We start from the raw sequence: 85,972 nt of genomic DNA, 5'->3' as shown, positions 1-85,972 counted from the left end.
CACTGCCAGTCCCAGCGCGATCGGCGACATCGCCCGCGCCGCCCTTGTCCTCACCCATTTCGAGCACAACTGGCTACCAGAAATTCGCTGAGATCACTTCAGTGTTGCCGACAGCACTGGCTGTCATCTTTCACATGGACATACGGTTCCGGCGCCGGTGCCGGAGTGCCTCGGACTGAGCGCCCAGCCGCCACCAGCGAGTACTCGTGATCAGAAGCCACTCCGATACGAACCGCGGAAAGGGCGTAAGTGAGCATTCGAGGGCAGGAACCGAAACTCGGACGCACACTCACCGGAAATTCTGCTATTCCTGGGGCGGATCGAAGCCAGTCCGGAGAATTCGCTCCCAGTTTATGTCAATGTATCCGGTCTTCTTTCGTATCCGGGCTAACCCGCGCAGGGCCTTGGTGTCTCCAGAATCGGCAACCGCTCGCGCGAGCTGCTCAGCCCCGCAATGATCCCCCGTAGATTCGCGCCTCCAGGCCAACTCGCTAAGAATGGTGGCGTTTCCAGCTCTCAGAGCAACCATAGCCAAGCGCTCCGCCTCAGAGTGAGCCCCCTGGGATTCGAACCTCCAGACCAATTCGCCAAGCGCGGCGGTTTCCCCGGCCTCTAGAGCGGCCAATGCCAAACGCTCCGCTTCGGCGTATTCTCCAGCTGCGTTACGAGCCAAGGCCAATTCTCTCAAAATGGCTGCATTTCCGGCATTGGCAGCAATCCGCGCCAGTCGCTCCGCCCCCTCCCAGTCTCCTGATGATTTTCGAAAGATCGCTAAGCGTGCGAGTGTGCTCACTTGGCCAGCTGATCCGCATAAAGCAGCCAGGCGGTCTACTCCCGCATAGTTTCCTGCGTCTTCACGACTTTTGATTAAGGGGGCGAGTGATGCTGCATGGCCCGCCTCTGCAGCTGCACGCGCAAAATCATCTGCTCCTTGCTCATCACCCGAAAGCTCTTTTAAGGCGGCGAGCTTGGGAAGCGCCTCGCTGTAACCGGAACCAGCAGCAATGCCATATAGTCGCTCTGCAGCCCAAAGATTTCCGATATTATGGCGCCGTCTAGCTAAGTCGACGACACTTTCGGGAAATCCGCCTAGAGCCATCGCGCATGCCACAAGCTCGGCCCCGTCTTGATCTCCTTCATCCTCGCGTTTTCGTACAAGCGAGGAGAGTGAGACGGTATGCCCGGCTTCCGCGACATCACGATATAGTGTGGCAGCGCCAGAAATATCCCCATTGATCTCTCGCAGGCGTGCTACTTCTATCAATGCTACAAGCTGGCCTCTGTCTGCGGCCTTGCGATAGAGGCTCTCTGCCTCAGCGCAGGTACCCTTGGCCTCTTTCAAGCGAGCCAACGCCATGAGAGCTTGAACATCTCCCGCACTCGCGGCAGTTTGAAGGAGTTTCTCTGCGCCTTCTATATCTCCTCTGTCTGCGAGCAGACTTGCTTGATTGGTAAGTGCTGCAGTATCCCCTCTCTTTGCTGCCTCGCGATAGAGCCGTTCAGCGTGGAAAGTATCTCCTGCCTTCTCTCGGGCAGCACCTAGAATGGATAGGGCACTTTTCCTTCTGCGATCTTTGCTCGCAGCGAGTTGCACGCGACGATAATCATCGTATCTTCCCGCAATCATCATTTTCCATGCTAGATCGGAAAGCGGAATCGAATCGCCATATTCGGCCGCATCTGTAGCTGCCTTTTCGGCTAGGTCCCACGCTCCTATCATTGCCAGTCGCTCGGCTAGCTCCGCAGCATGACCTGCCCGCACGGCTATATGTAGGATACGCTCCACCAGCTTAGGTCTGTTTGCTCGTCTCCTTCTGTACACTAGCTCGACTAGAGCCGACGAATCTCCCGCATCTGCTGCGGCACAAACTAATGATTCAGCCTCCTCTGGATCGCGTTGATGTTCTCGAATTAATCCAAGCTCCGCAGGGACTCTAGGGTCACCACACTCTAATGCAGATCTACACAAATGCTCCGCAGCTGCCCACTTTCTTTTTGCCTGTAGACGCTTTGCCAGTTCAAGCAATGCGTCGGCATTGCCATGCATGGCGGCGGCGACTGCTAATTCGTTGGCTTCCGACGCGGCGCCAGCGGCTGCTCGAATTAGGGCCAGTCGAGCCTGTGCATCAGGGTGCTTTAACTTGGAAGCCTCCTCATACAATTGCTTTGCTCGGCCATTATCTTCCATTTGCTCAAGTCGTCGCGCAAGGCCTACCAATGGACCTACGTGCCCAAACCTGGCTGCGGACTGCGCAAGGTGCTCGGCTCTAGCAAAGTCTCGATGCGCAATTCGAATCCAAGCAAGATCTGCCAGCTCCTGTGCCTGGCCGGCCTCCGCTGCAGCAACAGCAAATCGCTCCGCGCGATCGATATCTCCTGCGCGTTCTCTGGCGCGAGAGAGTTCGGCAAGCGCGAGAGCCTGCTGCGCATCAATAGCCTCGCGGTATAGCTTGTTTGCGGCCTCTATATGTCCAGCCTTTTCCCTGTTCCAGGCCAACTCTACAAGCGATCTTTTGTCGCCCATTCTGGCGGCATGTCGCGCCGCCTCCTCGGCGTCGCCGGATTCGCCTGCTTCTTCTAATATGCTGACTAACTGGACAAGGGCACCATTGTGGCCTGCATCAGCTGCAGCCCGAAACAGTCTTAGTGCGTGGATCAATCGCCAACGATTCTTTGCCGCGCGGGCGAGATTAGCTAGATCCTCCGGTGTGTGGGAGTTTTCTAATGCCGAATCCCAGAACGGGGCAGGTGGGCAGATCACACGACGCAATATGCGTCCAAATTGATCCAGGTAATCCGCAAGGCGATAAGCTTTACTCATGCTTCGGCCAGTGGGCACATGTTGGGGCATGAGAGGCCCCGGCAGCTTACGATGCCGTCTTACTAGACTGTCTAGCGCTCTTGAGAACCAATCGTCTTCCAGCAAGTCGAGACTGTCTTGATCAAGATAGGCATATGATGCCCTGCGAAGGAATTCTACTGAAATGTACGGCCCGTGGCCTAGGCGTCGAATATCCATGGCCGCCCACAGCACGGCTTGCTCTATGCAAGTGGCATGTTCATAACGTCGCATCAAATCTGGCGCGCCAGCTAAATATTGAGTGACGCGACCTCCGCGAGCAAATCTTCCTGCGTGGATGAGGCGCCGATCATCAAATTTTCCGCTGGCCAGCTGGACTATTTCATCCTTCGCGAAAGCTTCGGGAATTGAAATATCGCGGACTTGCTCCAATTCCAGCAGGGTTCGTGCAGCCTTATGTGGGTCGTTAGTGGCGGAAGGTGGATCATCGGTTAGCTCTCGCCAGTACTCTGGCCATATGGTCCCAAGAATCAATATTGGCCCACGCGTATTTTTGCGAAGCATTTCCTGTAGCGCAGTGGCAACCTGTTCTCCAGTCGGTTGTGGGGCTAGATAGAACTGTGCTTCGTTTAGCCAGATTACGGTTCGTGGCGCTAGAGAGCCACTCTGCAAAATATCGATTAGTGCCTGTGGACGTTCCGGCGTAAGGGGGTGCCATATTCGCCAGCCCTCTAACTCTTGACGGATGGCTTCCCAGCATGCACGCGTTTTCCCGGTTGAAGAATCCCCAACCACCAGGATCATTTGATTGCTGTGCCATGCGTCGGAGACTGCTTTCCTGAGCCGGTCATCGAATGGACTTCGCGATATATATGGCGGTAGCACTGGGAGCGGTTTTCCTGGCCCGGGATCGATCGCATCATGCACCTCAAGGGCTAGTGCATCGGCGTCCGATAGGGTCGCGATCGGCTCACCGAGTGGTTGCGGTATAGGTTTGAGCGCCTTAGATGCCGCGGCAGGCCGTCCGCCGCGCCTACTTGCACGACTTTGGGCAGCGGCTGCTCTTAGGTCCAGCCACCATTTCAAGGGGGGCACCTGGTGGCTGTTGCTTCGTGCTCTCAGCGAGAGGTACCTCACGAGAAATCGAAATGGTTCCCGGTCAGTGGGAGTGGTCACACCTTTGAACCAGTCAGACATAGTTGCGTCGGACAGACGGATGGCAGGCTGCTGGGCGAGCCCGTCCCGTACGACTGCCGCATACACGGGAGCGCCGGCCTGCTCGTAGAGCTGAGCGAGCTCCTCCGCCAGACGCTGCTCTGGCTCACTCTGCACAGCATGCCCTCCAACGTCCGGTCCGGAGACTCACCGGAATTGTCGCAAATCCGCGGCTGATCAGCACTTCGATCACTTCGGCGATCTCCAACGCATCGCCGGAATCGTTCCGGAGGGTCCCCGATGGAGGCGTCAGGCGAGGGTCATCGATCCAAGCAAGCTGCTCTCAGGGGATTTGCCATGCTCACTCTGGTCCATGCGCTCCGCGACGGTGCTCTCATCGGCGCGAGTGGAGGGCTTCTGTACTGCGGAACGATCGCCGCATCAGCGGCATTCTCGATCTTCGCGCGCACCCCAGCTCGTCGACGCGACGCCCGTGAAACCCTCAAACTGTTGCTTCGGTGGCGGTCTCGGATCCGCTAGGTCATCGGCTGCCCTTCTTCGGGGTCGGCCGATTTGTAGGTTAGTTCACCGCCCACGTCGTCATGCATACGTGGGCGGTGCTGGCCTCGACCGACCGGAGAGCCGGAGCGCGGCCAGCGGCCGCCCGACGCGTGGCAAGCCGCCATAGGCGGGCTGACCTTGATGACGCGGAGAAGAAGCGCATCCGCCTGATCATCTCCAAGCATCAACTGAGGGTTGGCACTGATCCGTCGGCTATTTAGGCCACCACGGGCGAGCTCACGCTCATCGTGGCCGCCGACGAGTGTCAGCACCGGGTGGCACGGGATCTGCTGATGCGGGCCGATATCAACGCAGGCGAGGAAGGGAGACTGACTGGCGGCGAGCTCGATCATGGTCCACAACTGGTCCACAACTGGCAAGCGTCAACGAGAACGGGCGGGACTCCGTGAGACTGGAGGCCCGCCCGTTCCTGCGATGTTCGCCCTGGTCAGCGGCCTGAACCACTGATCAAGATCTTGTGCCCCCTGTAGGATTCGAACCTACGCACCCGGCTCCGGAGGCCGGTGCTCTATCCCCTGAGCTAAGGGGGCGACGAGTGATAAGGCTATCAGCATCCGGGGACCACTCGGCACCAGATAACGCTCCTCGAACGCATCCTGCGAAAACCCCGCGTGACCGCCCCGCTACGGGCTAGCTTTGCGCCCGTGAGCGACGTTCTTGGCAAAGTACTGGTCGTGGATGACGACGAGGTCATCCGGCAGCTCATCGCGGTCAACCTGAACCTGGAGGGGTTCGAGGTGTCGACCGCCACCGATGGGCAGGACTGTCTGGATCGCGTGATGGACGTCATGCCGGATGTGATCACGCTGGACGTGATGATGCCGTGCCTCGACGGGTGGGCGACGGCGGAGAAGTTGCGTACGGAGGAGGCGACCAGTCATATCAAGGTCGTCCTGATCACGGCGCGGGCGCAGGACGATGACCGGAGGCGGGGGATGGGGATCGGGGTCGACGCTTATCTGACGAAGCCGTTCGATCCGGCCGAGCTCATTCAGGTGGTGCGGGAACTCGCTTTCGGGGCTCAGAGTTGATGGGTTTGTAGGCGCTGGGGGCGAGGCGCCGGGATTGGTGGGAGCGGCGAGGGGAGCGCCGTCCCGGCCGGGCTCGGGTGCACGTCGGCGGCGACGACCATCGACGTGTGAGAGGTACGACGTGCGCAGTTCGATTTTCGGCAACCTGGATGCCCAGCCGCTTCCCGCCGGCTTCGCCCTGGAGAACCACAAGATGCTCCGGGTGCAGTTGCCTCATGAGGTGCTGGCCAAGCAGGGGTCCATGGTCGCGTTCCAGGGGCAGATGGAGTTCGACTACGAAGGGGCCGGGGGGCTCGGGAAGCTGTTCAAGAAGGCCGTGACGGGGGAGGGGACCTCCCTCATGCGCGTACGGGGACAGGGGCTGCTCTACCTGGCCGACAACGCCGACGACATCCACCTGTTCTACCTGGAGAACGAGGGGCTCACGGTCAACGGACGGAACCTGCTGGCGTTCGGGCCGGAGCTCAGGTGGGACATCCAGCGGGTTCAGGGGGCCGGGGTCGCGGCGGGCGGGCTGTTCAACACCACGGTGACCGGCACCGGATGGGTGGCGGTGACCACGCACGGCACGCCGGTGTTGCTGGACGTGGCGAGGATGCCGACGTTCGTGGACGGGCAGGCGGCGGTGTGCTGGAGCGCCGGGTTGCAGGTCGGGGTCAATCGCACGATGAAGGTGGGGGCCCTGATCGGGCGGGGCAGCGGCGAGGCCATGCAGCTGGCGTTCCGGGGGCAGGGGTTCGTACTGGTGCAGGCGAGCGAGGGCGCGCCGGTGGTGCAGGCGTCGTGAGGACGCCGGTGGTGCAGGCGAGTGAAGGTGCGCCGGTGGTGCAGGTGAATGAAGGTGCAGGCGTCGTGAGGGCGCCGGGCGTGGGGCGAGGCATAGACAGGTAATTAGCTAATTGCCATAATGCCCTGGTGGACGTGGATCTGGTCAAGGCGCTGGCCAGCGACAAGCGGCTGCTCATCCTTGAGTGGCTGCGCGACCCCGAGCGGCACTTCCGCCCGCAGCGCGACGGCGATCTCGTACGTGACGGCGTCTGTTCGCTGTTCATCGCCGAGAAGCTGGGCGTGAGCCAGCCCACCTGCGGAGAGCACCTCAAGGTGCTGGCCAAGGCGGGGCTGATCCGGGGCAGGAAGATCAGGCAATGGGTGTTCTACCAGCGCGACGAGGACCGGATCGCCAAGGTCAAGGAGATGTTGAGCAGTGACTGGTGACTCGGTCGACGCCTACGGACGTCTGATCGCCGATCTCGACGCAGGCGGCGCGCGGTACCGGGTGATCGACCATCCGGCCGAGGGGCGTACGGAGCTGGTGAGCGCCCTGCGGGGGCACGGGGTCGAGCAGGCGGCCAAGTGCCTGATCGTGATGGTCAAGATCGGCAAGAAGACGACCCGGCACGTGCTGGCCGTCGTACCGGGTGACGCCCGGCTGGATCTGCAGGCGGTCAAGGGGTTGCTGGAGGGCACGTACGTGGCCTTCGCCGACAAGGACAGGGCCGAGGAGCTGGCGGGGAGCGTCAGCGGGACGGTGTTGCCGTTCAGCTACGATCCCCGCCTTGAGCTCGTGGTCGATCCTTCGCTGCTGGAGCTGCCGGAGATCTACTTCAACGCCGCGCGGCTCGACCGTTCGCTGGTGTTGGCCACCGACGACTACGTACGGCTGGCCGCGCCGCGCGTGGCCGGGATCGTGGCCCCGGCGACCGCGCCGACCGCCGGGTAGGCGGGAGGGCGGGCGTCGACATCCAAACGCACTCAGGTGCAGGTCGGCATCGGTGGGGTGTTGGCGGTGGTCCAGGAGGACAGGAAGCCGAAGGTGGTCGTCGCGCCGGGGGCGAGGGCGCCGTTCCAGGTCTCGTTCCGCACCGACACCGACGAGCCCGTCTGGGTGAGCAGGCCGCCCCAGAGCTGGGTGATCCGCTGACCGTCCGCGAACGTCCAGCCGACGTTCCAGCCGGTCATGGGGGAGGCGCCGGTGTTCTTGACGGTGACCTCGCCCTGGAAGCCGCCCTGCCACTGGCCGACGGTCTCGACGACCGCTGTGCAACCAGCACTTCCGGAGGGCGTGGGGCTGGGCGTGGTGACGGACAGGGCTGCGGTCAGGGCCGGATACCAGGCGTCGGACATCTTCTGGTCGCCGGAGGCGTTCGGGTGCACGCCGTCGTAGGTGTCCGTGCTCGTGCTGAAGCCCGTCCACTGGTCCACGACCGTGATGGGGGACTGCTGGGTGGTCGTGGCGGCGGCCCAGGCGGGGATGGCGTTGTCGAAGGCCACGACCCGCTGGGCACATTCGGAGCAGGTGGGCGGGCTCATCGGGATGATCTTGGCGACGAGGATCTTCATGGCGGGGTTGCTCGCCCGCATCTGGTTCACCAGCGTGGTGAACGCGCCCAGGATCGTCGCCGGGGCGATGTTGCTCCACACGTCGTTGGTGCCGAGGTGCATGACGACGATGTCGGGCCTGGTGGCGGCGAGCCAGCCGGGCAGCAGGCCCTGGTTCGCGATGTTGGTGGCCAGGTAGCCGCCGTGGCCCTCGTTGTCGCCGTCGTGGGCGACGCCGCAGCCCTGCGGGGGCAGGGTGCCGACGAAGTCGACGCCGGTGTAGCCGGCGCTCTGGAGCTTGTTCCACAGCAGGGCCCGCCAGCAGCCGGGGGATCCGGTGATCGAGTCGCCCAGCGGCATGATCCGGACGGCCGCCGCGCCCGCCGGGCCGGTGGTGAGGAAGAGCACCGTTCCGGCCAGTGCCAGCATCGCCGTGAGTAAGGCGCTGATCCTGCGCATGTGTCCGCTCCCGTCCCGTGGTCTGCGCAGATGGTAGGAGCGGGCGGGGGAACGGGAAAGGCAGGCGTCCCGGCCCAGGGGGGGTGACCTGCGGGAACGCCTGCTACGAGGATGTAACTTTCACGATCGCCATCGGGCAGGGCGCGTGGTGCAGCATGGCCTGGCTGACCGAGCCCATGATCATGCCCTTCAGCGTGCCCTGGCCGCGCGTGCCGACCACCAGCAGGTCGGCGCCGGACGCCGCCTCGCGCAGCACTTCGACGGGATGGCCGTGCACGACGTCCTCGATCACCTCCACGCTCGGGTGACATTGCCGGGGTACGAGCAGGTTCAGGCGCAGGGCCTCGCGGGCCTCGCGTTCGGCCTCGGGGTCGGCCGGCTCGAAGCCCGAAGGGCGCGGCCAGGCCCACGCCTGCACCGCGCGCAGCCTGGCGCCGCGCAGCTCGGCCTCGGCGAAGGCGAACTCCAGCGCGCGGCGGCCTCCTTCGGAGCCGTCCACGCCGGCCACGATCTCCCCGCGCGGGACGGCCGGCGGGTCGCGGACCAGGACGACGTCAATAGGGGCGTGCGCGGCCACCCCGTGGGCGACCGAGCCGAGCAGCAGCCCCCGTACGCCGCCCAGGCCGCGACTGCCGACGACCAGCAGTTCGGCCTCCTCGGCGGTCTTGATGAGCGCGGCGCGGGGATCGCCGGGCACGAGCTCCGTGGTCACCTCGGCGCCCTGCTCGCGGGCCTGACGCTCGGCGTCCGCGAGTATTTCCCGGGCGCCGTCGCGCATCCACTTGCCCACCTCGGCGTACCGGCCGGGGAGCGGGTGGCAGACCCAGTCGGGCACCACGTGGGCCACGGTCAGCGGAACCCCGCGCAGCACTGCCTCCTTGGCGGCCCAGTCGACCGACAGCAGTCCGGTCGGCGAGCCGTCCACACCTACGACGATCATGGTCAGGCCACGTAACATTCCACTTCGGCCCGGCGATACGCCAGGCCCTGTCTGGTGGACTCTTCGATGCACGCGCGCTCGGTCTTGCTGAGGAGCAGTTCGCCGCAGACCGTCACGCCGGAGTAGGTCCGGCAGTCGAGTGAACGGTTGCGCTTGCCGATACGGTAGTTCTCCCTGACCGCCTGCCTGCACTTGGCGCGCAGGCTCTGAGTGTCGGCGTAGCGGCACTGGGCGGTCAGCGTCCGGTATTGCTGCTTGCTCACTTCCTGCTGCTCGATGCCGTCTCCAGAGGCGGCAGCCGGTCCGATCGTGGTCAGAGCCACGATCGCGGCCACAGCGGCGATCTTCATCATAGTTCCCCTGAAGGGGTCCGTACCGCCAGGGGCGATCGCCAAACCTGGGGCCGGCCGCCATGCCGGTCGCGGGACGCTCGGCGCCCGCGTGCAGCGGCATGGCGGTCATCGGGGAATAATTCACCACATATCGGGCGAGCGTCCCCGGAGGTGGCGGGGGTCAGCCGCGAGCCGTCGCCAGCACGTTGAACCAGGTGCGGTGGGTGGCGTTCGACTCGTGCCAGGAGACCTCGAAACCGCACGCGTCCAGCGCCGCGAGCAGGGTGCCTGGGTCGCGGTGCACGAACCAGCGCTCGTACTCGGTCCGGTACGGCACCGGCTCCCACCCCTCGCTCTCCCCCAGGGCGGTGATCAGCCCGAGCACCCCGCCGGGCCGCAGTGCCGCGTGCCAGGCGCGCAACGTCGGCTCGGTCTGCTCGGACGGCACGTGCAGGAGGGCGGCGGCGGACCAGATGCCGTCCACGGACGCGGGCGGCAGCGGCGGGTACCGCAGATCGCCCAGAACGGCGGGAACACCTCGGCCGGCGGCCAGTTTGGCCATGCCGATCGACCGGTCCACGCCGACGGGGGCCAGTCCGCGTTCCTTGAACCAGGCCGTCTCGCGCCCGGGGCCGCACCCGAGGTCCGCGATCCTCGCCCCGGCGGGCAGGGCGGAGGCGAAGCGCTCACGGAAGGCCGCGAACGCGGGAGGGGGGTCGGTGAACCGCTCGTCGTAGTCGCTCGCGATGCGGTCGTAGGTGGCGGTCGTGTGCGCTATGGGATCAGACATCCCCTTGATCCTGCCACGCACGGAGTTATTATCGCGGTTGACCAACGCGGGAGCCCGGTGCGGACCGGGCTGAGAGGACGGCTGACAGCCGCCGACCGCCAGAACCTGCTCCGGATAATGCCGGCGAAGGGAGTTTGCGCGATGAGCGACGCGCGCTTTTCCAAGATCCACATCGGTGACCTTCAGGTGCCCATGCGGGAGGTCAGGCTCACGAACGGCACGTCCGTGCGGCTCTACGACACCTCCGGGCCGTCCCGTACCGACCGGTCGGCGTGGGGGTCGCCGGTCACCCAGCTCGGCGCCGCGCGGCGCGGGGTGATCACCAAGGAGATGGAGTTCGTGGCCGTACGGGAGGGCATGACCCCCGAGTTCGTACGGCAGGAGGTCGCGGCCGGCCGGGCGGTCATCCCGGCCAACGTCAACCACCCCGAGTCCGAGCCGATGGCCATCGGCAGGAACTTCCTCGTCAAGATCAACGCCAATATCGGCAACTCCGCCGTCACCTCCTCCGTCGAGGAGGAGGTCGAGAAGATGACCTGGGCCACCCGCTGGGGCGCCGACACCGTCATGGACCTGTCCACCGGGCCGAACATCCATGACACCCGCGAACAGATCATCCGCAACTCGCCCGTGCCCGTCGGAACCGTGCCCATCTACCAGGCGCTGGAGAAGGTGGGCGGGCGTCCCGAGGCGCTGTCGTGGGAGGTGTACCGCGACACCCTGATCGAGCAGTGCGAGCAGGGCGTCGACTACGTGACGGTGCACGCGGGCGTGCGGCTGGCCTATGTGCCGCTGACCGCCCGGCGCAGGACCGGGATCGTCTCGCGCGGCGGCTCGATCATGGCCGCCTGGTGCCTGGCCCACCACCGCGAGAGCTTCCTGTACGAGCACTTCGACGAGATGTGCGCCCTGCTGGCCCGCTACGACGTGACGTTCTCGCTGGGCGACGGGCTGCGCCCGGGGTCGATCTCCGACGCCAACGACGAGGCCCAGTTCGCCGAGCTGCGCACGCTGGGCGAGCTGACCAAGGTCGCGCACGCGTACGACGTGCAGGTCATGATCGAAGGCCCCGGCCACGTCCCGATGCACAAGATCAAGGAGAACGTCGACCTGCAACGCGAGCTCTGCGACGACGTGCCCTTCTACACCCTCGGTCCGCTCGTCACCGACATCGCCCCCGGCTACGACCACATCACCTCCGGCATCGGCGCCGCCATGATCGCCTGGTACGGCACCGCCATGCTCTGCTACGTCACCCCCAAGGAGCACCTGGGCCTGCCCAACCGGGACGACGTCAAGACCGGCGTGATCACGTACAAGATCGCGGCGCACGCGGCGGACCTGGCCAAGGGGCACCCGCAGGCCCAGGCGTGGGACGACGCGCTGTCCGACGCCCGGTTCGAGTTCCGCTGGGAGGACCAGTTCGACCTGTCGCTCGACCCGGACACCGCGCGCGCCTTCCACGACGAGACCCTGCCCGCCGCGCCCGCGAAGACCGCGCACTTCTGCTCGATGTGCGGCCCGAAGTTCTGCTCGATGAAGCTCAGCCACGAGGTACGGGCGGGCATGGCCGAGAAGGCGGCCGAGTTCACCCGGAAGGGCGGCTCGATCTACCTGTAGCCGGACGGCCGGGGAGCCGGCCAGGGAGTCAGCCGGGAAGCGTCTCGCCGCCGATCGGGGCCAGCACCTCACCTGTGTAGTAGGAGGACAGCCGGTCGGCGGCGAAGAACACGTACGAAGGGGCGATCTCGTCGGGGTCGGCGGCCCGCTTCATGGGCACCTGCGCGCCGAACTCCTCCACCTTCTCCGGAGGCATCGTGGCCGGGATCAGCGGCGTCCAGACCGGGCCGGGCGCGACGGCGTTGATCCGGATGCCGCGATCCACCAGGTTCTGGGCCATGGAGTAGGTGAAGGCGTTGATCGCGCCCTTTGTGGCGGCGTAGTCGATGAGGGTCCTGTTGCCGCGCAGGCCGTTGATCGAGGAGGTGTTCACGATCGCGCCGCCCTCCCGCAGGTACGGCAGCGCGGCCCTGGTGACGCGGTAGTAGCTGTGGATGTTGACCGCGAACGTGTGCTCCCACTGCTCGTCGGACAACTCCTCCAGCGAGTCCACCGGCGCCTGGTAGGCCACGTTGTTGACCAGGACGTCCAGGCCGCCCAGCTCGGACACCGCCTGCTCCACGACCGCCGCGCAGTGGTCGCGGTCGCCCAGGTCGCCGGGCAGCAGCACGCAGCGCCGGCCCTCGCGCTCGACCAGGCCGCGGGTGCGGTTGGCGTCGTCGTGCTCGTCGAGGTAGGCGACGGCCACGTCCGCCCCCTCCTTGGCGAACGCGACCGCCACCGCCCGGCCGATGCCCGAGTCGCCGCCGGTGATCAGCGCCCGTTTGCCGGCCAGCAGGTCCCGGCCCTCGTAACCGCGCATCTCGTCGCGCGGCTCCGGTGACATCTCGCCCGTGCGGCCCGGGTACGGCTGGTTCTGCGGCGGTGGCGTTTCCGGCATGTCCGGCGATCTTCCCCGGGCGCGGTATGGGTAACGTCACGTTCTGCCCAGTTTGCGTACGCGCCGTACGAGCCCTTCCGGGCCGGACGGTGCGCCGATCAGCCCTTCAGGAAGGTCTGCACCTCCTTCCACACCCGTTTGTGCTCGACCAGCCGGGTGTCGTAGACCTTCTTGCCGGCCTCCGCGGCGTACTCGGCCAGTTCGCCGCTCTTGGCGCGTTTGAGGAAGGCGGCCTGCTCCTTGAGCCGGGCGCGGACGGTCTCGACGGCGGTGGCCAGCGTGTCGTCGTCCTCCCAGCGTTCCAGTTCCGTGGCGAGCAGGTCCCGTTCGGCCAGCAGTTTGTCGGCGAGGGACTTGGGATCCGTGGTCAGCTCGTCCCGCTTGTGGTCGGCGGCCAGCTTCATCGCCGTCTTGTCGAACGTGATGTCCAGCCCGCCGTCCTTCTTCTCCGCGTGGCCGCCGCGGTCGCCCTCGTTGACCGTCGCGAACGGCATCAGATTGCGGAACGACAGGTACGCCATGGCGGCCGTGGAGGCGTCGGGGGCGTTCAGCACCGAGGCGGCCTCGTCGAACAGGCCGGCGAGCTGGCGTCCCTCGATCTGCTCGGCGGGCAGCAGCGCGGCCAGCTCCATGACCCGCGACTGGAGGTCCTTGCGTACGGCCTCCTTCAGCGCCCTGACCGCCTGGGGGCCGGAGGAGGCGTCCGAGACCAGGTGGTTGGCGTGCTGCGTCTCGATCGCCCAGGCGGTGGTGTGGCAGCCCATCCCGGCGACGCCCGGCGGGGCCGGCGCGCGTCCGTTGATGATCAGCGACTCCTTCAGCGCCGGGTCGAAGTCCACGACCAGGTTCGTGTCGGCGGCCTCCGACGCCCAGGTCGTCGTCCTCGGCTCGACGGTGATCGGCGGCAGGCCGGCGAGCGTCTGCGTGATGCTCTCGATCAGCGGCGCGTACTGCTCCGGCTCGGTCCGCTTCGGGAAGAGGTCCATGTACTCCCTGCGCAGCGCCCCTTCGAGCTGCTTGACCATCATCTCAGCGGCGGGCCGGCCGAGCTTGCCGCTCACCGGATCGGGCAGCCCGGCGGCGGTCACCGCGTGCGGGTAGGCGGCGGCCATGACGCGCAGGTGCTTGTACAGCAGGTTGGACAGGACGACGACCGCGTACTCCGGCGCGCCGTCGCCGATCTTCTTCAGGTCCGCGGCGACCTGGCCGGCCTCGGCGAGGATGTGGGCGTTCTTCGCCGAGGCGATCACCTTCCTGGCGGTCTCCGCCCGGAGCGCGGTGTGCGGTTGCTGGAGCCGGGTGCGCGCGTCCTCCGCCTTGGCCCTGAGCGCACCGGCCGCCCGGTGCATGCCCTGGTAGATCCCGGCCGCCTTCTGCACGTCGTCGATCCGCCCGAGCAGCCCGGGGATGTCCTTCAGCGCCTCGACCCGGCCCTTGTTCGTCGCCACGGCCGTCAGCGCCTTGTCCAGCTCGGCGTTGACCTTCTGAAGCTCGGAGTACTGCTCGGCCACGTCGCCGTAGGACTGCGGGTTGAGCGCGTACTCGACGTACGACTCGCGCATCGCCGCGTCGAACGCGAACATCTTCCACAGGGCCGTTCTCATGTCGTTCTGCTCGTACGTGCGGGGTTTGGGGGCGGCCGTGCCCTTGTCGGCGGCCAGCTTCGCCGCCTTGGCCTCGTACGCCAGCAGGGCGCCCCGGTAGGTGCCCTCTCCCGACCCCGTCGAGCCCCTGGCCGAGGCGGCCGGGACGGTGCTGAACGGCAGGTGGTTCAGGAAGTTGAGATGCTGGGCGACCGCGGTGGCCAGCGCCTGGGCCGCCTTGCTCTCGCTCTTCTCGCTCAGGGCTGTGGCACACTGCTCGGCGACCAGGCGGGCCGAGTTCTCCAGCGGCTCGATCCGGCCGGCCGCGTCGGTGGCGTCGACCGTCTCCAGGCGCATGAGCAGGTCACGTGCCGCGCCGTCGGGGTCGCTCACCGATGCCTGCGCCGTGGCCTGCATCGCCAGCAGCGCCGTGGCCGCCTCCTTGACGGTCTTGCCGTACAGCGAGGCGCGTACCGAGTCCACGACCCCCTGCCACGAGGTCGTGTGGTCGCCCATGCGGTTGCCGAAGGGGGAGGGGGTGCGCTGGAGCCTGCTGATGAGGATCCCGGCGATCTTCTTCGGCCCGGTGTCGCCCCGCAGGTCCACCAGTGGGCGCAGATGCACGACCGCGCCCGCCGGAAGGTCGTGCTTCCGGGCCTGGAACTTGACCGTGCCCCAGATGTCGGTGTGCGGTTTGGAGACGGTGATGGTGGTGGGACGGGGGGCCGTGTCCGAATCCATCTCCATGCTCTGGGGCCTGTCCAGCGTCAGGACCGGCGCGCTCTTGCGCTTCTGCAGGTGGACGACGGGGGTGGTCTCGTCCTCGGGATCGCCCTTGGTCTTCTTGCGGGGGGCCGTCTTGCTCCGTCCCGACGACTTCGTACCGATCTGGCTCTTGGTGCGTTTCCGCTTCATCGCCGCCCTTCCCGCGTCACCGTTCAGCTCGATGCTCCTCCCCTCGCCCCTCCGCGGGCAGAGTGGTGACCTCATCCGGACACGCGAAGCGGTGATCAGGTGAGTTTGAGCAGGCCCGCGTCCACGACTCTGCGGCCGAAGGGGCGGGACAGTTCGGCCAGGCGGTCGCAGCCGGATTCGCCCAAGGCGCCGTACGCGGGCATGGCCAAGGTGTCCGTACGGGTTTCGAGGTGGTGGCGTAGGGAGCGGCCTTCGGGGGTCAGGTCGTTGTCGTCGTTCAGGAGGCCGCGGGTGCGCAGGGTCGTCTCGGTGCGGGCCCACTGGTCGGGTGGCCAGGCGCGGCTCATGGTGAGGAACGGCTTCGCGACCTCGCCGCTGGCCGCGTGCAGGACCAGGGCCTCCAGGCCGGTGATGCCCTCTGAGAGGAGGGTCGCCACGTGACCGTCGCCGCGGAACTCGCGCAGGAGGGTCTGGGCGTGCCAGAGCTGGAGGACGGGGTCGTCCGGCCAGGGGAGGGCGGCGTGGGCGGCGAACAGGGGGCGTCCCTGGGGGTGGTCGCGGGCGGCCTCGGCGGCACGGCGGGCCAGGGTGAGTACGGGGAGGAGGTCCGGGAGTTCGTGCACGGCGGCCCGGCGGAGAGCTTCGGCGGCGGCTTCGAGGCGGGCTTGCAGGACCTGGGCGGGGGTGACCTTGTCCCAGGGGAGGGAGCGGCGTACGAGGTCGGGGTTGAAGTTGTAGAACGTGGCGATGACGAGGTCGGCGGGGGCGGCGCCGAGGGCGGCGGAACGTGAGGTGAAATATCCGGACATGCCGGTGAGGCCCAGGGCCGCGTAGCGGGTGGTGGCCTCGGGGACGAAGTAGATCATTCCGTGGACGGGTTCGAGGCGGCGCCAGGCCTGACGGGCGGCCCGGATGAGGTGCTGGTCCATGGTCGGGCGGGCCTTTCACGGGGTCTGCGCGTGGTGGGGGGCTATGGGGTGGGGGTCAGGGAGGTGACGAAGGCGGCCATGCCGGCCAGCCACCTGTTCGGGGACTCGGCCTTGCGGCGGACGAACTCGGCCACCTCGGGGTGGGGGAGGATGTGGAAACGTTCGGCGGCCAGGCCGTCGATCACGGCGGCCGCCACGTCGGCGGGGTCGAGGATCGCGCCCGACGCCCCCACGGCCCGCGCGGTCAGATGGTCCTCCTCGACGCCGCGTTCGAGTATCCCGGTACGCACACCCTGCGGGCACAGCACGCTGACCTTGATCCCCTGCGTGGCGTAGTGGATGGCCACCCATTCGGCGAAGGCGATGGCGGCCGACTTGGTGACGGCGTACGGGGCGTCGCCGGGGCAGCTCACCAGGCCGGCCGCGGAGCAGGTGTTCAGCAGGTAGCCGCCGCCGCGTTCGAGCATGCCGGGGATGACGGCGCGGGCGGCGTGCACGTGGGCCAGGACGTTGACCGCGTACAGGGAGGTCCATTCCTGGAGTGGGGCGTCGAGGCCGTGGCCGCCGATGATGCCGGCGTTGGAGCAGAACACGTCCACGGGACCGAAGGGGGTGGGCTCGGCCAGCGCGGTCACGTCGGACTCGACGGACACGTCCGCGCGTACGGCCACGGCCCGTTCGCCGATCTCGGCGGCCACGGCCCGCGCGCCGGCCTCGTCGAGGTCGGCCAGCACGATCCCGGCGGCGCCCTCGGCGGCGAAGCGCAGCGCCATCGCCCGTCCGATGCCGCCGGCCGCGCCCGTGACGACGATGACCTTGTCCCGTACCCTCATGAGCCCTCCTGACCGACCAGCCGGTATCAGAACATCATTCTAGAAGAAGGGGGCTCTGGGAAGGGGGAAGCGCGGATGAGAGGGTCCTCATTTCGGCTTCAGGGTGGTCTCCTCGGGCGGGCGCACGCTCGTACTCATGAAACGTGTGGTGCTCCTTCTCGTAGGGATGACGGCGGCGGGGTTCCTCTCGGTCGGCTGGGTACGGGCGGCCGACGGCGGGCCCGATCTGGGGGAGTCCGTCCTTGTCTCGCCCACGCCGGGGACGTCGCCCGGCGGCGTACGGCCGTTCACGACGCCGGGAACCAAGGCGGAACCCGTGAAGCCGCCCTCGCCGAAGCCCGGAGGCGGCGATGATGATGGCGACCACGACCGGCATCGCGCCCTGCCCGGCGGAGACGACGACGATGACGACGACGGCCACGACGGCCACCAAGACGACGACTACGACGACGGCGGCGACGACGATGACGACGATGACGACTGAGCGGGGGGCCGGATGCGGGTGAGCGCCCGTGCCCGGATCGTGGGCTGGATGCTCGCCGTGGTCGGCCTGGCCCTCGCGGTCTCGATCTTCGCGACCTGGACGGTCCTGCTCGCCCGCCTCGACGTCCGGATGAACCTGGAGTTCACCAACGAGGCGGAGAAGCTGCGCCGCTACGCCGCCACAGCCCACGATCCCCATACCGGACGGCCGGTCTCCGACGTGCGGGAACTGCTCACCGGCTACCTGGCGATCAACTCCCCCGACCGGTGGGAGACCTTCTTCAGCATGGTGGACGGCCGGGCCGACCGGATCACCGCCGTCACGCCCCCGGCCCGGCTCGACACGGACGAGGACCTGATCAAGGTCCTGGCCGCGGCCACCGAGCCCGCCTACGGCGACACCGAGAGCGTGGAGGGCACGGTCAGGTACGCGGTCATCCCGGTCAGGGTGGCGGCCGACCCGCGTACGGGCCACTTCGTCGCGGCCGTCTTCTACGACCGGCACCGAGGGGAGATCGTGGACGCGGTCCGCGTTCTCGGGTTGTCGGCACTGGCCGCGCTGGGGCTGGCGGGGGCGGCGGGATGGTTCGTGGCGGGGCGGGTGCTGGCCCCGGTGCGGCTGGTGAGCCAGACGGCCGAGCAGATCAGCGACTCGGCCGACCTGACCCGCCGGCTCAAGGTGACCGGCGACGACGACGTGGCCGCGCTGGCCGCCACGTTCAACCACATGCTCGACCGTCTGGAACGTTCCTTCGCCGTGCAGCGCACGTTCGTGGACGACGCGGGGCACGAGCTGCGTACCCCCATCACGGTCATCCGGGGGCACCTTGAGCTGATGGGGGACGATCCGGACGAGCGGGCCGAGACGCTGGCCCTGGTCACCGACGAGCTGGACCGCATGAACCGGATCGTGGACGACCTGCTCACCCTGGCCAAGGCCGAGCAGCCCGGATTCCTCGCGGTCGAGGAGGTCGAGCTGGCCGACCTCACCGTGAGCGTGGTGGCCAAGGCGCGGCCGCTGGGCGACCGGCGGTGGCGGGTCGACCAGGTGGCCGAGGCGCGCGTCCAGGCCGACCGGCAGCGGCTCACGCAGGCGCTCATGCAGCTCGTCGTGAACGCCGTGCGGCACACCATGGACGACGACCTCATCGCGGTCGGGTCGGCCCTGCGGGACGGCCGGGCCGAGTTGTGGGTGCGCGACAGCGGGCCGGGCGTCGCGCCCGCCGATCGGGAGCGCATCTTCCGGCGGTTCGTGAGGGGCGCGGGACGTACGGGCGCGCATGACGGGGCAGGGCTGGGGCTGGCGATCGTACGGTCGATCGCCGAGGCGCACGGAGGCGGTGTGAGAGTGGCGGACGTCCCGGCGGGGGGCGCTTGTTTCGTGATGACGTTGCCCTTGGCCAGGACATGAACCGGATCCTGATCGCCGAGGACGAGAGCAGGATCGCGGCGTTCCTGGAGAAGGGCCTGCGCGGCAACGGCTTCGTGACGGCCGTGGTGACGGACGGCGTCGCGGCCTACGACCTGGCCAGTTCGGGCGGGTTCGACCTGTTACTGCTGGACATCGGGTTGCCGCTCAGCGACGGGTTCACCGTGCTGCGGCGGCTGCGGGAGTCGAAGGTCGCGATCCCGGTGATCATCCTGACCGCCCGGGGCGGGGTGACCGACACCGTCGCGGGCCTCGAAGGGGGCGCCGACGACTACATCGCCAAGCCTTTCGCCTTCGAGGAGCTGCTGGCGCGGGTCAGGCTGCGGCTGCGGGCCGACCGCGCGCCCGAGGCCACCGTCCTGCACGTCGGGGACCTGTCGCTCGACCTGCGGACGCGGCGGGCGCACGCGGGGGACCGGGTGGTGGACCTGTCCACCAGGGAGTTCGCGCTGGCGGAGATCTTCTGCCGGCATCCCGACCAGGTGCTGACCCGCGAGCAGCTCCTCAGCCACGTCTGGGGCTTCGACTTCGACCCCGGCTCGAACGTCGTGGACGTCTACGTCCGCTACCTGCGCAGGAAGATCGGCCCCGACCGCATCGAGACCGTACGCGGCACGGGCTACCGGATGAGAGCCGCCTCACCCGAGGCTAACGGCTCCCTCACCGGGGAACCGCAGGCTGGTGGACATGAGAACGAGAGATGACGAACCGTGACGGCCGGACTGGCGATGGACCTGACGGCGATCGGCGTCCTCGCCTACGGCCTGTACTACCGGCGACATCACCGGCGCGACCTGCTGTTCGCCTACGTGGCGCTGAACGTGGGCATCTTCGCGGTCGTCTCCCTGCTGCTGGTCCAGCGGGTGGACCTGGCGGTCGGGTTCGGGCTGTTCGGGGTGTTGTCGATCATCCGGCTGCGGTCCAGCGAGATCACCCAGCAGGAGATCGCGTACTACTTCGTCGCGATCGTCCTCGGGCTGGTGAACGGCATCGCCTCCGAGCTCCCGCTGACCGCGCTCTTCCTGGACGGCGTACTGCTGGCCATCGTGTACGTCGCCGACCATCCGCGCCTGCTCGGCCGTACCAGGCAGCAGGTCGTGACGCTGGACGTCGTGCACAGCGACCCCGAGCTGCTCAGGGCCGATCTGGAGAGCCGGCTGCGGGCCCGCGTCCTGCACTGCGTCGTCACCCAGGTGGACTACGTGCGGGACGTGACCGTCGTGGACGTGCGCTTCCAGATCGCCGAGGCGGCCCGGTGAGCGACGCGGACGTGCTGATGGCCGGGGTCGCGGCCGGGTTGCCGCCGCTCGGGCTGGACGACGTGCCCGAGCTGATGAGCCGGATGGACCACAAGTACGTGGTCGGCGTCGCGACCATGGCCAGGCTCGCGGCCGAGCTGGGCGGCCGGTTCTCGGTGTTGCGTATCGGGGGGTTGCGCCAGTTCCGCTACACCTCGACCTACTTCGACACGCCCGACCTGCTGACCTTCCGCCAGCATCGGCAGGAACGGCGGCGCAGGTTCAAGGTGCGCACCCGTACGTACCTGGACGGGGGCGGGCGGTGGCTGGAGCTGAAGCTCAACGGCACGCGCGGCAGCACCGACAAACACCGCATCCCGTACGACGCCGCCCCGGCCGGCGAGCTGACCGCGGAGGCCATGCGGTTCGTCGGCGAGACGCTGGTCAACGAGCTGGGCATGGCCGCGCCCGAGACGCTGGGGCCCGTGTTGTCCACCGACTACCGGCGGGTCACGCTCATCGACCGGGCCGGGAAGGCCCGGCTCACCTGCGACACCGGCCTGTTCTGCCACGACGGCGAGCGGGGTGTGCCCGCCCGCCGCGACCGGGTGCTGCTGGAGTCGAAGTCGGCCGACGGGCGGGCGGTCGTGGACCGGGTGCTGCGCGGGCTGGGGGTGCGGCCGGTCAGCGTGAGCAAGTACTGCGTGGCGGTGGCCGTGCTCCGGGGTGTCCCGGCGAACCGCTGGCAGCCCGTCATGCGGGGATATTTTCGGCTATAGCGGGAGGCCGCCCGTCGCCGCGCTCGTCGATCCGGTCGCCTGGTACGCCGCGATCGTACGCTCGGCGATGCGCATCTGGTGGATCTCGTCGGCGCCGTCGGCGAAGCGGGCCCAGCGGGCGTGCTGGAACATGCTCGCCAGCGGCGTGTCCGTGGAGTAGCCGAGGGCCCCGTGCACCTGGATCGCCCGGTCCACGATCCGGTTGAGGCTGCCCGCCACGAAGTGCTTGGCCATCGACACCTCCGTACGGAAGTCCTCGCCCTTGTCGATCTTCGAGGCGGCGTGCAGCACCATCAGCTTGCACTGGTACAGCTCCATGGCCGAGTCGGCGATCAGCCACTGCACACCCTGCTTCTCGGCCAGCAGCGAGCCGTGGCTGTAGCGGTTGAGCGCCCGGTCCACCATCATGTCCAGCGCCGTCTCGGCCTGCGAGATCCACCGCATGCAGTGGGCCAGCCGCGCCGGGCCCAGCCGGTACTGGCCCAGCCGGTGGCCGTTGCCCCGCCCGCCCAGGACCGCGCTGTCGGGCAGCCGGAGGTCCTCGATCACGATCTCGCTGTGGCCGGTCGAGCCGTGCATGGTCTCGACCTCGCGCACGTCCTTCCAGCCTGGGTTGGGCAGGTCCACGAGGAAGGCCGTGTTCGCGCCGCGCGAGCCCTCGGGCACGTCCTTCTCGGTACGCGCGATGAGGATGGCGAAGCTCGCCCGGCGGGCGTTGGAGATGAACCACTTGTGCCCGTTGATCACCCACTCGTCGCCGTCCTTGACCGCCTCGGTGCGGATCAGGGTGGGGTCGGAGCCGGCCACCTCGGGCTCGGTCATCGCGAAGCACGACATCTTCGTGCCGTCCAGCAGCGGGCGCAGGTACTTCTCCTTCTGCTCCGCGTCCGCCCAGTGGAGCAGCGTGTGCATGTTGCCCTCGTCGGGGGCCTGGCAGTTGAGCACCCACGGGCCGATACGGGTCTTGGCCGCCTCCGACTGCACCATGGCCAGCTCGACGTGGCCGAGGCCCATGCCGCCCCACTCCTTCGGCATGTGCGGCAGCCACAGCCCCTCGGCCTTCGCCCGGCCGCGCAGCTCGAAGATCGTCCGCAGGTAGGCGTCCCGGTCGCCCTCCTCCACGCCGGACATCGCCGGGATCACGGTCTCCTGGATGAAGGACCTGACCCGCCCGCGGATCTCCTCGTGCTCGGGGGCGAGAGTGAAATCGATGGCCATGACTCTCCTTCGGCAATTTCACCGATAGTACTATCGGCGAAAACGCGCACAAGTCCCGTGAGGCAATCGTGACCAGCACACCGCTCAGCAGGAGCGAGGCGAAGGACCTGACCCGGCGCAGGCTGATCAGGGCGGCCCTGTCGATCCTCGACGAGGAGGGCGAGGCCGGCCTGACCACGGGCAAGGTCGCCAAGGCCGCCGGCATCGCCCAGTCGAGCTTCTACGTGCACTTCAAGGACATGCCGGAGCTGCTGCGGGTGCTCGGCGAGGAGGGCGGCGACCGGCTGCGCGGGGCGATGCGGGAGGCTCGGCGCAGGGCCCGCGAGGCGCCCGACGACCTCGAACGCCACCGCGACGCCTTCCGCATCCCGCTGGAGGCGATCTGCCGCCATCCGGAGCTGCTGCGCATCCAGCTGCGCGCGCGGCACGACCCGTCGTCCTCGCTGCGCGACTTCGCCGCCCGTACGGCCGCGATCTACCGCGAGCACCACGCGGCCGACCTGGCCGCGCTCGGCTACACGGCCGACGACGAACGGGACCGCCGCCGCCTGGAGATGATCGCCGAGGGCATCGACGCGGCCACGAACGCCCTGGCCATGGGCCACCTGGAGGGCCGCTACCCCGACCTGGAGGAGTGCGCCGACGTGCTGGTGGCGCTGTCCAGGGGCGCACTGCGCCTGCTCAGGCACGACTCGGGCGGGACGCCGCAGCGGGGTGAAGGCCCAGGTCATGCGGGGTTCGACGGCCCAGCGGAAGAGCGTGCGCACCCAGGGGGTGCACAGCAGGGTGGCGGTGACGAGGCCCAGCAGGAGTGACAGCGGCAGGCCCAGCCGGATCGCGGTGCCGGTGAGGTCGTCCACGCCGATGGACGCGTTGGAGTGCCGCCACCTGATCCACTCGGTCGGCACCCGATCGTGGGTCAGCAGCGCGACCGCGAGCCCGAGCCCCAGCACGCAGAACCCGGCCAGCCGCATGTGGGGCCGCCGCAGCCACGCGAAGTGCTCGGGCCGCAACGCGAGCGGCCACTTGAGCTGCTGCCACACCGGCGTGGAAGACGTACACGTAGAAGTACAGGGCGTGCGCGAGCGGCGCGTCGCGCTGGTCCTCGATCAGGTGACCGCACACCACCAGCACGATGGCCAGGTGCTTCGCGTTGTCGAAGAAGGGGTCCCGGGCGGTGGCGGGCCTGGCGATGACGGGTGCGTTCACAGACTCCGCACCCTAGCCGCGGCCCGCCGAACCGCCGGGAAACCGGGGGACGCGGCCTACCGGGGCGCCGGTACGGTGAGCCGTCCGTCCACGGGGGTGCCGTCCGGGAGGGTGCCGGTCGCCTCGACGACGGCGTCCTCGCCGGTGTGGTTGATGGCGAACAGGTAACCGCGGCCGTCGGGGTGGGAGCGGCGTACCACCTCGACGCCCCGACGGTCGGCGGTCGCGACGCCCGACTCGGCGCACACCGCGGCGAGCAGGCGGGCCGGGTCGGCGGGCAGCGTGGTCACGTAGTGCGCGGCGCCCTCGCCCCGGACGTTGCGCGTCCAGGCGGGCTCACCGCTGGTGTACGAGTCCAGGACCTCGGCCGTCGTGGCGTGGGCGACCTCGCTCCAGACCGCGCCCGTGCCGCCGCCCGCCAGCGTGACCGTCTCGCCCGCCGCCAGCGGGAAGAACTCCTCGACCCGTACGCCCAGCAGGTCCCGCCACGCGCCCGAATAGCCGCCGAGCCGGACCTTGTCCTGCTCGTCCACCACCCCGCTGTACGGCCCCACCAGCGCGGTCCCGCCCCCGGCGACGAACCGTTCGAGGTTGCGCGCCCCCGCGTCGGAGACGAGGTAGAGCGAGGGGACCACGACCAGGCGGTAACCGGACAGGTCGCCTTCGGGGTGGGCCAGGTCGCAGGTGACGCCGAGCTTCCAGAGGGCGGAGTGCCACTGCCTGATCACCTCGACCGGCTTGAGCTCCGTCGTCGGCTGCGCCGGATGGTCCTGGGCCCAGATGCTCTGGTAGTCGAGCAGGATCGCCACGTCGGACTCGACCCGGCTGCCCGCGACGTCGGCCACGCTCTTCAGGACGTCCCCGAGCGCGACGACCTCCCGCCAGATCTTGGTGTCGGTGCCCGCGTGGGGCAACATCGCCGAGTGCCACTTCTCGGCGCCCGCGCGGGAGGCCCGCCACTGGAAGAACAGGATCGCGTCCGCGCCCCTGGCCAGGTGGGCCAGGGAGTTGCGGTGCATCTCGCCGGGCCGCTTGGCGCGGTTGTGGCCCTGCCAGTTGACCGCGCTGGTCGAGTGCTCCATGAGCAGCCACGGCTGCCCGCCCTTGAACGAGCGGGTCAGGTCGGCGGCGAAGGCGAGGTCCAGGTGGGGGTCCTCGCCCAGCAGGTACTGGTCGGTGGAGATCACGTCCACCTCCTCGGCCCACGCCCAGTAGTCGGTGGCCCAGTGGTAGCTGCCCATGAAGTTCGTGGTGGCGGGCACGTCCGGGTCGATCCCGGCCAGCAGGTCGCGTTCGGCTCGGTAGAGGCGCAGCAGCGCGTCGGAGCTGAACCTGCGGAAGTCGAGCTGCTGGGCGGGGTTGGTGTAGGCGGGCGTGGCCCTCGGCGGCAGGATCTGCGCCCAGTCGCTGTAGCGCTGCGACCAGAACGCCGTGCCCCAGGCGTCGTTGAGCGCGTCGAGGGTGGCGTACCGGTCGATCAGCCAGTCGCGGAACGCCTGGGCGGAGACGTCGCAGTAGCAGTGGGCGTTGTGGTTGCCGTACTCGTTGTGCACGTGCCACATGGCCAGGGCCGGGTGGTCGTGGTACCGGCGGCCGAGCTGCTCGGTGACGGCCAGGGCGCGCTCCAGGTAGATCGGCGAGCTGGGACAGAACGCCTGCCTGCTGCCGTGCGACAACACGCGGCCGTCGGCGTCCACGGGCAGCGCCTGCGGGTGGGCGTGCCCGAACCAGGGCGGCGGCGAGGCGGTGGGGGTGGACAGGTAGACCTTGACGCCGTCCTCGGCCCAGGTCTCCTCCGGCCACTGCTCGGGATTCCAGTCGCCGCCGTACGCGATCACCGCAACTCTTATTATTTTACGATTATTTCCTCCACCGTAGCGGCCAGAGCCGCCGCCGACGAGCCCCCAAGCCGGCCGTCGGCCACGACCGTGACGATCCGCCTGGTCAGCGTGCCCTCGACGACCAGCGGACGATCCCAAGCCAGCGCCTGTCCGACCCCGGGGTACTCCGCCATCCGGACGAACCAGGGGTCGTCGCCGGCCTGCACGAACACCAGCGTCCAGTCCCGTCCGTCCGGTTCGGTCCCGGACATGGCCACCCAGGGGCCCCGGCTGCCGTGCACGCTCTCCTCGTCCCCGGGGAAGGTCACCCGGCCGGTCGAGGTGCCCGGCGCGCGCCAGAAGAAGCCGCCGTAGCCCGCGCCCGGCCTGCCCTTGGTGGTCGAGCTGTTGACCTCCAGCGGGGAGCCGGTGAGGTTGGTGAGCGCGAACGTCAGGTCGAGCGCCCACACGTCGCCGACCGGCCGGGCGGCGACCGTACGCCGTTCGCGCGCGATTAGCCGCTCGCCGGGGCCGATCCACTCCAGCTCCTCGGTGAAACCGTCGTCGGCCAGCCGGGTGAACGCGACGTGCCGCTGCCTGCCGTGGTCGGCCAGCCAAACCGGTCCGCGGTCCCTGACGTGGGTGCGGCCGCCCCAGAAGTTCGCGCCGCCGAGGTCGGAGATCGCCACGCCCGCGCCGAGGTGGTGCACGTGGTCGCCGGGGCGGACCTGGGTGACGGTGAGGCCGCCGAGCGTACGCACCGGATGCAGGTACGGCCGCGGCGAGTCGGTGACGGGCAGGTCGGGCCGCCACTCGTAGGCCGCGACCGGCGTGCCGGCCACCCGCAGCTCCACGTTCGTCCACGGCGCGCCGAGCTCGGAGTAGAGCGCCAGCTCCCGCGCGCTGCGCGCGGTCAGCTCGGCGATGCCGGGCAGGAACCGGTGGGTGACCTCGCCCGCCTCGTCGCGTTCCACGACCTGGTGCCGTTCGGCGATGGGCAGCGGCTCGGGGGCCAGCCGCACCGCGTCGAGCACCTGGGTGAACGTCTCGGTCCCGGAGAGCGGGACGAGCAGGCCGGCCCCGGTACGGATGTGCGCGATCAGGTTCTCCAGCAGCCCGGTCCGCTCGTGCACGGTCGTCTCGACCGAGCCGTCGGCCCACTCGACCCGCAGCTCGTCCAGCGTGTACGTGAGCGTCGCCCGCCCCGCCTCCCCGTGCACCACCAGGTACGGCTCACTCCGCCCGGTCGCGCACAACGACACCGCGATCGTGATCACCGGCCCGCCCGCGATCCGGACCCGCAGGCAGGAGGTGTCGTCGGCCTCGATCGGATGGGCGTGGTACAGCTCGGTCTCGATCGCCTCGACAGGGCCGTCCACCAGGGCCAGCGCGGTCGCCACGGCGTGGGCGAAGGGGTTGGTGAGCGCGCCGTCCACCACGTCCGCGCCGTCCAGCCTGCGCCGTCCCGCCCAGGACGAGCGCGTGAAGTACGACGAGGGCCGCTCCCACGCGCCCGCGCCGCCGATGCCGCGGATCCGGCCGAGCGCGCCGCCCGCGATCAGCTCGCGCAGCGCGGGCACGGCCGCCGAGCCGAGGCTCTGGAAGCCGACCTGGCAGGCCAGCCCGGTCTCGGCCACCGCCGCGGCGATCCGGGCGTGCGCCCGCGGACCGGCCGCGGGCGGCTTCTCCAGCAGCACGTGCGACCCGGCGCGCAGCGCCGTGACCGCGAGGTCGGCGTGCGTGTGGATCGGCGTGCAGACGATCGTGACCTCGGCGCCGGTCCCGGCGATCAGCCCGCCCAGGTCCGGCGACTGCGGCAGCGGCCCGCCTGCCACTTCCACCGGGCGCACGTCGCAGATCCCGGCCAGCTCGACCAGGCCGGTGGCCGCGAGCCTGCGCAGGTCGTCCAGGTGGTGCCGTCCGTGCCCGTGCGCTCCCGCCAGCACGACCCTGACTGGGCCGGTCCGCGTCACGCCTGTCCTCACGTCCATCGCAACCCCAGTCCCGCGTGCCCGCCCACGCGCAGCACACCCTCGCGGACCTCCACCGGGTACGGCTCCGCCAGCAGCCCCAGCCCGCCGAACGAGGCGTCCTCGACGACCTCGGCCAGCGGCGGCAGCGGCAGCGCCAGGGCGAGCTGCCCGGACACCTCGCTCAGCAGATGCGGATGGACCGGCACGTCGAACGCCCTGGCCAGCTCCACGATCCGCAGGAACGGCGTGACGCCGCCGACGCGCACCACGTTCGGCTGGACGATGTCGCAGGCCCCCGCCGTGAGCAGGTCGCGGAAGCCGTAGACGGTGTAGACGTTCTCGCCCACCGCGACCGGGACGTCGGTCGAGCGGCGCAGCTCGACGTGCGCGGCCAGGTCGTCGGCGGGCAGCGGCTCCTCGATCCAGTGGAGGCCGAACTCCCGCAGCGCCGCCAGGGCACGCCTGGCCCGGTGGAGGTCCCACCGCTGGTTCGCGTCGATCATCAGCAGCCGGTCGGGCCCGATCACCTCGCGTACGGCGGCCACCCGGGCCACGTCCTCGGCCAGGTCCGGACGGCCCACCTTGATCTTGACGCCGGCGTACCCGGCCGCGACCCAGCGCCGGGCCTGCTCGGTCAGCTCGTCCAGGGAGTAGTGCAGGTTGACGCCGCTGCCGTACGCCGGGACCTGCTCGCGCCGCCGGCCCAGCACGTCGGCCAGGCCCACGTCGCCGCAGCGCAGGTCCCACAACGCCAGGTCGATCCCGGCCAGCGCGATCGTGGTGATCCCGCCGGGGCCGGCCTCGCGCAGGTGCCGCCACAGCCGGTCCCACACCAGCTCGGGGTGCGCGGGCAGCCCGATCAGCGCCTCGCGCAGGTCATGGTCCAGCAGGGCCCGTACGGCGTGCGCGCCGATCTGCGGCGTCCAGGAGAACCCCGTGCCGGTGCGCCCGTCCTCCAGCGTCACATGGCAGACGATCACATGGTTGGCGGGCACGTCCGGGCCCCACGGCCGGGGCAGCGGGACGGTCCGCAGCTCGGTCCGCAGCCCGGCGATCACGACGCCGCCAGGGCGAGCCCGGTCCTGATCAGCGCGTCCAGCTCGGCGAGATGGTCGTCGGCCACCTCGACCAGCGGCGGGCGCACCGGGCCGACGTCGAGGCCACGCAGCCGTACGCCGGCCTTGACCAGCGACACCGGGTAACCGGGCACCTTGTCGCGCAGGCGGACGAGCGGGGCGTAGAACTCGGTCAGCAGCCGCTCGTCGCCGTTCAGGTACGCCACGGCGATCTCGGGGGCGAAGGCGAAGACCGCGCTGGAGTACAGGTCCACGCCGATGCCCCGGTAGGCGGGCATGGTCAGCTCGGCCGTCGGCAGGCCGTTGAAGAACAGGAACTCCGGGTGCTTCCCGCGTACCGCGAGGACGGTCCGCTGTATCCGGTCGATGTCGCCGAGCCCGTCCTTGAGCCCGATCACGCCGGGGACGCCGGCCAGCTCGACCACGGTGTCCGGGTCGAGCACGACCGGGCCGCGCTGGTAGACGATCACCGGCAGTTCGGCGGCGACGGCGGCCACGTACGCGGCGTACCCGCTCGCCGGGCCCTGCGTCAGGTAGGGAGGCATGAGCAGCAGGCCGTCGGCGCCCGCCGCGCGGGCCGCCCGCGCCTGGTTCAGCGCCGCGCCGATCGGGCCGCCCGCCCCGGCGAACACCGGCACCCGCCCGCCCACGACCTCGGCTGCCACCCGGACGGTCCGCGCGTGCTCAGACTCCGACAGGGCGGAGAACTCGCCGGTGCCGCAGGCCGCGAACACGCCGCCGGGGCCGTGCGCCATGCCCTGCCCGATGTGCTCGGCCAGCACCTGCTCGGCGAGCGCGCCGGCGGCGTCGAAGGGGGTGACGGGGAAGAACAGCACACCGCTGAGGTTCATTCGGATTCCTTGAGTTCGGTTCGCCAGCTTCGCTTGGGCTCCCAGCCGAGCAGGCGTCGCGCCTTGGCCGTGGAGAAGGCGGGAGCGGTGCCGGTGAGCCCGGCGGCCAGCTCCTCGGTGCCCGGCACGGCCTGGGGGAGCAGGTCGGCCAGCGGCTCCCTGGCCAGGGCGTCGGCCGCCCCGGCGAAGAAGACCTCGCCGCCCGGCAGCTCGGGCAGCGCCGCGATCAGCACGGTGAACAGCTCGGCCGCGTCGCGCGCGTCGACGTAGTTGAACAGCGAGACGCCGCCGATCCGCGGCTGGTCGAGCCGCTCCTTGACGGTGTGCCCCGACTGCGTGGGCGCGCCCGCCCACTCCTCGGGCGGGATGACGAAACACGGCCGGACGGCCGCCATCCTCGTCCGGCCCGCCCGTGCGAACGCCTTCATGGTCTGCTCGGCCACCAGCTTGGACAGGTTGTAGCCGTTCCAGGGCAGCGCCGGGTGCTCCTCGTCGATCGGCAGGTACGACGGGACCCACCCGCCGGGCGCGCCGTAGCCGATCACCGTGGGGCTGCTGGCCACCACCACGCCGGACACGCCCAGCTCCACCGACGCCTCGCAGACGTTGAACGCGAGCCGCGTGTTCACCTCGAAGATCACTGATTCCGGCCGGCTGAACGGCGTCGCGATGGCCGCCAGATGGATCACCGACTCCGGCCGGAACCGGGCGATGGCCTCGAACGCCTGGCCGGTGTCCGTGAGGTCGGCCGGTAACGTCGCGGCGGCCTCGTCCGGCGTGCCGGGGGCCCGGTCCACGCCGATCACCTCGTGCCCGGCGGCCGCGAGCGCGGTGACGACGCTGCGGCCGAGGCGTCCGGCGCTGCCGGTGACGAGCACTCTGCTCACCGTGGGGGACTCCTTCAAGACTGCAAACAGTTGCACTAAACCTATGGGTCACGATGGGCGAGGCGTCAAGAGCCGATTTCTGACCATGCCGTCTAGCTGGGTGGACAGGTGCATGCTGGAGGGCCGGTCGGTCGGCAAGCGCTTTCATCGTTGCCCTGGTGCCTGCAAGCGGTTGCGTTAGGGTGGGCGACTGTGACAGTGACGATTCGCGATGTGGCCCGCGCTTCCGGTGTGCACGTATCGACCGTGTCGCGGACGTTCTCCGCGCCGCACATGGTGAACGCGGCCACCCGTACCAGGGTGCTGGCGGTGGCCGAGGAGCTGGGATACCGGCCCAACAGGGCGGCCAGGGCGCTCACGACCGGGCGTACCCACAACCTGGGCCTGATCGTGGCCGACATCGCCAACCCGTTCTTCCCGCCGCTGATCAAGGCCGCCCACGCCGCGGCCCGGCAGCGCGACTACCACCTGTTCGTGGCCGACACCGACGAGGAGCCGGCGGCCGAGGAGGAGCTGATCCAGGCGTTCTCCAAGCAGGTGGACGGCGTGGTGTTGTGCAGTCCGCGCTCGTCGAACAGGGTGCTGGAGCGGCTGGCCGAGCGGGTGCCGCTCGTGGTGATCAACCGAAGGCTGCGCGGCGCCGCCACGGTCCTGATGGACGTCGGGCACGGCGCCCGGCTCGCGGTCGAGCACCTGGCCGCGCTCGGGCACCGGCGCGTGGCGCTGTTGTCGGGCCCGGCCGGCTCGTGGACGAGCGGGGAGATCCGGTCGGCGGCCGAGCGGGTGGCGGGGGTCGAACTGGTCGTGATCGGGCCCAACGCGCCCACCGAGCGGGGCGGCCTGGCCGCCGCGGCCGCGGTGCGCGAGGCCGGGGTGACCGGGGTGCTCGCCTACAACGACCTCATGGCGATCGGGCTCGTCGAGGGCCTCGGCGACCTCGGGCTGAGCGTGCCGGAGGACGTCAGCGTGGTGGGCATCGACGACATCGTCCCCGGGCGGCTGAACCGGCCCAAGCTCACCACGGTCGCCATGCCCACCGCGGCGGCCGGGCGGCTGGCGGTCGACCTGCTCATCCAGGAGGTGAGCGCGACGACCTCGCTGGAGACCCGCCTGGTGGTGCGGGAGTCGACGGCACCGCCCCGATGACCTGCAAACGGTTGTACTAAATCGCAGCAATATTCATCGGACTTCTCTTGGGTAGCGCTTGTCACCTGCGGAAATGCGGCATCGATATATCGATAACGGCCATGTAACGCCTGCAAAGGGTTGACGGAACTTTCCCGGCAGCTATAGGAAAGCGCTATCCATTCACATCTCGCCGGAAGGTCCGTGATGACGAATGAGTTCCGTCATGACTGACTCGCTGAGGTGGGATCGTCGCATGTCCAGACGTTCCCGCCGCGAGGCGCGGGCCGCCTACCTGTTCCTGGCGCCCTGGTTCGCCGGCCTGCTCGTCATCACGATCGGCCCCATCGTCGCCTCGCTCTATCTGTCGTTCACCGACTACAACCTCCTGGAGGAGGCCAAGTGGGTCGGGTTCGACAACTACGTCAAGATGTTCACCGAGGATGCCCGTTACCTGAACTCGCTGAAGGTGACGACGATCTACGTGATCGTCTCCGTGCCGCTGCAACTGGCCTTCGCGCTCGCGCTCGCCCTGGTGCTCGACCGTGGGTTACGCGGCCTGTCGCTCTACCGGTCGATCTTCTACCTGCCCTCGCTGCTGGGCGGCAGCGTCGCGATCGCGATCCTGTGGCGCAAGGTCTTCGGGGCGGAGGGCCTGGTCAACGCCGTGCTGTCGGTCTTCGGCATCCAGGGCCCCGGCTGGGTCAGCGACCCCGACACCGCCCTCGGCACGCTGATCATCCTGCACGTCTGGACGTTCGGCGCCCCGATGATCATCTTCCTGGCCGGGCTGCGCCAGATCCCCGCCAGCTACTACGAGGCCGCCGCGGTGGACGGCGCCGGCGTGTTCCGCCAGTTCCGCTCGATCACGCTGCCGCTGCTGACCCCGATCATCTTCTTCAACCTGGTGCTGGAGATCATCAAGTCGTTCCAGTCGTTCACGCAGTCGTTCATCGTGAGCGGCGGCTCGGGCGGGCCGGCCGACTCCACGATGTTCAACACGCTCTACCTCTACCTCACGGGCTTCAAGAACTTCGACATGGGCTACGCGGCCGCCATGGCCTGGGTCCTGCTGCTCATCATCGCCGGCCTCACCGGGGTGAACTTCCTCGCGTCCAAGTATTGGGTCTTCTATGGCGACACCAAGTAGGCCGCTGCCCGTGCTGTTCCGTCCGGTCAAGGGCGGCCGGGTGGTCAAGCACGTCCTGCTGATCGGGTTCGGCCTGGTCATGCTCTATCCGCTGCTGTGGATGATCTCCAGCTCGCTCAAGCCCGAAGAGCTGATCTTCCGGCAGCCCGGCCTGTGGCCGAGCGAGGTCACGCTGGACAACTACACCGAGGGCTGGACCGCGCTGAAGCACCCCTTCGGGTACTACCTGTGGAACTCCGCGGTGATCACCGTGCTGTCGGTGGTGGCGAACCTGGTGGCCTGCTCGCTGGCCGCGTACGCCTTCGCCCGGCTGGACTTCCCGCTCAAGAAGTTGTGGTTCACGATCATGCTGGGCACGATCATGTTGCCCCACCACGTACTGATCGTGCCGCAGTACGTCATGTTCTCCAAGCTCGGACTGATCAACACGATCTGGCCGCTGGTCATGCCGAAGGTGCTGGCCACGGACGCGTTCTTCGTGTTCCTGATGGTGCAGTTCATCCGTTCCCTCCCCCGGGAACTGGACGAGGCCGCCGAGATCGACGGCGCCGGCTACTGGCGCACGTTCATCAGGGTGATCATCCCGCTCTGCGCCCCGGCGCTGGCCACGACCGCGATCTTCACGTTCATCTGGACCTGGAACGACTTCCTCAGCCAGCTCCTCTACCTCAACAACCCGGACAACTTCACCGCCCCGGTGGCGCTGCGCACCTTCCTCGACGCCAGCAGCGACTCGTCGTGGGGCCCGATGTTCGCCATGTCGATCGTCGCGCTCGGCCCGATCTTCGGCTTCTTCCTGGCCGGCCAGAAGTACCTGATCCGTGGTGTGGCCACCACGGGACTGAAGTAGTTCCCCCACCCCCCGAAACAGCGACATCCCACAGGAGGTAGAGCCGTGAGCTCAGGCAAGAAGACGTGGTCGGCGGCCCTGCTCGCCACCGCCGTGCTGGCGGTCACCGCGGCCTGCGGCGGCGGCGACGAGGCCGCCGACGGCAGGACCAAGCTGCGCTTCTCCTATTGGGGCAGCGACGCGCGGCAGAAGATGACCGAAGAGGCGATCAAGAAGTTCGAGGCCAAGAACCCGGACATCGACGTCGAGGGCGAATTCTCCGACTTCGCCAGCTACTACGAGACGCTGTCCACGAAGGTGGCCGCGAGCGACGCGCCGGACGTCATCACCCTGGAGATCCGCGGCCTGCGCGAGTACGCCGACCGCGGCACGCTGGCCGACCTGACCGGCAAGGTCCAGACCGCCGACATCGACCCCAAGCTGCTCGGCACCGGCGCCATCGACGGCAAGCAGTACGCCGTCCCCACCGGCGCCAACGTCTTCTCCGTGGTGCTCAACCCGTCCCTGGTGGAGGCGGCCGGGCAGAAGGCGCCCGACGACACCAAGTGGACCTGGAAGGACTACGTCGACCTCAGCTCCCAGATCACCGCCAAGGGCGGCGGCACGGTCTACGGCACCCAGCTCAACTGGAACCCCGCCTTCCTGCAGATCTTCGCCGCCCAGCGCGGCGAGCCCTTCTACGAGGGCAACAAGATCGGCGTCACGCCCGGGACGATCGTGGCCTGGTGGCAGGTCATGCTGGACACGATCAAGGCCAAGGGCAGCCCGGACGCCGCCAAGACCGCCGAGGTCGGCGCGACCAGCGTGGACCAGTCGCTGCTGGCCACCAACACCGGCGCGTCCGGCATGTGGTGGAGCAACCAGCTCGGCGCGGTCACCAAGGCGTCGGGCAAGGACATGAGCCTGCTGCGCCTGCCCAAGGCGGAGGGCGCCACCACCGGCGGCATGTTCCTGCAACCGGCGATGTTCTACACCGCCTCCTCGAAGAGCGAGCACGCCGCCGAGGCCGCGAAGTTCGTCGACTTCATGATCAACGACGCCGAGGTCGGCGGGATCATCCTCAGCGACCGCGGCCTGCCCGCCAGCTCGAAGGTCCTGGCCGCGGTCAAGGACAAGCTGCCGCCCGCCGACCAGAAGACGCTGGAGTTCGTCGACTCCATCAAGGGCGAGCTGGCCGACCCGCCCGCCGCGCCGCCGAAGGGCGCCAGCGCCCTTGAGGACATCCTCAAGCGGTACACCGAGGAGGTCATCTTCGGCCGGATGACGCCCGACGTCGCCGCCCAGAAGTTCCTGACCGAGGCCAACGCCGCCATCGCCGGCTGAGAGGACGACCATGAGGTACGCGTTCGTCGGGCTCGGGCACCGCGCGCAGCTCTACGTGGACGCGCTGCTCGGCGACTGGCGTGACGCCGGCACGGTCGTCGCCCTGTGCGACACCAACCGGACCCGCATGGACTACTACGCCGAGCGGATCGGCCACCCGGTGCCGTGCTTCGCCCCCGCCGAGTTCGGCGAGGTGCTCGAACTCGCCGACGCGGTCGTGGTCGCCACCGCGGACGCCGCGCACGCCCGGTACGTGTGCGCGGCGCTGGACGCCGGCCGCGACGTCATCGTCGAGAAGCCGCTCACCGTGGACGCCGAGAGCTGCGCGGCCATCGCCGAAGCGGCCCGGCGCAGCACCGGAAGGCTGATCGTCACCTTCAACTACCGGTACTCGCCGCGCAACTCGGCCGTCCGCCGCCTGCTCATGGACGGCGCCGTCGGCGAGGTGACGTCCGTGCACTTCGAGTGGACGCTCGACACCATCCACGGGGCCGACTACTTCCGGCGCTGGCACCGGGACCGGGCCGGCTCGGGCGGCCTGCTGGTGCACAAGTCCACCCACCATTTCGACCTGGTCAACTGGTGGCTCGGGGCGGCGCCGCAGACCGTCTTCGCGCAGACGTCCCTGCGCTTCTACGGCTCGGCCAACGCGCGGGCGCGCGGCCTGGCGGACCGTCCCGGACGCGGCCAGGGCGCGGCCGGCCTCGGCAGCGACCCGTTCATCCTGGACATCTCCGCTGATCCCCGGCTCAAGCGTCTCTACCTGGACGCCGAGCACGAGGACGGCTACATCCGGGACCAGGACGTCTTCGGCGACGGCGTGACCATCGACGACAACATGGCGGTCCTGGTCCGGTACGACAGCGGGGCGCTGCTGACGTACTCGCTGAACGCCCACGCGCCCTTCGAGGGGTATCGGGTGGCGTTCAACGGCACGGCGGGACGGCTGGAGCTGGAGGTGGTCGAGCGGGCCTGGACGCCGCCGTACGCCGCGATCGACCCGAGCGCGGCGTCCAAGGAGCATGCCGCCGGGGCGTGGGAGCGGCTCACCCTGCGCCCCCACTGGGAGAAGCCCCGGGAGGTGCCCGTCGGGCAGGGCGCGGGCGGGCACGGCGGCGGTGACCGGCTGCTGCTGGACGACGTGTTCCGCGGCCCGGCCGACGACCCGCTGGCCAGGCAGGCGGGTTACCGGGACGGCATCCGCAGCGTCCTGACGGGCGTCGCGGCCAACCTGTCCGCCGCCTCGGGCACCCCGGTACACCTGACCGACACCGGCACCCGCCTGGCCTGACGCGGCCGGGGAGCCCTGGGCGGCCGGAGAGCCCCGCGCGGGCGCGTCAGCCGCCTGCCTTCCAGCGGGCTATGAGCTTGTCGTAGTCGAGGGTCTCCGGCTTGCCGCGCTCGTCGGCCAGTTTCGGCGCGGGCGCGCCCGGCTGGTCGATCCAGTACTGGGCCGGACGCTCGGGGTTCAGCTTGGGCGCGCACTGCCCGCCGTACCCCTGGCGTTCCCGGGACAGGCGTTCCAGCCGGGCCAGGATCTCGTCCTGCTGCCTGGCCAGGTTGTCCATGGACTGCTGCGGGGTCGTCTCGCCGGTGACGGCGGTGGCCACGTTCTGCCACCAGAGCTGGGCGAGCTTGGGGTAGTCGGGCACGTTCGTGCCGGTCGGGGTCCACTGCTTGCGGGCGGGGGAGTTGTAGAACTCGATCAGGCCGCCGTACTTGGCGGCGTTGTCCTTGAAGTAGTCGCTCTTGATGTCGGAGTCGCGGATGAAGGTCAGCCCGGTGATCGACTTCTTCAGCGACACCGTCTTGGAGGTGACGAACTGCGCGTACAGCCAGGCGGCGGCCCTGCGGTCCTTGGGGGTGTTGTTCAGCAGCGTCCACGAGCCTGCGTCCTGGTAGCCGAGCTTGTTGCCCTCCTTCCAGTAGGCGCCGTGCGGGCTGGGCGCGATGCGCCACTTGGGGGTGCCGTCGTCGTTGACGACCGGCAGGCCCTTCTTGGTCATGTCGGCCGTGAACGTGGTGTACCAGAAGACCTGCTGGGCGATGTCGCCCTGCGCCGGGACGGGGCCCGCCTCGCTGAAGTTCATGCCGGCCGCCTCGCGCGGCGCGTACTTCTTCAGCCAGTCCACGTACTTGGTGAGCGCGTACACCGAGGCCGGGCCGTTGGTGTCGCCGCCGCGGGTGACCGACGAGCCGACCGGGCGGCAGTTCTCCACGCGGATGCCCCAGTCGTCCACCGGCAGGCCGTTGGGGATGCCGGGGTCGCCGTTGCCCGCCATGGACAACCAGGCGTCGGTGAAACGCCAGCCCAGCGACGGGTCCTTACGGCCGTAGTCCATGTGGCCGTAGACCTTCTCGCCGTCGATGGTCCCGTCGCCGTTGACCTTGTTGGTGAAGAAGTCGGCGATGTCCTCGTAGGCCGCCCAGTTGACCGGTACGCCCAGGTCGTAGCCGTAGGCGTCCCTGAACTGCTTCTTGATCGCCGGGTCGGTGAACCAGTCGTAGCGGAACCAGTAGAGGTTCGCGAACTGCTGGTCGGGGAGCTGGTAGATCTTCTTGTCCGGGCCGGTGGTGAAGCTGATGCCGATGAAGTCGTTCAGGTCGAGGGTGGGGGAGGTGACGTTCTTCCCCTCCCCGGCCATGTAGTCCGACAGCGGGAACACGTAGGTGCCGCGCGAGTGGGTGCCGATGAGGTCGGAGTCGTTGACGTAGGCGTCGTAGATGTTCTGGTCGCCCTGGATCTGCGTCTGGAGCTTCTCGATGACGTCGCCCTCCTGGATCAGGTCGTGCTTGATCCTGATCCCGGTGATCTCGGCGAACGCCTTGGCCAGCTTCTGCGACTCGTACTCGTGGGTGGTGATCGTCTCGGACACGACGTTGATCTGCATCCCCCGGTACGGCGCCGCCGCCTTGATGAACCAGTCCATCTCCGCCAGTTGCCGATCCTTCGACAGCGTGCTCGGCGTGAACTCCTCCGACACCCATCGTTGTGCCGCGGCCCTGCCGTCGGCCTCCTTGAAGTCGCTCTTCGGCCTCTCCTCGCCGCCGCCCGTGCACCCGGCCGCCACCAGGGCCAGCGCGGCCGTGATCGCCGCCGCCGTCCTGCCCGCGCGATGCCTCATCGCCTGGCTCCTCTCAGCCCCATCTTCCGATCACGACCACGACCAGCAGCGCGACGCCGAGCGCCGCCCACATGGACAGGTCGGTGACTGCCATCCACAGGGCCAGGACGACGGCCGCGCTGATCAGGCCGATGTACAGCCGGTCGCCCCGGTCGGTCTCGATCCGCAGGAACCCGCGCCTGGCCACGGGAGGGGAGAGCCGGCCCCAGACCGCCATCACGCACAGCAGCACGGCCAGCCCGGCGAACACCAGGGCCGTGGGGACGGTCCACACCATCCACTCCATGGTCAGACCCTCCCCAGGGCGAATCCCTTGGCGATGTAGTTGCGTACGAACCAGATGACGACCGCGCCGGGGACGATGGTCAGCACGCCGGCCGCCGCCAGCAGCCCCCAGTCCACGCCCGCCGCGCTCACCGTCCTCGTCATGGTGGCCGCGATGGGTTTGGCGTCCACCGACGTGATCGTCCTGGCGATCAGCAGCTCCACCCAGCTGAACATGAAGCAGAAGAACGCGGTGACGCCGATCGCGGACCTGATCAACGGCAGGAAGACGCGGAGGAAGAAACGCGGCAGCGAATATCCGTCGATCGCCGCGGTCTCGTCGATCTCGCGGGGGATCCCGGACATGAACCCTTCGAGGATCCAGACCGCCAGCGGGACGTTGAACAACATGTGCGCGATCGCCACGCCCAGATGCGTGTCGAACAGCCCGACCGCCTGGTAGATCTGGAAGAACGGCAGCAGGAACACCGCCGGGGGAGCCATCCGGTTCGTCAGCAGCCAGAAGAACAGGTGTTTGTCCCCGGCGAAGCGGAACCGCGAGAACGCGTACGCCGCCGGGAGCGCCACGACGAGCGACATGACCGCGTTCAGCGAGGTGTAGACGATGGAGTTCAGGTAGCTCGAATACCACGACGCGTCCGTGAAGAACGTGGCGTAGTTGTCGAAGGTCACCCGCTGCGGGATCAGCGAGAAGCTGCCCAGGATGTCCTCGTTCGGGCGGATGGACATGCCGAACATCCACAACAGCGGCAACATCAGCGTGGCGGCGTACAGCCAGAAGACCGTGCGCGCCCATGGCAGGTGGCGCATCGCGTTCACCTCCCCGCCCTGGTCAGGACGGTGAAGAAGACGTAGCAGGCGATCTGGACGAGCAGGAAGTACAACAACGAGAACGCGCCCGCCGGGCCCAGGTCGAACTGGCCGACGGCGATCTTCGACAGCAGGATGCTCAGGAACGAGGTCGCGTTCCCCGGCCCGCCCCCGGTCACCACGAACGGCTCGGTGTAGATCATGAAGCTGTCCATGAACCGCAGCAGGATCGCGATCGTCAGCACCCCGCGCAACCTCGGGAGCTGGATGTGCCGGAACGTGGCCCACGCCGACGCGCCGTCGATCTGCGCGGCCTGGAAGTACGGCTCGGGGATCGAGCGCAACCCCGCGTAGGCCAGCAGCGCCACCAGCGGCGTCCAGTGCCACACGTCCATGACCAGGACCGTGATCCAGGCGTCGGCCGGGTCGAGCGTGTAGTTGAACGGGATGTGCAGCACGTCGTTGATCAGCCGGCCGCCGAGCCCGATGTCGCCGCGGGCGAAGATCTGCCAGATCGTGCCCACGACGTTCCACGGGATGAGCAGCGGCAGCGCCACCAGCACCAGCGCCACCGACACCCAGAACCCGCGGCGCGGCATGCAGACCGCGACGGCCACGCCGAGCGGGACCTCGACCAGCAGCACCTGCGCCGAGAACAGCAGCGTGCGCACGAGCGCGGCGCGCACCTCCGGGTCGCGCGCGATCTGCCGGAACCAGTCCAGGCCGACGAACACCCGCTCGACCGGGCTGAAGACGTCCTGGACGGAGAAGTTCACGACGGTCATCAGCGGGATCACCGCGGTGAAGGCCACCGACACCACGACCGGCAACACCAGCAGCCAGGCCCGGTTGTTCCGCGGCCGGGAATCGGTGCGCGTCCCGGTCACGCCGGTCCCCTTCCGTCCAGGGGCGCGAGCGAGCCGCACCGGACCTCGTCGCGGAACAGGAACGTCCGGTCCGCGGGGAAGCCCAGGAACTCGACCGCGCCCGGCGTCCAGGACGAGCCCGCCTCGGTCCTGGCGATCACGGGATGCCCACCGACCTCGGCGCGTACCAGGTCGTGGGAGCCCATACGGTCGACGCCGGTCACCCTGGCCGCCACGCCGGGGCCGCCGGGCAGGCCGCCGACCTGGACGAACTCGGGCCGTACGCCGATCCGCACCGGCCCCGGCGGCAGCTCGCCGGCCACCGCGCCCACCTCGGAGCGGCCGATCCTGACCACGCCGCCGTCGATCTCGGCGGGCAACACGTTCATGCCGGGCGAGCCGATGAAGTGGCCGACGAACTCGTGCTCGGGCGACAGGAACAGCTCGGCCGGCCGTCCGGCCTGCACGATCCGGCCGTCGTTGAGCACGACCACCTCGTCGGCGAAGGTCAGGGCCTCGGTCTGGTCGTGGGTGACGTAGACGAGGGTGTGGCCGGTGTCGCGGTGGATCTCCTTGAGCTTGCTGCGCAAGGTCCACTTCAGCGCGGGATCGACCACGGTCAGCGGCTCGTCGAGCAGCACGGCCGCCACCTGGGCGCGTACCAGGCCGCGGCCCAGGCTGACGATCTGCTTGCGGCCCGGGTCGAGGCGGCGCGACCGGCGGCGCAGTACGTCGTCCAGGCCCAGCATCGCCGACACCCGCAGGACGCGCCGGCGGATCTCCGGCGCGGGCACCTTCCTGTTGCGCAGCGGGAAGGCCAGGTTGTCGTAGACCGTCATCTCCTCGTACAGGACGGGGAACTGGAAGACCTGCGCGATGTCGCGGCCCGCCGTGGGCACGCCGGTCACCTCGCGGTCGTCGAACCAGATCCGGCCCACCGTGGGCGTGAGCAGCCCCGAGACGATGTTCAGCAGTGTGGTCTTGCCGCAGCCGCTCGGGCCGAGCAGGGCGTAGGCCCTGCCGCTCCGCCACGTCCAGGTCATGGGCCTGAGCGCCCACGTCCGGCCGCCGTCGTAGCTGTGGCCGACGCCTTCCAGGCGAATCTCAGCCATGCGGGCCGGCCTCCGCCGCCGAGGCGGCCGGTAATCGGCCCCCGGCCTCGTCGAACACGAAGATGTGCCGGGGGTCCACGTACGCCGTGGCGGACTCGCCCGGGGTGAACAGCCGCGGGCCGGGCAGGTGGGCCACCAGGTGCCGCCGTCCCTCCAGCTGCAGGTGCAGGAACGTCGCGCTGCCGGTCACCTCGGCGAGCCTGATCTCGGCGGGCAGCTCCAGCGCGCCGGGGCCGTTCCTGGCGATCGTGACCTGGTGGGGGCGGATGCCCAGCACGACGCCCCCGGGGGGATGGCCGGGCGGCGCGGGGAAGGACGTGCCGAGCACCTCGATCCGGCCGTCGCGGACGGTGCCGGGCAGGAGGTTCAGCGGCGGGTCGCTGAGCGTGGCCGCGACGGCCAGCGTGGGCGGCTCGGCGTACAGGGTGGCCGGGTCGCCGATGTGCTGGACCCTGCCCTCGCCCAGCACCACGGCGGGCGCGGCGAAGGTCAGCGCCTCGTTCGGGTCTGCGGTGGAGTAGAGGACGACGCCCGGCGAGCGCTCGAACATGTGCTTGAGGTCCTCGCGCAACTGCTCGCGCAGCTTGAAATCGAGGTTGGCCAGCGGCTCGTCGAGCAGCAGCACGTCCACGGGCCTGGCCAGCGCGCGGGCGATGGCGGTGCGCTGCTGCTGGCCGCCCGACAGCTCCGCGGGCCTGCGGTCCAGCAGGTCGCCGAGCCCCATGAGCGCGGCCACCTCGCGCACCCGCCGGTCGATGCCGTCCTTCCGGTACGACCGGTCGAGCCGCAGCGGCGAGGCGATGTTCTCATAAACCGTCAGCGACGGGTAATTGATGAATTGCTGATAGACGAAGGCGACCGAACGCTTTCGCACGGAAATCGCGGTGACGTCTTCTCCGTTGACCAGCACCCGCCCGGAATCGGGTGGCCGCAGCCCGGCGGCGACCCGCATGAGCGTGGTCTTTCCCGAGTTCATCGGGCCGACGAGCGTGGTCAGTCCATTCGATAATTCGAGGTGGATGTCGTCGAGCCAGGTCTCCCCGTGCTGCCGTACGCGGACGCCATCGAGAATCAGCGGCACAATGTCCGGTCCTCTCTCCCGGAGCTTGCCCTCCATCTAACATGATCTGAATCTTCGTGCAAAGAGGGAAGTTGAGGTGACCGGTGTTAGTCAATTGACTCTTGTTATGGGATTTGTCAATGGGAGAAGAGTTTGGTGACCAGGGTGTGCAGCCGGCGGCGTTCGTCGTCCGTCAGCGGGGCGAGGGTCTCGCGTTCCACGTCGGCCACCACCGTGCGGGCGCGGGTCAGGGCGTCGCTCCCGGCGGCTGTGAGCGAGATCCGGTAGCGACGTCGGTCGGCCGGGTCGCGCTCCCGTACGGCGAGTGACCCGTCCATCAGGCCGTCCATCAGGCGCACCATGTCGCTCGGGTCGAGGCCCAGCCGGTCGCCGATCTCGCGTTGTGCCGCGGGCCCGAAGTCGTCGAGCGTGGCGAGCGCGGCGAACTCCCACAGGCTCAGCCCGGTCTCGCCCGTCAGCCGTTCGGCCAGCGCGCGCCGGTTGGCGACGCCGACCTTGTGCAGCACGAAGGTGGTCGTCCCGAGGAGGGTGGGTGGCAGTTCCATGTCAGCAGAAGTGTAGGTTGTCACCAATAGTTGGTGACCACCCACTAATTTCGGAGGTCCAGAATGGACGCCCTCTACCCCCGGCTGCTGGTGCGCGACTTCCCCGCCGCCGTCGCCTTCTACCGTGCCGCCCTCGGCGTGGAACCGGTGAAGGTGCTGACGGAGGCGGCCTACGCCAACTGGGACATCGACGGCCAGGCCGGTCTCGTGCTCTTCGGCCGCGACAACATGGCCCATGTCGTGGGCACCGCCGGCCTGCCCGCGGCGCCCGCCCAGGACACGGCGATGCTGGTCATGAAGGTCGACGACGTGGACGCCGGGACCGACCGCCTCGTACGGCTCGGGGCCGTGGTCGTCGCGCCGTCGCAGGACCGTCCCGAGTGGGCGCCCGGCCTGCGTACGGCCCACCTGCGTGACCCGGAGGGCAACCTGATCGAGCTCCAGTCCTACTGAGGGCCGGGGACCGTCAGGGCAGGATGGCGTCCACGTAGCCGCCGTCCACGCGCAGCGCGCCGCCCGTGGTCGCCGAGGCGAGCGGCGAGCTGAGGTAGACGACCATGTTGGCGATCTCCTCCGGCTCGATCAGCCGCTGGATCAGCGACTGCGGACGGTGCTTGAGCATGAACGCCCGCTGCGCCTCCTCCCACGGCAGCTCCTTGTCCACGAGCTGGTAGACGAACTCCTCCACGCCCCCGGTGTGCGTGGGCCCGGCGATCACCGAGTTGACCGTCACGCCGCTCCCGGCGGCCTCCTTGGCGAACCCGCGCGACACGGCCAGCAGCGCCGTCTTGCTCATGCCGTAGTGGATCATCTCGATCGGCGTGGCGACGGCCGAGTCGCTGGCGATGTACTGGATCCGGCCCCAGCCGCGCTCGATCATGCCCGGCAGGTACGCGCGCGTCAGCCGGACCGCGGCCAGGACGTTGACGTCGAAGTACCGCCGCCACTCGGCGTCGGTGATCTCCAGCGCCGGTCTGGCCTCGAAGATGCCCAGGTTGTTGACGAGGATGTCCACCTGCGGCAATGAGCTCAGGACCCGCTGGAGCCCGTCCTCGGTGGAGACGTCGCCGGGCGCGGCGACCAGCCCGCCGTGGTCCATGCGTTCGACGGCGGCGGCCACCGAGCCCTCGCTGCGGCCGTTGACGCCGACCCGCGCGCCCGCCCGTGCCAGACCGGCCGCGATGGCCGCCCCGATGCCCTGGGTCGAGCCCGTGACCAGCGCGGTCTTCCCGCTGAGATCGATACTCACCATGACTCCATTGTCCGTGGCCGCCTGGCGGAGATCGGTACCAGGGCACGCCGGGGCACGCCGGGGCGCGAATCGGGCCGTGTTCCGGGTAGGTGACTGATGCTGGTGAGTGCGTCGGGAGGAGCGTGGGTGCGCCGATTACGGTGGCTGGTCGTGGTGGTCGTCCTGGCGGTCTGCGTCGTCGTCCCGGCCGGTCCCGGCGCCGGTGACGACGGGTGCCCGCCCAGGGACACGAGGGTGGGGGCGCCGTACGCGATCAGCGGGTACTGGGTCATGCCGCGTGCCTCCCTGTGCGTGACGCGGCGGATGGTGGAGGCGATCCACTCGCTCGGCGGCGACACGCTCGTCACGTTCGGGCCGCGGTTCGACGCCGGGCCGATGGGGGCCGACGTCGCCGCCTGCCGGGTGGACGGGCAACCCTGCGCGCGGGTGCCGGGCAAGCGGGTCCGGCACGTCTACACGTACGTGACCAGCGAGGAGTTCGGGCCGTCGGTGTTGCGCTGCCCGGGCCTCGACCGGCGGATCGAGAGCGGGGGCCGGATCTTCTACCGCGTGTCGCTGGCCCGGTCGTGCGCCGAGCGCGTGCAGGACCTCGTGCTGGTCTCGACCGACGGCGACGGGCTGGGCAACCTGATCGACGAGGCGGCGGCGTACGGGATGACGGTGTTCCCCGGGCTGCCCGCCGCGCCGCAACGGCGTGGCAAGCCGTGGGAGCCCGACCTCGCGCACGCCGCCGCGCTGAACGCCTTCACCGCGCGGGTGCTGGCCGGTTACCGGGAGCGGTTCGGCGGGTCGGCGGCCTTCGGCGGGGTCTACCAGTCGTTCGAGCTGGCCATGCGCGACCGGGGGCCGCGCGACCCGGTCCTCGCCCTGTACGCGGCCCAGCACGCGGTGGTCGCCGCCGCGCTGCCCGGCAGGAAGATCCTGGTCAGCCCCTACATCGACGCCCGCAGGGGCCGTGGGTTCCCGCCCGGCCAGGTGCCCGGCGGGCTGGCGGACATCGCGGCCACGCGGGCGGGCGCGCCCATGGCCGTCGCCGTGCAGGACGGGCGGGGCACGGGGAAGGTGCCGGTCCACGGGATCGAGGAGGGGACGGCCATGGTCGCCCCCCGGCTCGTGCCGGTGGTCGGCCGGGTGCGCAACGCCGACGGGTACTACGGGCCCACCAGGGACTACATCGAGGCGGCCGCCCGGAACGTGCCCGCCGGGGTCGAGCTGTGGGTGAACGTCGAGGGCTTCGAGCCCGCCCCGGTGGACGGGGAGTGCGGGCGGGTCGAGCCGCTGCCGTTGCGGGGGCGTACCAGCAAGGCGCGGCTGGACCAGCAGATCATGGCGACCGGCGGGCACGCGGCGAAGATCATCTCCTACGGCTGGGACCCCTTCTTCACCTGCCAGGCGAGCCCCGCCGGTCCTTCCCTGGCCGACGACATCGCGAACGGCCGGCGGCAGCCGATCATCGTGAACGCGTACCGGAAGGAGATGGACGGGCGGCCCGGCATCGCCGTCGAGGGCTACAACCTGCGCGGCGGCACCCTGCGCTTCACCTCGCCCGGCGGCCGCGAGGTGCGCGTCGCCCAGCGCTGGTACGGCCCCGGGCGGCCCGAGTCGGCCTGGGCCCCCTACGCCCCGCCGGGCCCCTGGACCTCCGTCACCGCCACGAACGCCGCCGGATACACCAGCACGAGCGGCTACGTGTTCCGCTAGCGCTCACGGCGTGGCGAAGCCGCGCAACATGGCTTCGAGCGCGAAGTCGAAACGGGGGTCGGTCCCGGAGGCGGGCTGGGTGCGCCGGGCCCGGGTGGCCTCGGCGAGGAGCGGGGTCTCCAGCAGGTCGGGCTCGGGGATGTCGCGCATCCGGCCGCTCTGCTCGGGCCGGTCGCCGCCGCCTCCGGCCAGGAGGGCGGCGTGGCCGACGACGAAACCGGTCACGGCGTAGAGCATGTCCAGCGCGTGGTCCGGCGGCACCCCGGCGGCCCGCAGCACGTGGAGCGCGTCCTCCATCAGGCGCAGGTTGCGCGGAGTGATCGCGGGCCGGCCGACCACCAGGGGCAGCAGGTTCGGATGCGCGAGCAGGGTGCGCAGCAGCGCGTGGGCGTACTCGCGCAGGCCGTCCTGCCATGAGGCGGCCTCGTCCAGCAGTGGCGCGGCCTGCGTGACGAGCTCCTCGACCAGGCCGTCCAGCAGGGCGTCCTTGCCGGCGACGTGCTGGTAGAGGGACATGGCCTCGACGCCGAGCTCCTGGCCGATGCGGCGCATGGACAGCGCCTTCAGCCCTTCGCGGTCGGCCAGCGCCAGAGCCGCCCGCAGGATGCCCTGCCGGGTCAGGCCGGCGTTCTGGCCGCGGGTGCGCTTCGGGGACATGGTGGCCTTTCTCACAACCCTGATTCTTACTTCGTAAGTATAGTGGGGCCAGACAAACATACGTTGTAAGAATCATGGAAGGACACAGACGATGACAGGGAAGCCGCGGGGTGCCCTCGCCCTGATGTACGGCGGCGCCGCGCTCACGGTGTTCGCCACCCTCTTCGTGTTCATCGGCCGGGACGGCCTGGCCGAGCACCTCAGCACCGGTTACCCGGCCCTCGGGCCCGGGAAGATCGACGAGGGCGTCACCCTCTACACGGTGATCCTCTGTGTCGTGGGAGCACTCGGGCTCCTCGGCTGGCTCGGCGCCGCCGGGGCGGCCCGCGCCGGAAAGGGATGGGCCCGCTGGGCGGCGGCCGGCCTGTTCGCGGTCGCGCTCTGCTTCGCGGTCGCGGCCCTGACCGTCCGCGACACCAACGGCGAGGTCGGCCTCGCGCCGCTGCTCGGCTGGCTCCAGGTCCTGCCGCTGATCCCCGGGCTCGTGGCGGTCGTGCTGCTGTGGAGAAGGGCGGGATGACGGCGGCCCGGAGCGCCGGGCGTGCCGTCCTGGGCGGGCTCGCGGCGCTCAAACGCCTGATGTACCGGGGTGGAAGGCCCAACGCGCTCATGCGGGCGATGAACCGGCTCGACGCGCTGACGTACGGGACCCGCTGGTTGTCACCGCGTCCTGGCGCGGTGCTCAAGGTGGTGGGACGTCGTAGCGGGAGCCTCACGTCGGTGCCCGTCGCGATCGCCCGGTACGAAGGGGCCGAGTTCCTGGTGTCCATGCTGGGGCCCGACGCGAACTGGGTGCGGAACGTGCGCGCCGCGGGCGGCCGGGCCGTGCTCTCCCGTCGCGGGCGGGAGGTCCCGGTCCTGCTCGACGAGGTCCCGGCCGGGCGCCGTGCCGAGATCCTGCGCCGCTACGTCGCCGTCGCGCCCGGCGCGCGTCCCCATCTCGGACTCGGGCCGAAGGCGCCCCTGGAGCGGTTCGGCCGGATCGCGTCCCGCCACCCCGTCTTCCGGATCCTGCGGGCGGGGTCAGGTCAGGGCTGAGACGAGGATGTCGGTCAGGGTCGCCGCCTGGCTGCCGTCCTCGTCGAGGTCGGGGTCGAGGATCGTGACCTGGATCCCGGCCGCTCCGGGCAGCGCGACCAGCCCGCGGACCAGGTCGGCGAGCTGGTCGCCGGTCAGGCCGCCGGGGGAGGGCGAGTCGACGGCCGACACCACGGACGGGTCGAGCACGTCGGCGTCCACGTGGATCCAGAACCCGTCGAGGTCGTCGCGTACGAGCACCCGCTCCGCGGCCTCCAGCGGGATGTCGTTCCCGGCGACGTAGGCGATGTCGTCGGCGGCGAGCTCCTGGACGTCCTCGTCGTCCCGGACACCGAGCACGATGACGTCCTCGTCCCTGACGTACGGGCGCAGGCCGTCGATGTCGGTCAGGTAGTCGTCGCCGCGGCCGGTCACCAGGGCCAGGTCCTCACCGGCCGCCGCGCCGACGTGCGGCGAGTTGCCGAGGTGGCGGAAGTCGGTGTGGGCGTCGAGGTAGGCCACGCCGTAGCGGCCCGTCCTGCGCAGCGCGAGGGCCGGGCCGAGCAGGATCGAGCAGTCGCCGCCGAGCAGGACGGGGAAGCCGCCGGACTCCCTGATCCCGGCCACGCGGGCGGCCAGCCTCCGGGTGTAGTCGGCGATGGCCCGGCCGTTGCGCACGCCGTCGCCGGGCTTCCAGGTGGCCACGTAGCGGGGCGGGACGAGCGTGCCGGCGTCGGCCGCGCCGAGGCGGGCGACCAGGCCGTTGTCGCGCAGCGCCCATGGTGCCTTGTAGCAGCCGGGGATGACATCCTCAGCCGGTGGGCGCAGTCCGAGGTTGGAGGGCGCGTCGAGGATGGTCAGGTTTCTGTCAGGGGTTATAGTGCTCATAGTCGTGACAGTAGCAGGAGGGTGAGGGATGCGCCAGTTCACCGAGACAGGTCTCGTGGCCGTCGACCTGGCCAATACGTGGGACGAGTACCTGGACGAGCCCGAACGGCTGCCCGACGTGACGGAGCTCCGCCGCTTCTTCCGGGAGCTGGACGAGGACCCGCGCGGCGTGGAGGAGGAGGACCTGCCCGCGGTGCGGGAGGTGCGGGGGCGGCTGCGCGGCGTGCTCGCGGCGGAGCCGGCCGGCCGGGCGCGGGTGCTGGCCGAGTGGGTGGCCGGATTGCCGGTACGGGCGGCGGTGGAGGAGGCCGGCGGCGTGCCCCGGCTGCGGCTGGTCGCGCCGGAGGGGGCGACGGCGGCGGGGCGGCTCGCCGTACGGGCCGTCGCCGAGCTGCTGGAGCTCGCCGCGTCCGGTGACTGGGAACGGCTGCGCCAGTGCGCGGCCACGCCGTGCACCGACGCCTTCGTCGACCGGAGCCGGCCGGGCAAACGCCAGTTCTGCTCGACCCGCTGCGCCAACCGCGCCCACGCCCAGGCCTCCCGCGCCCGCCACCGCTGACGGCGGGGGCGCCGGAGGGCGGGGTCAGGCGAACAGGGTGCGGCCCCAGTAGTCGCCGGCGTCCTGGACGCCGGGCGGGCAGGCGAACAGGCCGCTGGAGACGTGCTTGATGTACTCGTTGAGCGCGTCGTGCCTGGCCAGGTTCATCTGGACGGGCACGAACTGCTTGCGCGGGTCGCGCTGGTAGGCGATGAAGAACAGCCCGGCGTCCAGGCGGCCGAGCCCGTCGGAGCCGTCCACGAAGTTGTAGCCGCGGCGCAGCAGGTGGGCGTTGCCGTTGTTGCTCGGGTGCGCCAGCTTGACGTGCGAGTCGTCCTTGATCATCGGCTGGCCGTCGGGGCCCTTGGCGGCGAAGTCCACCGCGTCGAACTCGGCCTTCCTGCCCAGCGGCGCGCCCTCGCCCTTGTCCCTGCCGAAGATCTGCTCCTGCTCGGCGAGCGAGGCGCGGTCCCAGGTCTCGATCGTCATGCGGATCTTCCTGGTGACCATGTACGTGCCGCCCGCCATCCAGGCGGTGCCGTCCGCGCCGGCCGCCCACAGGTGGTCGCGCAGCAGGTCGGCGTCCTCCAGCTTCATGTTGTTGGTGCCGTCCTTGAAGCCCAGCAGGTTGCGCGGGGTGGCCTGGGCGCGGGACGTGGAGGACGTACGGCCGAAGCCGAGCTGCGACCAGCGTACGGAGACCTTGCCGAACCCGATCCTGGCCAGGTTGCGGATGGCGTGCACGGCGACCTGGGGGTCGTGGGCGCAGGCCTGCACGCAGATGTCCCCGCCCGAGATCTCCGGGATCAACTGCTCACCCGGGAACTTCGGCAGGTCGGCGAGGGGGGCCGGGCGTTTGCCGGCCAGGCCGAACCGGTCGTCGAACAGCGACGGGCCGAACCCGATCGTCAGCGTGAGCCCCGAGGCGGGCAGCCCGAGCGCCTCGCCCGTGTCGTCGGGCGCGGCCTCGGCGGCCCCGCCGACCGCGCCGAACGCCCCGGCCTCCTTGCCCTGCGTCAGCCGGGCCGCCGCGGCGGTCCACTCCTGGAGCAGGTCGACCAGTTCGGCCTTCTTGTCGGTGATGACGTCGAAGGCCACGAAGTGCAGCCGATCCTGCGCCGGCGTGACGACGCCCGCCTGATGCCCGCCGTAAAACGGGTACGGGTCGGACGTCGAGGCCGCGTGCGCGACCGGCGGCTCCTCAAGCAGCGACCTGGTCGTCACCGCCCCCGCCCCGATCACGGCCGCCCCCGCGGCCCCGAGCCCGAACAGCTTGCGGCGGCTCATCCGCCCGCCTGCCTGCGACATCGCCCCCACCTCCCGCTATCTGGCCGCTACTTGGCGATGACCGGTGCGATCTTGCTGATCGGCTCGGCCAGCGCGTTGATCGCGTCGGACAGCGCCTTCAGCTCGGCCTTGGACAGCTCGTCGTGCAGCTTCCAGCCGTCGCCCTTCTGGTGCGCGCCCAGCGCGGACTCGGCCGCGGCGAACTTCTCGTCCAGCGTCTTGACCAGGTCGGGAGCGCGCTCCTCCAGCACCGGGCGCAGGGCCTGCACGGCGGCCTTGGAGCCCTGGAGGTTGGCGTCGAAGTCCCACAGGTCGGTGTGCGACCAGATGTCCTCCTCGCCGGTGATCTTCCCGGAGGCCACCTCGTCGAGCAGCTCCTTGGCGCCGTTGGCCAGGTTGAGCGGGGTCAGCTCGGCGGCGTTGGACTTCTGGACGATCGTCTTGACGTCGGCGATCAGCTTGTCGGCGACCGGGCCGTCCTTGCTGATGTCCTTCTTGATCCACAGATCCTTCTCGATCCGGTGGAAACCGGTCCACTCCTCGCCGTCGGCGAGGTCGGCCTCGCGGGCGTCGATGGCCGGGTCGAGGTCGCCGAAGATCTCGGCGACCGGCTCGATGCGCTCCCAGTACGTCCGCGAGACCGGGTACAGCTCCTTGGCCTTGTCGATCTGGCCGCCCTTGACGGCGTCCACGAACTCCTGGGTCTTGACCAGCAGCGTGTCGCTCTGCGACTTGATGTAGCGCTTGTAGCTGGCGACCGCGTCCGCGAGCTGGGCGTCGGAGTTGAGTGCCTTGTGCTCGCCGGTCACCTTCAGAGCGTTACGGATGCCCTTGCCGACCATGCCGGGCTTGCATACCGCCTCGTACGCGCCGGCAGGCAGCTCGGCGACCAGCTCCCTGGTCAGGCCGGGCACGATGTTCTCGACCTCGGCCATGACCCGGTCACCGGGGGCGTACACGTAGAACTCGGTCACCTTCGACCCGCCGTTGGTGATCGTGAACGTGCTCGTGCCTGCGGCGATCTCGGCGGTCGCGACCTTGCACTCGGTGTCCGACGCGGCCACGGTGATCTTGCCGGGCGCGGCGGCGGCCCCCTTGGACGCCTCTCCTGCGGTGGTGCCCGCGCCGCACGCGGTCAGGCTCGCGAGGGCGAGCGCGCCGAAGGACAGGCTGATGGCGGTACGCATGATGCTCCTGTTCAGGCCGCGGGTGCGGTGGAGGCGGGCGTGGTCTTCACCCGTTGGGGCAGCAGGAAGAGGACGAGAGTCGGCGCGAGGTAGACGAACCAGGCCACGGCCTCGACGACGCTCGGCTGCGGTGTGATGTTGAGCATGCCGGAAAGCAGTGCGCCGTACCAGGAATCGGCGGGCAGGATCGCGCTGATGTCGAAGGCGTAGGTGCTCAGACCGGGCAGGAGGTTGGCCTCCTGGAGGTCGTGCACGCCGTACTTGAAGATGCCGGCGGCCACCAGGATCAGGAGCAGGCCCGTCCAGGTGAAGAACTTGGTGAGGTTGATCTTCAGCGCGCTCTTGTACAGGCCCCAGCCGATCAGCACGGACGTGAGCAGGCCGAGCGCGATGCCGATCAGCGGATCGGCGGTGGCGGTCGCGCCCTGGACGGCGGCGAAGAACAGCAGCGCCGTCTCCAGCCCCTCGCGGGCCACGGCCAGGAAGGCCATCACGACCACCGCGAGCGAGCCCATCTGGAGCGCGTCGGTGAGCTTGCCCCGCAGCTCGCCGGAGAGCGCGCGGGCGGTGCGCCGCATCCAGAAGATCATCCAGGTGACGAACGCGACGGCGAGCAGCGAGGTGATCGCGTCGAACAGCTCCTGCCCGGTGTGCCCGAGATTGGCGGCGGTGAAGGTCAGCAGCGCGCCGAAGCCCACGGAGAGCGCGACCGCCGCGGCCACTCCCGTCCAGACCTGGGGCAGCCTGTCCTTCCTGTCGCTCTTGACGAGGAAGGCGATGAGGACGGAGACGACGAGTGTCGCCTCCAGTCCTTCGCGCAGTCCGATGAGGTAGCTGGCGAACACCGTCACTCCCGCTCGCTGAGGAAAGGCTTACCTAAATTAGGGCAGCCGAAGCATACCTAGTGCAAGCGGTGATGGCGATAGTTTGCCCGGTGGTGTGACGCACCCGACTGGTTGAGTGGTTTGTCACCTCTTGAGATTGTCGGCCAGCAGGTCGAGCAGCGGCTCCCGTCGTACGCACTGCTCCAGCGCGAACGAGTCGGCCAGGGCGAGCAGGTCGTCGTCGCCGAGGCCCCTGAACAACTCGGCGTACTCGGGCAGCAGGGCCTGGGCGATGAGGATGTGCCTGATCAGGTCGTCGGTCTGGTAGCGCGCGCCCCACGGGTACGGCTCCCATCCCGGGAACTCGGTCTCGACCAGCCGGTGCAGCGGGCCGAGCACGTCGGCGTACTCCTCCATGGTCGAGCCCCACCGGTCCGCGCCGAGCCGCCGCTTCTTGTCGATGAACGCGCCGAACCTGCGCACGTACGCCCCCGACGCGTGCACCAGCCCCTGCAACCCCACGTCCTTGTACGTCCAGAGCGACCAGCCCGCGCCGTGGCCGTCGTAGATGTCGAGTTGGTCGCGCAGGATCCGGTAGCGCTGGGCGTCCCGCTCCGGGTCGCCGGTGTAGACGGGCCCGAACTCGCCCACCCACAGCGGCGTGCCGGTCTCCCGCTGGAACCGCGAACGTTTGGCGAAGGCCTCCTCCAACTGGCCCCGGTCACACCACTCACCCCTGGTGAACCCCGGGTACGGGCCACCATGGGCGAACCCGGCCAGCGCGTAGTCGTGCATGACGAACACCGTGTTCTCGTACATCTCCCGAAATATCGAGAAATCGGTGGCGTAGGTGTTTCCGTCCAGGAACAGGACGTGGTCGGGGTCGGCGGCCCGTACGGCCTTCACCAGCCGGTCGTAGAACGGGCCGACCACCTTGCCCGAGACGTCGCCCGGCTCGTTCACCGGGTTGTACCCGGCCACCCAGGGATGCCCGCGGTAGTGGTCGGCCAGCGCCTCCCACAGGTGCACGGCCCGGTCCTGGAAGTGGCGGTGTTGCCAGAGCGCCGCCACGTGTGTGGGGTTGTCGCTGTGCCAGTGCTGGTTCTGGGAGCCGGGCAGGGCGTGCAGGTCGATCACGCTGTACAGGCCGCGCTCGCCCAGCAGGCCGATGACCCGGTCGAGGTGCCGGAAGCCCCTGGGGTCGAGCTCCATGGGCCGGTCGTCGGACTCCCAGTGGTGGTAGTTGACCGGGATGCGCACGCAGTTCATGCCCAGCCCGGCCAGCAGGGCGGCGTCGTCCTCGGTGAAGAACGAGGTGAGCAGCCGGTCGAAGAAGAGCTCGGCACGCTGCTCGCCCAGCACGCCGCGGACGGCCGCGCGCATCGAGGTCTCGTCGGCGGGATGGCCGGTGATGAAGTTCTCCATGTTCATCCAGCCCCCGAGACCCACCCCCCTGAGCCGTACCGGGGTGCCGTCGGAGGTGCGGAGCGAGCTTCCGGACACTCGGAGCATGTTCACCCTTTCGTCGCACCCGCGGTGAGCCCACCGACCAGGTGACGTTCAGCGATGGCGTAGAACCCGAGCGCCGGCAACATGGCCAGGATCAGGTAGGCGAGGACGCGTGCGGTGTCGGCGGCGTACTGGCCCTGGAACTGCTGGATGCCGAGCGGCAACGTCCAGCTCGTCTCGTCGCTGAAGACCACCAGCGGCAACATGAAGTTGTTCCAGCTCCCCACGATGGCCAGCACGGAGACCGTCGCGACCGCCGGGCGGGCCATCGGCAGCAGGATCCGCCAGAAGAACCCGAACGGCGAGCAGCCGTCGATGATCGCGGCCTCCTCGATCTCGCCCGGGATGCCGCGGAAGAAGCCGCGCAGGATGATGATCGTCAGCGGCAGCCCGAACGCGGCCTGCGTCAGGATGACGCCGAGCGGGTTGTCCAGCAGCCCGAACGTGCGCAGCAACACGAAGATCGGCAGGATGGCCACCGCGAACGGGAACATCAGCCCCGCCGTGAACAGTGTGAACAGCACCTCCCTGCCCCGGAAGGCGAATCGGGCGAAGACGAACGCCGCCAGCGCCGACAACCCGACCATCACCACGGTCGTGGCGACCGCGATGAACGTGCTGTTCCACACCTGCCGCCAGAACGACCCCGACCCGAGCACGTCGGTGTAGTTGGCGACCACCCAGGGGTCGGGCAGGCCGAACGGGTCGCTCGACAGCCGGCTGTTGCTCTTGAACCCGCCGAGCAGCGCGTACACGATCGGGACGAGGATGAACGCGCCGACGATCCAGGCGATCGCGTGCAGGGGCAGGGTGGGGCGGCGCCGCCGTACGGGCGGCCTCCCGTGGTTCATCGGCGGCCTCCCATGGACGTGGTCGCGCCCTCCAGGTCCCGGCGCATCACCACGCGCTGGTAGACGAGGGCGAAGACGAGACTGAGCGCGAACATCACGACGCTGATCGCGTTGGCGTAACCCACCTGGGAGCGCTTGAAGCCGAACTCCATCATGGTGACGGCCATCGTCTCCGAGGAGTGCGACGGGCCGCCCCCGGTGAGGATCCAGACCAGGTCGAACAGCTGGATCGTGTAGATGACCGACAGGAACACGCTGATCCTGATCGTCGGCCCGAGCAGCGGCAGCGTGACGTACCGGAACGTCTCCCAGGGCGTCGCGCCGTCGATCTGCGCGGCCTCGATCAGCTCGTTCGGGATGCCCTGCCGTCCGGCCAGGTAGATCATCATGTGGAACCCGAAGTACTTCCAGGTCATGACCAGGAAGAGCGAGGGCATCACGGTGCCCGGATCGGCCAGGAACTCCGACTCCAGCCCGAACACCGAAAGGATCTGGTTCGCCATCCCGCTGCCCGGCGACAGGATCAGCGAGAACAGCACGCCCGTGATCACCTCGGACAACACGTACGGCGCGAAGAACACCAGCCGGTACACCGCCCGCCCCCGGATGCGCTGGTTGAGCAGCATCGCGACGGCCAGCGAGAACGGGAGCTGGATCACCACCGAGAGCAGGACCAGGACCGCCAGGTGCCACAGGTCGGTGGTGAAGATGGCGGAGGAGAAGAGCCTGCTGAAGTTGTCCAGGCCGACGAAGTCGGTGGGCAGCCCGCCGAAGCCGTTCCACTTGAACGCGCTGGCGTAGACCGCCACCAGGATCGGGCTCACCACCAGCAGGAGGAACAGGACCAGCGCGGGCAGCAGGAACAGCGCGATCGTCACCGCGCGCCCGCGCCGCCGCCCGGCCCGCGCGGGGGCCGGAAGCGTGACCGCCTCCGGCCCTCGGGTCAGGGTCGTCATTCGCTCTTGGCCACTTCGCTGATGTCCTGGCCGACCTGCTCGGCCGTCTTGGTGCCGGCGATCAGCTCGGCCACGCTGTCGTTGACCTGCTGGCCGACGGCCGGCGGATACGCCTGGTCCAGGTAGAGCTGGTAGCCGGAGGCGCCGGCCAGCAGGGTCGCGACCTGCTTGAGGTTGGCGTCCTTGACCGCGCTCTCCTCGCCCTTCAGCACCGGCAGCACGCCGCCCGCCTCCACGGCCTTGGTGTGCTGGTCCATCTGCGTCATGAACTTCACGAACTCCACGGCCTCCGGGGGCGCGTCCGCGCCCACCGAGAGGCCGTTGCCGCCGCCGAAGGCGTCGCCGGTCGAGCCCTTGCCGCCCTCGACGGCCGGGAAGGGGAAGAAGCCCAGGTCGGCGCCGAGCCCCTTGCCCGCGTCCTTCTGTACGGCGGGCGCCCACTGGCCCATGAGCTCGATCGCGGCCTTGCCGTTGGAGACCGTGGCCGCCTGTCCGTCAGGGGTGCCGTACCCGGCTCCGAGGAAGCCCTTCTGGAACGGCTGGAGGTCGGCCAGCGCCTTGACCTGCTGCCCGGCGGCCACGAAGTCGGGTTTGGTGAAGTCGTGGTCCGTGCCGGCCTGCTTGAGCGCGGGCAGCCCGGCGATGCGCATGGCGAGGTAGGCCCAGTAGTAGTGGCCCGGCCACTTCTCCTTGCCCGCCAGCGCGATCGGGGTGACGCCGGACGCCTTCAGCTTCTTGACGTCGTCGAGGAACTCCGCCCAGGTGGCGGGCGGTGCCGAGATGCCCGCCTTGGCGAAGAGCTGCTTGTTGTACCAGAAGCCGACCAGCCCGATGTCCGTGGGCAGCCCGTACGTCTTCCCGTCGAACTGGTACGCGCTCAGCGCCGCCGGCGTGAACGTGTCCAGCACCGGGGCGACGTCGCCGGAGACGTCCTTGACCAGGCCGGCGTCGATCTGCTGCTTGAGCACGCCGCCGCCCCAGGTCACGAAGACGTCGGGCGCCTTGCCCGACTGGGTGATGGTGGTGAGCTTGGCCTTGTAGGCGTCGTTCTCCAGGACGGTCGCCTTGATGGTGACGTTCGGGTGCGCGGCCTCGAAGTCCTTGGCCCGCTGCGCCCACAGGGACTTCAGCGGCTCGGCCGTGGACAGGTGCCACCATTCGAGCGTCACCTTGGCGGGTTTCTGGCTCTGCTGGGAGCCGGCGGGCTGCCCGCTGTTGCCGCACCCGGCGACGAGCACGGCGGTGGCCATGAGGATCAGACCGCGTTTCATTCAGGGGTCCCTTCATCGGGCACGAGCGGTATGAAAGTTTCGTAGTCCCCCCGATAATTTCGTTGGTCGGAGCATAGGTATGTGCTGCGCAAGGCGTCAATAGCTGTCGTGGGAGCGGTGCCGTTCCGAAAGTTTCGGATACACTCCCGAACGTGTCAGCTAAGAGGCGCGTGACGATCGCAGTGATCGCAGAAGAGGCCGGGGTCTCCATCCCGACGGTCTCCAAGGTCATCAACGGCCGGCCCGAGGTGGCGCCGGCGACCCGTCACAAGGTCGAACGGCTGCTCCAGGAGCACGGCTACCAGCGGCGCGTCAGCCAGGACGACACCCCCGCCGGGCTGGTCGACCTGGTGTTCGCCGAGATCGAGTCGCCGTGGGCCATGGAGATCGTGCGCGGCGCGGAGAGCGCGGCCCACGAGGCCGGGGCCAGCGTCGTCATCTCGGTGCTCCACACCCACGCCGGTCCGGGGCGCGACTGGCTCGAACGGCTGGCCGCCCGCCGTACGGACGGCGTCGTCATCGTCGCCTCGCGCCTGTCCACCGGCGTACAGGCGCAGCTCAGCGCGCGGTCGCTGCCGTTCGTGGTGGTCGACCCGGAGGGCGAGCCGGCGCCCGGCGTCGTCTCGGTCGGCGCCACCAACTGGAACGGCGGCCTCGCCGCCACCCGCCACCTGCTCGAACTCGGCCACCGCCGCATCGGCGTGATCAGCGGCCCCGCCGACATGTTGTGCAGCCAGGCCCGCGTGGACGGTTACCGCGCCGCCCTGGAGACGGCCGGCGTGCCCCTGGCCCCCGAACTGGTCCGGCGGGGCACCTTCCTCGTCGACTCCGGCCACGACCAGGGACACGAACTCCTGTCGCTGGACGAACCGCCCACGGCCATCTTCGCCGGGTGCGACCTGATGGCGTTCGGCGTGTTCGAGGCCGCCCGGCAGCGGGGGTTGCGCGTGCCCGAGGATCTGAGCGTCGTGGGGTTCGACGACCTGCCGCTGTCCAAGTCGGCCTGGCCGCCGTTGACGACCGTACGACAGCCGTTGCAGGAGATGGCGGCGCTGGCCACCCGTACGGTGCTGGGGATGGGGAAGGGCGAGGTGCCGGAGACGAAACGGGTGGAACTGGCCACGGAATTGATCGTGCGGGAAAGCACGGCACCCGTGGAGTGACGAGGCTTCTCACAGCCCTGACGGCCTCCGCCCCCCGGCCAGACGCTCATCACCCTGCGGCCCAACGGCCTTCGCCCTCCGGGCTCAGCCGCCGTTCACCCCGGCGCCTGCGGCGCCATGGCCACCCACCCTCGGCCTGCGAGAGCGTGGGCCTTCTAGGCCCACCCTGCCTGCGATGACCACCTGAGGTCGATAGCCTCGCTCCTCCAGTTGATGACCCGGCCCGCGAGGTCTTCGATCCCGCGAGATCAAGCGCCCTACCTCCGGCGTGACAGGCGCCCGCGCCGCGAACAGCACGCGGACCTGTGCCGTCACGAGGGCATCAAGCCCGGCGGCGTCGAGGCAGGACGTGCACCCGCCCTCGGTGTCCCGAGTCAGAGGAACGGAAGGATGCCGAGACTGTCCAGGAGACGCCACATGCCGCTGGACGGGTCCTGATCAAGGGGACCGCACTGTGGATTCGTGCCGCGCGGATGAGCGCACTTGCCGGTCGCGCAGCGTTTGTCCAGGCTTCGCGCGTTGTCGTAGGCGGTCTTGAGGCGCGGCAGGAGCTCGTCGGCACGCGACTTGCTGATCCTCTTGTCCCTTGAGCCGAAACCCGCGAAGCCCGGCCGCTGCGACAACATTTGGTGGACCTGGTGGTTCCAGCCGTCCTGGGGCTGGTCGTAGAGGCCGTAGTGCAGGTAGAGCCAGAAGTCGAAGGACGGGTGGGAGAGGGAGACCCTGATCTTGGAGTGTCCCTTGAGCGCGTTCAGGGCATCGTCGAGGTCGCCGTGCTGGTCGCGATCGAAGAGCGTCCAGATCTCTGCGTACTGTTCGTTGTCCGGCCGATGGGCGTCTTCCTCGGCCACGGTCAGCGCGCGCTGGGCGACCTTCCACGGTTTCATGTCGTCGGGCCGGTAGCGCGGCATGTCGATGCGGAACGAACACAGCCTGGAGAACGTGTTCTGCAGCATCGTGAGGTAGTCGTACTCGGTCACCGCGCCCTCGGCGACGGCGTAGAAGATGCGATTGGCGGCGCGAGGCGGAGGTTGGGCCGTCAGGCTGGAGCCGCGTTGCCGCTTCTTCCTGATCTTCTCGGGGCTCATGCGAGGGCCTCTCCCGCCTCGCGTGCCAGTTCCCCGGGAGCGACTCGCGGTACGCCGCCGAAACGGCCGAGCAGCCAGCCGCGTTCGAGGTTCTCGTTCGGGCGGGGCGGTGGACGCAGGCTCGACAGCGGATACAGCTCTGTCGCGCCCCGAGCGTCCTTCTCCGCCATCCAGACCACGTCGCGGTCCAGGATCCGTTCGCCACCCGCGAGCGGGCGCAACAACGACGCGTCGTGCGTCGTGAACACCATCTGCGCGCCGTGCGCGTTGACCTCGGGATCCTCGAACATCCTGATCACCTCGGCCGCCAGCGTGGGGTGCAGGCTCGCGTCCAGCTCGTCCACGAGGACGGTGGTGCCCCGCTTGAACGCTTCCAGCAGCGGCCCCAGCATCGCGAACCAGGCGCGCGTACCCATCGATTCGTGCGTGAAGTCCAGCGAGACCGTGTGATCGCCGGCACGGTGGAGCAGGCGTACGTCACCCCGTTCGAGCGCGTCCTCGTCGAAGCCGACGATGCCCAGGTCGGCGCGGGTCAGGAGGCGGCCGACCTGATCCCTGAAGCGCTCGTCGTCGAGTGCCCTGGCCTTGGTGAACTCCTGGCGCTGTGGCAGGTCCTGTTCTGGGCTGATCAGCCACAGATTGTCGCGGAACCACTCGAACACGGGCAGCAGTTGCTCGTTGTTCCACTCCGCGGCCACGGTGAGGAAGAGGGAGTCGGGGCGGGTCTTGCGCGCCAGGTCCTGCTTCTCGCCCCGCAGCCCCTCCCCGGCGAAGCGGATGTCGTCCCCGTCGCGGTCGAACCAGATCTGCCGTCTGCCCTTGGGATAGGCGTGCAGCCACTCCGCCTGGACGCGTTCGTCGTCCAGCTCGAAGCCGTAGGTATAGCGGACACCGGCCAGTTCGAGATCGACCTCGAAGAAGGAGTCGTCGTCCGCACAGGTCGGGTCGAGCGCGAAGGGGATCCGGCGGATCGGCTTCTCCTGGCTGATCCACGCCACCGAGTGCAGCACGGCTTGACGCATCAGCCGCAGGCCGGCGAGCGTGTTCGTCTTTCCCGAGGCGTTGGCGCCGTAGATGCCCAGGATCGGGACCACGGACACGGGCCGCCCTCCCTCCCGGACCGGGATGGGGCGGGCGGTGCCGTCGTTCAGCTCCGTCGCGATCAGCGAGAGGCGCTGGTCGTCGCGGAAGGACAGGACGTTGGCCAACCGGAAGTTGAGAAGCACGGCGTCTCCCTTGTCGGGATCACCATACCCATTTCACGGCTTCTGGCGTACGACTTGTGCGTGGGAGGGCGTTAAACCGGACTGCTAGAGGGCGTTCCAGTCACAGGAACAGGTTGTGGGGGTCGTGGGTGGTCTTCAGGGTGGTGAGTCTGTGCCAGGTGGCCGGGGTGTACGCCTGGGCGGCCTGGGCCGGGGCTTCCGGGCCGGCCAGGAAGTTGCGGAAACGGAGGCCCGTGCTGGACGGGTCGGCGAGGTCCAGGGGTGGTTTCGGGTTCGTGCCGGCCATGGCGATCGTGGACAGGCTGTAGGCGGCCGCCCGGTGGTCGATCGCGTTCGGGACGTCCGGGGGAGCGGCCAAGGCGCCGCCCAGGCGGCGGATCTCGACCATCGCGTGGTCCGGGTCGGCGTGGTCGAACAGGTCGGCGCCGACGGTGTGGAGCATCAGGGAGAGCTCGCGGTAGGCGGCGGGTTCCGTGGGGTCCTCGTGGACGGCGGCGATCTCGGTGTAGGGGCGGTCCCTGACGGTGTCGCCGATCGGGCCCAGGGCGCGCAGCGGGGCGATCAGGTCGTCCGGGGCGGGGGACGCCACGTGGGCGATGCGGATGGCGGTGACGTGGGAGTCGGGGAGGCGTAGGAGGGCGATGGACGTGCTCGTCGTGTCGGGCAGGTCGCGGCTCCAGCCGAGCCAGCTCGCCAGCACCTCGGACGCGCGTTCGGCGGGGAAGCGCAGCAGGCCGCCGTGGAAGCGGGGGATCGCGGCCAGGTCCAGCTCCATCGCGGTCACCACGCCGACGCCCGGCCGGCCGCCGCGCAGGGCCCAGAAGAGGTCCTGGTTCTCGTACGGCGTCACTGTGCGCAGGGTGCCGTCGGCCGTGACCAGGTCCAGGGATCTGACCCGGTCGGCGGCCCAGCCGAGTGTGCGGCCGAGCACGGGCAGCCCTCCGCCCAGCGTGTAGCCGACCGCGCCGACCAGGGGAGATGAGCCGTTCGGCGGGGCGAGGCCGTGCTCGGCGGCGGCGTCCACGACCTGGCTCCAGCGCACCCCGGCCTCGACGCGGGCGACCCGGGCGGCGGGGTCGACGGAGAGCCCGGTCATCCTGCGGGTGTTGATCAGCAGGGCGCCGTCGGTGGGCGCGGACAGGCCGTGGCCGGTCGCCTGGACCGCCACGCGCAGCCCGGCCGACCGCGCGTGCGCGATCGCCTTCCGTACGCCGGACACGTCCCGTACGCCGACGACCACGGCGGGGCGGGCCGAGGCGGCGATGGTGTTGAAGCGGGCCGTCTCGTCGTCGTACCCGGGTTCGTCCGGGACGTTGAGGTGGGAGATCACGGCGGCCAGTCGATCGCGGAAACGGGCGGGGAACCAGACGGGGTTCGTCCGGACTGTCATCACGCGTCGTGATGAATCGGGCGGCCTCGCCTGTGGGAGGGGACCGGGCGTGGCCGTTAGGGTCGGGTGGCGTGAACGAGGAGCTGGAGTCGCTGGCCGTACGGCTGCGGGAGTTCGCGCGGGAACGTGACTGGGAGAGGTTTCACACGCCGAAGAACCTGGCGATGGCGCTGGCGGGGGAGGCGGGGGAACTGGTGGCGGAGTTCCAGTGGCTGACGGCCGAGGAGTCGGCGAGCCCGGACGCCGACACGCTGGCCCGCATCCGTGCCGAGCTGGGTGACGTGACGTTGTACCTGGTCCGGCTGGCCGACGTCCTGGGGGTGGACCTGGTGGCGGCGGCCACGGACAAGCTGGCCGACAACGAACGGCGCTACGACGCCACCGGCTACCGAGGTTCGGCACGCAAGGCGCCCCCGTCCGCCTGACGCCGTTCCCACCGCCTGCCCTGGTTCCGCGTTCAGTCCCGCTGGGGGAGGACGCGGAAGACCGCCGGGCGGGCCGGCGGTCGAGGCGGGGCAGTGGGCCTGGAGCGGGTGTGGAGGGGGCGTCAAGAGGTGGGGCGGTGGCCGCGGAGGGTGAGGAGGGCGAACAGGGCCAGGCCCGCGAAGACCACCGCGCTCACGGCCCCCACCGTGTTCAACCCGGCCGTGAACGCGGCCCTGGCCAGCTCCAGCAGGTCGGGCAGGTCCTTGGCGGCGGTCACCGCCGCGCTGATGCTCTCCCTGACCGCCTCGACCGGCAGGTGCTCGGGAAGCCGGTCGCGGTAGACGGCCGTCCCGAGGCTGCCGAGCACGGCCACCCCCAGCGCCACCCCGAACTCGCCGCTGGTCTCGGTCAGCGACGCCGCCGATCCGGCCTTCTCGGCGGGCGCGGCCGTCATGATCACGCTGTTGCCCGCGCCCATCGGCAGCGCGATGCCCGCCGAGGCCAGGACCAGCCCGGTGACGACCAGCCCGGTACCGCCGACGCTCGGGACCAGGGTGTGCAGGAACAGCCCGACCGCGCCCAGCCCCAGCCCGGCGGCCATCACGTACGCGGTGCCGATCCGGGCGGCCAGCCGCGGCGCGACCGTCAGGGCCACGATCATGGCCAGGTTCTGCGGCACCAGCCACAACCCGGCGCGCAGCGGTGACAACGACTCCACGGTCTGCAGGTACTGGGTGGTCATGAGGGTGGTCCCGGCCATGACGATCCCGCCGAGCGACATGATCCCCAGCGTCGCCGCGAACGCCCGGTTGCCGAACAGCCGCAGGTCCAGCAGCGGATTGGCGAGCCCGCGCTGCCGCCGGACGAACACCACGCCGAAGACGGCGCCGGCGACGATCGCCGCCACGGGAACGAGCTGCCACCCGCCGCGCGCGACCTCCTTGAGCCCGTAGATGGCCGGCAGGATGGTCGCCAGTGACAGGGTCACGCTGGCCGGGTCGAGGCGGCCGGCGTTCGGGTCGCGGTACTCGGGGAGCAGCAGGCGTCCGGCGACCAGCACCGCCGCCATGAACGGCACCCCCATGAGGAACGCCGACCCCCACCAGAAGTGCTCCAGCAGCAGCCCGCCCACCAGCGGCCCGACCGCCATGCCGAGCATGAAGCAGCCGTACCAGAGGCCGATCGCGGTCCCCATCTGGCGGCCGTCGGTGAACATCGTACGGATCAGCGCCAGCGACGACGGCAGCAGCGTGGCCCCGGAGATCCCGAGCAGCGCCCGCGCCACGATGAGCATCTCCGCGTTCACCGAGTACGCGGCGGCCACCGAGGCGGCGGCGAAGGCCACGGCGCCGATCAGCAGCAGCCTGCGGCGTCCGATCCGGTCGCCCAGCGTCCCCATGGTGACGAGGAACCCGGCCAGCATGAACGAGTAGATGTCCAGGATCCACAGTTGCTGCGGCGCGGAGGCCCCGAGACCGGAGCTCAGGTGCGGCAGCGCCAGGTAGAGCACGCTCAGGTCGATGGAGAGCAGCAGGGCCACCGAGGCCAGGACCGCGAGGCCGGTCCATTCCCGCCGTCCCGCGAGGGTGCTGGTTGTCATGTCATTCCCCTTTCCGTCGTCTTCACGGTGCTGGAGCCCGCTTCAGGTGTTCTTCTCGTGCGCTTACGGCGCCGCATAAGGTGACGGACATGCGTTTTGGGGTGCTTGGTCCGCTGGCCGTGTGGACCGAGGCGGGGGAGCCTGTGACGATCCCAGGCCTAAAGGTCCGGGCCCTGCTCGCCGACCTGCTCGTCCACGAGGGGCATCCGGTCTCGGCCGACCGGCTGGTCGACGACCTGTGGGGCGAGGAGCCGCCGGGCAACCCTGCGGGCGCGCTCCAGGTGCGCGTCTCCCAGTTGCGCAAGGCGCTGGAGGACGCCGAGCCCGGCGGCAAGAATCTCGTGGTCTCGCGGGCGCCCGGCTACCTGCTGCGCACCGATCCCGGCGCCCTGGACGCGGCCCGCTTCGCCGAGCTGCTGACCCGGGCCGAGGCGGCCGACAACCCGCGGGCCAGGGCGGGGCTGCTGGCCGACGCCCTGGCGCTGTGGCGGGGGCCGGCGTACGCGGACTTCGCCGACGAGGAGTACACCAGGTCGGCGATCGTACGGCTGGAGGAGCAGCGGCTCACGGCGCTGGAGCAGCACGCCGAGGCCCGGCTCGACCTGGGCGAGCACGGGCTGCTCGTCGGCGAGCTGGGCGACCTGGTGGCCCGGCACCCGCTGCGGGAACGGCTGCGCGCCGTGCACATGCGCGCGCTCTACCGCGCCGGACGGCAGAGCGACGCCCTGGCCGGCTTCGCCGAGCTGCGCGAGCGCCTGGCCGAGGACCTGGGCCTCGACCCCGGCCCCGAGCTGGTCGCGCTGCACCAGGCGATCCTGGGCCAGGACCCGGCGCTGAGCCTGCCCGCCGAGCGGCCCACGACGAACCTGCCTACCCCCGTCAGCAAGCTCGTCGGCCGGGACGAGGCGCTGGCCGAGCTCTGCTCGCTGGTGAGCGCCGAGCGGCTGGTCACGCTCACCGGCACCGGCGGCGTCGGCAAGACCAGGCTGGCGCTGGAGGCGGCCCGCCGGCTGCTGGACGGGTTCGCCGACGGCGCCTGGCTGGTCGCGCTCGACCAGGCCACCCACTCACCCGCCGAGGCGATCACGGCCGCGCTGGACATCCGGGAGGACCCGTCCGGCGGCGCCGTCCACGAGCGGCTGGCCGCGGCGCTGCGGACCAGGCGCGTGCTGCTCGTGCTGGACAACTGCGAGCACGTCGTCGAGCAGGTCGCCGAGGTGGCCGAGACGCTGCTGGCCGCGGCGCCCCACCTGACCGTCCTGGCCACCAGCCGCGAGCCGCTCGGCGTGGACGGCGAGGTGTTGTGGAGCGTCCCGCCCCTCGACCTGCCCACGGGCACGGACCTGACGGAGATGGCCCGTTCGGACGCGGTCCGGCTGTTCGTCGCCAGGGCGGCCGCCTCGGCGCGCGGGTTCGCGCTGGAGGCGGGGAACGCGCAGGCCGTGGCCCAGCTCTGCCGGCGGCTCGACGGCATCCCGCTGGCCCTGGAACTGGCCGCGACGCGGGTGCGGGCGCTCGGCGTCCAGGGTGTGGTGGACCGGCTGGACGACCGGTTCAGGCTGCTGGCCTCGGGCCGCAGGGGCGCGCCCGCCCGGCAGCAGACGCTCACCGCGGTGATCGACTGGAGCTGGGACCTGCTCTCCGACGAGGAACGGGTGGTGCTGCGCCGCCTGGCCGTGCACGCCGACGGCTGCACGCTGGAGTCGGCCGAGGCCGTCTGCGCCGAGCCGGGGCTCGACGTGCTCGACCTGCTGGCCCGGCTGGTCGACCGTTCGCTCGTGGTCGTCGCCGAGGGTACGGCCGGGGTCAGGTACCGGCTGCTCGAATCGGTGTCGGAGTACTGCGTGGGCCGCCTCGCCGACGCCGGCGAGCTGGCCGCCGTACGCCACGCGCACCTGGACCACTACCTGCACCTGGCCGTACGGGCGGAGCCCGGGTTGTACGGCGGCGACCAGCGTGACCGGCTGCTGCTCCTGGACGCCGAGTCGGCCAACATGCGGGCCGCGCTCGACACCGCGATCGCCGAAGGGGCCGCCGAGACCGCCGCGCGCCTGGTCAACGCGCTGGCCTGGTACTGGTTCCTGCGCGGCCGGCTGGCCGAGGGCAGGCGTTCGCTGGCCGCGGCGCTGGCCGTCGAGGGGCCGGACGGCCCGGCGCGGCACCGGGCGGCGGCCTGGCACGCCGGGTTCGCGCTCATCCTGGGCGAGCAGGTCGCGTGGGAGCCGCTGCTGGAGCGGATCGCCGATCCGGGCGAGCGGGCCAGGGCCGAGCTGTTCGTCGGCATGAGCGTGCCCGACATGGTCAACGGCCAGGAGCTGACCCGCCGGGCGCTGGCGGCCTGCCGCGCGTACGGCGATACGTGGGGCGTCGCCGTGGCGCTGTCCAGGCAGGCGCGCGACGCGTTCACCCTGCGGGACGGCGAGGCGCTGGAGCGGGACGCGGAGGAGAGCGCGCGGCTGTTCGGCGAGCTGGGCGACCGCTGGGGCATGTTGCAGGCCACCGAATGGCTGGCCGGCGCGGCGGAGATGGCCGGCGACCACGAGCGGGCGAGCCGGCTGTTCGCCGAGGGGCTGCGGATGGCCGAGGATCTCGGCCTGTGGCCGGAGGTGGCCGGGCGCATCGCGTGGCTGGGCTGGATGGCGCTGCACGGTGGCTCGTACGACCAGGCCATGGAGCTGTGCGGACGGGCGATGAAGCTGGCCGTCGGCCAGGGCAACAAGATGGGCGAGACCATGGCCGAGATGGGTCTGGGCTTCGCCGCGCGCCGCGCCGGGCTGCTCGACCTGGCCGAGACGCACCTGCTCCACCTGCTGGAGGGCCTGCCCCGCGACCCCGCCGTCGAGCCGCCGCTGCACCTGCCGGACCTGCTGATCGAGCTGGGCCACGTCACCGAGCGGCGCGGCGACCCGGCCGCGGCCATGGAGCTGCACCGGGAGGCGCTGGCCGCCGCGGTCAGGATCGGCGACCCGCGTACGGCGGCGGCGGCCGTCGCGGGCGCGGCGTCCGCGGCGGGGCCGACCGAGCGGGCGGCGGTGCTGCTGGGGCTGGCCGCCGCGGTCCGCGAGCAGATCCGGACGCCGGCGACCGCCTCGGAACGGGAGGAGGACGAGCGCGTGACGGCCAGGGTCCGCGACGCGCTCGGCGAGCGGGCCTTCCTGGAGGCGTACGCGCGGGGTGGGGCCTGCAAGCTGGACGACGCGCTGGGCCTGCTCTGACGTGTCAGCGGCCGACCCGGGTGTCAGCGGCCGACCTGGGTGTCAGCGGCCGACCTGGGCGTCAGCGGCCGACCTGTTCGGCCAGGCGGTCGAAGAATTCGTCCCAGCCGGCCCTGGCCTGCTCGGCGTGCTCCTGGTCGGTGTTGACGCCGTACTGGTGGAAGCGCATCTCGGTGTGGCCGTCCCGGTCGAGCAGGTCGAGCGTCACCACCGAGGCCGGGCCGTCACCGGGGGCGCCGGGGTCGCCGGTCGTGAACACCAGCCGCGCGGGCGCCTCGACCTCGCGGTAGGAGCCGTCCAGGGTGACCTCGAACCCGTCCTCGCCGACGAGCGTCGCGCGCCACCGGCCGCCGGGCCGGGCGTCGAGGGTGATCCGGCCGACCGGGGCGGCCAGCATGCGGGGGCCGAACCAGCGGGAGAAGCGCTCGGGCTCGGTCCAGGCGGCGTAGACGTGCTCGCGGGGGGCGTCGAAGGTGCGGACGATCTCGTACTGGGCGGTCTGTGTCGTGCTCATGCCTTCACGATGCGGGAACGGACTTAAGGTCGGCTTCTCATGGCCTTACGGAGATCTGGCGCACCGGCCGTACGGACAGCAGCGCCAGGCAGCCGGCGACCGCGACCAGCGCGGAGACGGTCAGCAGCTCGCGCGCGCCCACCAGGCCCGCCATCGGCCCGGCCAGCGCCTGCCCGATCGGGACGGCCATGGTCGAGCCGCCGATCTCGTACGCGCTGACCCGGTTCAGGGCCTCGGCCGGCACCAGCGTCTGCACGCTCGTCGCCCACATCACCGACCAGAACGCCCAGCCGGCCCCGCCCAGCACGTGGCAGGCCATGATCACGCCGAGCGGCAGCCCGGCGGCGAAGCTCAGCGGCTCCAGCGCGAACAGGAACATGCCGATCCCGCCCGCCGCCAGCGGCCTGGCCGGCCTGATCCGCAGCGCCAGCAGTCCGCCGACGATCGTGCCCGCCCCGCTCGCCGACATGACCAGCCCGTACGCGGTCTGCCCGTACGCGTCGGTGACGATCACCGAGCCCAGCGGGATCAGCGGTCCGAACAACGTGATCCCGAAGATCACCCAGATCAGGATGACGCTCCACATCCACGTACGCGAGCGGAACTCCCGCCAGCCCTCCCGCAGCCGTACGAGCACCGGTTCCTCGCCCGAGCCCGCCACTCGCGTCCGCATGAGCAGCAGGCACACGGCGCTGATCGCGAACCCGGCCGAGTCGATGGCGAACACGACGCCCACCCCGGCCAGCCCGGCCAGCGCGCCGGCCAGCCCCGGCCCGAGCAGTTGCATGATCGCCTCGGACATGCGCAGCGTGGCGTTGGCCCGCTGCACGTCGGGCGCGACCCGCGCGACGGTCCCCGCCACGCCGGGCTGGTACATGGCGGACGCCGCCCCCGCGATCGCCGACAGCGCCAGCACCTGCCACAACTCCGGCCTGCCCAGCAGGAACAGCACCGCCATGGCCGCCTGTGTGGCCACCCTGACGACGTCGGCGCCGATCATCATCCGGCGGGGGGTGAAACGGTCCATGAGTACGCCGCCGAACAGGATGAGCCCCGCCATCGGCACGGTCCAGGCGGCCAGGGCCAGCCCCACCCCGGTCGCGCCGTAGCCGGCGTCGTGCATGCCCAGCGCGGTCGCCACGGGGGTGATCGCCCAGCCGAGCATCGACACCGTACGGGCGGTGAAGAAGAGCATGAATTCCCGCGTCCACATGGACGGCCATCATGCCCTAATAAGTAAAGCTTCTTATCAGATGGGGTGGGCCACGAGGGCGTAGCGGCCGGCGTCCGGGTGGTAGGTGGACTCCGTGACGGCGAAGCCCGCCTCCTCGACGCGCCCGCGCAGCTCCGCCTCCGTGAACGGGACGAAGTCGAGGGGGTAGCGGCGGTGTCCGACCCGGCCGTCCTTGCCCTCCAGCACGAGCACCACCTCGGCCTGGATCGGCGGGCCGAATTCGGGCGGGAACGTCCAGACGTACAGGCACAGGCAGCGCACGCCGTCGCGCTCCCTGAACTCCTCGGCGGCGACGATCCGCTGCCGCTCGCGCTGGAGCAGCTCCCAGTTGCGGGAGTCCACGACCAGCGTGCCGCCGGGCGCGAGCGCCCGGCGCATGCCCGCGAGCGCGGCCACCATGGCCGCCCGCGAGCCGGTGTGCACGAGCGAGTTGCCGAGACAGAACACCAGGTCGAACGGGCCGGGCAGCGACCCCGGCAGGTCCTGCCACAGGCAGGTCGCGAACTCCACGCCGGAGACCCGGCGAGCGGCCTCCTCGACCATGGCGGCGCTGCCGTCGGAGCCCAGGACCCGCAGGCCGCGTCCGGCCAGGGCCATCACGTCGGTGCCGATCCCGCACGCGCAGTCCAGCACGGACGCCCCCGGCGGCAGGGCGTCCACCACGGCCTCCACCAGCCGTTCGTTGCCCGGCGAGGTGCCGCCGGGCGTGCCGGGAGGCAGGACGACCCGGTCGGGGAAGATCCAGTGGTAGTCGGCGGCGAGATCGCGGTAATAGTCCCGCATGTCGCGATCGTCGCACGAGGGGCGGGCGCGGTCCATGCCCGTGTGGCAATGTGGGAGCTATGCGGATCATCCGTGCCGACACGGTGCTCACCGGGCGTCCCGGAGAGGTCATCGCGGACGGCGAGGTGCTGATCGACGGCTCGCGCATCCTCTCGGTGGGCCCCCGCGGCAGCGCCGGCGAGGCACCGGAGGTGCTCGACCTGCGCGGCCACACCCTCCTGCCCGGCCTGGTCGACGCGCACGTGCACCTGGGGTTCGACGCCCGCGTCGACCGGGTGACCGGGCGCAGCGCCGAGAACGACGGCCGCCTGCTGCTGCGCATGGCCGAGAACGCCCGCAAGCTCGTCTCCGCCGGCGTCACCACCGCCCGCGACCTCGGCGGGCGCTCCTTCCTCGACCTCACCCTGCGCGACGCCGTCGAGGACGGCCTGGCCGTCGGGCCGCACCTGCTCGCCGCGACCCGGCCGATCACCGTCACCGGCGGCCACTGCTGGTACATGGGCGGCGAGGCCGACGACGAGCCGTCCGTGCGCCGGGTGGCCAGGGAGAACCTGCGGGCCGGCGCCGACTGCCTCAAGGTCATGGCCTCGGGCGGCGAGATGTCTCCGGGCTCGGTGCCGAGCTGGCGGGCCCAGTACCCGGCCGCCCTGATCAGGGTCGCCGTGGAGGAGGCGGCGGCGCGCGGCAAGACCGTCGCGGCGCACGCCCATGCCCCCGACTCGATCCGCAACGCGCTGGAGGCCGGGGTCACCACGATCGAGCACTGCACGTTCCACACCACGCAGGGCCCGGCGTACGACACGCGGCTGGCCGAGGCCATCGCCGAGAGCGGCACGTACGTGTGCCCAACCGTCCACGGGCAGTTCTGGAACCTGCGCGCGCTCATCGGCGCCGAGCCCATGGACCGCTGGCTGGGCAACGTGGCCGCCATGCGCGCGGCCGGGATCAAACTCGTCGCGGGGACCGACACCGGGTTCGCCATCGCCGGGCTCGACAAGCGCACCGACGACTACGTGTCGGGGCTGGAGGTCTTCGCCGAGGCCGGGTTCGGCAACGCCGAGATCGTCGAGCTGGCCACCGTACGCGCCGCCGAGGCGTGCGGGGTGGGGGCCGAGACCGGCAGCCTGGAGGCGGGCAAGCGCGCCGACCTCATCGCGGTGCGCGGCAACCCGCTCGACCGCCTGGCCGACCTGCGCGAGCTCGAACTCGTCCTGGTGTCGGGGCGTTCGGTCGGCCAGCGGCACGTGGACACCGTGACGTCGTCGGTCGGCTGAGCCGCCGATGTCCGCCCGGCTCGCCCGCCGCCTGTCCGCCTGAGGGCGCACCGGCGCGCTAGGCTGCCGCGTGTGGAGTTGAAGGAGCAGGTACGCGAGCTGCGCGCCCAGGGCAGGTCCCCGAAGGAGATCGCCCGGGCGCTCAAGGTGTCGCCGTCGGTCGTCGCGCCCCTCGTGCGCGCCATCGCCGCCGAGAACGTGACCACCGGCGAGCCTGAGGTCGTCGGGTGCTGGATGAACGTCGGCTGGAGCGCCGGGCTGGGCGTCGACCCGTCCAAGGGCTGGATCGACGAGGACCCGGAGTCGGGCGCGGGCGGCATGGTGTGCGTGCTGGTCGCCCGGCGTCACACCTGGGACAGGATGACGGTCTGCGGCTACCTCGCCGACGTCTACTGCCTCGGCGTGAAGAACACCATCGGTCCTGACGTGCTCGACGAGCGCGACCTGCGCCGGTTCCGCGAATACTTCTTCGGCGAGTACGCGGCCTACCAGGAAGTGCCGATCGAGCTGGCCCAGCACCTGGTCTTCGGCTCCGTCGACCACGCCCGCACGCTCGGCTTCGAGCCCCACGAGGACTTCGCGCCGGTCAGCGACCTGCTGGGCAAGTGGGAGGGCGGCTCGGCCATCACCTTCGGCCGCGACGGCCGCCCCTTCTACACCCCGGGCCCGCACGACGACCCCGGCAAGGTGCTGCGCATCCTGCGCCGCACCCTCACCGACGACCAGTTCGACTACTTCATCGAAGACCCGTCATCCGCATCGTGATGTTGAGGCGACCGGCGGCCAGCCCCGTGGCGGGGTCGCCGGTGCCCGGGTAGACCTTCGGCACGCCGTGGTAGGCGAACCGGGACGCGCCGCCGAACACGAACAGGTCCCCCGAGGCCAGCTCGACGTCCGTGTACGGCTTCCCGCGCGTCTCGGTGTTGCCGAACCGGAACAGGCACGTGTCGCCGATGCTCAGTGACACCACCGGGGCGTCGGAACGTTCGTCCTTGTCCTGGTGCATGCCCATCTTGGCCTGGCCGTCGTAGAAGTTGACCAGCGCGGTGTCCGGGTCGTACCCGTCGTCCGGGTGGCCGTAGGCGTCGGCGAGTGCGCGGCGGCCGAGGTCGCCCAGCCAGGCGGGGAACTCGGCGACCCGCCGCCCGTTCACGTCGTGGGCCTCGCGCGTGTACCGGTACGGCTGCCAGTGCCAGCCGACGCACACCGTTCGCACCGACATCACGCCGCCCCTGGGCAGGACGGTGTGCCGGATCGGCACCGGGCCGGTGGCCCAGGCACGGCAGGCGCGGACCAGGTCCTGCTGCTCGCCGAGGGTCAGCCAGCCGGGGACGTGCACCGCGCCTGGGGCGATCTCGCGCATGGGGTTGGGGATCACGATGGTTCCCGATATATCAGGTTTCGTCCTATTTTCCACGGTTTGCCGCTCGTGTCGGCTCCGCGCATGCCTTCCAGTGTTCCAGGGCCGGCCAGGGCGACCGCGCGGGCCGTGGCCGCGAAGCCGTACGTGCGGTCCGGGTCCCAGTCCGTGCTGCGCCGCAGGCGTTCGCTCATCCCGGCCCATCCCGCCGGCGCGCCCGCGACCACCCAGGCGTCCGGGGCGCCCGCCGTGAACCGCCTGGCCTGGCGCAACCACGACGCCGCCGTCTCCGGCCAGGCGACCACCGCCAGCACCGTCCCCTCCCAGGCGGCCGCGAACGCCTCGGCCAGGTGCGCGCCGTCCCGCCCGTGCCCGATCACGACGGCCTCCGCCCTCGGGCGCTGGGCACGCAGCAGGGCGAGCACGCCGTCCAGCTCACGCCGGTCTCCGGCCGCCTTCCAGACCGCGTACTCGCTCGGCAGGCACACCGCGCACGGCCGGTATCCCGCCGCCACCGCCGTGGCCGCGTCGGCGAAGAAGACGCGGTGCCGGACGTACCCGCCGCGCGCCACGGCCCGCAGCGCCGACGGGCAGTCGAGCCGTCCGTACAGCCGGGCGCGCCGGTGCCCGCCGAGTGTCCCCGGCACCGGGCTGAGGTAGGCGCGGCCGTCCACGCCGACCAGCTCGTACGCCGCATCGTGTCCGTACGTCATGTCGCATCGTGTCCGTGCGTCATGTCGCGTCGTGGAGGACCAGGCCGAGGGTGTGCCGCAGCCCGGAACGTACGGTGCTGACCCCGTGCCGCACCGGCGAGGCCGACCAGCCGCGCGAGGAGCGCACCGGCCGGTCGCGGGTCGTGAAGATCAGCCCGTGCCCCTGTGGCAACACGGTCACCGTGCCCCGGGACTGGGCCCTGGGCCGCTGCTCCACCAGCAGGAACTCGCCCCCGGTGTAGTCCTTGCCGGGCCGGTCGAGCCCGATCACGACCTGGAGCGGGAACACGAGATCGCCGTACAGGTCGCGGTGGAGGGCGTTCCAGTCGTTCTCGCGGTAGCGCAGCAGGATGGGCGTCGGCTTGGTCTGTCCCGCCGCGTGACACATGTCCAGCCATTCGCCGAAGTCGTCCGGCCACGGCGCGGGCTGTCCCAGCCGGGCCGCCCAGTCGCGGGCGATCGGCAGCAAATGGGGATAGAACGCCGCCCGCAACGCCTCCACCAGCGGCGGGAACGGCTGACGGAAATACCGGTACTGGCCCGAACCGAACCGGTAGCGGGCCATGTCGATCGTGGAACGGAACCGGCCGGGCTCGTCGTACAGCCCGGAGATCTCCGCGCACTCCTGCGGCGAGAGCAACTGCGGCGTCAGCGCGCAGCCGTGGGCGTCGAGCTCCCCGGCCAGCCGCTGCCAGTCGGCCCGCGCCACCTGCGTACCGGTCATGACAACACGCTCCAGAGCTGCGGCTGCAGCGCGCCTTCGAGGGTGAGCAGGTCGCGCTTGCGGTCGAGGCCGCCCGCGTAGCCGGTCAGCGCGCCGGACGCGCCGACCACCCGGTGGCAGGGGACCACGACGAGCAGCGGGTTCGCGCCGATCGCCGCGCCGACCGCGCGGACGCGGTCGCGTGTCGCTCCGGCGCGGGCGGTCAGCTCGCCGTAGCTCGTCGTGCTCCCGTACGGCAGCGCCGCCACCTCCGCCCACACCCGCTGCTGGAACGCCGTCCCGTGAGCGGCGAGCGGCAGGTCGAACGCGGTACGCCCGCCCGCGAAGTACTCCTCGAACTGCCGCGCGGCCGTCCCGAACGCGGCCGGATCCCGGCGTCCGGGCGGCGGCGCGCCGACGTCGAACGACACGCGCGTCAGACGTCCCGTGCCGTCGCCGACGAGGAGAATCTCGCCCAGCGGGCTGTCGATGATGGTGTGGATGTCCATACTCTCTACAACACCGGCGCGTCCGCGGAAGTCAGCGGTTTTCGGACGTCGTGGCAGCATGGGAGAGGACGATCATGGCCGAGTCGCGAGAGCACACCTTCACCGGCACGCGAGGGCTCAACGTCGTCCGCGAATGGCCGCACGACCACCCCCGCTACCTCGCCCTCCTGGTCCACGGGTACGGCGAGCACATCGGCCGCTACGACCATGTCGCCGACCGCCTGGTCCGGCACGGCGCCGCCGTCTACGGCCTCGACCACATGGGCCACGGCAGATCGGCGGGCGAGCGCGTGCTCGTCCAGGACTTCGAGGACGTCGTCACCGACGTGCACGCCGTCGAGGAACGCGCCAGGGCCGACCATCCCGGCGTACCGGTCGTGGTGATCGGCCACTCCATGGGCGGCATGATCGCCGCCCGGTACGCCCAGCGCTACGGCGAGGGCCTGACCGCGCTGGTGTTGTCGGGTCCGGTGATCGGCGAGTGGGAGGTCATCCCCGCGCTGATGGGCCTCGACGAGCTGCCCGACATCCCCATCGACCCGGCCACGCTCTCCCGCGACCCGTCGGTCGGGGCGGCGTACGCGGACGATCCGCTGGTCTGGCACGGGCCGTTCAAACGGGCCACGGTGGAGGCGTTCGCGGCGACGCTGGACGCCATCGCCAAGGGCGGCACGTTCGGGTCGTTGCCCACCTTGTGGGTGCACGGCGACGACGACCGCCTCGTACCGCCGGCCGGGAGCCGGGCCGGGGTGGAGGCGGTCAAGGGAACCGACCTCACCGAACGCATCTACGCCGGAGCCCGGCACGAGGTGTTCAACGAGACCAACAAGGACGAGGTGCTCGACGACGTCCAGGCGTTCGTGGACCGGGCGCTGGGCGTACGCGGCTAGGCGACCGGCAGCCAGAGGTGGCCCGTACCGCGGGTGCGGCTGAGCTCGATCCGCCAGCAGCCGCGCTTGGGGAACACGATCCCCGTGCCCCACTCGTCCCCGGGACGGTGCCACGTCGACCCGTCGTGCTCCTCCGGCCCCCAGTCGAGCCGGGCCGTCGTACCGTCGGGCAGGGAAGCCCTGACCGTGAGCGGCCCCTCCCCGGTCATCCGCCACACAATCTTGACCGGCTTACCGTGCGCAACCGGAAGCCGATCAACAAACACCAGCCCCCACACCTCCGCATCCCCAGAAACTCCCTGCACCTCCGGAAACCCACCACCCTCCCCACGACGCCCACCCCGACAGTCGGGGCCGGTCGGAGGGCCGGAGTCCGTCCGGCCAGTGGGGTCGGCGCCGGCGCTGGGGGCTGCGCTCGGGTCGGTCCCACCCCCGGGTCCCGAGCTCACGCTGATGCCCGGAGGGAGCGCCGGACCCGAGGTCGCCGCCGGGGCGGTGGCACGGTCGTCCACGGCGCGGGAACCGGCGGTGCCCTCACCCGCGGCTCCGGAGCCGGTGGCGCCGTTGCTTGCCGCAGGAGCGCCTGCGTGGTCGCCGTCCGGCCCGCACCCCGCGGCCACCAGCAGCAACGCCGCCACCGGGACGGCCGCCAGCCTCATCGTCACCATCCTCATGCCCCCTCTACCACCCACCCGGCCGAAAGGTTCCCCGCAGCCGTACGGCGCCCACGCCCGCCAGAACCACCGTCACCTTCCGGCACAAGATCCGCAGGTCACGAAAGGCCCCGCTCTCGGAAACGCCCCCCACCAAGCCCGGCAGCACCCCCGCGCCGCCCCTCCCGCCGCCACAAGGAACGGCCCCCCAACCCCGACAGCGCCGATGATTTTCCGCCGTCCCCCCGGTCTCCATCACCGAAGGAGGCGACATGAACGAACGGGCACGGGCATTGACGGCTGGGGTGGCGCTGCTTGAGCGGGCCATCGACTACACCTTGGGCAGCCTGCGCGTGGTCAGCCCGGCCGTGCTCTGCCGCCCCACCCCATGCGCCCGCTGGAACCTCCAGGCGCTGCTCGACCACATGCAGGACTCCTTCGAGGCCCTGAACGAGGCCGCCCTCGGCCACGTCGCCACCACCCGCAGCCCCGTCCCCGTCGGCGGCCCCGCTCCCATCGGTGGCCCCGCCCTGCGCAACTCCGCCCTGCGCAACCCCGCCCTGCTGCTCAGGGACTGCGCCACGGAAGTGCTCGGGTCATGGGCCGGCACGATCCGGACCGAGGTGATCTCCGTGGGGAACGTGCCGATGACCGCGCCCATGGTGGCCGTGGCGGGCGCCATCGAGATCGCCGTGCACGGCTGGGACATCGCGCGCGCCTGCGGAGAACGCCGTCCGATCCCGCCCGCGCTGGCCGAGGAGCTGCTGGACCTGGCCCACCTCTTCGTCACCGACCAGGACCGCCCGGTCCGCTTCGCCGCCCGGCGACGGCCTCCCGCACTCGGGAGCGCGCAGGACCACCTCCTCGCCTACCTCGGCCGCGACCCCAAGTGACGGGGTGACCGGGCCCCCAATCGGCGGCGGCACCCCGTACGATCAAAGAGGGACACGGGGCCCGGCATTCATCCGGCCGGTCGCGGGCCAGGAGCCTCGACCAGGTCGGCCAACGTGGTGGCGACGACCGTTCTTCGTGCGGCCGTCGCCATCACCCCGAACTCCCGCCCCGCACCCGCGCCCCGAACTCCCACCGCGAACTCCCACCGCGCACCCCCGTCCCGCCCCGCGCCCGCGCCCACCCGGCCGCGCGAGGCGGTCAGCTGTCTTCGGCGGTGGCCTGGAGCACCTCCAGCACCTGTTCCCCGTATTTGGCGAGCTTGTTCTCCCCGACCCCGTTGACCCGGCTCAGCTCCGCCAGCGAGGACGGCGACAGCGTGGCGATCTCGCGCAGCGTGGCGTCGTGGAAGATGACGTAGGCGGGCACGCCCTGCTCCTTGGCGACGGCGCCCCGCCAGGCGCGCAGCCGTTCGAACGCCGCCGCCGCCTCGGCGGGCAGCTCGGCGACCGGCTGGCCCTTGGCCCCGGAAGCCCCGGACGCGCCGGACGACCTGGACGCCCGCGACGCCGGACGGACCGGGTCGCGGCGCAGCGGCACCTCCCGCTGCCCGCGCAGCACGTCGGCGCTGGCGTCGGTGAGCACCAGCGTGCCGTGGTCGGACTCCACCGCGAGCAGCCCCTGCGCCAGCAGTTGCCGCACCACGCCGTGCCACTCGGCGTTGCCGAGGTCGGTGCCCACGCCGAACACGGTCAGCGAGTCGTGGCCGTGCTGGAGCACCTTGGCGGTCGTCTTGCCGAGCAGGATGTCGACCACCTGCCCGACGCCGAACTTCTGGCCGCGCTCCCGCTTCAGCCGGAGCACGGTGGACAACACCTTCTGGGCGGCGATCGTGCCGTCCCAGGACTCGGGCGGGGTCTGGCAGGTGTCGCAGTTGCCGCAGGGCTCGGCGCCCTTCTGGCCGAAGTAGTCGAGCAGCATGACCCGGCGGCAGCCGACGGTCTCGCACAGCGCCAGCATGGCGTCGAGGTGGAGCACCTGGCGGCGGCGGTGGGCCTCGTCGCCCTCCAGGGCCATGCGCCGGTGCTGGACGACGTCCTGGAGGCCGTAGGCCATCCAGGCGGTCGCGGGCTGGCCGTCGCGCCCGGCCCGGCCGGTCTCCTGGTAGTAGCCCTCGACCGACTTGGGCAGGTCGAGGTGGGCGACGAAGCGCACGTCGGGCTTGTCGATGCCCATGCCGAACGCGATCGTGGCCACCACGATCAACCCGTCCTCGCGCAGGAAGCGGGCCTGGTGGGCGGCACGGGTACGGGCGTCGAGCCCCGCGTGGTACGGCACCGCCGCGATGCCGTTGTCGGCCAGATAGGCCGCGATCTTCTCCACGGACGAGCGCGACAGGCAGTAGACGATGCCGGAGTCGCCCTGGTGCTCGGTGCGCAGGAAGTCGAGAAGTTGCCGCTTGGGGTCGCTCTTGGCGGTGATGCGGTAGTGGATGTTGGGCCGGTCGAAGCCGGCCACGAAATGGCGGGCCTGGTCGAGCCCGAGCCGGCTGGAGATCTCGGCGTGGGTGGCCGGGGTGGCGGTGGCGGTCAGCGCGATGCGCGGCACCTGCGGCCAGCGCTCGCTCAGCTCCGACAGCGCGAGGTAGTCGGGCCGGAAGTCGTGGCCCCACTGGGAGACGCAGTGGGCCTCGTCGATGGCGAACATCGAGATCTCGCCCTTGGTCAGCAGGCGCGTCGTGGCCTCGACGCGCAGCCGCTCGGGCGCGAGGTAGAGCAGGTCGAGCTCGCCGGCCAGGAACTCGGCCTCCACGAGCTGGCGCTCGTCGAAGTCTTGTGTGGAGTTGAGGAAACCGGCCCGCACGCCGAGCGCGCGCAGCGCGTCGACCTGGTCCTGCATGAGCGCGATCAGCGGCGAGACGACGACCCCCACGCCGGGGCGCACCAGGGCCGGGATCTGGTAGCACAGGGACTTGCCGCCGCCGGTGGGCATCAGCACCAGCGCGTCGCCGCCGTCCACGACGTGGTCGATGATCTCCTGCTGACCCGGCCTGAACGAGTCGTAACCGAAGACGCGGTGCAGAACCTCGGTGGGGGTATCCATGCGGCTACCTTACGTGGTCGTCGGCCGACGTTCCGTCAGTTCCGCCGACGGCGGACCGGGGGCCTCAGGTCGGCTCGGCGGGCAGCGCGTCGCCCTGCTCCCGCGCCCGTCCGTAACGATCGTAGGCCACCAGCGAGAGCGCTCCGAGCACGCAGGCCGCCGCCACCGAGGCCATCACCGCCGGGTACCCGGCGACCTGCGCCACCGCCGCTGACAGCAGCGGGGCCACCACCTTGGCCATCGTGACGGGCAGGGTGAGCGTGCCGTTCAGCGTCGCGTACGCGGCCGTGCCGTACCGGTCGGCGAGCAGGGCGGGACGGGCGATCGTGGCCACCCCGAACCCCAGCCCGAACAGCACCACCCCCGCGACGGCCCCGCCCGGCTGTCTCCCGCCAGCGGCAGCGGCAGCGCCGCCACCCCCTGGACGGCGAACATCGCCGCCGTGATCAGCGCCACCGGCCACCGGCTCTGCAGCCCCGTCGTGACCAGCCGTCCGGTCACCGACAGCACCCCGAGCAGCCAGAACGGCCGCTCGCGCAGCGCCGCGCCGACGATCTCGCGCCGCTCGGCGGGCGGCGACGGCGAGCCCCGCCCCCGTACGGCCGGCGCGTGCAGCGGCACGGACGTCAGCGTGTACCCGGCGGCCAGGACGACCAGCGCGTGACGCCACCCGTACCGGTCCACGAGAAGCCCGGTCAGCGGCAGGAAGACGGTGGAGGCGAACCCGGCCACCACGGTCACGGCCGGCAGCGCGCGCCCGCCGTGCCGGTCCAGCAGGCGTCCGACGGCGGGCGCGACCAGGGCGGAGACCAGCACCGACAGTGTGATCGCGCCGGTGAGCTGGGCCACCCAGGCCCGCAGGTCCCGGGCCATCGGCGGGATGAACACGGAGAAGGCGTAGTAGAGCACGCCGTAACCGGCCGTCTGCGTGATCGCGAGCGCGCCGGCCACGCGGGCCGGCGACCCCGGACCTGGTACGGCGATCACGCCTGGTTCGTGCCCGTTCATCACCTGGGAACACGGTGATGCAGGTCACCCCGGGCGCAGTAGCGTCGGAGGCATGAGTCTTTCCTACGTGGTGACCGGCGGCGGGCGTGGCATCGGGAAGGCCGTGGTCCAGCGGCTCCTGGGCGAGAAGGACACGGTCGTCGTCATCGACCGTGACGGCGGCTCGCTGTCCTGGACGGGCCCCAGGGTCGTCCCTGTGGTCGGCGACGCGGCCGACGAGGAGCTGGTCTCCTGGGCCGCCGACCGGGCCCAGGAGGCCGGCACGCTGGCGGGCTGGGTCAACAACGCGGCGATCTTCCGTGACGCCTCCGTGCACGACGCCCCGACCGCCGAGGTACGTGAGCTGATCGGGGCAAACCTGGACCTCGCGCTGGTGGGCTGCGCGGTCGCCGTCCGCCGTTTTCTCGCGTCGGGCACGCCCGGCGCGATCGTCAACGTCACCTCGCACCAGGCCACCAGGGCGGTCCCCGGCAGCCTGCCCTACGCCACGGCGAAGGCCGCGATCGAGGGGTTGACCAGGTCGCTGGCCGTCGAGTACGGCCGGTACGGCATCAGGGTCAACGCCGTCGCGCCCGGCTCGGTGGCCACGGAACGCTACGAGGACTTCCTGGCCTCCAGGAGCGCCGACGAGGTGGTGGGCGTCGAGCGCGAGATGGCCAGGCTGCACCCCCTGGGACGGGTCGCCGCCCCGGAGGAGGTGGCCTCGGTGGTGGCGCATCTGCTCTCGTCGGACGCATCGTTCGTCAACGGGGCCACGATCCCCGTGGACGGCGGCCGGAGCGTGCTCGGAATGGATCCGGAAGCCAGGGAATGAAAACCATTGCCACCCGGTTGAGGGGGGCATGAAGAAGAACCAGCACCCCTCGTACCGTCCGGTCGTCTTCCGCGACCCGAGCGCCGGCTTCGCCCTTCTCACCCGCTCGACCCTGACGAGCGACAGGACCGTCGAGTGGGAGGACGGCAGGACCTACCCGGTCGTGGACGTCGACGTGTCGTCGGCCAGCCACCCGTTCTACACCGGCCGCAGCCGCGTCCTCGACACCGAGGGCCGCGTCGAGCGCTTCAACCAGCGCTACGGCAGGAAATAGTCGTACAAGACTTGACCCGCCCCCGCCCGTTCCTTGCCTTTCCGGCCGGAGCGGCCGGGGGCGTCGGCATGTTGAGGAGCATCCGAGGAGCCGCGGAAGCCGGGCGGGCATGCTGAGGCTACTCGTGGGTACAAGGCTCTCACCGGCGTGGGAGCAATGGTGATCGCTATGGGTCTCTCTGGAAGGGAACGCCGCATCCTCGCTGAGATCGAGCAGGGCCTCGAACGGGACGACCCCGAACTGGCCCGGCGCGTGGCGGCGATCAACAAGATCGAGTCCGACGGGATCGACTACCCTCGGGCCTACAGTGACCGGCTGCGGGTGTGGGCGCTGACCCACGTCTGGATCATCTTCGCGGTCGCGGGCGTGGTGATCGTGCTGCTCCTGCTGGCCGTGCTCACCACATGACGTCCCCGCGCGGTGCTCACCGCGTGACGGCCTAGCGCGGTCCGTCGCGGTCGCGGCGGTGCCTGAGCACCGCCAGGTCCACGGCCGCCACCGCGGCCACGGCGGCGCCGATGGCGGCCTCCCAGACCCACACCTGCTCTCCCGTGGCCATCGCGCGGGTCACGAAGAAGATCGTCGCCACCACGGCGACGATCAGGGCGATCCACGACAGGATCCGCCTCGCGCGCAGCGGGCTGCGCGCGGTCACCGGTTCGGTGCCCTCGCGGTTACGCAGCCACATGCCGGTCTCCTCTCAGGCCAGGCACCGCAGGGCGGCGGCGACCCGCGGGTCGAGCCCGTCGGTCGGCAGCCGTCCCACGGTGGCCTCCACGAAGTCCGGGTACGACAGCGACGTGCTGCCCCCGTCGACGCTCACCCAGATCTGCTCGGCCGTCTGCTCGACCTGGGCCCTCGAATCCTGCTCGGCCAGTACGAACCGTCCGACGGCCACTCGCCAGAACGTCCTGTAGTCGATCTCCTCCGCCCGCACCGGCGCGCCGACGTCGTCGGCGTGGGTGGCGTACTCGGAGTCGTAGTGGAAGGTCTGCAGGCCCACCGGGTACGCGCCCGCCATGGTGTCGATCGGGGCGTCCGGCCCGAGGGCGCGCATACGCTCGCGGGTCTCGCCGTTCTTGGTGCGCCACTCCTGGAGCACCTCCTCGACGGGCAGGCCGCGACGCTCCCGTACGGACCACTCGTTGAAGTCGTTGAACCCGGTCACCCCCTCGGCGGCCACATGGGTGAGCAGCTCCTGCACGGTCCCGTCGAGGCAGGCGTGGTTGTAGGCCTCCTCACCGGCCAGGTGGGCGAGCACGTCGCGCACCGACCACCCCGCGCAGCGGGAGGGACGCGCCCACCCCGCCTCGTCCAGCCCGTCGAAGAACCGGTCGAGGCGGGCCGCCTCGGTGTCGAAGATGTCGAACGGGTCGAAGTCCCGGAGCAGCTCCTCAGCCATACATCGCACGTACCCCCTAGGCTCCGACTTTCACGGCGAGGGATCCCAGATCCGACCTGGCCCGGTCGTACTCCGCCCGGCAGGAGGGGGCGCGTTCGGCCGGAACCCAGCCGCCCTTGGCGATGCGGGCGTACTTGGCCGGGTCGGCGCCGTACAGAAGGCAGGCGAACGTGGCGGACGCGGCGGTCCCGGACAGGTGGTCCGCGTCGGTGTGCGCGGCCAGCAGGTGGCGGGCCTCGGCGGCGGCCACGACGTGACGGCTGTCGCGCGCGGTCAGCGTCAGCGCGGCGAACCGGTCGGCCTGCTCGTCGTCGCCCGGCAGGCCGTTGAGGGCGGCCAGGGCGTGGCCGAGCTGGTGGTGGTAGAGCGCGGCCAGGGCGCCGTCGACGCGGGCGGCGGTGGTACGGCTGTCGGCCTCCTCGGTCTCGGAGATGCCCGTGATCGTACGGTTGATCTTGGTGACCAGCGAGTAGCAGATCGTGATCCGCCGTTTGCCGTCGTTCCAGGTGGCGCGGGGGGAGTCGCAGCCCCGTGCCACGACCTCGACCCCGTCGAGGCGGGTCCGCAGCACGCCGCTGTCCTTCAGCAGCTTCCTGGCGTGCTGGTCGCGGGCCGTGCCGGCGGGCTCGTACCGCACCGAGGGCGCCGTCCCCAATGTGCTCGTCAGGCTCAGGACGAGGGCGATCAGGGGGTTCGGCATGTGGGGGCTCCTGTCGATCGACACGCGCTTGCAAATGGGACTGTCCATGCGGCGATCAACTGATCGATAAACCTGCGTAAAGGTAAAGGAGCCGGGGAATGGCGAAGGCCCGGCCCCCCACCAGGGGGACCGGGCCTCCGAAATGATCAATCAGTGTCGATCTTTATTGATCAACGGTGCCAGGAGCGGTAGACCTTGACGTAGTCCTGACGGCTCTCGGAGCCGTTGAGCTCGTCGTTGCCCTCGTAGACGGCCTTGAACGTGCCGCTCTTCCAGGCGCGGGTCTTGGTGGAGAACTTGCCGCCCCACTTGGTCTTGGTGGAGGCGACCCACTTCCAGCCGCTGGAGCCGTTGGCGCGGTAGTAGACGTTGACCTTCTCGCCGCGCAGGCCCTCCCAGCCTTCGTCGTCGACCTGAAGGCGACCGGAGAAGTAGATCGAGCGGCCCTGGCGGACCTTGTACGGGTCGGCCGTGAAGCGCGAGACGCGGGTGTCCGCCTTGCCCTTCTGGACCTCGACGCTGAAGAACGCCGAGTCGGTGGCGACCTGCTTGTTGTCCTTGTCGAAGGCCACGGCGGTGGCCTTCCACTTGCCGGCGAAGTCGTTCTCGTTGAACGGAACGGCGAAGCGCCAGCCTTCAAGGTCCTTGACGTCCTTGGCGCGGAAGGTGCGGAACTCGCCCTGCGGGGCGACGCTCAGGGTGACCTTCTCGACGTCGGAGCTGGCGCCGATGTCGAAGTACGCGGTGGTCTCGCTGCCGGCCTTGACCACGACGGGGTTGGGCGTGATGTCGCGGATCTTGAGCTCGGTCGCGTGCTTGGTCGCGGTGGCGGAGGCGGCGCCCGCGCCGGAGACCAACATGGCCCCGCCCACGAAGGCGGTGATGATTCCTACTGCGATCTTTCTCATGAGGGTGCTGATTCCTCTCCCCGTATCGACTCGAAGCCGGCACCGGGGCGCGCCGGCTTCCTCTACTACTTTGAGCCACGGATTGGGAGAAAGGTTCGCTAAAGTTACAGAAAATATTTGATCACGGTCTTAACCAGGTGTTATGCGAAAAAATCAATCGCCCCACACGTGACCAACTACAGTCTGGCCCATGACGGACGTCTACACGCTCGGTGAGCCACTCGGAGTTGTCTCCAGCGGCCGGGTGCGCCACGAGAACGAGGCCAGACTCGACGTCTGCGGCCCCGAGCTCACCCTGGTCGTCGCCCTGTCCAGGCTCGGGCACCGATGCGCGTACGCCGGCCGGGTCGGGGACGACGAGCTGGGCGCCAGGGCGCTGACCGTGCTCAAGGGCGAGGGCGTGGACGTCGGGGACGTACGCGTGGTCGAGGGGGCGCGTACCGGGATGTTGCTCAGGGAGGTGCGCGTCGGCCGTGAGCCGGTGACGGCCCAGTACCGCACCCGCTCGGCCGGGTCGCGGCTGACGCCGGGCAACGTGCCGGTCGACCGGGTGGCCGCGGCGAAGATGTTGTACGTGACCGGCGTCACGGCGGCCCTGGGCCCGGACGCGCTCGACGCCGTCCACACCGCCGTCGGCGCGGCCAGGACGGCCGGGATCATGATCTCCTTCTCGGTGGACTACGTGCCCGAGTTGTGGCCGTCGGTCCGCGAGGCCGAAGAGGTGCTCGGCGAGCTGGCCTGCGAGGCCCACCTGCTCTTCCTCGCCCAGGACGAGCTCGACCTGGTCAAGCCCGCGCTCACCCCCGAGCGCGAGGTCGTGGTCAATCGGGGGGTGAAGGGCGCCAGCGTACGCGCCGACCGCATGCGTTACGACGTGACCGCCCCTCAGGTGCCCGTCGTGGACATGGCGGGCTCGGGCGAGGCGTTCGCGGCCGGTTACATCAGCGCCGCGCTCGACGGGCTGACCCCGCAGGAGCGGTTGCACCGGGGCGCGCTGCTGAGCGCGGCGGCGATGACGAGCGTGAGCGACTGGCAGGGTTTGCCGACGAGGACGGAGCTGTGACGCAGAACTCTGCAACCGTTTGACGTGATTGCGCAAACATTTGACTGGCGATTGTCGTGAGGCAGCCCTTACTTTTCCCGGTGGGCGCGGGAAAACGGTGCTGAAGGCCGTACTCGGGCGGGGTTGGAGTGCCAGGTGGGGCTACGTAAGTGATCGCAAACACTTGCGCTGAAGGTCGTATAGTTTGCGCATGACGCGACGACTCGCAGAGGTGGCGAAGAAGGTCGGGGTGAGCGAGGCGACGGTCAGTCGCGTGCTCAACGGCAAGCCGGGTGTCTCCGACGCCACGCGAGAGGCCGTGCTGACCGCGCTCGACGTGCTCGGCTACGAACGTCCCACCCAGTTGCGCGGCGACCGCGCCCGCCTGGTCGGCCTGGTGCTCCCCGAGTTGCAGAACCCGATCTTCCCCGCCTTCGCGGAGGTCGTCGGCGGCGCCCTGGCCCAGCAGGGCTTCACCTCCGTGTTGTGCACCAGGACCGTCGGCGGCGTCTCCGAGGCCGACTACGTCGATCTGCTGCTCCAGCAGCAGGTCAGCGGCGTGGTCTTCGCCGGCGGCCTCTACGCCCAGGCCGACGCCTCGCATGACCACTACGAGCTGCTGCACGAGCGCAAGCTGCCGACCGTCCTGGTCAACGCCGCCGTCGAGCGGCTGGACTTCCCGCAGGTCTCCTGCGACGACGTGGTGGCCGCCGAGATGGCCCTGTCCCACCTGCGCGCCCTCGGTCACGAACGCGTCGGCATGGTGCTCGGCCCGAAGGACCACATGCCCTCCAGGCGCAAGCTGGAGACGTTCCAGGCCGGTGGGGGCGACCCGGGGCTCGTCGAGCACACGATGTTCTCGCTCGAAGGCGGCCACGCCGCCGCGGCCCGGCTGGTCAAGCAGGGGGTGACCGGCGTGATCTGCGCCAGCGACCTGCTCGCGCTCGGCACGGTCAGGGCGGCCAGGCGGGCGGGCCTGACCGTGCCGGGCGACGTCTCGGTCATCGGATTCGACGACTCGGCGCTGATGAACTGCACCGATCCGCCGCTGACCACCGTCCGCCAGCCGATCGACGCGATGGGCCGGGCCGCGGTCGACCTGCTGGTGGCCCAGATCGACAAGGCGGTCGTGCCCGCCGACGAGCTGCTGTTCGAGCCGGAGCTGGTGGTCAGGGCCTCGACGGCACGGGCCCGCGACTGACGGGTCCGCCTCCCTCGTACGCCCGCGCGCCGCCGACTGCGTCCCGTAAATTGGGAAAAATGTGGATCGAACGGGCCAGAGAGCTCTATGAGTGCGCCATCTACGCCGGCGATGACACGGTGCCGTCCACGGCCGACCGCGAGCTGGACGCGGTGGAGGCCGAGCTGTCCCTGGCCAGAGGCCGGATCCTGCACCTGCGGTTCCTGACGGGCGAGGAGGCGGACCCGCGCGAGCTGCCGCTGTTCGAACGGGCCACCCGGCTGTTCAGGGAGCTCGGCGACCGGCGCGGAGAGGGCGAGTCGTCGTTCTGGGAGGGCTGTTACCACCAGCTCGTGAACGGCGACCTCGACACCGCTCTGCCCCTCTTCGAACGTGCGGCGGAACTGGCCGCGCAGGCGGGGGACCAGGCCACGCTCGCGGAGGTGCTCAGGCACCAGGGCATCGCGGCCCACCGGACCGGCCGGCTCGACGAGGCACGCGAGAAGCTGACGGAGTCGTCCCGGCTGCGGCGGGAGTTCGGGCTTCCGGCCGGGGTCGCCTCCAACCA

The 85,972-nt window shown here is 70.3% G+C and carries 86 protein-coding genes, 1 tRNA gene and 1 riboswitch (1 of these 88 running past the window's edge); of the genes, 34 read left to right on the top strand and 53 right to left on the bottom strand.

Annotated elements, in window-relative coordinates:
* Positions 1-304: 304 nt before the first annotated feature.
* The 3 genes from IEZ27_RS22835 to IEZ27_RS22825 form a co-directional block, all read right to left on the bottom strand.
* Positions 305-3,232 carry a tetratricopeptide repeat protein gene (locus tag IEZ27_RS22835; protein ID WP_189649052.1) on the bottom strand — a complete coding sequence of 976 codons (2,928 nt, stop codon included), beginning with the start codon at positions 3,230-3,232 and terminating at the stop codon, positions 305-307.
* A gap of 1,259 nt (positions 3,233-4,491) precedes the next feature.
* A complete protein-coding gene (locus IEZ27_RS22830; protein WP_189649051.1) occupies positions 4,492-4,869 on the bottom strand; it encodes a hypothetical protein in 378 nt (125 codons plus the stop codon).
* A 126-nt stretch (positions 4,870-4,995) separates the two neighbouring features.
* A tRNA-Arg gene (locus IEZ27_RS22825) sits at positions 4,996-5,067 on the bottom strand.
* Positions 5,068-5,181: 114 nt separating this feature from the next.
* Here IEZ27_RS22825 and IEZ27_RS22820 point away from each other — a divergent pair.
* The 4 genes from IEZ27_RS22820 to IEZ27_RS22805 all read left to right on the top strand — a co-directional run bounded on the left by IEZ27_RS22820 (position 5,182) and on the right by IEZ27_RS22805 (position 7,288).
* Positions 5,182-5,568, top strand: coding sequence for a response regulator transcription factor (locus IEZ27_RS22820; RefSeq protein WP_189649050.1), 387 nt, complete (start codon positions 5,182-5,184; stop codon positions 5,566-5,568).
* A 121-nt stretch (positions 5,569-5,689) separates the two neighbouring features.
* The gene (locus IEZ27_RS22815) at positions 5,690-6,355 is read left to right on the top strand and encodes an AIM24 family protein (protein WP_189649049.1); all 666 of its coding nucleotides are present in this window, start codon (positions 5,690-5,692) and stop codon (positions 6,353-6,355) included.
* 128 nt (positions 6,356-6,483) lie between these two features.
* Complete coding sequence (locus tag IEZ27_RS22810; RefSeq protein ID WP_229824239.1) at positions 6,484-6,783, top strand: ArsR/SmtB family transcription factor; 300 nt, start codon at positions 6,484-6,486, stop codon at positions 6,781-6,783.
* Positions 6,773-7,288, top strand: a complete 516-nt coding sequence (locus IEZ27_RS22805; protein WP_229824238.1) for a YbaK/prolyl-tRNA synthetase associated domain-containing protein — start codon at positions 6,773-6,775, stop codon at positions 7,286-7,288. Before IEZ27_RS22810 ends, IEZ27_RS22805 begins: the two co-directional genes overlap by 11 nt.
* Before the next feature lie 32 nt (positions 7,289-7,320).
* Here the strand turns inward: IEZ27_RS22805 and IEZ27_RS22800 are convergent, their stop codons facing one another.
* The 4 genes from IEZ27_RS22800 to IEZ27_RS22785 form a co-directional block, all read right to left on the bottom strand.
* A complete protein-coding gene (locus tag IEZ27_RS22800) occupies positions 7,321-8,346 on the bottom strand; it encodes a cellulose binding domain-containing protein (protein ID WP_189649048.1) in 1,026 nt (341 codons plus the stop codon).
* Between the two features lie 103 nt (positions 8,347-8,449).
* Positions 8,450-9,286: a universal stress protein gene (locus tag IEZ27_RS22795; protein WP_189649047.1), complete on the bottom strand. Its 837-nt coding sequence runs from the start codon at positions 9,284-9,286 to the stop codon at positions 8,450-8,452.
* A gap of 2 nt (positions 9,287-9,288) precedes the next feature.
* Entirely contained in the window at positions 9,289-9,639 is a 351-nt protein-coding gene (locus IEZ27_RS22790; protein WP_229824237.1) for a hypothetical protein, read from the bottom strand.
* A 160-nt stretch (positions 9,640-9,799) separates the two neighbouring features.
* Positions 9,800-10,408, bottom strand: coding sequence for a class I SAM-dependent methyltransferase (locus IEZ27_RS22785; protein ID WP_189649046.1), 609 nt, complete (start codon positions 10,406-10,408; stop codon positions 9,800-9,802).
* 36 nt (positions 10,409-10,444) lie between these two features.
* Positions 10,445-10,557, top strand: a riboswitch (TPP riboswitch).
* Here IEZ27_RS22785 and thiC point away from each other — a divergent pair.
* Entirely contained in the window at positions 10,550-12,028 is a 1,479-nt protein-coding gene (gene thiC, locus IEZ27_RS22780; protein WP_229824236.1) for a phosphomethylpyrimidine synthase ThiC, read from the top strand. (Overlaps the previous riboswitch by 8 nt.)
* Before the next feature lie 28 nt (positions 12,029-12,056).
* Here thiC and IEZ27_RS22775 read toward each other — a convergent pair whose 3' ends face one another.
* The 4 genes from IEZ27_RS22775 to IEZ27_RS22760 form a co-directional block, all read right to left on the bottom strand.
* The gene (locus tag IEZ27_RS22775; protein WP_189649044.1) at positions 12,057-12,908 is read right to left on the bottom strand and encodes an SDR family oxidoreductase; all 852 of its coding nucleotides are present in this window, start codon (positions 12,906-12,908) and stop codon (positions 12,057-12,059) included.
* A 98-nt stretch (positions 12,909-13,006) separates the two neighbouring features.
* On the bottom strand, positions 13,007-15,406 hold the full coding sequence (locus tag IEZ27_RS22770) for a hypothetical protein (protein ID WP_189649043.1): 2,400 nt from the start codon (positions 15,404-15,406) through the stop codon (positions 13,007-13,009).
* A 95-nt stretch (positions 15,407-15,501) separates the two neighbouring features.
* A complete protein-coding gene (locus IEZ27_RS22765) occupies positions 15,502-16,335 on the bottom strand; it encodes an SCO6745 family protein (protein WP_189649042.1) in 834 nt (277 codons plus the stop codon).
* 41 nt (positions 16,336-16,376) lie between these two features.
* Complete coding sequence (locus IEZ27_RS22760) at positions 16,377-17,168, bottom strand: SDR family oxidoreductase (protein ID WP_189649041.1); 792 nt, start codon at positions 17,166-17,168, stop codon at positions 16,377-16,379.
* 136 nt (positions 17,169-17,304) lie between these two features.
* Here IEZ27_RS22760 and IEZ27_RS22755 point away from each other — a divergent pair, with 136 nt between their 5' ends.
* The 5 genes from IEZ27_RS22755 to IEZ27_RS22735 are packed head-to-tail and all read left to right on the top strand — an operon-like array spanning position 17,305 to position 21,097.
* Complete coding sequence (locus IEZ27_RS22755; protein WP_189649040.1) at positions 17,305-17,652, top strand: hypothetical protein; 348 nt, start codon at positions 17,305-17,307, stop codon at positions 17,650-17,652.
* Between the two features lie 18 nt (positions 17,653-17,670).
* A complete protein-coding gene (locus IEZ27_RS22750; protein ID WP_189649039.1) occupies positions 17,671-19,062 on the top strand; it encodes a sensor histidine kinase in 1,392 nt (463 codons plus the stop codon).
* Positions 19,059-19,784 carry a response regulator transcription factor gene (locus IEZ27_RS22745; RefSeq protein ID WP_189649038.1) on the top strand — a complete coding sequence of 242 codons (726 nt, stop codon included), beginning with the start codon at positions 19,059-19,061 and terminating at the stop codon, positions 19,782-19,784. Before IEZ27_RS22750 ends, IEZ27_RS22745 begins: the two co-directional genes overlap by 4 nt.
* 24 nt (positions 19,785-19,808) lie before the next feature.
* The gene (locus IEZ27_RS22740) at positions 19,809-20,339 is read left to right on the top strand and encodes a DUF4956 domain-containing protein (protein ID WP_189649101.1); all 531 of its coding nucleotides are present in this window, start codon (positions 19,809-19,811) and stop codon (positions 20,337-20,339) included.
* Entirely contained in the window at positions 20,336-21,097 is a 762-nt protein-coding gene (locus IEZ27_RS22735; protein ID WP_229824235.1) for a polyphosphate polymerase domain-containing protein, read from the top strand. The genes IEZ27_RS22740 and IEZ27_RS22735 overlap by 4 nt, the downstream gene beginning before the upstream one ends.
* Here the strand turns inward: IEZ27_RS22735 and IEZ27_RS22730 are convergent.
* A complete protein-coding gene (locus tag IEZ27_RS22730) occupies positions 21,092-22,315 on the bottom strand; it encodes an acyl-CoA dehydrogenase family protein (protein ID WP_125631929.1) in 1,224 nt (407 codons plus the stop codon). The genes IEZ27_RS22735 and IEZ27_RS22730 overlap by 6 nt on opposite strands.
* A gap of 68 nt (positions 22,316-22,383) precedes the next feature.
* Here IEZ27_RS22730 and IEZ27_RS22725 point away from each other — a divergent pair, with 68 nt between their 5' ends.
* Entirely contained in the window at positions 22,384-23,130 is a 747-nt protein-coding gene (locus IEZ27_RS22725) for a TetR family transcriptional regulator (protein WP_189649037.1), read from the top strand.
* 450 nt (positions 23,131-23,580) lie between these two features.
* Here the strand turns inward: IEZ27_RS22725 and IEZ27_RS22720 are convergent, their stop codons facing one another.
* From IEZ27_RS22720 to IEZ27_RS22700, 5 genes are read right to left on the bottom strand one after another with little or no spacing between them, the layout of a single operon-like run.
* A complete protein-coding gene (locus tag IEZ27_RS22720; protein WP_229824234.1) occupies positions 23,581-25,362 on the bottom strand; it encodes a beta-galactosidase in 1,782 nt (593 codons plus the stop codon).
* Between the two features lie 11 nt (positions 25,363-25,373).
* The gene (locus IEZ27_RS22715) at positions 25,374-27,317 is read right to left on the bottom strand and encodes a DUF6807 family protein (protein WP_229824233.1); all 1,944 of its coding nucleotides are present in this window, start codon (positions 27,315-27,317) and stop codon (positions 25,374-25,376) included.
* Between the two features lie 8 nt (positions 27,318-27,325).
* On the bottom strand, positions 27,326-28,375 hold the full coding sequence (locus IEZ27_RS22710) for a mandelate racemase/muconate lactonizing enzyme family protein (RefSeq protein ID WP_189649035.1): 1,050 nt from the start codon (positions 28,373-28,375) through the stop codon (positions 27,326-27,328).
* Positions 28,372-29,244 carry a 5-dehydro-4-deoxyglucarate dehydratase gene (locus tag IEZ27_RS22705; RefSeq protein WP_189649034.1) on the bottom strand — a complete coding sequence of 291 codons (873 nt, stop codon included), beginning with the start codon at positions 29,242-29,244 and terminating at the stop codon, positions 28,372-28,374. The genes IEZ27_RS22710 and IEZ27_RS22705 overlap by 4 nt, the downstream gene beginning before the upstream one ends.
* Positions 29,241-30,131, bottom strand: coding sequence for an NAD-dependent epimerase/dehydratase family protein (locus IEZ27_RS22700; RefSeq protein WP_189649033.1), 891 nt, complete (start codon positions 30,129-30,131; stop codon positions 29,241-29,243). Before IEZ27_RS22700 ends, IEZ27_RS22705 begins: the two co-directional genes overlap by 4 nt.
* Before the next feature lie 192 nt (positions 30,132-30,323).
* Here IEZ27_RS22700 and IEZ27_RS22695 point away from each other — a divergent pair, with 192 nt between their 5' ends.
* The 5 genes from IEZ27_RS22695 (at position 30,324) to IEZ27_RS22675 (ending at position 35,870) form a co-directional block, all read left to right on the top strand.
* Positions 30,324-31,277, top strand: coding sequence for a LacI family DNA-binding transcriptional regulator (locus IEZ27_RS22695; protein WP_189649032.1), 954 nt, complete (start codon positions 30,324-30,326; stop codon positions 31,275-31,277).
* Positions 31,278-31,482: 205 nt separating this feature from the next.
* Positions 31,483-32,406 (top strand): carbohydrate ABC transporter permease, encoded by a 924-nt coding sequence (locus tag IEZ27_RS22690; RefSeq protein ID WP_379478611.1) that lies wholly within the window; start codon positions 31,483-31,485, stop codon positions 32,404-32,406.
* Positions 32,390-33,256: a carbohydrate ABC transporter permease gene (locus IEZ27_RS22685; protein ID WP_125631913.1), complete on the top strand. Its 867-nt coding sequence runs from the start codon at positions 32,390-32,392 to the stop codon at positions 33,254-33,256. The genes IEZ27_RS22690 and IEZ27_RS22685 overlap by 17 nt, the downstream gene beginning before the upstream one ends.
* 45 nt (positions 33,257-33,301) lie before the next feature.
* Positions 33,302-34,579, top strand: a complete 1,278-nt coding sequence (locus tag IEZ27_RS22680; RefSeq protein ID WP_189649031.1) for an ABC transporter substrate-binding protein — start codon at positions 33,302-33,304, stop codon at positions 34,577-34,579.
* Between the two features lie 10 nt (positions 34,580-34,589).
* Positions 34,590-35,870 carry a Gfo/Idh/MocA family protein gene (locus IEZ27_RS22675; RefSeq protein WP_189649030.1) on the top strand — a complete coding sequence of 427 codons (1,281 nt, stop codon included), beginning with the start codon at positions 34,590-34,592 and terminating at the stop codon, positions 35,868-35,870.
* Positions 35,871-35,916: 46 nt separating this feature from the next.
* On the opposite strand, the gene IEZ27_RS22670 is transcribed toward IEZ27_RS22675, so the two are convergent.
* The 7 genes from IEZ27_RS22670 to IEZ27_RS22640 form a co-directional block, all read right to left on the bottom strand.
* Positions 35,917-37,704: an ABC transporter substrate-binding protein gene (locus IEZ27_RS22670; RefSeq protein ID WP_189649029.1), complete on the bottom strand. Its 1,788-nt coding sequence runs from the start codon at positions 37,702-37,704 to the stop codon at positions 35,917-35,919.
* Between the two features lie 13 nt (positions 37,705-37,717).
* Positions 37,718-37,990, bottom strand: coding sequence for a DUF2160 domain-containing protein (locus tag IEZ27_RS22665; protein ID WP_125631905.1), 273 nt, complete (start codon positions 37,988-37,990; stop codon positions 37,718-37,720).
* Positions 37,991-37,992: 2 nt separating this feature from the next.
* Positions 37,993-38,799: a carbohydrate ABC transporter permease gene (locus tag IEZ27_RS22660; protein ID WP_125631903.1), complete on the bottom strand. Its 807-nt coding sequence runs from the start codon at positions 38,797-38,799 to the stop codon at positions 37,993-37,995.
* Between the two features lie 5 nt (positions 38,800-38,804).
* A complete protein-coding gene (locus IEZ27_RS22655; protein ID WP_221762040.1) occupies positions 38,805-39,686 on the bottom strand; it encodes a carbohydrate ABC transporter permease in 882 nt (293 codons plus the stop codon).
* Positions 39,683-40,777 carry an ABC transporter ATP-binding protein gene (locus IEZ27_RS22650; RefSeq protein ID WP_189649028.1) on the bottom strand — a complete coding sequence of 365 codons (1,095 nt, stop codon included), beginning with the start codon at positions 40,775-40,777 and terminating at the stop codon, positions 39,683-39,685. Before IEZ27_RS22650 ends, IEZ27_RS22655 begins: the two co-directional genes overlap by 4 nt.
* Positions 40,770-41,858, bottom strand: coding sequence for an ABC transporter ATP-binding protein (locus IEZ27_RS22645; protein ID WP_229824231.1), 1,089 nt, complete (start codon positions 41,856-41,858; stop codon positions 40,770-40,772). The genes IEZ27_RS22650 and IEZ27_RS22645 overlap by 8 nt, the downstream gene beginning before the upstream one ends.
* Positions 41,859-41,974: 116 nt before the next feature.
* Positions 41,975-42,403, bottom strand: a complete 429-nt coding sequence (locus tag IEZ27_RS22640; RefSeq protein ID WP_189649026.1) for a MarR family winged helix-turn-helix transcriptional regulator — start codon at positions 42,401-42,403, stop codon at positions 41,975-41,977.
* A gap of 63 nt (positions 42,404-42,466) precedes the next feature.
* Here IEZ27_RS22640 and IEZ27_RS22635 point away from each other — a divergent pair, with 63 nt between their 5' ends.
* Complete coding sequence (locus IEZ27_RS22635) at positions 42,467-42,856, top strand: VOC family protein (protein ID WP_189649025.1); 390 nt, start codon at positions 42,467-42,469, stop codon at positions 42,854-42,856.
* Positions 42,857-42,869: 13 nt separating this feature from the next.
* Here the strand turns inward: IEZ27_RS22635 and IEZ27_RS22630 are convergent, their stop codons facing one another.
* The gene (locus IEZ27_RS22630) at positions 42,870-43,652 is read right to left on the bottom strand and encodes an SDR family NAD(P)-dependent oxidoreductase (protein WP_189649098.1); all 783 of its coding nucleotides are present in this window, start codon (positions 43,650-43,652) and stop codon (positions 42,870-42,872) included.
* A 129-nt stretch (positions 43,653-43,781) separates the two neighbouring features.
* On the opposite strand from IEZ27_RS22630, the gene IEZ27_RS22625 reads away from it, so the two are divergent.
* Positions 43,782-45,356 carry a DUF4434 domain-containing protein gene (locus tag IEZ27_RS22625; RefSeq protein ID WP_189649024.1) on the top strand — a complete coding sequence of 525 codons (1,575 nt, stop codon included), beginning with the start codon at positions 43,782-43,784 and terminating at the stop codon, positions 45,354-45,356.
* Positions 45,357-45,359: 3 nt separating this feature from the next.
* On the opposite strand, the gene IEZ27_RS22620 is transcribed toward IEZ27_RS22625, so the two are convergent.
* A complete protein-coding gene (locus tag IEZ27_RS22620; protein WP_229824230.1) occupies positions 45,360-46,028 on the bottom strand; it encodes a TetR/AcrR family transcriptional regulator in 669 nt (222 codons plus the stop codon).
* Positions 46,029-46,104: 76 nt separating this feature from the next.
* Between IEZ27_RS22620 and IEZ27_RS22615 the strand changes: the two genes are divergently transcribed.
* Complete coding sequence (locus IEZ27_RS22615) at positions 46,105-46,533, top strand: hypothetical protein (RefSeq protein ID WP_189649023.1); 429 nt, start codon at positions 46,105-46,107, stop codon at positions 46,531-46,533.
* Positions 46,530-47,051: a nitroreductase/quinone reductase family protein gene (locus IEZ27_RS22610; RefSeq protein ID WP_229824229.1), complete on the top strand. Its 522-nt coding sequence runs from the start codon at positions 46,530-46,532 to the stop codon at positions 47,049-47,051. The genes IEZ27_RS22615 and IEZ27_RS22610 overlap by 4 nt, the downstream gene beginning before the upstream one ends.
* On the opposite strand, the gene IEZ27_RS22605 is transcribed toward IEZ27_RS22610, so the two are convergent.
* Positions 47,037-47,918, bottom strand: coding sequence for an arginase family protein (locus IEZ27_RS22605; protein ID WP_189649022.1), 882 nt, complete (start codon positions 47,916-47,918; stop codon positions 47,037-47,039). The two genes, IEZ27_RS22610 and IEZ27_RS22605, sit on opposite strands and share 15 nt — an antisense overlap.
* A 28-nt stretch (positions 47,919-47,946) precedes the next feature.
* On the opposite strand from IEZ27_RS22605, the gene IEZ27_RS22600 reads away from it, so the two are divergent.
* On the top strand, positions 47,947-48,477 hold the full coding sequence (locus IEZ27_RS22600; protein WP_189649021.1) for a CGNR zinc finger domain-containing protein: 531 nt from the start codon (positions 47,947-47,949) through the stop codon (positions 48,475-48,477).
* Between the two features lie 24 nt (positions 48,478-48,501).
* Here IEZ27_RS22600 and efeB read toward each other — a convergent pair whose 3' ends face one another.
* From efeB to IEZ27_RS22565, 7 genes are all read right to left on the bottom strand, one after another.
* Positions 48,502-49,764 carry an iron uptake transporter deferrochelatase/peroxidase subunit gene (efeB, locus tag IEZ27_RS22595; protein ID WP_189649020.1) on the bottom strand — a complete coding sequence of 421 codons (1,263 nt, stop codon included), beginning with the start codon at positions 49,762-49,764 and terminating at the stop codon, positions 48,502-48,504.
* 26 nt (positions 49,765-49,790) lie between these two features.
* Positions 49,791-50,930, bottom strand: coding sequence for an iron uptake system protein EfeO (gene efeO / locus IEZ27_RS22590; RefSeq protein WP_189649019.1), 1,140 nt, complete (start codon positions 50,928-50,930; stop codon positions 49,791-49,793).
* A gap of 11 nt (positions 50,931-50,941) precedes the next feature.
* A complete protein-coding gene (efeU, locus tag IEZ27_RS22585) occupies positions 50,942-51,781 on the bottom strand; it encodes an iron uptake transporter permease EfeU (protein ID WP_229824228.1) in 840 nt (279 codons plus the stop codon).
* A 117-nt stretch (positions 51,782-51,898) separates the two neighbouring features.
* Positions 51,899-53,266 (bottom strand): glycoside hydrolase family 5 protein, encoded by a 1,368-nt coding sequence (locus IEZ27_RS22580; RefSeq protein WP_189649018.1) that lies wholly within the window; start codon positions 53,264-53,266, stop codon positions 51,899-51,901.
* Positions 53,267-53,268: 2 nt separating this feature from the next.
* Positions 53,269-54,114 (bottom strand): carbohydrate ABC transporter permease, encoded by an 846-nt coding sequence (locus IEZ27_RS22575; RefSeq protein WP_189649017.1) that lies wholly within the window; start codon positions 54,112-54,114, stop codon positions 53,269-53,271.
* Positions 54,111-55,070, bottom strand: coding sequence for a carbohydrate ABC transporter permease (locus IEZ27_RS22570; RefSeq protein ID WP_189649016.1), 960 nt, complete (start codon positions 55,068-55,070; stop codon positions 54,111-54,113). The genes IEZ27_RS22575 and IEZ27_RS22570 overlap by 4 nt, the downstream gene beginning before the upstream one ends.
* Positions 55,067-56,341 carry an extracellular solute-binding protein gene (locus tag IEZ27_RS22565; protein ID WP_189649015.1) on the bottom strand — a complete coding sequence of 425 codons (1,275 nt, stop codon included), beginning with the start codon at positions 56,339-56,341 and terminating at the stop codon, positions 55,067-55,069. Before IEZ27_RS22565 ends, IEZ27_RS22570 begins: the two co-directional genes overlap by 4 nt.
* 152 nt (positions 56,342-56,493) lie before the next feature.
* Between IEZ27_RS22565 and IEZ27_RS22560 the strand changes: the two genes are divergently transcribed.
* Positions 56,494-57,504, top strand: coding sequence for a LacI family DNA-binding transcriptional regulator (locus IEZ27_RS22560; RefSeq protein WP_189649014.1), 1,011 nt, complete (start codon positions 56,494-56,496; stop codon positions 57,502-57,504).
* Positions 57,505-57,878: 374 nt separating this feature from the next.
* Here the strand turns inward: IEZ27_RS22560 and IEZ27_RS22555 are convergent, their stop codons facing one another.
* The 3 genes from IEZ27_RS22555 to IEZ27_RS22545 all read right to left on the bottom strand — a co-directional run bounded on the left by IEZ27_RS22555 (position 57,879) and on the right by IEZ27_RS22545 (position 61,208).
* The gene (locus IEZ27_RS22555) at positions 57,879-58,592 is read right to left on the bottom strand and encodes an RloB family protein (protein ID WP_189649013.1); all 714 of its coding nucleotides are present in this window, start codon (positions 58,590-58,592) and stop codon (positions 57,879-57,881) included.
* The gene (locus IEZ27_RS22550; RefSeq protein ID WP_189649012.1) at positions 58,589-59,818 is read right to left on the bottom strand and encodes an AAA family ATPase; all 1,230 of its coding nucleotides are present in this window, start codon (positions 59,816-59,818) and stop codon (positions 58,589-58,591) included. Before IEZ27_RS22550 ends, IEZ27_RS22555 begins: the two co-directional genes overlap by 4 nt.
* Before the next feature lie 100 nt (positions 59,819-59,918).
* A complete protein-coding gene (locus IEZ27_RS22545) occupies positions 59,919-61,208 on the bottom strand; it encodes an FAD-binding oxidoreductase (protein WP_189649011.1) in 1,290 nt (429 codons plus the stop codon).
* 71 nt (positions 61,209-61,279) lie between these two features.
* Here IEZ27_RS22545 and IEZ27_RS22540 point away from each other — a divergent pair, with 71 nt between their 5' ends.
* Entirely contained in the window at positions 61,280-61,633 is a 354-nt protein-coding gene (locus IEZ27_RS22540; RefSeq protein WP_229824227.1) for a nucleotide pyrophosphohydrolase, read from the top strand.
* Between the two features lie 122 nt (positions 61,634-61,755).
* Here the strand turns inward: IEZ27_RS22540 and IEZ27_RS22535 are convergent, their stop codons facing one another.
* The gene (locus IEZ27_RS22535; RefSeq protein ID WP_189649010.1) at positions 61,756-63,234 is read right to left on the bottom strand and encodes an MFS transporter; all 1,479 of its coding nucleotides are present in this window, start codon (positions 63,232-63,234) and stop codon (positions 61,756-61,758) included.
* Between the two features lie 143 nt (positions 63,235-63,377).
* On the opposite strand from IEZ27_RS22535, the gene IEZ27_RS22530 reads away from it, so the two are divergent.
* Positions 63,378-66,449, top strand: coding sequence for a BTAD domain-containing putative transcriptional regulator (locus tag IEZ27_RS22530; protein WP_308427302.1), 3,072 nt, complete (start codon positions 63,378-63,380; stop codon positions 66,447-66,449).
* Positions 66,450-66,510: 61 nt separating this feature from the next.
* On the opposite strand, the gene IEZ27_RS22525 is transcribed toward IEZ27_RS22530, so the two are convergent.
* The 3 genes from IEZ27_RS22525 to IEZ27_RS22515 are packed head-to-tail and all read right to left on the bottom strand — an operon-like array spanning position 66,511 to position 68,980.
* A complete protein-coding gene (locus IEZ27_RS22525) occupies positions 66,511-66,963 on the bottom strand; it encodes an SRPBCC family protein (RefSeq protein WP_189649008.1) in 453 nt (150 codons plus the stop codon).
* Between the two features lie 37 nt (positions 66,964-67,000).
* The gene (locus IEZ27_RS22520; protein WP_189649007.1) at positions 67,001-68,176 is read right to left on the bottom strand and encodes an MFS transporter; all 1,176 of its coding nucleotides are present in this window, start codon (positions 68,174-68,176) and stop codon (positions 67,001-67,003) included.
* A gap of 36 nt (positions 68,177-68,212) precedes the next feature.
* Entirely contained in the window at positions 68,213-68,980 is a 768-nt protein-coding gene (locus IEZ27_RS22515) for a class I SAM-dependent methyltransferase (RefSeq protein WP_189649006.1), read from the bottom strand.
* A 59-nt stretch (positions 68,981-69,039) separates the two neighbouring features.
* Here IEZ27_RS22515 and IEZ27_RS22510 point away from each other — a divergent pair, with 59 nt between their 5' ends.
* The gene (locus IEZ27_RS22510) at positions 69,040-70,254 is read left to right on the top strand and encodes an amidohydrolase family protein (RefSeq protein ID WP_189649005.1); all 1,215 of its coding nucleotides are present in this window, start codon (positions 69,040-69,042) and stop codon (positions 70,252-70,254) included.
* A gap of 72 nt (positions 70,255-70,326) precedes the next feature.
* The gene (locus IEZ27_RS22505) at positions 70,327-71,019 is read left to right on the top strand and encodes a helix-turn-helix domain-containing protein (protein ID WP_229824226.1); all 693 of its coding nucleotides are present in this window, start codon (positions 70,327-70,329) and stop codon (positions 71,017-71,019) included.
* On the opposite strand, the gene IEZ27_RS22500 is transcribed toward IEZ27_RS22505, so the two are convergent.
* The 4 genes from IEZ27_RS22500 to IEZ27_RS22480 are packed head-to-tail and all read right to left on the bottom strand — an operon-like array spanning position 70,991 to position 73,539.
* Complete coding sequence (locus tag IEZ27_RS22500; protein ID WP_446686166.1) at positions 70,991-71,635, bottom strand: alpha-ketoglutarate-dependent dioxygenase AlkB family protein; 645 nt, start codon at positions 71,633-71,635, stop codon at positions 70,991-70,993. The genes IEZ27_RS22505 and IEZ27_RS22500 overlap by 29 nt on opposite strands.
* Complete coding sequence (locus IEZ27_RS54075) at positions 71,629-72,327, bottom strand: Ada metal-binding domain-containing protein (RefSeq protein ID WP_229824225.1); 699 nt, start codon at positions 72,325-72,327, stop codon at positions 71,629-71,631. Before IEZ27_RS54075 ends, IEZ27_RS22500 begins: the two co-directional genes overlap by 7 nt.
* Positions 72,328-72,346: 19 nt before the next feature.
* Complete coding sequence (locus tag IEZ27_RS22485) at positions 72,347-73,051, bottom strand: 2OG-Fe(II) oxygenase (RefSeq protein ID WP_189649004.1); 705 nt, start codon at positions 73,049-73,051, stop codon at positions 72,347-72,349.
* Positions 73,048-73,539 (bottom strand): methylated-DNA--[protein]-cysteine S-methyltransferase, encoded by a 492-nt coding sequence (locus IEZ27_RS22480; protein WP_189649003.1) that lies wholly within the window; start codon positions 73,537-73,539, stop codon positions 73,048-73,050. The genes IEZ27_RS22485 and IEZ27_RS22480 overlap by 4 nt, the downstream gene beginning before the upstream one ends.
* Before the next feature lie 74 nt (positions 73,540-73,613).
* On the opposite strand from IEZ27_RS22480, the gene IEZ27_RS22475 reads away from it, so the two are divergent.
* Positions 73,614-74,429 carry an alpha/beta hydrolase gene (locus tag IEZ27_RS22475; RefSeq protein ID WP_189649002.1) on the top strand — a complete coding sequence of 272 codons (816 nt, stop codon included), beginning with the start codon at positions 73,614-73,616 and terminating at the stop codon, positions 74,427-74,429.
* On the opposite strand, the gene IEZ27_RS22470 is transcribed toward IEZ27_RS22475, so the two are convergent.
* Entirely contained in the window at positions 74,426-74,638 is a 213-nt protein-coding gene (locus IEZ27_RS22470) for a hypothetical protein (protein ID WP_125631850.1), read from the bottom strand. The genes IEZ27_RS22475 and IEZ27_RS22470 overlap by 4 nt on opposite strands.
* Positions 74,639-75,354: 716 nt before the next feature.
* Between IEZ27_RS22470 and IEZ27_RS22465 the strand changes: the two genes are divergently transcribed.
* Positions 75,355-75,975, top strand: coding sequence for a TIGR03086 family metal-binding protein (locus tag IEZ27_RS22465; RefSeq protein WP_189649001.1), 621 nt, complete (start codon positions 75,355-75,357; stop codon positions 75,973-75,975).
* A gap of 259 nt (positions 75,976-76,234) precedes the next feature.
* Here IEZ27_RS22465 and recQ read toward each other — a convergent pair whose 3' ends face one another.
* From recQ to IEZ27_RS22455, 3 genes are all read right to left on the bottom strand, one after another.
* A complete protein-coding gene (gene recQ, locus IEZ27_RS22460; RefSeq protein ID WP_189649000.1) occupies positions 76,235-78,076 on the bottom strand; it encodes a DNA helicase RecQ in 1,842 nt (613 codons plus the stop codon).
* A gap of 64 nt (positions 78,077-78,140) precedes the next feature.
* Positions 78,141-78,410, bottom strand: a complete 270-nt coding sequence (locus IEZ27_RS54070; protein ID WP_229824224.1) for a hypothetical protein — start codon at positions 78,408-78,410, stop codon at positions 78,141-78,143.
* Entirely contained in the window at positions 78,344-79,087 is a 744-nt protein-coding gene (locus IEZ27_RS22455) for an MFS transporter (RefSeq protein ID WP_229824223.1), read from the bottom strand. Before IEZ27_RS22455 ends, IEZ27_RS54070 begins: the two co-directional genes overlap by 67 nt.
* A gap of 49 nt (positions 79,088-79,136) precedes the next feature.
* On the opposite strand from IEZ27_RS22455, the gene IEZ27_RS22450 reads away from it, so the two are divergent.
* The 3 genes from IEZ27_RS22450 to IEZ27_RS22440 all read left to right on the top strand — a co-directional run bounded on the left by IEZ27_RS22450 (position 79,137) and on the right by IEZ27_RS22440 (position 80,580).
* The gene (locus tag IEZ27_RS22450; protein ID WP_189648999.1) at positions 79,137-79,898 is read left to right on the top strand and encodes an SDR family NAD(P)-dependent oxidoreductase; all 762 of its coding nucleotides are present in this window, start codon (positions 79,137-79,139) and stop codon (positions 79,896-79,898) included.
* Between the two features lie 28 nt (positions 79,899-79,926).
* On the top strand, positions 79,927-80,172 hold the full coding sequence (locus IEZ27_RS22445; RefSeq protein WP_125631842.1) for a type B 50S ribosomal protein L31: 246 nt from the start codon (positions 79,927-79,929) through the stop codon (positions 80,170-80,172).
* A 168-nt stretch (positions 80,173-80,340) separates the two neighbouring features.
* Complete coding sequence (locus IEZ27_RS22440) at positions 80,341-80,580, top strand: DUF3040 domain-containing protein (RefSeq protein WP_125631840.1); 240 nt, start codon at positions 80,341-80,343, stop codon at positions 80,578-80,580.
* A 31-nt stretch (positions 80,581-80,611) separates the two neighbouring features.
* On the opposite strand, the gene IEZ27_RS22435 is transcribed toward IEZ27_RS22440, so the two are convergent.
* The 4 genes from IEZ27_RS22435 to IEZ27_RS22420 form a co-directional block, all read right to left on the bottom strand.
* Positions 80,612-80,860 carry a DUF6343 family protein gene (locus IEZ27_RS22435; RefSeq protein WP_189648998.1) on the bottom strand — a complete coding sequence of 83 codons (249 nt, stop codon included), beginning with the start codon at positions 80,858-80,860 and terminating at the stop codon, positions 80,612-80,614.
* A 12-nt stretch (positions 80,861-80,872) separates the two neighbouring features.
* Positions 80,873-81,574 (bottom strand): maleylpyruvate isomerase family mycothiol-dependent enzyme, encoded by a 702-nt coding sequence (locus tag IEZ27_RS22430; RefSeq protein WP_189648997.1) that lies wholly within the window; start codon positions 81,572-81,574, stop codon positions 80,873-80,875.
* Between the two features lie 16 nt (positions 81,575-81,590).
* Positions 81,591-82,274 carry a DUF4344 domain-containing metallopeptidase gene (locus IEZ27_RS22425; RefSeq protein ID WP_189648996.1) on the bottom strand — a complete coding sequence of 228 codons (684 nt, stop codon included), beginning with the start codon at positions 82,272-82,274 and terminating at the stop codon, positions 81,591-81,593.
* Between the two features lie 170 nt (positions 82,275-82,444).
* On the bottom strand, positions 82,445-83,182 hold the full coding sequence (locus IEZ27_RS22420; RefSeq protein ID WP_125631833.1) for a hypothetical protein: 738 nt from the start codon (positions 83,180-83,182) through the stop codon (positions 82,445-82,447).
* Positions 83,183-83,372: 190 nt separating this feature from the next.
* Here IEZ27_RS22420 and IEZ27_RS22415 point away from each other — a divergent pair, with 190 nt between their 5' ends.
* From IEZ27_RS22415 to IEZ27_RS22405, 3 genes are all read left to right on the top strand, one after another.
* Positions 83,373-84,245, top strand: a complete 873-nt coding sequence (locus IEZ27_RS22415) for a sugar kinase (protein WP_189648995.1) — start codon at positions 83,373-83,375, stop codon at positions 84,243-84,245.
* 190 nt (positions 84,246-84,435) lie between these two features.
* Positions 84,436-85,425, top strand: a complete 990-nt coding sequence (locus tag IEZ27_RS22410) for a LacI family DNA-binding transcriptional regulator (protein ID WP_125631829.1) — start codon at positions 84,436-84,438, stop codon at positions 85,423-85,425.
* Positions 85,426-85,484: 59 nt separating this feature from the next.
* Positions 85,485-85,972, top strand: partial view of a tetratricopeptide repeat protein gene (locus tag IEZ27_RS22405; RefSeq protein ID WP_189648994.1) — the 5' portion only. It continues 148 nt past the right edge of the window; 488 of the gene's 636 nt are visible here — the first part of the coding sequence; the start codon lies at positions 85,485-85,487; its stop codon lies off the right edge, out of view.

The sequence above is a fragment of the Nonomuraea spiralis genome, assembly GCF_014648435.1.
In the GTDB taxonomy this organism is placed as follows: Bacteria; Actinomycetota; Actinomycetes; order Streptosporangiales; family Streptosporangiaceae; genus Nonomuraea; species Nonomuraea spiralis.
The sequence above is the reverse complement of the archived record's forward strand: the minus strand, read 5'-3'. Positions and strand labels throughout refer to the sequence as shown.

Coding starts and splice junctions, on each gene's coding strand:
- IEZ27_RS22830 (WP_189649051.1), bottom strand. CDS start 4,869: ATGATCGAGCTCGCCGCCAGTCAGTCTCCCTTCCTCGCCTGCGTTGAT.
- IEZ27_RS22800 (WP_189649048.1), bottom strand. CDS start 8,346: ATGCGCAGGATCAGCGCCTTACTCACGGCGATGCTGGCACTGGCCGGA.
- IEZ27_RS22795 (WP_189649047.1), bottom strand. CDS start 9,286: ATGATCGTCGTAGGTGTGGACGGCTCGCCGACCGGACTGCTGTCGGTC.
- IEZ27_RS22790 (WP_229824237.1), bottom strand. CDS start 9,639: ATGATGAAGATCGCCGCTGTGGCCGCGATCGTGGCTCTGACCACGATC.
- IEZ27_RS22785 (WP_189649046.1), bottom strand. CDS start 10,408: ATGTCTGATCCCATAGCGCACACGACCGCCACCTACGACCGCATCGCG.
- thiC (WP_229824236.1), top strand. CDS start 10,550: ATGAGCGACGCGCGCTTTTCCAAGATCCACATCGGTGACCTTCAGGTG.
- IEZ27_RS22775 (WP_189649044.1), bottom strand. CDS start 12,908: ATGCCGGAAACGCCACCGCCGCAGAACCAGCCGTACCCGGGCCGCACG.
- IEZ27_RS22770 (WP_189649043.1), bottom strand. CDS start 15,406: ATGAAGCGGAAACGCACCAAGAGCCAGATCGGTACGAAGTCGTCGGGA.
- IEZ27_RS22765 (WP_189649042.1), bottom strand. CDS start 16,335: ATGGACCAGCACCTCATCCGGGCCGCCCGTCAGGCCTGGCGCCGCCTC.
- IEZ27_RS22760 (WP_189649041.1), bottom strand. CDS start 17,168: ATGAGGGTACGGGACAAGGTCATCGTCGTCACGGGCGCGGCCGGCGGC.
- IEZ27_RS22755 (WP_189649040.1), top strand. CDS start 17,305: ATGAAACGTGTGGTGCTCCTTCTCGTAGGGATGACGGCGGCGGGGTTC.
- IEZ27_RS22745 (WP_189649038.1), top strand. CDS start 19,059: ATGAACCGGATCCTGATCGCCGAGGACGAGAGCAGGATCGCGGCGTTC.
- IEZ27_RS22740 (WP_189649101.1), top strand. CDS start 19,809: ATGGACCTGACGGCGATCGGCGTCCTCGCCTACGGCCTGTACTACCGG.
- IEZ27_RS22730 (WP_125631929.1), bottom strand. CDS start 22,315: ATGGCCATCGATTTCACTCTCGCCCCCGAGCACGAGGAGATCCGCGGG.
- IEZ27_RS22705 (WP_189649034.1), bottom strand. CDS start 29,244: ATGAACCTCAGCGGTGTGCTGTTCTTCCCCGTCACCCCCTTCGACGCC.
- IEZ27_RS22690 (WP_379478611.1), top strand. CDS start 31,483: ATGACTGACTCGCTGAGGTGGGATCGTCGCATGTCCAGACGTTCCCGC.
- IEZ27_RS22685 (WP_125631913.1), top strand. CDS start 32,390: ATGGCGACACCAAGTAGGCCGCTGCCCGTGCTGTTCCGTCCGGTCAAG.
- IEZ27_RS22675 (WP_189649030.1), top strand. CDS start 34,590: ATGAGGTACGCGTTCGTCGGGCTCGGGCACCGCGCGCAGCTCTACGTG.
- IEZ27_RS22670 (WP_189649029.1), bottom strand. CDS start 37,704: ATGAGGCATCGCGCGGGCAGGACGGCGGCGGCGATCACGGCCGCGCTG.
- IEZ27_RS22665 (WP_125631905.1), bottom strand. CDS start 37,990: ATGGAGTGGATGGTGTGGACCGTCCCCACGGCCCTGGTGTTCGCCGGG.
- IEZ27_RS22660 (WP_125631903.1), bottom strand. CDS start 38,799: ATGCGCCACCTGCCATGGGCGCGCACGGTCTTCTGGCTGTACGCCGCC.
- IEZ27_RS22650 (WP_189649028.1), bottom strand. CDS start 40,777: ATGGCTGAGATTCGCCTGGAAGGCGTCGGCCACAGCTACGACGGCGGC.
- IEZ27_RS22640 (WP_189649026.1), bottom strand. CDS start 42,403: ATGGAACTGCCACCCACCCTCCTCGGGACGACCACCTTCGTGCTGCAC.
- IEZ27_RS22635 (WP_189649025.1), top strand. CDS start 42,467: ATGGACGCCCTCTACCCCCGGCTGCTGGTGCGCGACTTCCCCGCCGCC.
- IEZ27_RS22615 (WP_189649023.1), top strand. CDS start 46,105: ATGACAGGGAAGCCGCGGGGTGCCCTCGCCCTGATGTACGGCGGCGCC.
- IEZ27_RS22610 (WP_229824229.1), top strand. CDS start 46,530: ATGACGGCGGCCCGGAGCGCCGGGCGTGCCGTCCTGGGCGGGCTCGCG.
- IEZ27_RS22605 (WP_189649022.1), bottom strand. CDS start 47,918: ATGAGCACTATAACCCCTGACAGAAACCTGACCATCCTCGACGCGCCC.
- IEZ27_RS22600 (WP_189649021.1), top strand. CDS start 47,947: ATGCGCCAGTTCACCGAGACAGGTCTCGTGGCCGTCGACCTGGCCAAT.
- efeB (WP_189649020.1), bottom strand. CDS start 49,764: ATGTCGCAGGCAGGCGGGCGGATGAGCCGCCGCAAGCTGTTCGGGCTC.
- efeO (WP_189649019.1), bottom strand. CDS start 50,930: ATGCGTACCGCCATCAGCCTGTCCTTCGGCGCGCTCGCCCTCGCGAGC.
- IEZ27_RS22580 (WP_189649018.1), bottom strand. CDS start 53,266: ATGCTCCGAGTGTCCGGAAGCTCGCTCCGCACCTCCGACGGCACCCCG.
- IEZ27_RS22575 (WP_189649017.1), bottom strand. CDS start 54,114: ATGAACCACGGGAGGCCGCCCGTACGGCGGCGCCGCCCCACCCTGCCC.
- IEZ27_RS22570 (WP_189649016.1), bottom strand. CDS start 55,070: ATGACGACCCTGACCCGAGGGCCGGAGGCGGTCACGCTTCCGGCCCCC.
- IEZ27_RS22565 (WP_189649015.1), bottom strand. CDS start 56,341: ATGAAACGCGGTCTGATCCTCATGGCCACCGCCGTGCTCGTCGCCGGG.
- IEZ27_RS22555 (WP_189649013.1), bottom strand. CDS start 58,592: ATGAGCCCCGAGAAGATCAGGAAGAAGCGGCAACGCGGCTCCAGCCTG.
- IEZ27_RS22545 (WP_189649011.1), bottom strand. CDS start 61,208: ATGACAGTCCGGACGAACCCCGTCTGGTTCCCCGCCCGTTTCCGCGAT.
- IEZ27_RS22535 (WP_189649010.1), bottom strand. CDS start 63,234: ATGACAACCAGCACCCTCGCGGGACGGCGGGAATGGACCGGCCTCGCG.
- IEZ27_RS22525 (WP_189649008.1), bottom strand. CDS start 66,963: ATGAGCACGACACAGACCGCCCAGTACGAGATCGTCCGCACCTTCGAC.
- IEZ27_RS22520 (WP_189649007.1), bottom strand. CDS start 68,176: ATGTGGACGCGGGAATTCATGCTCTTCTTCACCGCCCGTACGGTGTCG.
- IEZ27_RS22515 (WP_189649006.1), bottom strand. CDS start 68,980: ATGCGGGACTATTACCGCGATCTCGCCGCCGACTACCACTGGATCTTC.
- IEZ27_RS22510 (WP_189649005.1), top strand. CDS start 69,040: ATGCGGATCATCCGTGCCGACACGGTGCTCACCGGGCGTCCCGGAGAG.
- IEZ27_RS54075 (WP_229824225.1), bottom strand. CDS start 72,327: ATGACGTACGGACACGATGCGGCGTACGAGCTGGTCGGCGTGGACGGC.
- IEZ27_RS22485 (WP_189649004.1), bottom strand. CDS start 73,051: ATGACCGGTACGCAGGTGGCGCGGGCCGACTGGCAGCGGCTGGCCGGG.
- IEZ27_RS22480 (WP_189649003.1), bottom strand. CDS start 73,539: ATGGACATCCACACCATCATCGACAGCCCGCTGGGCGAGATTCTCCTC.
- IEZ27_RS22475 (WP_189649002.1), top strand. CDS start 73,614: ATGGCCGAGTCGCGAGAGCACACCTTCACCGGCACGCGAGGGCTCAAC.
- IEZ27_RS22470 (WP_125631850.1), bottom strand. CDS start 74,638: ATGACCGGGGAGGGGCCGCTCACGGTCAGGGCTTCCCTGCCCGACGGT.
- IEZ27_RS22465 (WP_189649001.1), top strand. CDS start 75,355: ATGAACGAACGGGCACGGGCATTGACGGCTGGGGTGGCGCTGCTTGAG.
- recQ (WP_189649000.1), bottom strand. CDS start 78,076: ATGGATACCCCCACCGAGGTTCTGCACCGCGTCTTCGGTTACGACTCG.
- IEZ27_RS22450 (WP_189648999.1), top strand. CDS start 79,137: ATGAGTCTTTCCTACGTGGTGACCGGCGGCGGGCGTGGCATCGGGAAG.
- IEZ27_RS22445 (WP_125631842.1), top strand. CDS start 79,927: ATGAAGAAGAACCAGCACCCCTCGTACCGTCCGGTCGTCTTCCGCGAC.
- IEZ27_RS22440 (WP_125631840.1), top strand. CDS start 80,341: ATGGGTCTCTCTGGAAGGGAACGCCGCATCCTCGCTGAGATCGAGCAG.
- IEZ27_RS22435 (WP_189648998.1), bottom strand. CDS start 80,860: ATGTGGCTGCGTAACCGCGAGGGCACCGAACCGGTGACCGCGCGCAGC.
- IEZ27_RS22430 (WP_189648997.1), bottom strand. CDS start 81,574: ATGGCTGAGGAGCTGCTCCGGGACTTCGACCCGTTCGACATCTTCGAC.
- IEZ27_RS22425 (WP_189648996.1), bottom strand. CDS start 82,274: ATGCCGAACCCCCTGATCGCCCTCGTCCTGAGCCTGACGAGCACATTG.
- IEZ27_RS22420 (WP_125631833.1), bottom strand. CDS start 83,182: ATGAGAAAGATCGCAGTAGGAATCATCACCGCCTTCGTGGGCGGGGCC.
- IEZ27_RS22415 (WP_189648995.1), top strand. CDS start 83,373: ATGACGGACGTCTACACGCTCGGTGAGCCACTCGGAGTTGTCTCCAGC.
- IEZ27_RS22410 (WP_125631829.1), top strand. CDS start 84,436: ATGACGCGACGACTCGCAGAGGTGGCGAAGAAGGTCGGGGTGAGCGAG.